This is a genomic window from Pseudomonas sp. Y39-6, assembly GCF_023651955.1.
In the GTDB taxonomy this organism is placed as follows: Bacteria; Pseudomonadota; Gammaproteobacteria; order Pseudomonadales; family Pseudomonadaceae; genus Aquipseudomonas; species Aquipseudomonas veronii.
The window spans coordinates 169,603-284,945 of the sequence record NZ_CP069594.1; the positions used below are offsets into that span (position 1 = coordinate 169,603).

The following is a 115,343-nucleotide window of genomic DNA, read 5'->3' on the forward strand; positions in this document are numbered from 1 at the left end:
ACGCCGACGGCCGACGTGACCGACACCAGCAACCTGATCAGCCTGGACAACAGCGGCGTACAGACCGCCGCCGGCAACGCGGGCAGCGGCAGCACCGATTCGAACAACTATGCGATCGACACCCAGCGCCCGACCGCGACCATTTCGGTGGCCAACGGCACCCTGGGCATCGGCCAGACCACCACCGTCACCATCGGCTTCAGCGAGGCCGTCAGCGGTTTCGATCTGTCTGACCTGAGCGTGGCCAACGGCGTGCTGTCCAACCTGGCCAGCAACGATGGCGGCAAAACCTGGACCGCCACCCTGACCCCGATGGCGGCGATTACCGATGCGACCAACGTGATCGTGCTGGACGCCGGCCAGGTCAACGATGCTGCCGGTAACGCCGGCAGCGGCATTGCGATCTCGAACAACTTCGTGATCGATGGCGAACGCCCGACGGCGACCATCACCATTGCCAACCCGAACCTGACCGTCGGCCAGACCACCACCGTCACGTTTACCTTCAGTGAGAAAGTCAGCGGCTTCGTGCTGGATGACCTCAGCGTGGCCAACGGCACCTTGTCCAACCTGGCCAGCAACGACGGCGGCAAAACCTGGACCGCGACCCTCACACCGACGGCCAACCTCAACGACCCGAGCAACTTCATCACCCTCGACACGGGCCTGGTGAATGACATGACGGGCAACGCTGGCAGCGGTTATGCCAATTCCAACAACTACGCGATCAACACCATTGCCCTGACCGGCGACCCGCTGTTCCGCGTCACCGAGCCGGCACCGCCACCCGGCGCGCCGGATGTGCCGCTGCAACCGATCGTGTTTGGCCGGCCCGTGGGCGACCTGGGTTCACCCATTGGCTTCCCGGCGTTGTTCGAACAGCGCGAGATGGGCGCGGGCTTGCCGCCTATCGGTAACATCTTCATTCGCAACGGTGCCTTGGCGCCCAGCTTCATTGCCCAGGTGTTCAACAGCGACAGTGGCGCGAACGGCGGCGCGCAGGGCTTCCTCGGTTTTGGCGGCGGCGATGGCGGGGTGTTTGGTTCAAGCACCTTGTCGGGGTTGTTCAATCGCGAGAGCGGCGGCGGGGACAGTGGCCTCAAGGCGTTCGACAGCCGAGCGATCCAGGGCGGCGGTGACGCGGCGCAAGGCCTGCGGGGCGTGTTCGGCGCCCCGACCCTGGGCCAGCAATTGCAGCAGATCAAAGACGTGGAACAGCGTCAGGTGATTGACCTGGCGAAGGCATTGCAACAGGTCGGCATCAGCGAAATGCAGGCCTGACACACTTAAATCAAGGCGCAGTAACAGGGGCAGTCCAAGGATGAATACAGTTCATAAGTTGTTCGGCGCCAGCGTGCTGGCGCTGGCGATCGGCGGTTGTGCGGTCACCAGCGAGCCGATTGAGCGCAGTGTCAGTGAGCAGCGAGCCCGCAGCGACCTGCACGGTATGTACAAGGATCAGGAGCCATTGAACGGCCCGTTGACACTGCACCAGGCCATGGCCCGGGCGGTTAAATACAACCTCGAAGGGCGCTTGAAGATCATGGAGGAGGCCCTGGCCAAGCGCCAACTCGACCTCGCCAGTTTCGACATGCTGCCGCGCATGGCGTTGTCCGCCGGTTACGCCGGGCGCAACAACACCAACGCCTCCAGCAGCCAGAGTGTTCGCACCGGCACCCAGTCCCTGGAGCCGTCGACATCCCAGGACCGCGACCGTCGCGTGGCCGACCTGACCATGGTGTGGAACGTCCTCGACTTTGGCGTCAGCTACATCAGTGCCAAACAGCAAGGCGACCAACGCCTGATCGTCCAGGAGCGGCGCCGCAAGGTGATCAACACCATCGTCCAGGACGTGCGCTCGGCCTATTGGCGGGCGGTCGCGGCCGAACGCCTGCTGACCCAGATCGACAGCCTGATGGCGCGGGTCGACCAGGCCCAGAGCAACAGCCAAAGCATGAGCGAGCAGCGTATCGGCGACCCGATCCAGGCCCTGGGCTACCAGCGCTCGCTGATCGAAGCCACGCGCCAATTGCAGGAACAGCGCCGCGCGCTCTCCCTGGCCAAGACTGAACTGTCGACCCTGATCAACCTGCCCATGGGCACCGACCTCAAGCTGGCCACGCCGGACGACTACGCCGTGCCGCAGCTCAAGGTCAACTTCGCCAGCCTGGAACAGGAAGCCCTGGCCAACCGCCCTGAACTGCGCGAGCAGGACTACCAGACCCGCATCAGCGCCGCCGAAACCCGCAAGGCCATGCTGCGCCTGCTGCCGGGCCTGGAATTCTCGGCCGGTGGGCATTACGACAGCAACTCGTTCCTGGTGGACAACCGCTGGGCCGACTACGGCGCCAAGGTCACCTGGAACCTGTTCAACGTGCTCTCCGCCCCGGCGGCCATCGACGTCGCCAAGGCCGGCGAAGAAGTCGCCACCGCACGGCGCCAGGCCATGTCCATCGCGGTGCTGGCGCAACTCTACGTCGCCAACGCGAACTTCCAGGACGCCGTGCGCCAGTTCAAGACCAACGAACAGCTGGCCGACATCGACGGGCAGATCCTCACCCAACTGCGCAACCGTCACCAAGCCGCAGGCCTGGGCGAACTGGACCTGATCCAGGGCGAACTCAATACCCTGCAAGCCGACCTGCGCCGCGACCTGGCCTACGCCGACCTGCGCAACGCCTACGGCCAGATCTTCGCCAGCGCCGGGCTCGACCCGTTGCCGGAGCAGGTCGATTCCGACCGCGTGCAGTCCATCGCCACCGCGCTGGCCGGCCGCGAATCGGCGTGGGCCGCCGGCAACATCGCCGCCCCGGTGCCCCGTGCCGCCGCCAAGTAACCTGGTGGCACCGACCGCGAGCATCACGCGTGCCCAGCGTGAGGCTCGCAACGGTCATCGCGGCGTGGCGATCCTGCTGACCGGCCTGCCGGCGTCGGGTAAATCGACCCTGGCCCAAGGGCTGCAGGCGGCGTTGTTCGAACAAGGCCGACACAGCATCGTGCTCGACGGCGATGCCTTGCGTGGCGGCTTGAACAAAGACCTGGGGTTTGCCGACGGCGACCGCCTGGAAAACATCCGCCGCGCCGCCGAACTGGCGGCGTTGCTGGTGGACAACGGGCAAATCGTGATCCTGGCGCTGATCGCGCCGTTGGTCGAATTACGCGCGGTGCTCGCCGAACGCCTGGGCGCGGACTATCGGGAAGTGTGGTGCAACGCCGCACTGGACATCTGCGAACGCCGCGACCCCAAAGGCCACTACGCCCGCGCCCGACGCGGCGAACTGCCGGGGTTCACCGGCATCGGCTCACCCTACGAACCACCGCCGCAAGCCGCCCTGGTCCTGGAGACCGGCCAGCTATCCGTGCAGCAATGCGTCGCACAACTGCAGGCCTGGTTGCAAACCCTGTAGCGCAAGCTCGCGCCTGCCGTGGGTGAGGGCTAGACTCGGATAAACCCATCTATCCGGAGCTCATCATGCAATCGCCTGAACACAGCTTGCCCTCCCTGTTCAAACAACTCGGCCTGGCCGACGACCCCGCTGGCATCGAGCAGTTCGTCACCGCGCACTCACCGCTCAAGGCGGACCTGAAACTGGCCGATGCGTTTTTCTGGACGGATAGCCAGAAAGCGTTTTTGCGTGAGGAAATTCTGGAGGATGCGGATTGGGCTGAAGTGGTGGATGAGTTGAACCTGATGTTGCGGCGTAATTGAGAGGTGTAAAAAAATCTTTGATGAAATGCCGTAATGTAAAAAAAATTAGTGTGCGGTAAAAAACTGGGCTGTAAGCGGCCCAGTTAATTTTTTCTGGAAAGCTTCGCACCATGGCAATCGACCTGCGCGCTGGGGTGGGTGATACACGAGGTTGGGAAATTTCCTATCGACTAATAGGAAGTGGATGATGGTGGGCAGAGTGAGGAACCCTTATCAACAGGGGCTGACTCCTTATTCTGAACACAACATGAAACGACTGATCCCCCGCGCTGAAATTGAACAATATGACCTCACAAAAATCGAGAGTCCCTATTTTGCCGGCAGCAAAGTAAGGGAGTTTTTCCGTGCGCCTTATGCGTTGCAGGGACTGAGTGAACTTCTTGGTGAATGCAATATTTCCCCTGTTTTTTGTTCTGGGGAAAAAGATCAAAGGCGAGTGTTGGATAAACTCGCGGCAGGTGATTGGTTATTCGTGACGGATCATCCCTTCGTTCCTTTAAGTAGAGCGTGTCGCGTTAAATACGGGCATCTGATGGGCCGTCGGCTTTATATCGGACCGGGTAAGTGGGAAAAGGTCAGCATCGATTACGATGGCATTAAAAACGCCGCACTATTGGTGGCTAATCGATTAGTTTCCATGGGTGATGAGGGGCGAATGTTCTTATCGGATGGCAAGGATCTCGCGAACACCACTAGGGTTATGACTCAACGGTGGGTGCGGCTTGACAGTCGCGATGATCAGCTCACTCACAGATCGGTTGAGCGGCGGTATGGTGATCTACGGCATATCAAACAACGCTATCTGGAAGGGGATGACAATTGGCTACAGGGTGGAAAATCCTGGCACTGGCAACCTGTAACACCTGATGTGGCCTATGAATACAAGGATGTTAAAAAATGACACGCAAACAGATCTTATGGTTTTGGGGAGCCATGGATGCCCTTTATCTGATTCGCTATGCAGTGGCCAGCGCAATAGAGGGAAGGATTCCATATTTAAGTGATCTTGAAAGTGCTTTATGGGTGCTGCGTGATCATAGCGTTGTGCAGTTATTCATGTTCGGCTTTGCCATGCTGCTGCAAGTTTCCATTGTGATCTCGTGCTTGCTGTTCTTTCTTGGACGTGAACAGGTGAGATGGGTTACTTACCTTCAAACACCCTTGCGATTGGCTTTTATTGTGCCTTCTGTTTCGCTGTTGCTAGTGGGTGCTCAGCTTGTTCCCAACTACAACGTGGTGTTAATGGCTGCGTTAGTTGTTGTATCCGAGGCAGTGAAAGTCTGGAGCGTCTGGCGGTGGAGCAAAAGGTGCTGATATTTTCCGGCAGAGCTACTTAGGAGACTGAGCGGTCAATAAGCCGGTTGCACAGCAATCCTGAAGCCGACACCGATCCAAATGTGGGAGGGGGCTTGCCCCCGATAGCGGCAGATCAGTCAACCGTGTATTGCCTTCACTCCGCTATCGGGGGCAAGCCCCCTCCCACATGGGTCATGCGGCGTTGCGGCTATCGCTGAAAATCCAACCCTCACGCTGAAACCCGCTTTACTTACCCACGCGCCGCCCGAATGGCAGGCCGCACAGCAATCCTGAAGCCGACATCGATCCAAATGTGGGAGGGGGTCATGCGGCGTTGTGGCTATCGTTGAAGATCCAACCCTCACACTGAAAGCCGCTTTACTTACCGACACCACCCATCCGCTAAATTTGTTTCAAAACTTGACGCATCTAGCGCCATCCACCATATTGATAGTTAGCAAACTAACTGTATGCGAACGATCCAGTGCCCAAAACCCTCGAACAACTCCAGATGAACCTCAGCAGCAGCATGGTGGTGGGCGCCCGTAATTGGCGCAAAATCTGCCAGAACACGCTGGTGAGCTACGGTATTTCCGAAGCCTGCGCCGTGCCGTTGCTGATGATCGGCCGCCTGGGCGACGGGGTGCATCAAGTCAAAGTGGCCCAGGCTTCGGGGATGGAAAGCCCGTCGCTGGTGCGCCTGCTCGACCAACTGTGCAGCGGCGGCTATGTGTGCCGCAGCGAAGACACCCACGACCGCCGCGCCAAGGCCTTGAGCCTCACCGCGCGGGGCCGTGAGCTGGTACAGGCGGTGGAGGCGCAACTGGTGCGCCTGCGCCGCGACGTGCTGGCCGATATCGCGCCTGCGGACATGGAGGTTGCGCTGCGCGTGTTGCGCGCCTTCGAAGTCGCGCATCAATACCCTGTGGTTGCAGCATCTTGAGAGGATTTTTTACCGGCATGCCGCCGGCCAGGGACTGGTTCTACGGGGTACGCACGTTCGCGGCGTCGATGATCGCGTTGTACATCGCCATGCTCATGCAAATGCCGCGTCCGTACTGGGCGATGGCCACGGTGTACATCGTCTCCAGCCCGTTTGTCGGGCCGACCAGTTCCAAGGCGCTGTACCGTGCGATCGGCACCTTCATGGGCGCGGCGGCGGCGGTGGTGTTCGTGCCGATGTTTGTGCAATCGCCCTACCTGCTGGTGGTGGTGATTGCATTGTGGACGGGCACCCTGCTGTTTCTCTCCATGCACCTGCGCACCGCGAACAACTACGCCTTGATGCTGGCCGGCTACACCTTGCCGCTGATCGCCTTGCCGGTGGTGGATAACCCGCTGACGGTGTGGGACGTGGCTGAAGCGCGCACCGAGGAAATCTTTCTTGGCATCGCGGTGGCGGCGGTGGTCGGCGCAATGTTCTGGCCGCGGCGCCTGATGCCGGTGTTCGATGGCTCGGTGGCCAAGTGGTTCAGCGACGCCCAGGTCTACAGCCAGCGCTTTATGAGCCGCAACGTGGCGCGCGACGAAGTCAGCGCCTTGCGCGGCGGTATGGTCGCCACCTTCAACACGTTGGAATTGATGATCGGCCAGTTGCCCCACGAAGGCGCCCGGCCGCAGACGGTGCGCAACACCAAGGAACTGCGCGGGCGGATGATCCACCTGCTGCCGGTGGTGGATGCGCTCGACGATGCGCTATACGCCATCGAACACCGTGCGCCGGAGTTTCTCGAAACGCTCGCGCCGCTGTTGGAGGCCACGGATCAGTGGCTGCAAAGCACCACCGAGTCGGCCCCGTTGGAGCGCTGGCGCACCCTGCGTGACCAACTCGACGCGCTGCAACCGGCAGGCGAAGCGCTGGACGACCGCCACACGCTGCTGTTCTCCAACGCCCTGTATCGCCTGGGTGAGTGGATCGACCTGTGGCAAGACTGCCGCAGCCTGCAGGCCGCGATCCAATGCGAGAGCCAGGACACCTGGCGCGCCGTTTACCGCCACTGGCGCCTGGGCCGCCTGACGCCTTTTCTCGACCGTGGCCTGATGTTCTACTCGGCGTTTTCCACCGTCACCGCGATCATCGTCGCCTCGGTGCTGTGGATTCTGCTGGGCTGGACTGACGGCGGCAGCGCCGTGATCCTGGCAGCCGTCGCCTGCAGCTTCTTTGCGTCGATGGACGACCCGGCGCCGCAGATCTACCGGTTCTTTTTCTGGACCGCCATGTCGGTGCTGTTCGCCAGCCTGTATCTGTTCCTGGTGCTGCCCAACCTGCACGATTTCCCCATGCTGGTGCTGGCGTTCGCGGTGCCGTTTATCTGCATCGGCACACTCACGGTCCAACCGCGTTTCTACCTGGGCATGCTGCTGACGTTAGTGAACACCTCGTCCTTCATCAGCATCCAGGGCGCCTATGACGCCGACTTCCTCAACTTCGCCAACGTCAACCTGGCCGGGCCCGTGGGCCTGCTGTTTGCCTTTGTGTGGACGCTGATCGCGCGGCCCTTCGGTGCCGAGTTGGCCGCCAAGCGCCTGACCCGGTTCACCTGGCACGACATCGTCGGCCTGACCGAACCGGCGAACCTGGCCGAACAACGGCACCTGGCCGCGCAAATGCTCGACCGCTTGATGCAGCACCTGCCGCGCCTGGCCATCATCGGCCATGACACCGGCGTCGCCCTGCGCGATTTGCGCGTGGCGCTGAACCTGCTCGACCTGCTGGCCTACTCGCCACGGATCTACGGCGTACCGCGGGTGTTGCTCGGCCAAGTGGTGGAAGGCGTCGGCGCTTACTACAAGGCCTGCCTCAAGGCGGGCCGACGCTTGCCTTCGCCCAGCGGCCTGCTGATGACCCTCGACCGCACGCGCCGCGCCCTCAACGGCCAAGGCCTGCAAGACGAAGACGACACCCGCCTGCATCTGTTGCATGCCCTGGCGGGTCTGCGCCTGGCGCTGTTGCCCGGCGTGGAATTGATTGGCGGCACCGAGACCGAAGCGCCGCTGCCTGATGGAGCGCCTTTATGATCGGTGATCTGGATATCAGCGGGGTGTTCCTGCCCACGCTGCTGGTGCTGATGGGCATTGCTTACGTGTTGTTTCTGCTGGTGCACGGGTTGTTGACCCGTCTGCACTTTTATCGCCTGGTCTGGCACCGGGCATTGTTCAACGTGGGGCTCTACGCGCTGTTGCTGGGCGCGGTGGACTCACTCAGTCGATACCTGATGACATGAAAAAACCTTTTTTGACCATCGGCCGTGTCGTCCTGACGTTGTTGATCGTGAGCTTCGCGGTCGTCGTCGTATGGCGCATGGTCATGTACTACATGTTTGCGCCCTGGACCCGTGACGGCCACATCCGTGCCGATATCGTGCAGATCGCCCCGGACGTGTCCGGGCTGATCCAGCGCGTCGACGTGCGCGACAACCAACTGGTGAGCAAAGGCCAGGTGCTGTTCGCCGTCGACCAGGACCGCTTCAAGCTGGCCCTGCGCCAGGCCCAGGCCGCCGTGGCCGACCGCCAGGAAACCCTGGCCCAGGCCCAGCGCGAGTACAAGCGTAACCGTGGCCTGGGCAACCTGGTGCCGAGCGAGCAACTGGAAGAAAGCCAGTCCCGCGTCGCCCGTGCCCAGTCGGCCCTGGCCGAAGCGCAAGTGACGGTGGACTCGGCGCAACTCAACCTCGACCGTTCGGTGATCCGCAGCCCGGTGGACGGCTACGTCAACGACCGTGCGCCGCGCACGCAGGAGTTCGTCACCGCCGGGCGCCCGGTGCTGTCGGTGGTGGACAGCAACTCCTTCCATATCGACGGCTACTTCGAAGAGACCAAGCTCGACGGCATCCACGTCGGCATGGGCGTCGATATCCGTGTGATTGGCGACGGCGCCCGCCTGCACGGCCATGTGCAGAGCATCGTCGCCGGTATCGAGGACCGTGACCGCAGCAGCGGCGCCAACCTGCTGCCCAACGTCAACCCGGCGTTCAGCTGGGTGCGCCTGGCCCAGCGGATTCCGGTGCGTATCGCGTTTGACGAGGTGCCGGCGGACTTTCGCATGATCGCCGGGCGCACCGCGACGGTGTCGATCATCGGCGACAAGCCCAAGGACGGAGCCCAGCCATGAAGCAGATTTTGGCAACCGCGGCGCTGGGTGTGCTGTTGTCAGCCTGCCAGGTGGTCGGCCCGGATTATCGACTGCCGGACAAGGCCGCCATGAACCGTGGCGACCTGCAAGGGCAACTGGCGGGCGAGGGCGCCAACGTGGTCTCGGCGCCGGTGCCGGCGGACTGGTGGAAGCTGTACAACGACCCGCGCCTGGATGAACTGGTGCGCCAGGCCATGGCTTCCAACACCGACCTGCGCGTCGCCGCCGCCAACTTGCAGCGGGCGCGCTATCAGGTGCAGGAGGCTGAATCCGTCGGCGGCTGGAGCGCCGGCGCCAAGGCCGAAGCCCAGCGCCTGCAAGAGTCCGGCGAAGCGTTTTTACTCTCGGAAAAAGTCCCGGTGGGCAACATCGGCAGCGTGGGGATCACCACCTCGTATCAATTCGATCTGTTCGGCACCTTGCAGCGCGGCATCGAAAGCGCCCAGGCCAGCGCCGACGCAACCCAGGCCGCGGCCGATATTGCGCGGATCACCCTGGTCGCCGATGTGGTGCGTTCGTACACGCAAGTCTGCGCGGCCAACGAAGAGCTGGCGATCGCCAACGAATCCCTCGACCTGCAAGCCCAGAGCACGACGTTGACCCAGCGCCTGCGCGACGCCGGGCGCGGCGATGAAACCCAGGTCACCCGCTCGCAGACCCAGTACAAATCCTTGCGCGCCGACATGCCGCGCTACGAAGCTGCGCGCCAGGCCGGGCTGTTTCGCCTGTCGATGCTGCTGGCCAAGCCGGTGGCGCAACTGCCGGCGGGCACCGGTACGTGCGCCGAACTCCCGCACATCGCCCAACTGCTGCCGGTGGGCGATGGCGCGACGCTGCTCAAGCGTCGCCCCGATGTGCGCCAGGCGGAACGCCAACTGGCCGCGGCCACTGCGCGCATCGGCGTGGCCACGGGCGCGCTGTACCCGGACATCAGCATCGGCGCCTCGGTCAGCACGGTCGGGTTGCTCGAAAATCTCGGCACACCGGCCACCAACCGCTGGGGCTTTGGCCCGATGATCAGTTGGACCGTGCCGACCAACGGCGCCCGCGCGCGCATCCACGAAGCCGAAGCGGCGACCCAGGGCGCCCTCGCGCACTTCGACGGGGTGGTGCTCAACGCCATCCGCGAAACCCAGACCGGCCTGGCGCAGTACACCGCGCAGTTACAGCGCCGCGATGCCCTGGCCGAAGCCGACGCATCGGCCAAGGAAGCCGCAGACCAGACCCACCGCTTCTTCCAGGCCGGCCGCGCATCGTTCCTCGCCGACCTGCAAGCCACGCGCACCTACACCGATGTGCGCGCGCAACTGGCGGCGGCCAACACCCAGGTTGCCATGAGCCAGATCGATCTGTTCCTGGCCCTGGGCGGCGGCTGGGAAAGCGGACGAACGCAAGCCTCACAGCCCGGCAAACCCTGAGCAGCTAGCTATGCTTTGACAAGCGGGCCGCCATGCTTTTTGACCGGCAGAGGGCCCGCCTGACACAGCTCGCGTTTGCTCATGGGGATTCCAATAATGAAAAACCCTTATGCTCCCGCTTTCTGGTGCGTGTGCTTCGCACTGGTGTTGTTATCGGCGGCCTACTTCTACGGCGTCATGCTCGCTCACCGAATCGACACGGCCATGGTGTTTCTCGACAGCGCCTGCCTGGTGATCGGCACCTTGTCCATCGGCGTCGTCGCCTGGGCGTCCTACCAAAACCAAAAGGTGAAGAAAAAACTCCTCGAACAAGGCAAGACCCGCGTCGCGATCTGGGACACCAAGGTCGCCCTGCGCCGGGTCGAAACCGTGTTCGACCGCTATTTCTGGGGCAGCTATTGGCAGCCCGGGCGCACCTTCCAGGAAGTCATGGGCGACCTGACCGGCACGCCCCTGGAAAAAAGCCTCGAGACCCTGAAAAAACAATGCGTGCTGCTGGATCGGCAGGTCGCCGACGGTAGACATTGGCTGAATAATGCGCGGGAATTGTCCGATGTGGCCACGCAGATGGCCCGCGAACGCTACCAACTGGACTTCTGCGACCCCAAGGTCGATACCCCCGGTAATGCCGTGATACACCGTGAATTCGAGGTGTTGGTGTACACCTGGACCGCCCGGTTGAAGAGTTTCGACCACCAGTTGGACGAGATCGAAACGGAATATTCCTGAACTTGCGTGGAACTGATCCCTCTGAAAGTCTGGGCCGTTCGCGGCCGCCAGTGCTAATCTTCCCCCCGTTTTTCGGCGGGCTTGAGCCAACCTCACTCGGGGTTCAAGGAAGACAGCCCACTTCTCACAGGATTTGATCAGGTCACCTCATGAATAAGCCAGCAGTCGTTCTTTTGGGTTTTGTTGTCGCCGTTGGCGTCGTCAGTGCAGGCGGCGCCTGGTACACCGGTAAGCAACTGGAACCGGTGCTGCAAACCGCGATCCAGAACGCCAACAAGGAACTGAAGACCTCCATGGCCGGCGTCGACGGCACGATGGCCCTTGAGCTGGTGTCCCTGGAGCGTGGCGTGTTCAGCAGCACCGCCCATTACCGCCTGAAAGCACAAGGTGCGGTCTTCGGCGAAGACAACCCGAACCCTGAATTGCTGTTCGTCGACCATATCGAACACGGCCCGCTGCCGTTGTCGCGCCTGGTCACGCTGAAATGGCTGCCGGTCATGGCCACCAGTCACTATGAGTTGGAAAAGAACGCCACCACCGAGAAGTGGTTTGCCGCCGCCAAAGACGTGTCGCCGCTCAAGGGCGTGGCCAACATCGGCTACAGCCTCTCGGTCAACGGCAACGTCGAATTGCTGCCCCTGGCGTTCAAGGACGACAAGTCGTCGGTGAGCTTCTCCGGTGCCAACCTGAACTTCGACAGCAGCGCCGAAGGCAAGAAGGTCAAGGCCGACGGTTACATGAACAGCCTCAAGGTCGCCGTCGTCGACGCCAATGGCTCGCCGTTCGAAGCCGAACTAGCCGGGCTGACAGTGGCCAGCAACCTGGAAAAATCCACGTTCGGTTTCTACACCGGGCAGAACACCGTGGAACTGACCGACACCAAGCTCACCATGGGCCCGCAGAAGGCCGTGCTGACCCTCAAGGGCTTCGAGCAGAAAGACACCAGCGACACCAAGGACAACAACCTGGCCGGGCGCGTCGATTACAAGATCGACGAGATCGGTTACCAGGGCAAACCCGTGGGTTCGGCCGCCATGGCCCTGAGCATGAAGAACGTCGACGTGCCGTCGATGCTGGTGCTGACCAAGCTCTATCAGGACAAGATGGCACCCGTGCAGGCCGCCGCTGCCGCCGGGGAACCGGTACCCGAGCTGCAACTGAGCGACGCCGAGCAGGCCCTGGCCGATACCAACGTCAACCAACTGCTGGCCGCCAAGCCGCAAGTGGCGGTGGAAAACCTGTCGCTGAAAACCACCCGTGGCGAAAGCAAATTCAGCCTGGTCGTGGACCTGGCCAAGCCAAGCAGCATGGAACTGCCGCCGATGGAGCTGGGCAAGCAGATCATCGCGTTGCTCGATGCCAACCTGAGCCTGTCCAAGCCAATGATCGCCGACGTTGCCGCCCTGCAAGCGCAGCTCGGTGGTGTGACCGACCCTGAAGCCATCGAGCAGCAATCCCAGATGGCCAGCGAGATGATCAGCGGCATGGCCGTCGGTACGCAACTGGCGACCCTGGTCGGCAGCGACGTGGTGTCCAAGCTGCACTACGCCAACAACGAAGTGACGTTCAACGGCCAGAAGATGACGGTTGAGCAGTTCCTCTCCTTCGTCATGTCCAAAGTCGGTGCGATGGGCGGCGCGCAGTAAAAAATTCTGCAGCGGTCAGAAATAAAAAAAGCGGGGGCGGGTTTGCGGGTGAAACGGGTCAAATAGTCGCCATGGCGATTGGCTGAAGCCCCGTTATCTTCGGTAAGTCCGCCGCCACATTGATTTTTTTCAGGATGTCGGGCAATTCTGAACAATTGTTCTGAATTGGACTTTTTCCTATTTTCTTGAGGGATAGTTCCCACAGGAAAGCTAGGCCGGGTCCCGAGACGCCGGCACCCTGCAGCAAATTGCTCAGGACCACCTATCGTTACAGCTTTCCGTGTGTAAGGAAGCTCGCGATATGTTGCCAAACCCACCACTCAGTGCATCAGGCCGGTTGCGGCTGCTCATCGGGGTCGCCTTGTGCAGTCAGTTGCTGATGCCCACCTTCGCCGTGGCCGACCCGGCCTATGACGCCCTGATCATCCAGGCGCGCAACGGCAACTTCACCCCCGCGCTGACCCAACTGCGCCAGTTGCCTGCCGAACGGCAGACAGCGGGCCAGGTCAGCGACCATCTGGTGATCGCCGGGTGGGCCGGCCAGGACGCCGAAGTACTGAAGGTGTACGAGGCCCAGGGCCAGAATCGCAACCTCACGCCCCAGGCGCTCGCCACGGTGGCGCGCACCTATCGCAACCAACAGCAGTGGGCCAAGGCCGAGGCGGTGTATCGCCAGGCGTTGCTGCGTGAACCGAACAATACCGACCTGCAACTCGGCCTGGCGTTGACCCAGGCCGACGGCGGCCAAGCCAGCGAGGCCGTGCAGCGCACCCGCGCAATGGTCGCGGCCAAGCCCGACGACCCCAACCGGCGCATGGCCCTGGGCTACGCGCTGACCCGCGCCGGCTTGAATTACGACGCCCTGTTCGAGTTCGACCAAGCGTTTATCCGCGCCGGCGACAAGCCTGAAGTTGCCCGTGAATACATCGTCGCCCTGCAAAAGGCCCGCCTGCCGGAGCCGGCCTTGCGTCTGGCGACCCAGCGCCCGGGCCTGCTCGACCCCGTCACCCAGCGCCGCCTCGAAGGCGACCTGGCCGCCGAACGGGTACGCATGGCCGAGTTCGCCACGCGCACCGAGAAAGAACGCTACGTGATCGCCGACCGCGCCCTGCAGGACTACGACAAATTGCTCACCCGCTGGACCCCCGATGCCAGCGCCCATGACGACGTGGTGCGCTGGCGCATCGACCGCCTGGGCGCACTCAAGGCCCGGGCGCGCACCGCCGAGGTGATTCGCGAGTACGAAACCCTCACGGCCGAAGGCGTGCAATTGCCGACCTACGCAGTGCGCTGGGTGGCGGCGTCCTACCTTGACCAGCGCCAGCCGGAAAAGGCCGAGCCGCTGTATCGCCAGGCACTGAGCGCCACCGACGCCGAGCCCGATGACCGGGTCGAAGACAGCACGGCCTTGTTCTACGCCCTGCAGGAAAGCGACAAAGGTGTCGAAGCCCGCAAGGTCGCCACTACCCTCGCCGACAACCAGAAACCGCGGGTCGAACTCAAAGGCCTGCCCATCGGCAACCCCAACGATGCATGGATGGATGCCCAGCAACTGTCGGCGCAGTCCGGCGTGTACGGGGGCGATCTGCCGGGCAGCGAAGCCGGCCTGGAAGCCCTGGTGGCACGGGCTCCGGGCAACGTCGGCCTGCGCCTGGCCCAGGCGGACATGTACCGCGCCCGCGACCTGCCACGGCGCGCCGAAGCGACCCTCAAGGAAACCGAAGCCCAGGTGCCGCGCGACATCAGCCTGGAAGTGTCCCAGGCCTACACCGCCATGGATCTGCAGGAGTGGCGCCAACTCGACGTGCTCGCCGACGACGTCATCGCCCGCAACCCCGACAGCCGCCAGGTGCAGCGTCTCCAGCGCCTGCGCAACGTCCACGACATGGCCGAAGTGCGCGTCGAGGCCTACACCGGCAAAAGCTATGGCGGCGGTAATAACGGCGACGTGGGCGCGGTCACCGGCAGCCGTGACTGGGGCATTGAAAGCGTGATCTACACGCCGCCCATTGATGAAGACTGGCGCCTGTTCGCCGGCGCCGGCTACGCCACCGCCGACTTTTCCGAAGGCACCGGCCAGCACCGTTGGCAGCGCGTGGGCGTGGAGCGGCGGACCCGCGACATGACCCTGGAAGCCGAGGTGTCCAACCATTCCTACGGCTTTGGCTCCAAACAAGGCGCGCGCGTGTCGATCGCCCGCGACATCAACGATAACTGGCAATACGGCGGCAGCCTCGATTACCTCTCGGCCACCACACCGTTGCGTGCGCTGAATGCCGACATCACGGCCAACGGCGGCAGCGGCTTCATCCGCTGGCGCGCCAATGAAAGCCGTGAGTGGAAGCTGTCCCTCAGCCCGTCCCACTTCAGCGACGGCAACGACCGCATCGAAACCTTGCTCACTGGCCGCGAGGGCATCTACAGCTCGCCGGGCGTGCAAGTGGACCTGGGCCTGGAAGTCAGCGCCAGCCACAACAGCAAGGCCGACACGGTGTACTTCAACCCGAAGTCGGACTTCAGCGTGTTGCCCACCGTCACCGTCAACCATGTGCTCTATCACCGCTACGAGACCCAGTGGAGTCAGCAGTTCCAAGTCGGAGCGGGTACGTATAGCCAGAGGGATTATTCCACCGGCGGTGTCGGCTTGATCGGTTACGGCCAACGCTTTCGCTGGAACGACGTTCTCGAAGCCGGCGCCAACCTGAGCCTGATCAGTCGACCCTATGACGGTGATCGCGAACGCGATCTGCGCCTGCTCGTCGACCTCACTTACCGTTTCTAGAAGAGCCTGACCATGACTGTCCTCAGCCGTTGCTTGCTGGTCCTGGGTGTATTGCTGGCCAGTGCCTGCGCCCAGCAGCCCGCCCCTTTCACTCCACCCGCCGAGCGGCCGACCCCGGCCAACGAAGTGCCGTGGCCGAAAAACCATTTCCTGGGCATTGCCTATCACGACGTCGAGGATCGCGACCCCGACCAGGCGGTGGTGGCGGTGCGTACCGAACGTTTGATCGAGCAGTTGGCCTGGCTGCGGGAGAACGGTTACCAGGCGGTCAGTGTCGACCAGATCCTCGCGGCCCGCCGTGGCGGTCCAGCGCTGCCGCCGAAAGCCGTGATGCTCAGCTTCGATGATGGCTATTCGAGCTTCTATACCCGCGTGATGCCGATACTGCGGGCCTATCACTGGCCGGCCCTGCTCGCGCCGGTTGGCACCTGGATCGACACGCCGATGAACCAACCGGTGGACTTCGCCGGCTCACCGCGCCCGCGGGGTGAGTTCCTGACCTGGGCGCAGATCCGCGAAGTGTCCCGCTCGGGTCTGGTGGAAATCGCCGCGCACACCGATGCCAGTCACAAAGGGATATTGGCCAACCCCCAGGGCAACCTGGAGCCGGCGGCGACCTCCCTGCGCTTCGATCCGGCCACCGGCCGCTATGAAACCCAGGCGCAGTTCGAGGCGCGGATGCGCGCGGATGTCGTGGCGATCTCCAACAAGATCCGCAGCGTCACCGGCAAGGCACCGCGGGTGTGGGTATGGCCCTACGGCGCAGCCAAGGGCACCTCGCTGGCGATCGTCGGCGAGCAGGGCTATGAGATGGCCCTGACCCTGGAAGACGGCCTCGACAGCTCGTCCAACCTGATGAACAGCCCGCGCTTCCTGGTGGCGTCCGACCCGGACGGCGAACATTTCGCCAACAGCATCGTCGCGGTGCAAACCCAGGCACCGCTGCGGGTGCTGCATGTGGACCTGGACAACGTCTACGACCCGGACCCGGCCCAACAAGCGCGCAACCTCGACCAACTGGTGCAGCGCGTGGTGGACATGGGCGCGGGCACCGTGTTCCTGCAAGCCTTCGCCGACCCCAAGGGTGATGGCCTAGTGCATCAACTGTACTTCCCCAACCGCCACTTGCCGGTGCGTGCCGACCTGTTCAACCGTGTCGCCTGGCAGTTGCACACCCGTGCCCATGCCAGCGTGTATGCCTGGATGCCGGTGCTCAGTTTCGCCCTCGACCCCAAGCTGCCGCGCGTGACCCGCTGGGACCCGGAGACCGGCAAGGTCGGCCTCGACCCGGATCAATACCAGCGCCTGTCGCCGTTCGACCCGCAGGTGCGCAAGATCATTGGCGAGATCTATGAGGACCTGGCCCGCAACAATGCCATCGACGGCGTGCTGTACCACGACGATGCGCTGCTGTCCGACTTCGAAGACGCCAGCCCCGCCGCGCTCAAGGTCTATGCCGCCAACGGCCTGCCCGCCAGCATCGCGGCCCTGCGCGCCGACCCGGCGGTGATGCAGCGTTGGACGCGCTTCAAGAGTCGTTACCTGATCGACTTCACCCAGGAGCTGACCGCCAAGGTCCGCGCCATCGGTGGTCCGCAGGTGCAGACCGCGCGCAATATCTTCGCCGAGCCGATGCTCAACCCGCAGAGCGAAGCGTGGTTCGCGCAGAACCTCGACGACTTCCTCCAGACCTATGACTGGACCGCGCCGATGGCCATGCCGCTGATGGAAGGCGAGACGCTCAAGAATTCCAATGCCTGGCTGGAAAAACTGGTCGCCACGGTCAAGGCGCGCCCCGGCGCACTGGAACGCACCGTATTCGAACTGCAAGCCAAAGACTGGCGCACCAAGGCCGCGCCGGACCTGAACGGTGCGCAATTGGCCGAATGGATGGGCGTGCTCAAACGCCAGGGGGTCACGAGTTTTGGCTACTACCCGGACAACTTCCTGGAAAATTCCCCGGACTTGAAAACCGTGCGTCCGGCCCTTTCCAACCAATGGAACCCTTGACCATGTTCGATAGAATCCTGGCTTTATTCGTACTGGCGTTGGTATTGGGCGTGCCCCTGGGCTTGATCTTCCTGATCACCGGGCAATTCCTGATGGACTTCGTGTTCTTCTACCCGCTGTTCATGTCGGCGCTGTGGATCGCCGGCGGCCTGTACTTCTGGCTGCACTGGGAGCGCCACTGGCCGTGGGAAGAAGACACGCCGGCGCCGACCCTGGCCGGCAACCCGCTGATCTCGATCATCATCCCTTGCTACAACGAAGGCGATAACGCCGCCGAGACCATTCATGCGGCGCTGGGCCAGGTGTACCCGAACATTGAAGTGATCGCCGTCAACGACGGCTCCAAGGACAACACGGCAGCGGTGCTCGATGCCTTGGCCTTGGAGCATCCGCGCCTGCGGGTGCTGCACCTGGCGCAGAACCAGGGCAAGGCCGTGGCCTTGCGCATGGGCGCCGTGGCGGCGCGCAGCGAGTACCTGGTGTGCATCGACGGCGATGCGCTGCTCGACAAAAACGCGGCGGCCTACCTGGTGGCGCCGATGCTCGACAACCCGCGCCTGGGCGCCGTCACCGGCAACCCACGCATCCGCACGCGCTCGACCTTGATCGGCCGCGTGCAGGTCGGCGAGTTCTCCTCGATCATCGGCTTGATCAAGCGCACCCAGCGTGTGTTCGGACGGATCTTCACGGTCTCCGGTGTGGTGGTGGCGTTCCGTAAAAAGGCGCTCGACCGCGTCGACTACTGGAGCACCGACATGATCACCGAAGACATCGATATCAGTTGGAAGCTGCAACTCGATCACTGGAGCATCTTCTACGAGCCGCGCGGCCTGTGCTGGATTCTCATGCCCGAAACCGTCGGTGGCCTGTGGAAACAGCGCCTGCGCTGGGCCCAGGGTGGCGCCGAAGTGCTGTTCAAGAACATCCGTGGCATCTGGCAATGGCGGCATCGTTACCTGTGGCCGCTGCTGTTCGAATACTGCCTGTCCACCGGCTGGGCCTTCACCTTCCTGTTGTCGGTGATCTTCTGGGCCGTGGGTAAGTTCATCGTGCTGCCCCCGGCGATCGCGGTGGACTCCCTGGTGCCTCCCGCCTTTACCGGGCTGGTGCTGGCGATGGTGTGCCTGGTGCAGTTTGCCGTGAGCATCCTGATCGACCGGCGCTACGAAAAAGACCTGTGGAAAACCCTGTTCTGGACCGTGTGGTACCCGATGGTGTTCTGGCTGGTCAGCTTGTTCACCACATTGGTCAGTTTTCCCAAGGTGTTGTTCAAGCAGCATCAGAAGCGTGCGCGCTGGGTCAGCCCGGATCGCGGTATCAAACCTGTCAATAAGGACGCGAGATCATGAAACTGGTGAGAACTCGTCAAAACCCGGTGATGTGGGTTATCGATGTGGTGTTGACCCTGCTGGCCTGGGCCGGGCTGATTTGGTTGTTGGTGCGCGGCATTACGTCGATGCTGGACAGCCATGGTGGCCCGCGCCTGGAAGCGCCGATTTTCGCGGCGCTCAACACCCTGCAGATCTACCTGTGGATCGCCCTGTTCAACGCTGTGATCCTGATCAGTTGGGCGCGTTACCAGCAACGCAAGGGACGCAAGTTCGCCCAGCGCCGCGCCGAGGCCAATGCGCTCAGTGATAAGAACCTCAGTGAGAGCTTCAAGCTGGACGAGGGGGCCCTGGAGCAACTGCGCAGGCCGGGTGTGCTGGTCATCCACAACGACGAGCATGGCGGCGTCGAGGACGTGAAGTCGCATGTCTCCCGCGACGTGGAACGCCCGCCGCTGACCCTGGTGCCCGGCCAGGAAAAAGGCAAGGACATCGGCTGAAGGCCAGACCACGCCGCTCTTTGTGGTCGCTGTGGAGCCCCGGCGAGGCTCTACAGCGCCTCCAGCGGTTCTGCAGCATCAGGTTTGCCGCTCGTCGCCAATCGGTTTGCCCTGCAATCTCGATAAATGAGCCCTGGTTCACAAAACTCCTGCGAACTTTTCCGTCTTTCCCGGTACTAACCTAACTCGGCAATAACTTGATGGCCAAGTAGTGGCAATTAATAAGTTATTCGCTGAATCAACATCAAAATAGTTGCCGTTTGTCGGAATAATACTTCCGGTGAGCGCTTGCTTATCTGTTTTGATTATTTTTATGGTTATAAATCAGTGTGTTGCAGAACTATCTAGAACTTTCGTGCAACTAATCCAGTTCCTTGGGTCAGCCGAAGTTCGATGTTAGTTTGCCGCGCCTTGATTTTCGACGGATCGAACATGTCTTTGTTATTGCCACGGACTCGGTATCTTCTGTGTACTTTGCTGCTCGCCTGGTTAAGCCTGAACAGCGCCACGGCCGCCCCCACGCCGGGCGATCAGGACCTGATCCGCGACCGCCAGAACCGCCTGCTCGACGAGCAGCGCCGGCGCCTCGACGAGCTCAAGGACCTGCCCGGCAAAGAAGCCAAGCCCCAGGCCCCGGCCACGCCCGCCGACAGCCGTTGCTTCCCGATCCGGGACATCACGCTCAAAGGCGCCGACAGCCTGCCCGCCACCGACCGCGAGCGCCTGCTCAAACCCTATGTCGGCCAGTGCCTGGGCGTGTCGCAGCTCAATGAACTGCTCAAGGTCATCACCGATTACTACATCGACAAAGGCCGGGTCACCAGCCGCGCCTACTTGCCGCAACAAGACCTTTCCAGCGGCCACCTCCAGGTGCTGGTGGTTGAAGGCAAACTCGAAGGACTCAAAGGCGCCCAAGGCAGCAGCGTGACTGATCGCGAGCTGGCCATGGCCTTTCCCGGCAAGGTCGGCGAGGCGCTCAACCTGCGCGAAGTCGAGCAATTGGTGGACCAGCTCAACCGCCTGCCCTCCAAGCAGGCGCAAATGGAACTGACCCCCGGCACCCAGGTAGGCGGCAGTGACGTCGTGGTCAAGAACACCCCGCAAAAGCCCTGGCGCGCCAGCCTGTCGCGCAACAACGATGGGCAGAAAAGCACCGGCGAACAGCAATGGGGCGCCGGCCTGGAGTGGGACAGCCCGCTCGGCCTGGCCGACCAACTGGTGCTGCGTGGCGGCCACGATGCTGTCAGCGACCACCAGAAAACCTCGAAAAACAGCATGCTCTACTACAACGTGCCGTGGGGCTGGTGGAACTTCAGTTACACCTACAACGAGAGCGACTACCGCACCTTTGGCGTGACCAACGACTACAAATTCAAGCAGAACGGCGACAACCAGAATCACCAGTTGCGCGCCGAGCGGGTGGTCCATCGTGACGATGTGAGCAAGACATCGCTGAACGTCGGCGTGGCGCACCTGCGCACCAACAACTACATCCTCGATACCCGTACCGCCTCGAGCAGCAACCGCCTCAGCGAATTGCAACTGGGCTTCAACCACGGGCGTCGCATCGGCAGCGGGTTCGTCAACGTTGACCTGGGCATGCAGAACGGCATCGGCTTGCTCGATGCCCAGGCCCAGGACGAGCGTGATGACGCTGGCAATCGGCAGCCCAACGCGCGCTATCGCAAATACACCGCCACCGCCAGCTTCCTGCAGCCGTTCACGCTGTGGGGCGAGTCGTTCAGCTTTTCCAGCCTGGCCACCGGCCAACGCAGTGAAGACATCCTGTTCAGTCCACAGCGCATCAGCCTCGGCGGCTCAGCCTCGGTGCGCGGCTTCAAGGACCAGCAACTGAGCGGCGACAGCGGCGGCTACTGGCGCAACGACGTGCGCTGGGCGCGCCCGGTGACGCTCGATTGGCTGCGCCCGGCCTTTGCCGAATACGGCGCCAGCGTCGGCTACGACCAAGGTGTGATCAGCCACGGTCGCTACAACGGCGACGTACACGGTCGGGTCTCGAGCAACTCCCTGGAGCTGTTCGCCCGGGGCAAACATGTCAGCACCAGCGTGACGTTTGCCCATTCTTTGGAACGCCCGGCAGTGATGAACGAGCGCGAAGCGCCGATCTACTTCCGCATGGATTTCTTCCTGTAATTCAACGCCCCGTTACATCGAGAATTTGAAAATGGATGTTCGCCAATTTGCCTTCCTGGCCCGCCAACCTTCTGCCGCCCTGAAGCCGCGCGACGCGTTCTTCGGCCTGCCCAAGCGCGGGCTGGCGTTGATCCTCGCCAACGCGCTGTTCTGGCAGCCGCTGCTGGCCCAGGCCGAGGGCATCGTGGTCAGCGCGCCCGGCACCACCGTCGGCGCCGCGGGCAATGGCGTGCCGGTGGTGAACATCGCCACACCGAACGGCAGTGGCCTGTCGCACAACCAGTTCAAGGACTACAACGTCGGCCCCAACGGCGTGATCCTCAACAACGCCAGCGGCGCGGTGACCAACACCCAGCTGGGCGGCTACATCGTCGGCAACCCCAACCTCAAGGGCGGCGCGGCCAGCGTCATCCTCAACGAAGTCAACGGCGGCAACCCCAGCCAGTTGCGCGGCTACACCGAAGTAGCGGGGCAGTCGGCCAAGGTCATCGTCGCCAACCCCTACGGCATCAGTTGCAACGGCTGCGGCTTCATCAACACCCCCAACGCCACCCTGACCACCGGCAAACCCGTCATCGATCCGACCGGTCAACTGAAAAGCTACCAGGTCGACGGCGGCGCGGTGACCATCGACGGCCAGGGCCTGAACGCGAGCAACGTCGACCGCTTCGAAATCATCACCCGCTCGGCCAAGATCAACGCGCAAATCAACGCGCGCCAACTCACCGTGATTGCCGGTCGCAATGACGTGGATGCACAAACGTTGAACGCCACCGCACGCGCCGATGACGGCAGTGCCAAGCCTGAGCTGGCAATCGACTCCAGCGCCTTGGGCGGCATGTACGCCGGCGCGATCAAACTGGTCGGCACCGAAGCCGGCGTGGGTGTGAAGCTCGACGGTACGTTGGCGGCCAGTGGTGGGGATATTCAGCTTGATGCCAATGGCCATTTGAGCATGGCGCAGGCAGCGGCCACCGGTAACGTCAAGGTTACGGCGCAGAACGTCGACCTCACCGACAAGGTCTACGCCGCCGGCAACGTGCAAGTGACCAGCGCCCAGGCCCTGGTCAACCAGAAGAGTGTGGCCGCCGGCCAACGCATCGACATCAATGCGGCCACGGTCAACAATCCCGGCATCATCGAAGCCGGCGTCGCCGCCGACAACACCCGCAATACCACCGGCGACCTGGTGATTAACGCGCAAACCGTCACCACCACCGGCAACCTTCTGGCCAGCCGCAACCTGGCGATTACCGCCGCGCAGGCGTTGACCAACCAGGGTGCGATCATCCAGGCCAAAACCGTCGACGTCAGCAGCGCCAAATTGACCAACCAGGGCGCTACGGCACGCCTGTTTGGCGAACAAAGCCTGGCGCTCAACTCGCCGGCCATCGTCAACCTCGGCGGCCTGATTCGTTTTGGTGACGGCCAGGCCGCAAGTCTCAACAGCGCCTCGCTGGATAACCGCCAGGGCCGCATCGAAATGGCCGGCGGCAGCTTGGTGCTCACCAGTGCCGACCTCAACAACAACGGCGGACAAATCATCGCCAACAATCTGACCGTGAATGCGGGCAGCCTCAACAACCAGAACGGCGTAGTGGTCGCCGGCGCCACCACCGTGAACGCCACTGACCTGGATAACAGCCTCAAGGGCCTGATCCAGGCCGACGCCGGCGCGCTCACCCTCAACGTCACCAATGCCTTCAACAACAGCCAGGGGTTTGCCCAGGCCAGCACGGATCTGAACCTCAACGCCGGCAGCCTCAGCAGTAACGCCAATGGCGTGCTGAGCGCCGACACCGGCAAGCTTACCCTCGTGACTGCGCAACAGCTCAATAACGCACAGGGCCGTTTGCAGGCAGGCAAGGGCGATATTGAACTGCATGCCGCGAGCCTGGATAACCAGAGCGGCGTGATCGTCGGCAAGCAACTGTTGCTCGCCGCCGGTGACATCGACAACCGCGCCGGCACCGTGCTGGGCAACGCCGTCGATGTGACCGCCGGGACCCTCAACAACAGCAGTAAAGGCTCGTTGATCAGCGATGCCGGTGACGTGACGCTCAACATCAGCGACCTGCTGACCAACACCGGTGGCGCGATTGACGCTGGCGAACGCAGCGTGCTGGTCAAACAGCTCACCACCCTCAACAACAGCGGCGGCCTGCTGCGTGGCAAGCGCCTGGACATCACCGCGCAGCATCTGAACAACGATAATGGCCAACTGCTGGCCGGCAACCTCGGCCTGAACTACAGCGGCCAAGAGCTGAGCAACCGCAAAGGCCTGATCCTCAGCGGCGGCGCCCTCACCGAATTGACCACCGGCAGCCTGGACAACCAGGGCGGCACCGTGCAGGGCGATACCCTGACCGTCACCGCCGACTCGGTCGACAACGGCAGCGACGGCCTGATGGCGAGCCTGATCGGCAATCTGCAACTGACCGTTGAAGCCTTGGCCAACCGCGGCGGCAAGCTGTTCGGCAAAGAGCAGGTGACCATCAGCGGCGCCACCCTCGACAACAGTGCGGGCGGCCAGCTCAGCGGCAATCAGCTCAACCTCACGTCACGCGACACCCTGACCAACCGGGGCGGCCTGATTGAGGCCAACCAGGGCCTGACCGTCGGTGGCGGCAACCTCGACAACAGCGCGGGTGGTCAACTGCGCGCCTTGAAAGGGATCACCAGCAGCATCAACGTCAGCGGCGCAGTCAATAACCAGAATGGCATTCTGGAGTTTGGCAGCCAGGGCTTCAGCCTCGACGCCGCCAGCCTGAACAACCAGTCCGGCCAATTGCAGCACGCCGGCAGCGGCCTGATGCGCGTCCACACCGCCAGCCTCACCGGCAGCCAGGGCAACATCAACGGCATGGGCACAGCCGACTGGGCATTCGGCAAGGTCGATGGTCTGGGCCGTGTGCAACTCAACGAAGTCATCACCTATAAAAGCAGCCAGGCGCTGGCGCTGAAAGCCGGTGACCGCATGGCCAGCGGCAAGGGCCTGGTCATCGACGTGGCCAGCCTGGATAACGGCGGCGAACTGCTGAGCGACGGTGACCTGAGCATCACCGCCGGCGACATGACCAACAGCGGCCGCGTATCGGCCCTGCAAACGCTCACCGTTACAGCCAATAACCTGAGCCAGAACGGCGGCCGTCTGGCCGGCACCGACACCCGTCTGAGCCTGACCGGCACCCTCGACAGCCTCGGTTTCCTCACCGCACGTCAGCAACTGGATATCGCGGCGGCGCAGATCAATAACCGTGGCACCTTGGGCGCCCAGGGCGCGGTGAACCTGACCGCCGTGAATGGCATCACCAACGCTGCCGATTCGCTGTTGTTCAGCGGCGGCGATATGACCTTGCGCAGCAATGGTTTCAGCAACCTCTATGGCGATGTCTACAGCAAAGGCAACTTGAGCTTCGCCGCACAGGATGGCGGGCGTGCCGTGCTGTTCAGCAACCGCTCCGGCACCGTGGAAAGCGAAGGCTCGATCGGTATCAATGCAGGCTTTATCGAAAACGCCAAAGATGCGTTCGAACTCGGGCAGACGCTTACCACAGGCAGCTTGAGTTGGATCTGTGGCCAGCACTGCGGCGAGAAAGACAACTGGGAAAAAGGCCTGATCACCATCTACGAGACGTACCTTGAGGCGGCGACCAAAGATTCGGTGGCGGCGCGCCTGGTGGCTGGCAAAAACATGCTGCTGCAAGGCGACAATGTGCAGAACCGCTACAGCCTGATGGCTGCCAATGGCGACCTGAGTATCACCGCCGGTGACTTGCTCAACCAGGGCGCCGCTACGCGCACGGGGCAGCGCAAGATTGTCGTCAGCACGCCAGGTCGCGTTTCCGACGATTTGTTTGAACGCATGCAATATGTCGATGTTCCCGCTTTCAATGCGGCCACGGCGGCTGGGCATTTCGATAAGGCGCGCTTCGAAGAGCTGAAAAACCGCTCACCCAATAGCTTTCCTTTCGCCTACATAAGCGACGTCACCACCTGGACCCCCAACGCCGGCCATGAGTACGACGCCACGCTTCAGGCCGGTGGTACGGTCGACCTTTCCAAAGTCACCCGAAAAACGCAAAACGGCACGCTGCACGAAAACACCCTGGCGCAACTGACCGGCACCCTCGGCGATGACCAGACCGGTGTCCCGGTCGGTGGCATCAACATCAACCTGAGCCAACACGCCAACAACCCCGGCGCCCAGGCGCCTGGCAGCGTACTGCCGGTGGTTACCCCTGCAGCGGGTGGCGGTTTCGTACCCGTTGACTACACCGGCGTGGCCTTCGCCCCGGTCGACCCCACCACCGCGCCCAACTTCCAGTTGCCCAAGGGCGAGTACGGCCTGTTCGTCAAAAACGCCGACCCCACCAGCCACTATCTGATCGAAACCAACCCGGAATTTGCCAGCCTCACCGGCTTCTTCAGCTCCGACTACATGCTCGGCAAACTCGGCTTCACCAGCGACAACGCCTGGCGCCGCCTCGGTGATGGCCAATACGAAAGCCGCCTGATCCGCGACGCGGTGCTCGCGCAAACCGGCCAACGCTTCCTCGCCGGCGGCCTGACCAGCGACGCCGACCAGTTCCGCTACCTGATGGACAACGCCCTGGCCAGCAAGGACGCCCTGCGCCTGAGCCTCGGCGTGACCCTCACCGGCCAGCAAGTCGGCGCCCTGACCCACGACATCGTGTGGATGGAAAACCGCGTGGTCGACGGCCAGACCGTCCTCGTGCCGGTGCTCTACCTGGCCCAGGCCGACTCGCGCAACGTACGCGGCAACAGCCTGATCCAGGGCCGCGACCTCAACCTGTTCACTGGCGGCGACCTGATCAACGTCGGCACCCTGCGCGCCAGCAACAACCTCTCCGCCGCCGCCGGCGGCAGTCTCTACAACGGCGGCCTGATCGACGCCGGCAACAACCTGAGCCTGCTGGCCCAGGACAGCATCCGCAATGCCATGGCCGGCGAAATTCGCGGCAAGCAAGTGAGCATGGCGGCGGTCAGAGGCGACATCACCAACGACAACACCGCCATCCAGGTGCGTGACGGCGCGGGCATGCGCACCCTCACCGACAATGGCACCAGCCTCATCGTCGCCCGCGAAAACCTGGCCATGAACGCCGGGCGCGACCTCATCACCCGAGGCGCCCTGGCAGGTGGCACCGACGTCACCTTAACCGCCGGCCGCGACATCAGCATCCTGCCCGTCAGCGACACCAGCGTGAAACACGCCTTCAGCGACGGCGGGCAAAAATCCAGCATCACCACCGACGTCAAAAACCTCGCCGCCAGCGTCACGGCGGGCGGCAACCTCAACATGAAAGCCGGGCAGGACGTCAACATCATCGGCAGTAATGCCACCGCCGGCAAAGACTTCAACATCGACGCCGGGCGTGACTTCAACGTGGCGTCGGTCAGCGATGTGCACAACGTCGAAGGCAAGGAGAAGCACGGCAAGAAGCGCATCAAAACCTCGGATGACCAGACCACCCAAGTGGCGAGCGTGCTGACGGCGGGCGGGGATTTTGTCAGCCAGGCGGGGCGTGACACCACGATCGTGGCGAGCAAGATCAGCGCGGGGAATGAGGCTTATCTGTATAGCGGGGATAAGCTGAACCTGCTGGCGGCGCAGAACAGCGCGCATACCTTGTATGACATGAAGAAAAACAGCGGCTGGGGCTCCAAAAAGGCCAAGCGCGATGAAGTCACTCAGACCACCAACATCGGCACCGAAATCAAAACCGCAGGCAACCTGACCCTGGTCAGCAATGGCGACCAACTCTATCAGGTTGCCAAGCTCAATAGCGGCAATGACCTGATTCTGAAAAGCGGCGGGGCTATAACCTTTGAAGGCGTGAAGGACTATCACGACGAGAGCCATACCAAGAGCAAGAGCAGCATGGCTTGGTTCTCGATGAAAGGCAAAGGCAGTACTGACGAAACCTTGCGTCAAAACGAACTGGTCTCTCAGGGTCAGACCGTCATCCAGGCCGTGAACGGTCTGAAGATCGATGTAAAACAAGTCGACCAGCAAACTGTCAGTCAGACCATCGATACGATGGTTAAGGCTGATCCGCAATTGGCTTGGCTCAAGGATGCCGAGAAGCGCGGTGATGTGGATTGGCGGCAAGTGAAGGAGCTTCACGAGTCTTTCAAGTACAGCAACTCGGGCATGGGCCAGGCGGCGATGTTGGCGATCATCATCATCGTCACTGTGTTGACGGCAGGGGGCGCGAGTGCTCTAGCGGGTGGTGCCGCAGGAGCGACAGCTGGCTCAGGAACCGCCATGGCCGCCGGCACCGCAGCAACTGCGGCGACGGCAACGACGGCGGCCACCGCAGCCACCGCAGCAGGTTTTGGAAACATGATGGCCACCGCCGCATTGACCTCGCTGGCCAGTACCGGTGCTGTCAGCGTCATCAACAATAAAGGCAACCTGGGTATGGCACTCAACGACACCTTTAGCAGCGACAGCTTGAAAAACGCTGCCATCGGTGCGATGACAACGGGCGTGTTGAATTACGCGGACAGCAACTGGTTCCAGGGCGCGAGTCCGGCTAACGGTAATGGTGCGCAAGTAACGACTTCCGGGCCGGCGCAAAACCCGGGTTATTCCAGTGAATGGCTCAACTGGTCGAAAGCGCAGGATACGGTTTTGCGCAGCGGTACACATGCCGTCATCAAAAGTGGCATTTCTACTGCGATCAATGGCGGTAGCTTGCAGGACAATCTGGGATCTGCCCTGGTGTCGGAAGGCTTTGACGTCGCCGCCGCTGTCGGCAACAAGAGTCTTGGGGACTTTGCTGACTACATGAAACTGAGCAATGGCTCGGCAGAGAAAGTTTTTCTACATGCTATTTTGGGTGGCGCGCTGTCTGCCGCCAGAGGCGGTGACTTCAAAACTGGAGCGCTAGCCGGTGCAGCAGCGGAGGGCCTGACTGCTGGGGCAACCGAAAATTTGAGCAAGTATTTGGACTCCCAATTTGCAACCAATGATCAGTTCAAGGTTGGTACGGCCCAGATCATAGGGATTTTGGCGGGTGCAGCAGTCGATGGTGATCCTGAAACTGCCAGTTGGGTTGCAGGTAATGCTCAGCGTTATAACGACATGATGCATTTTGGTGGGGATTGGGGCGCTGCTGCAGCTAGCCTTGATGCATACAACGTCGAAAATGGGGCAACACCCGCTGAGAGGTCTGAGGCGCTCAGCTCATTGACCAGAGGCGACGGGTTTGACGGACCAATGCCTGCAAACGCGCTTGTGCAAGCGTGGTCAGTAATGATTACTGCGCCGCTTGTATTCGTTGAAGCGCCAGTAGGTGTAGTTGGTCTTGGGGCTGGTGCACTTATTTCCGGCGGCGCGAATATAGGTTATCAGCTATCTACAGGGGAGCAGTTCAGTTATACCGACGCATCTATTGCCGCCGCCGTTGGTGCTGCGACACAGGGCAAGGGGTTTATGGTGACGCAAGGGCTAGGGCTAAGCGGGTCTTATTTGGGTAGTTCGTTGAAGGGAGAGGATCCAACGTATTCACTTTTGGGAACCGCTGCAGGGGGGGTGTTAGGTTTCAAAAGTGGGCAAGTAGTAACTGGTCACTTGAAACCATATGTAGGCCAATCTGCGGATGTTATTGGTAACATGGCCGGTTCTATTACTTCCGAAGTTGTTGGTGGGAAGGTCGGAACACTGGGGGGCAAGAAATGATTAAGCCGAAATCGAGTTTGCAAGCATTTGCACTGTTGTTTGTATATTGTTTTGTTTTGTTTATGTTCGTAAGTGTTATTGGAGTATTTTTAGGGGCAGTAATAAATTTTCTTAAAAGCAATCTGTGGGAGTTCGGATGGTCTGATATAACAGGTTTAATCGCTGGTGCTTTAATTTATACCGTTTTTGCTACAGTAGGGATTTGGTTTTTGTCGAGACTGAAGGCGCATAAAGCTGCAAAGGAGAAAGATATAGAAAGAAAATAATGATAAAGAGGAGAAATAGGGATCAGAGCCTGAGGGATCCCCACAAATTTACTCCAAGTTCTACGCCTGATGGTGCACCTCATCACGCAGAGCATGCTCCAATATTTCCAAGTGCTCTCGGTCACCGAAACCTGTGCAACTGCGCCAATACTCCAGGCCTAAACGCCATAATGAAAGTACTCGCCTCTCTCTGAGACTGTTACTTTGATAGGAGAAAATAGGGGTCAGACCACGATTAGTGCACCAATGTATATTGGTGGTCTGACCCCTATTTTTCTTAACGGTATCACCTTGATTGATCGAAAAACGGCGCTAACTACATTTGATAAACAGATACAGAGCGTTCAGCGAGTATCGGCAGCGCTAAAGCAGAATCCGGGAGTTAAGGCGGTTTTTGAATTTCCCAATCAAAAAGCAGCTGATAGGGCAACAGATATCCTTGTTGAGCAAAATATCAGAAATATTTCTGTAAGGGTGGCACCTTAATGACTAAATATAAGCTTGAATTTCGACATAGACCTAATTTTTCAGAGTCTATCGAAGATAGGCATAATAATTTTTTGAGAGCTGTAAGCGATTTGGGCGTTCCATGGGGTTTGAGCGATTCCCTTAAAGTTCCCCCTATTGGAAGCGAGTTGGTGACCTCGGCGTCATTAGATAAGCTACTTCCAGTCGGCGTTAAAGGTCGTATTTCATACGCCCTGCGAGATCAGAAGTATCTGGAAGATGATGCGCAGTTTGATGATACTCTATTTATTGAATTTACAGCTTCAAAAGTCGACTATTCAGATTTGTTGAAAGTTGTTTTTCCTAGATATATTAAGGCGTTTGGTTCCTATCGCTCGGCTTTGCATGATTGGAGTGTTACGAGAAGCGATTGGCCTTTAGTGGTAGAAGCTTGTGAAGCTACAAAGAAAGACGTCAATGGTAGGGATGGTGTTTTTCGTATAAATGCAGCGAATTATTTCGATAAGGAATTGTGTTTTCGTGCTTTTGGAAAGGGACCTCGTGAACTTGTTGATTTAATATGTGATTATGTAGAAGAAGTGCGTGAGTTTGAAGATGGAGCTTTGATTGTGATTAGTTATAATCCGCTATCTGCCGACGAGCTCCTCAGTGCGGGTGATCGACTAAAAAGCTTGGTGATTTGATTGTTTTTTTGGTCAAGATGGTCGGTGTAGGGCTGTTTTGACTGGGCCTGGTAGAGTTGTTGGGAAGATTCTGCTTTTATGGTTCTTTAATAAAATGGTTTTATATATCGGCCGGGCAGTTATGGTTTAACTGCCCGGATTCTGCTTTAGATCTTCGAGTTTGATTTCCGTCCAATAACATCCAGCAGATCGCACCCATCCCGCAGCGGTATAGCCAGCAGCAGCGCAAAATCATGCAACACAACCGCATCACTGCTGATCTTTTCCCGAAATGCCAGATTCTCCAAAAACTGAGTCACCGCACGAATACGATACGCGGCAGCCTCATGGAGGACATCGAGGGGCGCTTGCGTGTCGATCACCAACGCGGGAATGGTTGAGTCGTGGCCTGTTAATGGCATGGGAAATAGGGGAAATAGGGGTCAGACCACGTTTTGCATTTATGGAGTTTTTGTAACTATTGTTCAGTCCTTTAAAAAGAGAGTTATCCGAGGAGTGGTATGTCGTCCGAAGGCTGTTTTTTCTTAGTCTTATAATGGTGGTCTGACCCCTATTTCTCACCTATTTCTCTAATTGGTTCGCTGGTGCCGACAAAGCAGGTGCAAGTACTAGCACCGTCCAAGGTGTTAACCCGAGTGCGGGCTCAACCTTGGCGGTTACTAACTCCTCCAAAGATATTTTCACCTGGACGTCAGCGGGTGATATCGCCCTGCGCACTGGAGGTCGGGCGGTAATCTCTAGCGGGATTTCTACGGCCATCCAGGGCGGAAGTTTCGGCGACAATTTCAATGCTGCCTTGCTGGGAGAGGCTGGCAACGTTGCGATGGCTACCGGTTTTAATTGGGTGGGTGACTACGTCACGTTCCCGAATGGAAGCCCTCAAAAGATCATTGCTCATGCATTGATGGGCGGATTGCTGGCGGAAGCGACCGGCAGTGATTTCAAAACCGGGGCTGCGGCGGCTGGGTTGAATGAAGCGCTCATCAATCAATTAACTTGGGCCGCCCAAGGCAATAAAGACATCACTTTGATGCTTTCACAACTGACTGGGTTGTTAGCAGCGGCGGCGGTTGATGGTGATTTAGAGAAAGGCTCTCAGATTGCTCAGAAGGCGACGACGTTTAACTACCTTTACCACAAAGAAGTCGAGGAGATGCTTCGGGAGGTTGACAGCAAAAGTACGGAACAAGAGAAAAGGGCGGTTAGGGAGCGGTATGCGGCCCTTGATCAGCAGAGAAATGACGAATTGGATGCGCTCTGCGCGCGCGATCCGCAACGCTGCAGGGGTATTGCTATCTCGTTGGCGAACGATGATCAGAAACTCGTCGATCTGGTAGGTAAACTTAGGTCCCAGGGACAGGGTGGTGCTGCTTCTGCTGTAGGTTTTGTGATAGGGAGCAACCTAGACGCTTCCAGCAAAATTGCTGCAGATATCAGCTCTGCTGGCGGTGGGGTGTTGGTTAAGCTCGGGGCGGAGGCTATCAAGGCTGGAGTTGGAGTAACATTACCCTCGCGCTCTGGAGCAGGGAAAGGGAAGGGTAGTCAGGGTGAAGCTGCGGGTCCTGATGTACCGCAGGGTGCAAAAGCAAATGTGGGGTCCATTAGTCACATCTCTGGAGTGAATCTTCCTAAAAGTCAGTCTAAGATGATTGCTGATTTTGAAGCAGCAGGGTACCCAACAAAACCAGTAGTTTCTCCGACCAGCGGAAACGTGGTCGGAACTCAATACATCTTGCCTGATGGTTCGCGAGTTCGGGTGATGCAGGCGGATGGTCGAAGTCCCCAGCGCGCATCATTCGAGAACGCTAATGGCGGACCTGTTGATCCGACTACTGGAAAACCGCCGCAGCCCCCGCAAGGTTTATCGAAGGCTGAACGGAAGCAGTGGATTAGAGAGCGTACGCATATTGAACAGGTGGACTAAATGATGAATACACTCTTGCAGGCTGTGGCTCTTTTGTTGCCTATGAAAATTGAAAGAGTATTTTGGGATGGCGATACTTTGATGCTTTTTTCGGCGGGTTGGAGCTTTCGGACTGAGAGTGCGTGGCGTGTGTCTAAGGGGGGGGAGCTGCTGTTCGCTTGTTGGGATGACGATGCCCTTGACCATGTTTCTGAGCTTTTAGGCTTATCCATTGTTGAGGTAGGTTGGCTTATTGATGCTCAGCCAATTGATCCATTTTTTAAATTATCTGACGGCCGCGTCTTGAATGCATTTTGTTCGTCATCAACTGAGCCTTGGCTTATGGAGTTCTCGGACGGGGTCGTTTATTTAGGTAACACTTAATTTCATAAATTTTTCTTGGTGCAAAAGCAACTGGCGGTGCTGCAGAAAAGGTAGATGATGTTGTAGCTCCATCGTCTAAACCTGAATGGTTGCAACGGCTTGATGCGGGTAATGAGTTTAATAAGGTACAGTCTAAAAACTACCCGAATAACGAAGTTTATATTCAGCGACCTGACGGGAATGGCTATTATCGTGTTGATTCGTATAATCCCATAAAAGGCGAAATCGTCTCTCGTAAATTGACACAGCTTTCTGAGGTTTCAGAGGCGACAGCAAAGAGCTACATAAGTGAGGCCATTACGAAATACCCTTCTGGTGCGACCATTGCGAAAGTTCCATCTAGTGGGTCTTTGGGTGGTCAAAAATTGCAAGGTACTGTTATTCTGGAGGTTCCTCCACAGAATGGCGTGATTCCAAAAGCCATCTTGGACTCTGCCAATAAAGCAGGGGTTTTAATTAGAGATACTAATGGGAAGGTGTATTGATGGAGCTGCCTATTTATTATTGTAAGACTTGGTTTCGGATGAAGAAGTTTGCGATAGAGCCTATGGATGAATCTCTGGCACATTCTAGGCATCTCTCGGGTGAGTCATATACGGCTCTCATTGGCTCGGACTCTGCGCCATCTTGCTTTGTTGAGTTCTCCATAGATAAAGGAATGGTTGGTGTCGGTTTTTTAGATAAAAAATGTCGTGAGTACCTGACCTACCAATTTCAAGTAACAGATTCGGATAACTTATTTTTGACTATGGCGACTCATCGTGAGTTTGAAGGGGATGGAGACGAGGTCATAGGTGGGGAGTCCTATATTTTCAATGAGGAAGGCGGCCTTGTTATTAGGCGAGAAAAATTTAATCCTCATGAGGTTGAAGAGGCCAGATCAAGTTTCGAGCCGTCTCGAAATTATGAAAAACTTCCCAAGTTTGGTTGTTACTCTAATTTAACAAAAGCTGACAGATGAAAAAGACAGGTGAGTTCCATTATAAATTTTAAGGGGTCTGAGTTGATATGGCACCGGCCTTGCGCCGGTGTTTTTGCACCCTGATTGCACTCTTTTTGCATCCTACTTGCCTCCTTTCTGCAGTCAAGTTGCATCCCTTTTGCACCCACCCTGACGACCTACGGTCTAGCTGCTCAATACGCCCTTTTTGAGCATGATTTTTCGCCCCTTAACAGGAGCAAAATCTCAACAGAAATAGGGGTCAGACCACGTTTTGCATTTAAGGAGTTTTCGTGGCTATTGTTCAGTCCTTTAAAAAGAGAGTTATCCGAGGAGTGGTATGTCATCCGAAGGCTGTTTTTTCTTAGTCTTATAATGGTGGTCTGACCCCTATTTCTCCAATGGAGGGGTGAGCAAGCTCGCTCCTACTGCGTTCAGGGTGGCGGGAACTAGAACCGTGCAAAGCATAAGAATAGTGGCATAGTGCCTCATGTCCTGCCGTCCGTTGCCGACAACCTAGCGATGACTAAAGGCATCAAAGGGTGGGCATCGGCGATAGCCGTTGCTTTTGAACCCGTTCTACCGTTACTCCACAAGGAAGAAGTACATGATCAAGCTGTTCTTCAAGGCTGCTGTTGTTCTGTCCCTGGCCACGTTGTTTGGCTGTGCGTCGGTGCCGTCGGTAGAGAAGATGCAGGCTGATGTGGCGAACTATTCGCTGCCCAAGGCTGCAGTCGCCGATAAAGGCCTGGTGTACGTGGTGCGCCCAAGCAACGTCGGGGTGATGGTACGGTTCAACGTTTTCCTGGATGACAAAGAAGCGGATTCGGAGATGGGTTACAACCGGGGTAACCAGTACATCTACTTCTATGTGACGCCGGGTCAGCATGTGATCAGTTCCAAGGCCGAAAACTGGGCGGACTTGCCAATCAACGTCAAGGCCGGCGAGGTTGTGTACCTCAAGCAGGAAGTCGAAGTCGGTGTGGTGATGGCGCGTAACAGCCTCAAAGTGCTGAGTGATATCGAAGGCCGTTATCTGGTCAAAGATGCATCCTTGGGCACCGTGGCTAAAGAAAGCAAGTGAGTTAACGCGTTTGGCACCGGCCGGGCTCAAGGCTCTGCCGGCAGTCACCGTTCAACTGCAAACATTCAAGGACTGACGTGAAAAACCTCCTTCTCATTCTCTTCGCCAGCCTCATCCTTGGCGGCTGTGTCAGCCAACCCCTCACGCCCGAAAACCGTGCGCAGATCAAGACCGTCAAGGTGCTGCCCGTGAAGTGGGAAAAAAACATGGTGTACTTCGGCCGTGAACAAGCCTGGGGCGCTGCCCTGGGGGCCGGGCTCGGCGCAGGTGTTGGCATGGCCAGCGGGGCGTCTAAGGTAGGCACCGCTGCATTGAGCGGCGCCGGGTTTGCCGGCGGCATGAAGCTCGGGCAACTGGCCGAAATGCCGACGCCGGTGGCGATTCTGACGGTGATGGAGGCCGAAAAAATCGATGTGGGTGTATTGCTCAAGCAAGGCTTTGTTGATGCGCTGGGCAAGACCTCTTCGCTCAAGGTCGTGGGCGACGATGAGCCCGCCGATGCGCAGATCCAACTGACCGTGGCCGAGTGGGGCTTTCGCCTGACCCAAGGTTTCAGCAGCGTGATTTACCCCACCCTCAATGTAGTCGCGCAAATGAATCGCGGTGACGAGATGATCTGGCGCACCAGTGAAGCGGTCACACCGTTCAATGGACAGAATGTCTATGGCTACACGCCGCTGACTTACCGCACCGACCCTGAAGCCTTGCGCCGGGCGCTAACGGGTATCACACAGATCTCAGGGCAATATCTGGTGAAGGAACTCAAGTAAACCCGCCGAAGAAATCCCGGCGTTGGCGTAACGCTATTGGTAGGTGCGTATCGAGTGTTCCACTGTGCGAGGTTCAGATGGCAGGGTTATCGGTAATTGGCTGGCGTTTGGTGCAGGGGTTATGCCTGCTGTTGATGTTCATCAGTGCAAGCGTTTGCATGCTGGTGTGGGACTACTTCGATAGCTCGACTGCCTCCGCATTCGGAACGGCATTGGGTATTTTCCTGATGTGCAGCATTGGGCTGCTGTTCGCATTTGTATTCGAGCGTTCGCGTACGCCTAGCGCAACAGTGCGCTACTTGATGACACGGTGTGTCGTGGTGCTTGTGCTGGCGGCGGGTGCGGCCTATGTGGCCGATGCTATGTGGTTTGCTCCTGAGCGTGAAGCTCTCGACGCGGCATTGGAGGGCGCATCGAAAATGCGTGCCGCCCCCGAAACCATCATTGGTTCTTGAGGTTGTAATGGACAACTCCGAACAGACGCCCGAGGCGTTATTGGCCCGCAGATTTGATCACCCGGTCGGGTTTATGGCCGTCGGGCGCCTTGATTGCACCGGGTTGACCTTGAACTCCATGGGCTGGTCGATTGCAGCTTCCAGGCATGGGGTTGTCCAGCTACAGGCACAAGCTCTTGATGAGGTGTTTGATCGCGTCATCGCTTGCAGTGGTGAATATGGACGCCGATCGTTATTGATTGAATCCAGCCCATTCCAAGGGCGAGCTCAACCGACGAAACACCTTGAGAACCCCTCTCAACCCCGTAAAATGCTGCAGCCGTTGCGACCCGACATGTTCAGGGATGAAGTCAGTTACGCGCGAGTTCTTGCCTTTGCGCAGGCCAGCCTGCCTCCCTCCCTGAAACTGCCGCCCTTGGCCCGACGCCTTCGACCTCGAAGGGGTGGGTATCGCCTCGTGCCCGGTTTCTCGCTACACCGAGCGCTGCTGATTTCCTCACTTTAGGAGCAACATGTGAAAACACTGTCCCAAATCCTGCTGTCCGGCGTTGCCGTCGCAGCGCTGCTGACCGTGGCCGGTTGCGCCACGGAGAGCAACCGCGCGATGCCGGTGGAACAGGTCGCCAGCGCCCACGTCGCCTATTCCGGCGTGCGCGTGCCGATTGCCGTGGGCAAGTTCGATAACCGCTCCAGCTACATGCGCGGCATCTTCTCCGACGGCGTCGACCGTCTCGGCGGCCAGGCCAAGACCATCCTGATCACCCACCTGCAGCAGACCAACCGCTTCAGCGTGCTGGACCGCGACAACATGGGCGAAATTTCCCAGGAAGCCGCGATCAAAGGCACCGTGCAGAAGCTCAAAGGCGCTGATTACGTGGTGACCGGCGATGTGACCGAGTTCGGCCGCAAAGAAACCGGCGACCGTCAGTTGTTCGGCATCCTCGGCCGTGGCAAGACGCAAGTGGCCTACGCCAAAGTCGCGTTGAATATCGTCAACATCAGCACTTCCGAAGTGGTGTATTCCACCCAGGGTGCCGGTGAGTACGCGCTGTCCAACCGTGAAGTGATCGGCTTCGGCGGCACCGCCAGCTACGACTCCACCCTCAATGGCAAGGTGCTCGACCTGGCCATGCGTGAAGCGATCAACCGCCTGGTCGACGGTATCAACGCCGGCGCCTGGAACCCGCGCAACTGATTGGCAACCCCTCAAGGAGTAGTACACGGATGAGCAAGGCAGTGAAGTTGGCGCTGATGCTGACAGCAATCGCGACGGTCGCCGGGTGCCAGACGGCGCCTCAACCCCTGTATCAATGGGAAAGCTACCAGCCACAGGTTTACGAGTACTTCAAGGGCGAGCCCAAGGAAGCGCAGGTCGAGGCCCTGGAGCGCGATCTGCAGAAGATCAACGCCAGTGGCCGCAAAGCACCGCCGGGTTACCACGCCCACCTGGGCATGCTGTACCTGAGCATGGGCAAGGATGACCAGATGGTGCAGGAGTTCCGCACCGAGAAGGCGCTGTTCCCCGAATCCGCTGCGTACATGGACTTTCTGCTGAAAAACGCCAAGACTGGAGTCGCCACCAAATGAGCCTATTGAAACTCACCGGCGCCTTGCTGGCCCTGGCCTTGCTCGGCGGTTGCGCGGCACCGAAGACGATTGATTACACGGCATACAAACAGGCGCGGCCGAAGTCGATCCTGGTGCTGCCGCCGATCAATGAATCGCCGGAAGTGCAGGCGTCCTACAGCATGGTTTCGCAGGTGACCTACCCGCTGGCCGAAGCCGGCTACTACGTGTTGCCGATTGCCCTGGTGGACGAAACCTTCCGCCAGAACGGCCTGACCACCGCCAACGATATCCAGGGCGTGCCGCCGGCCAAGCTGCATGACATCTTCGGTGCGGATGCAGCGCTGTACATCACCATCAGCGAGTACGGCACCCAGTACATGCTGATCTCCAGCAACACCGCGGTGACCGCCTCGGCCAAACTGGTGGACCTGCGCACCGGCACCACCCTGTGGACCGGCTCGGCGCGTGCGTCCAGTGAGGAAGGCAACAATAACAACGGCGGCGGCCTGGTGGGCATGTTGATCACAGCGGCGGTCAAGCAGGTGATCAACAGCTCCACCGACGCAGCGCATCCGATCGCGGGCATCACCAGTGCGCGCCTGCTCTCGGCAGGGCAGCGTACCGGGCTGCTGTACGGTCCGCGCAACCCGAAATACGGTACGGACTGATCTCAGCGAAGGTCAAAGGTGGGAGGGAGCAAGCCCCCTCCCACACTGATTGAGGTGTTATCTAAACCAGGATTCAGGCGGGGCAGCGCGCCGGGCTGAGTTAACCGTCTCGATTCTGGCATCACCGAAGATTAAAGGTGGGAGGGAGCTTGCTCCCGATGGCGGTGGGTCAGTCGCCCGATGCAGTGGCTGACAGTTGGCAATCGGGGGCAAGCCCCCTCCCACACTGATCGAGGTGTTATCTACACCAGGATTCAGGCGGGGCAGCGCGCCGGGCTGAGTTAACCGTCTCGATTCTGGCATCACCGAAGATCAAATGTGGGAGGGAGCTTGCTCCCGATGGCGGTGGGTCAGTCACCCGATGCAGTGGCTGACAGTTGGCAATCGGGGGCAAGCCCCCTCCCACACTGATTGAGGTGTTATCTAAACCAGGATTCAGGCGGGGCAGCGCACCGGGCTGAGTTAACCGTCTCGATTCTGGCACCACCGAAGATCAAAGGTGGGAGGGAGCTTGCTCCCGATGGCGGTGGGTCAGTCGTCCGATGCAGTGGCTGGCGCTTGGTCATCGGGGGCAAGCCCCCTCCCACACTGATCGAGGTGTTATCTAAACCAGGATTCAGGCGGGGCAGTGCACCGGGCTGAGTTAACCGTCTCGATTCTGGCACCACCAAAGATCAAAGGTGGGAGGGAGCTTGCTCCCGATGGCGGTGGGTCAGTCGCCCGATGCAGTGGCTGACAGTTGGCAATCGGGGGCAAGCCCCCTCCCACACTGATCGAGGTGTTATCTAAACCAGGATTCAGGCGGGGCAGTGCACCGGGCTGAGTTAACCGTCTCGATTTTGGCACCACCGAAGATCAAAGGTGGGAGGGAGCTTGCTCCCGATGGCGGTGGGTCAGTCGCCGGATGCAGTGGCTGACGCTTGGTCATCGGGGGCAAGCCCCCTCCCACACTGATCGAGGTGTTATCTAAACCAGGATTCAGGCGGGGCAGTGCACCGGGCTGAGTTAACCGTCTCGATTCTGGCACCACCGAAGATCAAAGGTGGGAGGGAGCTTGCTCCCGATGGCGGTGGGTCAGTCGCCCGATGCAGTGGCTGACGCTTGGTCATCTGGGGCAAGCCCCCTCCCACACTGATTGAGGTGTTATCTAAACCAGGATTCAGGCGGGGCAGCGCGCCGGGCTGAGTTAACCGTCTCGATTCTGGCACCACCGAAGATCAAAGGTGGGAGGGAGCTTGCTCCCGATGGCGGTGGGTCAGTCGTCCGATGCAGTGGCTGGCGCTTGGTCATCGGGGGCAAGCCCCCTCCCACACTGATCGAGGTGTTATCTACACCAGGATTCAGGCGGGGCAGTGCACCGGGCTGAGTTAACCGTCTCGATTCTGGCACCACCAAAGATCAAAGGTGGGAGGGAGCTTGCTCCCGATGGCGGTGGGTCAGTCACCCGATGCAGTGGCTGACAGTTGGCAATCGGGGGCAAGCCCCCTCCCACACTGATCGAGGTGTTATCTAGTCCAGGGTTTAACCCGAACACCCCGCACCTTGCGTCTGACCTTGTGAACGGATCATTCATTCACGAGGTTCAGTCCATGTCCCATCCTCTGCTTTTCCTGCGTCCTGCTGCCCAGGGCTTTGCGGTTACCTTGCTGGTGGCGCTGGCCGGTTGTGGGCTGTCTTCGTCCCCAGATTTAGCCAAACCGGCTGAGCCCGTCGCCGAGCTGCACAGCGCGCCGGTCCAGGGCGCGTTGGTCAAGCGCCAGGCGATGCCTGCACCGATGCGGATGCAGGAGTCGGCAACCCTGGATTACCAAAGCGAACCCCGCGAGCAGTACGCCAACCTGCCGGACAACCCGGTGCATCGGGTCGCCGAAACGCCGGTCTCGACCTTCAGCATCGACGTCGACACCGGCAGCTACGCCAACGTGAGACGTTTCCTCAACCAAGGCCGTCTACCACCCGAGGGTGCTGTGCGACTGGAGGAAATGCTCAACTACTTCCCCTATCACTACGCCTTGCCCACCGACGGTTCGCCGTTTGGCGTGACCACCGAATTGGCGGCCACCCCGTGGAACCCACGCACCCAACTGCTGCGCATCGGCATCAAGGCCTCCGACCGCGCCGTAGCGCAGCTGGCGCCGGCCAACCTGGTGTTTCTGGTTGATGTGTCCGGCTCCATGGACCGCCGCGAAGGCTTGCCGCTGGTGAAAAGCACCCTGAAATTGCTGGTGGATCAATTGCGCGAGCAAGACCGTGTGTCGCTGGTGGTCTACGCCGGCGAGTCGCGCGTGGTACTCCCTCCCACCTCCGGGCGCGACAAAGTGAAGCTGCGCAACGCCATCGACCAACTCAGCGCGGGCGGCGCCACCGCCGGTGCTTCAGGCATCGAACTGGCCTACCAGATGGCCCGCGAAGGCTTTATCGAGCAGGGCATCAACCGCATCCTGCTGGCCACCGATGGCGACTTCAATGTCGGCGTCAGCGATTTCGACAGCCTCAAGCAAATGGCCGTGGAACAACGCAAAAGCGGTGTGTCGCTGACCACCCTCGGCTTCGGTGTGGATAACTACAACGAACACCTGATGGAGCAGCTGGCCGACGCGGGCGACGGCAACTACGCCTACATCGACACGCTGCGCGAAGCGCGCAAGGTGCTGGTAGACCAACTCAGCTCGACCCTGGCGGTGGTGGCGCGGGATGTGAAGGTGCAGGTGGAATTCAACCCGGCCCAGGTCAGCGAATACCGCTTGCTGGGTTATGAAAACCGCGCGTTGAAGCGTGAGGACTTCAACAACGACAAGGTCGACGCGGGAGAGATCGGCGCCGGGCACACGCTGACCGCGCTGTACGAAATTGTACCGAAGGGCCAGCAGGGCTGGCTGGAGCCGCTGCGCTATGCCTCCGCGCCTGCGGTGTCGGGCGCTTCCGATGAGTTGGCCATGTTGCGCGTGCGCTACAAGCCCGCGGCCGGTGGCGCGAGCCGCTTGATCGAGCGGCCGGTGAGCAACGCCGCGGCCAAGGCCAGCGACGACCTGCGCTTCTGCGCCGCCGTGGCCGCCTTCGCCCAGCAACTCAAGGGCGATGGCCGCTACACTGGCAGCATGAGTTTGCAGGACACCGCCGCACTCGCCCGCTCTGCCCGGGGCGATGACCCGTTCGGCTTGCGCAATGAATTCGTGCAACTGGTGGAAGTGGCGCAAAGCCTCAAACCTTGATCGTGAACACAGCGACCAGAAAGGAGTTCGCCACCAACATGCCCGCTCCAGATGATTCACCCAGCGACGAATCGCTGCTGGCCCGCTACCGAAGCGGTGACGGCGCCGCGTTCGAGGCCTTATACGCGCGGCACCGCCAAGGTCTCTACCGCTTCCTGGTGTCCCTGAGCAACAAGGCCGAACTGGCCGAGGAAATTTATCAGGAGACCTGGCTCAGCCTGATTCGCAGCGCCACTCAGCCACAAGGCCGGGCGAGTTTTCGTACCTGGCTGTTCCAGATCGCCCGCAACCGCCTGATCGACTATTGGCGCAAGCACGGCATCCACAACCCGTTGCACGACAGTTACGATGAACAACTGCACGCCCAGCCCGACACCAGCGCCGGCCCCGAGCAGCATCTGAGCCTGAGCCGCGACCAGGCGCGTCTCGACGCCGCGTTGCAAGACTTGCCCGAAGACCAGCGCGAAGTCTTCCTGCTGCGCCTGCATGGCGACCTCGACGTGCCGCAGATCGCCGCCCTCACCGGCGCCCCGCTGGAAACCGTGAAAAGCCGCCTGCGTTACGCCCAGCAGAAACTGCGCCGCCTGCTGGCCGAGGAGATACCCGCATGACCGACTCCCGATACACCCCCGACCCCGACGACCTGCTCATCCAGCACGTGCGTCAACACAGCCGCGGCGAGCCACCGGCGTCCCTCGACGCCTTCATCCTCGCCACCGCCCGCCGCGAAACCCCAGCGCCGCAACCCAGCCGCTGGCAACGCTGGCTGCACGCCTGCCAACGCCCACGCTGGCAGGTGGCATTCGCCACCGTCGCAGGGTTAGCGCTGATGATCGGCGTGGTCATGCGCTCGCCCGTGCCTCAACCCGACATCTCCCCGGCGACGTTCTCCGCGCCCCACCCAGAAAGCGCCCGCCCGGCCCCCGCGCCGATGGCCCGGATGGCCGTCGCGCCCAGAGCCGAAAGCGCGCCGGTCCAAGCCGAAATCGCCGGTGCGTTGTCGGACAAATCGCCGGCCAGGCTCAGCAAGCGCGCACCGGTTGCACTGCCTTCATTGGAAGAGGGCTTGCAGGAAATCGTCAACCTGCGGGCGGCCGGGGACAGCCAAGCGGCGGATGAGAAGCTGCTTGCGTTGCACGCGCGCTTTCCCCAGGAGGACTTGCCGGCGCGCCTGGAGGTGTTGCGCAAGCGCTGAACGCGGGGCGGGCGGTGAGACGCAACGTCTCGCCGTCTCATCGCCACCAGGTGTGGTCTGACATGGCGCGTCTCATTCGAACGCGATCGCGGCCGCCCCTGGGGTTCCAGCGGACCGCTCTAAGCAAGGCCTGTTCAGGTGCTTTTGCGGATCTGGCACCGGCCTTGCTCTGGCTCTGGTAACCAGCCCGACTGGTGACCCAATAATAAAAACAGGTGCCCGATGTCCTGCCCAACTCCCTTTCCCGGTTCTGCCCGTGGCGGCGTCATGAGTCGCATGCCGCAACAGCTCAATCGACTGGTTCTGGACCTTGTGCTACCGCGCTGACGCCCCTCCTGGCGGACTCTTGCGGGGCGCCAGGGCCAATCGTTCCAAGGAGATTTCGCTATGACCCTTTCGATCAATCCGCAACGCAGCATGCGCGCCGCTGTCTGGCACGGCCGTCACGATATCCGCGTCGAAGACGTCCCGCTGCCCATTTCGCCGCCGGCCGGTTGGGTGCAGATCCGCGTGCAGTGGTGCGGAATCTGCGGGTCCGATTTGCATGAGTACGTGGCCGGGCCGGTGTTCATACCGGTCGACGCCCCGCACCCGCTGACCGGGATAAAGGGGCAGTGCATCCTCGGGCATGAGTTTTGTGGCGAGATCGTCGAACTCGGCGCCGGCGTACAGGGCTTCAGCGTCGGCGAGCCGGTGGCGGCTGATGCGTGCCAGCATTGCGGCACGTGCTACTACTGCACCCACGGGATGTACAACATCTGCGAGAACCTGGCCTTCACCGGGCTGATGAACAATGGTGCCTTCGCCGAACTGGTCAACGTGCCCGCCAACCTGCTGTACAAATTGCCGGCGAATTTTCCCGCTGAAGCCGGGGCACTGATCGAGCCGCTGGCGGTGGGCATGCACGCAGTGAAAAAAGCCGGAAGCCTGCTCGGGCAAAACGTAGTGGTGGTCGGTGCCGGCACCATCGGCCTGTGTACCATCATGTGCGCCAAGGCGGCCGGTGCGGCGCAGGTGATCGCGCTGGAAATGTCCGGCGCCCGCAAGACCAAGGCCCGGGAAGTGGGCGCGACCCATGTGCTCGATCCGAATGAATGCGATGCCCTGGCCGAAGTCCGCCGCCTCACGGGCGGGCTCGGCGCGGATGTCAGCTTCGAATGCATCGGTAACAAACACACGGCCAAACTCGCAATCGACCTGATCCGCAAGGCTGGCAAGTGCGTCCTGGTGGGGATCTTCGAGGAACCCAGCGAGTTCAACTTTTTCGAGTTGGTGGCGACGGAAAAACAGGTAATGGGCGCGCTGGCCTATAACGGCGAGTTCGCTGACGTGATCGCGTTTATCGCCGATGGACGGCTGGACATTACGCCGCTGGTGACGGGGCGCATTCAGTTGGAACAGATCGTGGGGCAGGGCTTTGAGGAGTTGGTCAAGAATAAGGAGCACAACGTGAAAATCATCGTGTCGCCCGCTCGGGTCTGAAGAGAGCGATGAGCAGTACGCCACCCTTGCCACTTCGTTGTGAGTGGCAAGGGTGGCGTGCGGCTGATGGAGTCTATCGACGGCCTCTCATGCCGTATTGCCGGAATTTGCCGACGAGTAGCGAGTCGCCACCGATCACCCGTCCGGCCTGGGCTTGTGGGTAAGCGCCGCATCAGCACATCTGCCAGACAGGCGTGCCGACATCAGCACGCGTTTGGTCAAGTCATCTATCGAGGCGTGATATGCCCCAAGCATGAATTTCGCTCGGCGCCTTTTTCACACCGCGAATCGGTTAACCAACTGATTCAGGTTAACCGCCAGTTTTGACATCTCACCGCTTGCACTGGCCGTCTGGCTGGCACCCGCAGCACTCTGAGTTGCCAGCTCGCGAATACTGACCAGATTACGATCAACCTCACGCGCAACATGCGACTGCTCTTCAGACGCCGTGGCGATCATGAGGTTACGTTCATTGATCTGAACAATGGCGGTGGCTATTTGATCCAGCGAGGTACTGGCCTCTTGGGCGACACCAAGTGATTCGGTCGCCAGGTCTCTGCTCGTATTCATCGCCTTCACGGCGAGATCAGAATCGTTCTGGATGGCAGCGATCATCTGCTCGATTTCTTGTGTCGACACCTGAGTGCGATGGGCCAACGCCCTTACTTCGTCAGCAACTACCGCAAACCCACGGCCTTGCTCGCCTGCGCGTGCTGCCTCGATAGCCGCGTTCAAAGCCAGCAGGTTGGTTTGTTCTGCAATGGCCCGAATCACCTCGACAACTTTAGTGATGCTCTGGGCACGATCTGACAACCCCTGAATCTGTTCACTCGTGTTCTCAACGTTCCCGTTCAGCTTTTGAATGGACTTCAATGTCTGAGCCACTCGCTCCAAACCTATTTCGGTATAGCCCTGGGTACGCTTTGACTCTTCGGAAGCCGACTCCGCGTTACGAGCGACCTCATCAACAGCTGCGCTCATTTCTGTGACCGCTGTGGCAGCCTGATTGACCTCGTCATTTTGGGCGACAAGGCTCCGACTCGACTCCTCAGTGACCGCTGTCATCTCTTCTGACGCAGAGGCCAGTTGGGTGGACGAATCGGATATCTGCATAATTGTAGTTCGCAGATTTGTCTGCATCTGCGCGAGGGCTTTCAACAGTCGTCCAGCTTCATCAGTCCCGCTGACCAATACCTCTTTGGAGAGGTCGCTGGCCGCGATGCGCTCCGCGACAGACAGGGCATCTTTAATCGGAGAGGTAATACTTTTCGTCAACAGCAATGCCAAACCAACTGTCAGGACGACAACGGCAGCAATAAGGCCGACAACCAACCACAACCCATTGTTATAAAGATCGGTTGCGTTTTGCCCAGCCTGCGCAGCGCCGTCGTTGTTAAAGTTGGTCAAGTCTTTGATCTGCATTTCCATCGTGTTCGTCAGAGGGCGGATGCCGGTCTTCACCAGGCTGACCGCCGCCGCTACGTCACCCTGCCTCATCAACGGTTCAAGACTATCCATTAGTTTGGAGTAGGCATCGGCGCTGTTTTTTACCGGTGTATAAAACGAACGCTCCTTATCACTCGCTATCAGAGGCTCATAATTCGCCACCGCATCGTTGAACGCCTTACGGTAGCTGGCGAAGCTATCAATCGTCTTTTGTATCGACTGAGGGTCAGCAAGGCCACGCTGTGTTTCGAGCCTCAAGCGAAGGGCTGTACTGTTCATCAGCTCCGTTTGTCGGATGCTAGCCATCCAATTGAGTTCGACGTCTTTTTCGGAGTCCCTCAGCTTGCCCATTTGCACGACTGCGAATGCGCCGAGCACAAAAACCAACGCAATAATCAACGCGAAAAACAGGGCAGCGCGTGGCGCTACGTTGAGATTTCTAAGGTGCATACAAGATTCCTGTTTTCCAACGGTTGTTGATATGTTCAACAGGATATCGACTCAAAGCCGGAAACTTTAAGGATGTCGTCGAAAGGCGATGTGGTTGGCGAACGCCTGGCCGGTGGAGCTTGCCTTGCTTCAATCTGCGGCGGAGCCAGCTCCCGAAGCCGTCATGCACAAGGACTTTCATGCGAGTTGTGCGGTAACCGAATGGGCATTACAGGTTGCGTAACGGTAACCCGTTATGCGGCAACAACCCGGCGATCTTGCTGGCGCGCTGGTTAGTACATCCTTGAGATAACCAGATGGATCATGCCCATTGAGCTTAGTCGGCTGGATCAGGCTCGTCAGCGCAGCTGCGTGTTGGCTGCCGAGACCCAGCCAAGACCGTTGTCCGTTAGGTTTCACGCTGAAGTAGAGGCCGTTCCCGTCCTGCTCGCGATAGGTAGCGTGGTTCAGGTTCCAGGCCGGCGAGCGTGGTGTTTGCTAAGGGGCGGTTTTCTGTATGCCTCCAGTTATAGGAGTCTCAAGGCATGCATTGCGGGAAGTTATCGGGTTGGAGAGAGATGGATAGCCAGAAACAAGGAAGCCCGCACAAGGCGGGCTTCTTGGGGGGGGGTCGTAGACTGTCTGAGACAGCTCGAGACTGCTATATGGTGCACCCGGCGGGATTCGAACCCACGACCCCTGCCTTCGGAGTCCTAAAAGTCGACGTTTAGAATCAATACGTTAGCGGGGATTAGCTGGGAATCAAAGGATTGTGATAGCGGAGATTAGCGGGTTTTCGCCCCGGTTAGCGGGGCGAGTGTGGCAAATTTGTGGCAGGGCTCTTAGGTTGATCCGGTTGGCTATGACTTAGCATTGCTCAGATTTATAGAAGGGGCCTTCTCCCCTTTTAAGTGAAAAAATTTGATGCCTAGTGTATGCGCTACTTTCACTCCAGATAATTTGTGAATTTTCAAGAATTAATCTTCCTGATCGTGAATGTTAGGCTTCCTTGCGACCCTGCAGGATCGTGTAATTTCAATGTCGTTAACAATACCTACACGGTGGGTATCATCTTCATCAATGATGACTTCCCCCCATGCTTCTTTTAATGCCGATATTATCAACTCTTCATTGGTCCATGTATCGACAGAGTCGGAATAACCATCTAGCTGCTTGAACCAGTCGGGGATCCGCATTGACGACATCTCAATCAAGTTATCTTCGCGTTCAAAGTTATCCAGAAAATCTCGCTTCGAGATGTCTTCTTCATCTTCATGAGTTATCTCTCCGTCATGAATTAAAAAGGCGTCGAATTTGGAAGCTTCAGATGTAAGCTGTTCATGGCTTGTTTTTGTTCCTGCTATTTCACCAATTATTAAATTGGACGGTGAGGCTCCAAATCTAGACAGTAAAAGACTTGACGATGCTTGGATCTTTCCAGAGTCAACTAGTTTGATTTTTTGCTCTTTGGCCCAAGTGGCTAGCTCCGAAATAGCGATGTCCGGGATTGACGTTTTTCGTGCTAGATCTGTTTGAGGTTTCGACAGTACAATGCCATTCAGTCCAGAAATGCTTCCGGCTAATAGGCCCTTAACCGATCCGATACCGTGACTCCTATGATAGCCAGATAAGCTCGTTGAGTTTCCAATACTGCAGCGACCTTTAATATTTCCATGGCTATCCTTTATGCAGGAAAGGTATGACCATTCACTAATTAAACTTTCTTTAGAATAATAATAATTGCTTGGGTTTGCTCGATCTAAAAGGTCGAGAGGTGGAATTGTCATCCAGTCGTTTGCTTTGATAACAGTTTCTCGAGGAAGGATTCCGTCGCGGAAAAATAAATTTATATCTAATGCTGGTGCAAGCTCGGCACAAACTTTTTTGAGGGTGATTCGTTTCGAATTTCTCGGATGGCCGATCATCGGGCATAGCGAATTCATTATATCGGCGCTGATTAGTACTGAAACTTTAGTTCCATGTCGCTTCAGTCGTTCAATCTCTGACGGCTCTCTAAGGATTGGTCGTTTATTTGTGCCTGCTGTGAATTCTAAAAGCCATTGAGGGTTTTCGCTTAGCTTACTTTCGTAGCGCCGAGTCAATACTCGTACCCTTTCGCCTAACATAAAAATAGAAAAAAAGCCGATACCAAACTGACCTATAGCTTCAAAATTAGAAGCAGACAGGCTTTGCCATTCTCCCTGCAAATCACCGCTACGCCAAAGGGAACGCCCAAAGTCCAGAAGAATATCTGTCAAAACATAGCGACTCATTCCGATACCTGTATCTGTTATATGAATCCAATGCTCATTCCCCTCCTCTTCCAAGGCTACTTCGATCTCGCCCTCTTCATCACCTAATCCGCCAAGGCTTCGACAAGCATGGATAGCATCCACAGAGTTCTGTAGAAGTTCTTTCAGCGCGGCTGACGGTGAACTGCCATAGAGTTTGTCTCCCCCGAATCTTTCTACCATTGTTTTAATATCAGTAATTTTTATGCTGGTATCTACAGGGTGCCATCCCTCGGTTGGAACATTCCTAGCAAATGCCTCTGGGCTATATGAAAATGCTACAGATCGAGCAGACAATCGTTGTCTATTATTGTCTAACAAAAGCCGGTCTGCCGCTCGTAGCTCGTTATCGATTAAGCGGGCAGTATCATATGCCATCCACCAAGCATCTTGTTCGCTAGCCGGGAATGGCATGCCCGATACCCTTAGGTCATTCCTTTCTGGATCAGAATCAAGTTTTACTTCGTGCATTCTGGACTGAAAGTTCCAGTGAACGAGTGACGAGTTTCCAGGCTTTACTAGTGCAAGCAAAAATCTGGGTGCGCGCTGCTGATCTATATGAGCAGCATCTGCTGTCCGTAGGAGAATTGCTAACTTTAAGATGTCGACCGACCAGTCGGCGGGATGGAGAAAAGAAGGCGGATTAATCTTAAACTGATCCAGACTCTCTAGTTCGTGTGGGTAGGACCAATGGCTTTCAGCAATTTGACCGATAGCATCACCGTAAGAACGTCGAAGATTGTCATTCTCTAAGAGGTAAAGTGGGGTGGCATCGCCCGGTGCTTGCCAGTGAACCTTTGCAAGTCGGCGCGCTTGTTTTGGATGCATGATGCGAAGAACGTCAAACAAAACCATCTGAAACTCTTCGGTCCCGGAGGTTAGGGACTGTCCATCAAGTCCGTGCTTAGCGGAGAAAATTGTCCATTCAGGAAGCAATCGTATCTCATCTATCCCACCTGGATAAGCAGCTATACAGTGAGCTGCATCATGTAAAAGGATGGCCCCCCCTAATACAAACGCTTCAGCAGGGTTTAGCGGGTAGCCTTCTCCAGCAATTTCTGAGGCCGTCCACCATAAGGCATCTAAATGCGTAATATCATGTACTGTCAAGGACGGCATGTCTTTGTGGATTTGATTTACAAGGTAGGAAACTCGCTGATGGAATTCGGTGAATGCTGTGTTTAACAGTTGACGCTTTGTATCGAGGCCGTCGCTCTTGCTTTGAAAGGCTTGTTTCCAAAGTGGCGAATCTTGATAATTTTCCATGTGAGGGTCCCAAGAGATCTATCTGTGATTTTTATGCCTGAGTTAGTTCTGAGTCTCTAACATTTCAGCAATTCGATCGAACCAACCCAATATTTCATTATTCGTATCTGTTTCTCTTAGCATTTCTATTGTTAGTTTTTTTATGGCAGAGTTGCATAAGAATTCTTTTGCTCGACCCTGTCCCCACATGTCTGAGGCATTAACCACCTCATTAACTTTCCTAAAGAGTAAAGAAGGTACGTCGTCAAAGTTATTAATGGGACTGTCTAGATTGGTCGCGATTCCCGCTTCATTCAATGCTAAGTTGATTGCAGATAAATGGATGTAGTTTTCCATCTCTCTTTTGTTGGTCGCTAGAGCTAGGCATCCGTTGCGGCGATTAACTTCCTCGATATATCTTTGGTATTTTGGCGGTGAAGGGGGAGCATCATCGCGATCATAGATGTGGAATTCTGGCCGATTAAGATTTGCCAGCCTATTGCACCATAACGCTAATGCGGACCCTCCGAGCGGGGTGAAAATTAATTCCCCTTCTAGCTCAAGTTTGTTTAGGTCAGGAACTTTTGATCCTGAATCTATAAGCATTGTAGACATATTTTTTAAAAAGGAAATATCATGCTTTCCCTCAACGCCAATGAATATTTTTACATTATGATCAGGCAGGACTCCTAAGCTTTTAGCTATCAACACGTTCGTTCCGTCTTCACCGCCATTTAGAATGGCAATCTGATTATTTTCATCTTTTGTTATAAATCTAAGTGCGGAAGCCGGTAAGGCTCTGGCAAGCATAGGCGTATGGGTTGTTAAAATGACCTGGTCAGTTCCGGTTATTTCTTGCAAGGCGCTTATTAGAAGGCGCTGATTTCGGGGGTGTTGACTTGTTTCAGGTTCTTCGATTGCATAAATTGCATTTGGTCTATGCTGTTCGCGAATTAACTGTTCCGATTTTGCGCGGAAAAAATTTAATAGAATTAGCCGGCGAACACCGCTGCCTCGTTTATTTATAGGTATATCATCATCTCCAGTAATGCTGGCCTTGAACAGATTTGCCCACTTGGGTGGAGGGAAGTTTGGTGTGAGTGAGCTAGCAAGAGAGGGGTCCATTTCTTGAAGTTTTTTTAGAGTCAACTCGGCAATTTTTCTGACTTCGGCCTCAATATGTATCGCGATGGCATTTAACTCAGGTTCCTTCTGTCGTACTGCTTCTTTTATAGCTGCATTTAACGGATCTTGTGCTTCAGGATCTTGATCGGTGCTGGCTCGATCACTTTTAAATAGAGCAAATGAAGGCATTTGTGCCTGCATGCCTTTCCAGACGCTTACACCGTTCCCTTCAGCCAATGTTATTTCTCTAACGTCGAGCGCTAAATCGCCAACGTAAGACCGAATTGCTGCTCGTAATTGAGAGTTGACGCGTTGATCAACTGTGTCCAACGGAATATTTAGCTCCCGTGCTCGCGCTTTTAGTTCGGAACTATTTAACGTAACAAGGTCGTTTACACGTGCTGCGGTTGGATGCACAGCTATAATTTTCAAATTTGTCAGTTTTGGCTTTTCGAGCCCGCCATTGAATACCTTATGAATTTCTAGCTTTCCATCGGCGTTAAGTAAGTATTCATCAGCTAGTGATGTTGGCTGCGTCTGATCAAGTACGAGGGATTCCGGCAGATCCTCGAATACTGCGATGATACACAGGTCCGCCGCATTACCCGTCTTGGAGGCGTCGTGTTTATCCGGTAGGCCATCGTTAAAGAAAATATCGAGTGCTTCCATTATCGTAGATTTGCCAGCGTCATTTCGCCCTATTAGGGCAGTCATGTCTCCAAAATCTATAGATACTTCATCTTTGTAACACCGAAAATTCCTTAAACGAATCTGTGCTAATTTCATAGAAAATCCTTCTTCTTGATGCTTATATTGGCGACTGCCGGATCTGCATCGGTTTATTGGTTCTTGTCCATCAGCACCGCGTCGGGTTTTTCCTGGCGGGCCAGGGCCAGGGCCAGGGCCACGCCGTCAGCGCCGTTGTTTGTTTTCATGTTTGCGCTTTTGGGCAGATTTATTTGTATTTTATTAGATGTAAGAATTTCATGTTCTGTTAAGCTTCGCTGTATTTGACCCAAAGCTATTGCCGAGCTAAGAGTTTTATGCTCTACACTTTGCTGTTCCAATAAGCGACCAAGCAAGATCACTTCGCCCTCCGTCTTCAGCGTCAGTAGTTCAGTTGGTTGACAAAACGCGCAACGATCAAAAATTTTCCATCCTATGTGGTGATACGAGGGAGAACGACGAACTCCTTCAATGGTGCTCTTTTTGAGAATGCGAGCGGCTATGGAAAGCGGGAGAGGTTTTTCCATAAGCATGGCTGATTCCGCCGCGGTTGGGATGTCTTCAAGTCTTGTTGATAGCACGTCGCCATTCTTTTTGAAAAGCCCATTCTGCTAACGTTAAATTACCTTTTTTGGGTTGCCTCCTTTGCATGTGACATTCGCTGCGTTTGCTAAGGTAGAAAATAATGCGTTCTTAGTCGCTGAAAGATGCGCGGTCCTGCGATCTAGGTTCACATGCTTCCAGCGCAGCTCGAAAATTTCGCCACGGCGCATGGCTGTCTCAATCGCCAGTTGGACAATGGGCCGTATCCATGGATTGTGTGAGGCGTCGGCATAGGTGCCGTCAGCACGGCGCTCACGAAGCTCCAGGGCGTTGAGGATGTATTGCTCTTCAATTGGGTCGAGCCGCCGCGAGCGTTCGTCGTTGTAGCTGGGACGGCTGACCATCCTGACGGGGTTCTCGGCAAGATGAATTCCCCACTCCCGGCGAGCGACCTCGATCACGCACTGAAACAATGCGAGTTCACGCTTCACCGTGTTGCCCTTGCGGATCTTCAAGCGTTCATCACGGTAGCGGGCAAAATCGGAGGAGGTGAGGGTGGCAACGATGCGTGTCGCCAGCGGGTGACGCTTGAGCGCTTCCAGTCGTTTGATTTCCGAATAGGCGCCTTTGTGCTTCGGAGCGATCTCGGAGATGTAGCGATCAATGAGTTGATAAAAAGCAGTGCGTTCAGCCTCAACACGAGAAACAAAGATACCCCGGTCGATTTCGCTTTCGATCATGCGTGCCCAGGCTTGGGCATCGGATTTGCTTTCGAAGGTTTTGCGCTGGGCCGGATAGCCCTTACGGCGGATTTGCGCTTCCCACTGATACTCGCCGCGATTCCTAATTGTTGCCATTTCGACCATTCCCGCCACGTTCAAGTGTGGCAAATTTGTGGCAAAAACGACTTTCAGGACTAGGACAGGTTTCTGTCAGGAGCGCTATCCCCTTGTAATACAAGGGAAAGAAGATGGTGCACCCGGCGGGATTCGAACCCACGACCCCTGCCTTCGGAGGGCAGTACTCTATCCAGCTGAGCTACGGATGCTTGTGCGGGCGACATCATACCCATGTCGACCTTGGGCGTCCATGCTGGTTTTTGGCTGCTGGCGGGTGGGAATTGTCTGTGTTGGGGCCTTGCGTCGGGCGCTGTGGCTCGGTGGTGGGGTGCGGGGCTTGAGGTCGTTGATCTGATAAATCCGGCAAATAAGCGGTTTTCGTTCTTTTTTTCGAACATCCTATTGCCCTGTACCCCCTTTGATCCTAGGATTCGTTTGAGATTTCAAACGCTCTGTCTCCCGTGCGCTCTCCACTTGCTTGCACGCAGGGGCTGATTTCCCTGACGGCAGCCCCCAAAGGCGCCTTTCAACAACTCTAATTCGCTCCGCGCGCGCGCGGTGCTGTTAAGGAAAGCCGACATGCAGCTTAAAGATGCCCAGTTGTTCCGCCAGCAAGCCTTTATCGATGGGGCTTGGGTCGATGCGGACAACGGTCAGACCATCAAGGTCAACAACCCCGCCACGGGCGAGATTCTCGGCACTGTGCCGAAGATGGGCGCCGCTGAAACCCGCCGCGCCATCGAAGCGGCGGACAAAGCGCTGCCGGCCTGGCGTGCGCTGACCGCCAAGGAGCGCGCCAACAAGCTGCGCCGCTGGTTCGAGCTGATCATCGAGAACCAGGAAGACCTGGCACGCCTGATGACCCTGGAACAGGGCAAGCCGCTGGCCGAAGCCAAGGGCGAAATTGTCTACGCCGCCTCCTTTATCGAGTGGTTCGCCGAAGAAGCCAAGCGCATCTACGGTGACGTGATTCCCGGCCACCAGCCGGACAAGCGTCTGATCGTGATCAAGCAACCGATCGGCGTGACAGCCGCCATCACACCGTGGAACTTCCCCGCTGCGATGATTACGCGTAAAGCCGGCCCGGCCCTGGCCGCCGGTTGCACCATGGTGCTCAAGCCTGCCTCGCAAACGCCGTTCTCGGCGTTCGCCCTGGCTGAACTGGCGCAGCGTGCCGGCATTCCGAAAGGCGTGTTCAGCGTGGTCTCCGGCAGCGCCGGCGATATCGGCAGCGAGCTGACCAGCAACCCGATCGTGCGTAAATTGTCCTTCACCGGCTCGACCGAAATCGGTCGCCAGTTGATGGCCGAATGCGCCAAGGACATCAAGAAAGTGTCCCTGGAGCTGGGCGGCAACGCGCCGTTCATCGTGTTTGACGACGCTGACCTGGATAAGGCCGTCGAAGGCGCGATCATCTCCAAGTACCGCAACAACGGCCAGACCTGCGTCTGCGCCAACCGTCTGTACGTTCAAGACGCGGTGTACGACGCGTTCGCGGAAAAACTCAAAGTGGCGGTGGCCAAGCTCAAGATCGGCAACGGTCTGGAAGACGGCACCACCACCGGCCCGCTGATCGACGGCAAAGCCGTGGCCAAGGTCCAGGAACACATTGCGGACGCGCTGGCCAAAGGCGCCACGCTGCTGGCGGGCGGCAAGGTCATGGAGGGTAACTTCTTCGAGCCGACCATCCTGACCAACGTGCCGAAAAATGCCGCTGTGGCGAAGGAAGAAACCTTCGGCCCACTGGCGCCGCTGTTCCGTTTCAAGGACGAAGCCGAAGTGATCGCGATGTCCAACGACACCGAGTTCGGCCTGGCGTCCTACTTCTATGCGCGTGACCTGAGCCGTGTGTTCCGTGTGGCCGAAGCCCTGGAATACGGCATGGTCGGCGTCAACACCGGGTTGATCTCCAACGAAGTGGCGCCGTTCGGCGGTATCAAGGCTTCGGGCCTGGGCCGTGAAGGTTCCAAGTACGGGATCGAGGATTACCTGGAAATCAAATACCTCTGCCTGGGCATCTAAGCCCGGCAAGGCATTGCTGCAAACGCAAAGGGCACGAGAGCGCTGACCCTTTGCGTGTTTTACACCGTTATTCGTAGTGGCCGGGAACGCTGTGTCAGTCGATCATCGCATGCTGCCGTAGTTGCCCCCCGCCACGTATTCCTTGAACAACGCCACCCGATGAGTGGCGAATGAGGACTTTATGAGCAAGACCAACGCTTCCTTGATGAAACGCCGCGAAGCCGCTGTACCACGCGGTGTTGGCCAGATTCACCCGATCTTCGCCGAGTCCGCGAAGAACGCCACCGTGACCGACGTTGAAGGTCGCGAGTTCATCGACTTCGCCGGCGGTATCGCCGTGCTGAACACCGGCCACGTACACCCGAAAATCATCGCGGCCGTGACCGAGCAACTGAACAAGCTGACCCACACCTGCTTCCAGGTACTGGCCTACGAGCCTTACGTGGAACTGTGCGAAAAAATCAACGCCAAGGTCCCAGGTGATTTCGCCAAGAAAACCCTGCTGGTCACCACCGGTTCCGAAGCGGTTGAGAACGCCGTGAAAATCGCCCGCGCTGCCACTGGCCGTGCCGGCATCATCGCGTTCACCGGCGCGTACCACGGTCGCACCATGATGACCCTGGGCCTCACCGGTAAAGTCGTGCCTTACTCGGCCGGCATGGGCCTGATGCCAGGCGGCATCTTCCGCGCGCTGTACCCGAACGAACTGCATGGCGTGAGCGTCGACGACTCCATCGCCAGCATCGAACGCATCTTCAAGAACGATGCCGAGCCGCGTGATATCGCTGCCATCATCATCGAGCCGGTGCAGGGCGAAGGCGGTTTCTACGTCGCGCCTAAACCTTTCATGAAGCGCCTGCGCGAACTGTGCGACAAGCACGGCATCCTGCTGATCGCCGACGAAGTGCAAACCGGTGCCGGCCGTACCGGTACGTTCTTCGCCATGGAACAGATGGGCGTGACTGCCGACCTGACCACCTTCGCCAAATCCATCGCCGGCGGTTTCCCGTTGGCCGGTGTGTGCGGCAAGGCCGAATACATGGACGCCATCGCGCCAGGCGGCCTCGGCGGCACCTACGCCGGTAGCCCGATCGCTTGCGCCGCGGCCCTGGCCGTGCTGGAAGTGTTCGAAGAAGAGCACCTGCTGGATCGCTGCAAAGCCGTCGGCGAGCGTCTGGTCTCCGGCCTCAAGGCCATCCAGGCCAAGTACCCGGTGATCGGCGATGTGCGTGCCCTGGGCGCGATGATCGCGATCGAGCTGTTCGAAGGTGGCGACACCCACAAGCCAAACGCTGCTGCCGTTGCCGCCGTAGTGGCCAAGGCGCGTGAGAAAGGCTTGATCCTGCTGTCCTGCGGCCCTTACGGCAACGTGTTGCGCATCCTGGTGCCGCTGACCGCGCCGGACGAGCAACTGGACAAAGGCTTGGCAATCATCGAAGAGTGCTTCTCCGAGCTGTAAGCCCGGGCTGAACCGATCGATAGAAAAAACCCGCTTCGGCGGGTTTTTTTTTACCTGATGCAGCACATTCAGTGGTTGTTCATTGTACGTAGGCCGCCGCATTGTCTAAGGTGCAGGCATTGCAGATGGAGCGTGCAGGATGAGTGCTGTGGATTTACCCGCTGTACCCCGGGTGTTGATTGCTGAGGCAGACCCTTGGTCGCGGGACCTGCTCAAGCAGGTGTTGTTGAATGTGCGTTGCGACGCACGGCTGGATATGTGTGGCGATGGCCGGCAAGCGGCTACGCTGCTGCGCGACAAAGCCTACGACCTGATCGTGGCGGATTGGGAACTGCCGGGCGTCGATGGCCTGAGCCTGTTGCGCAATGTGCGTCAGCAGCGTCGCTCGCCCGCGTTGCCGTTCATCCTCTTGAGCAGTCGCAATGACAGCGCCAGCGTGCGTGAGGCCTTGCCCTTGGCGCCCACGGCGTATCTGACCAAGCCGCTGAACATGGACGGCCTGACCCAGCGCCTGCAAGACCTGCTGCTCAACGAAGGCGAAAGCGTGTACTGCGAAGTGCCGCGACTGGCGCCGGGCATGACCTTGCCGGTGTTCCTCGAGCGCCGCCGCGACGCCTGCGATGGCGCGCCGCTGTGGGTCGATGTGAAGGCCGCCGTGCAAGACAGCCTCGGGCCGGAGGGCCTGGACCTCAAGTGCCTGGAAGACCGCGTGTGTATGGACCCGCAGATCACCGCCGTGCTGATCGCCGCCGCCAACAGCGCCGGCCATCACGGCACGCCGGTGCAGACCCTGTCGGCGGCGTTGCACAAGCTGCAGGCCGGGCAAAGCATGAACCTGATACTCGGCCTGGCGCTCAAGCACAACGTGGTATTGGGTGATCCAGGCCTGGTGGCGTATGCCGAGCGTCACTGGCAGTTGTCCCAGGACACCGCCGACTACGCCCGCCGCCTGGCGCGCATGCTGGAGCTGGACCACGAGCGCTGTTACAGCGCGGGCATCCTGCATCGGCTCGGCGACCTGGCGTTGTTGCGCTGCCTGGAAGACTGGCGCCAGGGTGGCGGGGCGCTGGATGACGAAGCGATTGGCGAGTCGCTGCACGCTTTGGGTGCCGCCTACGGTTCGGCGTTGCGCACGCGTTGGCGCTTGCCGCTGGAACTGCGTCAGTTGATCGCGGCGATCTACTCCCTGGAAGGCGGGGTGTATTCGCGGGAGGCGCTGGTGATGAACCTGGCGGCGCAGATGGCGCGGTTGACCGAGCATGAAGGGCTGGAAGCGCTGGCCAGGAGCAAGACCGCGCGCTTGCTGAAAATGGGGCTGTCGGAGCTGATGAGGTTGCGCAAGGCCTAAAGGCTATGAAATTCAGATGTGGGAGGGGGCAGGTTCCCTCCCACATTTGCTCTGTGTTGATCCTCTAGCCAGCAACCACGCGGTTTTTGCCCAGGCGCTTGGCTTCGTACATGGCGCCATCCGCGCGGGCGAACAGGTTGTTCAGGGTCGAGTCTTGCTCGTTGAGGCTGGCCAGGCCTTGGCTGACCGTCACGGTGAACGCGTGGCCTTCATAGCTGAAGCTCAACGCCTGGATTTCCTTGCCAAGCCGCTCAGCGACCTGCAGCGCCATCTCCGGCGCGCAACCGGGCAACACGGCGGCGAACTCTTCGCCGCCAATGCGCCCGAACAGGTCGCCACGGCGCAGTACGCCACGACCGCTCTCGGCAATGCGCCGCAACACCTGATCGCCCTCCAAGTGGCCGTAGGTGTCGTTGACGTCCTTGAAGTCATCGATGTCCAGCAGCAGGAATGCCAGCGGCGCAGCCTGGGCGCGGGCGCTGTCGAAGGCCTGGTTGGCGCATTCGAAAAAGTGTCGACGGTTGCTGCTCTGGGTCAGCACGTCGGTGGTGGCCAGGCGGTGCAGTTCCAGCTCCAACTGTTTCTTGTCGGTGATGTCCTCGGCCATGCCGACCACGATCAACGGCTCGCCCGGTTCGGCCTGCTGGTTGATGTAGCACTTGTCGCTGAGCCAGCGAATCTGCCCGCCGGCCGTGATGATGCGGTACTCGCGGTCTTCCACGGCGCCTTGTTCGAGTACGCGGGCCAGGCTGTGCTCGGCGTAGTCGAGGTCTTCGGGGTGAATGCTGTTGCGCCATTCCCGGTGGTCGGCCAGCAGCATGCCGGCGGAACGGCCAAACACCCGCTCATACGCCGGGCTCACATACAGCACGCGTCGCGACGCCCAGTCGATGGCCCATAGCACCGCATTCACGCTGACCAGCAGGGAACTGAGTAATTGCTCACGCTCACTCAGCCGCTCGACCTCGCCCTGGGCGTGCATCAACGCCAGCAAGGTTGCTGCGGCTGCGGGGCGTGGGGGTTCAGTGGTGGGGGGATCGGGCAGGTGCGTTTTTTCTTGGACCATCGGCACAACTCTCTCTGGGCGCGCCGCAGGGTTCAGCAGCGGTCACAACAAGGGGCCACCATGATGGCGAAGTGTTGTTTGAGAGGGGCGAATTGCGTCTAAGTTCCGTCATTGGGGGCGATTGTGACGGATTTATGGGTGTCTGGAGAATGGCGTCAAAAAAGCGATCAAAGGGGAAGGCAAGCCTTCCCCCTCCGCGTGTTCACACCGTTGCAGGGCGCAACGAGTAGGTCTTCAATTGGTGGGCAAAATCGCGCAGGGACTGGATGCCGCTGGCCTCGGCCTCATGCACCCATTCCTTGATCGCGGCCAGCATATCGTGGCCGTTGGAGCTGGTCTTGAGCCAGATCTGCTGCAGGGCCAGACGCTTTTCGTAGATCACTTTCAGGGCCTGGCTGTGTTCCAGCATGCTCTGGATACGCAGGTGGTGGCGGTCATCCAGCAGGCTGGTTTCCCGCGACAGCAGGCGCTTGGCACGGTGGAACTGATGGCGCACCGAGTGATCGACCTTCTCCAGTTCCTGCTTGACCAGCGGGCCGATCACCAGCTTGCGGTACTGGGCCATGATCTGGAAACGGTTGTTGAGGATCGCCATGGCGGTGTCCATGTCCAGGTGGCCCTTGCCTTCGACACGGTGGGCGATCGGCGCGACGCGCTGCACCTTGGCCAGGCGCAGCAAGCTGAACAGCTTGATCCACGCCCAGCCGAGGTCGAACTCCCATTTCTTCACCGACAGCTTGGCGGAGTTGGGGTAGGTGTGGTGATTGTTGTGCAGCTCTTCGCCGCCCACGATGATGCCCCACGGCACCAGGTTGGTCGCCGCGTCCCGGCATTCGAAGTTGCGATAGCCCACGGCGTGGCCGAGGCCGTTGATCACACCGGCGGCCCAGAATGGAATCCACATCATCTGGATCGCCCAGATGGTGATGCCGATGGTGCCGAACAGCAGAAGGTCGATCACACCCATGATTGCCACACCCAAGAGCGGGTAGGGCGTGTAGAGTTTGCGTTCGATCCAGTCGTCCGGGCAGTTCTTGCCGTAGATGCGCAGGGTCTCGGGGTTCTCCGCTTCGGCACGATAGAGTTCGGCACCTTTGCGCAATACGGTAGACAGGCCTTTAATGACGGGGCTGTGCGGGTCGTCGACGGTTTCGCATTTGGCGTGATGCTTACGGTGGATGGCGGTCCACTCGCGGGTGTTCTGCGCCGTGGTCAGCCACAGCCAGAAGCGGAAGAAGTGTTTCAGGCCGGCATTGAGCTCCAGGGAGCGATGGGCTGAATAGCGGTGCAGATAGACGGTGACCCCAATAATGGTCACGTGGGTCATCAACAGGGTGACTGCCACCAGTTGCCAGGCTGACAGGTCAAGAAAACCGTTGTACCACATAGGCTGTATGGCCCTCAGAAAAAGAAAAAAACAGCTCACGCATTATCACTAAGCTCACAGAGAAAACCAGCCGACCTTTCAGATAGGAGTGACGGGATGTTTCTTATTCTATAATCCGTAACCTTTGTAGGGCGAATCTAGCTTTTTAGTAAGGATTACTGGCCATATGTTGTTCTCATACCGAGGTGCCCGGCGTGCGGGGTTGGTATATCTGCTGGTTTCGCTGCTGTGGGTTGTGCTTACTCACCGGGTATTGATCAAGTTCCTCGATGACCCGGTTGAGTTAAATCAGTGGCTGCAGCTGCGCGGCTATGTGTGGGTGGCCCTCAGCGCCCTGGTGATTTACCTGATGTGCGCGCGCTTTGCGCGCGTCAACGAATTGCAGCAACCGCTCAAAGAGAGTCGTGAGCGCCTGCGCCAGGCCGCTGCCGTGTTCGATTGCACCCGTGAAGGGGTGCTGGTCACCGATGCCAAGGGGCAGATCGTCCATGTGAACCGGGCCTTTATGGCGATCACCGGCTATCGGCGCGAAGATGTCATGGGCGAGCAACCCAGCTTGTTCAAGTCAGGCCGCCATTCGTCGAGTTTTTACCAGCAGATGTTCCTGGCCCTGGAACAAACCGGCGAGTGGAGCGGGGAAATCTGGAACCGGCGCAAAAGCGGCGAGATTTATCCACAGTGGCAAACCATCCGGGTGATTCACGACGACCTCGGCCATGTCAGCCATTACGTCGCGGTGTTTTCCGATATCAGCGCCATCAAGGATTCCGAGCACGAACTGGCGCACCTCGCGCACCACGACCCGCTGACCGACCTGCCCAACCGCCTGCTGTTCACCGACCGCGCCGAGCAGGCCCTGGCTTCGGCGCAAGTGCATAAACGCGGCTGTGCGTTGCTGCTGCTCGACCTGGACCACTTCAAGATCATCAACGACAGCCTGGGCCATAACGTCGGCGACCAGTTGCTCAAATTGGTCGGTGAACGCCTGAGAAGCCAGTTCGGCACCGGCGTGACGCTGGCGCGGCTGGGCGGGGACGAATTCGCGGTGTTGGCGGAAAACTGTCCACAGGTGGTGCAGGCCGCCGCGCTCGCGCAACGCATGCTCGATGCGATGAAACTCCCGTTCAATTTCGACGGCCACCAGTTGTTTATCAGTGCGAGCGTTGGCATCAGCCTGTTTCCCAGCGACGCGCTGAGTGCCCAGCAGTTGTTGCGTAACGCCGATTCCGCGTTGTTCAAGGCCAAGAGCGTCGGCCGTGAAGGCTACGCGTTGTACACCGAAGAGTTGACTGCCCACGCGCAGAACCGCGTGGAAATTGCCGGCGAACTGCGCCGCGCCCTCGACCAGCAGGAGCTGCGTGTCTACTACCAGCCGGTTCACGACCTGCACACCAGCCGCCTGATCGGCGTCGAAGCCCTGGTGCGCTGGCAACACCCGGAGCGGGGCCTGGTGCCGCCGGTCGAGTTCATCCCCATCGCCGAACGCACCGGGTTGATTGCCGATATCGACGCCTGGGTCATGCACGAGGCTTGCGCCCAGATGTGCCAGTGGCTGGAGGACGGCGCGCCGTTGAGGTTTATCGCGATCAACGTGTCCAGTCGCTTGTTTGCGCGACGCGAGTTGTATGAGCAAGTCGCCAAGGTGCTGCACGACACTGGCCTGGACCCGGCTTACCTGGAGCTGGAAGTCACCGAAAGCGCGGTGATGGAAGACCCCGAAGTGGCCCTGGAACAACTGCACCGCCTGCGCGAGCTGGGCCTGCGCCTGGCCATTGACGACTTTGGCACCGGCTATTCGTCGCTGCTGCGCCTCAAGCGCCTGCCGGTGCAGAAGCTCAAGATCGACCAGGGCTTTGTCGCCGGGGTGCCGTGGGATGAAGACGACGCCGCCATCGTGCGCGTGGTGATCGCCCTGGCGAAAAGCATGGGCATGCAGGTACACGCCGAAGGGATCGAACAGGTGGAGCAGGCGCGGTTCCTGCTGGAGCAAAACTGCGACATGGGCCAGGGCTATTGGTTTGGCCGCCCGATGCCAGCGTGTGAAATCGACTGGGACCGGGCACCCGCCATCCAGAGTTGAAATGCAGTCAACTGTGGGAGGGAGCAAGCCCCCTCCCACAATTGGATATTCGCCAGGCTCGATTTTGGCACTTGGCCACAAAACGCCGTCGTAACCCCACGTCCGGCCAGAAAATTCTTTCTGGTTATATAAACATTCTTAAATAGTATTTTTAAGAATATCCGCGCTTATCTACTATCGCCCTCACGCCGCAAGCAGTGCCGCCACTGCGCGGCACTTTTCATTTCAGGAGCGAGACCATGAGCGCATCTCTACGTAGCGTCGACGGCCAGGACGAAGCAGCCATTTTGCGTGAGATCCAGAGCGCGTTGCGCGATCTGCGCTTTGGCGCGGTGGAAATCACTGTACACAACGCTCAAGTAGTACAGATCGAACGCAAAGAAAAATTCCGCCTGCAGAACCCGGGTAACAAACCGGCCTGAGCAAGAGCGGCGATAGACCCATCACTATAAAAAATGCCCCTGTAGGCGCGAGCTTGCTCGCGAAAAGCTTGAAGGCAACGCGTTGCACCTGATGCACAGCGTTATCGTTGACGTTTTTCGCGAGCCAGCTCGCTCCTGCAGTCGTCAGCCAACACCCCGGAATTTCAGGAGCTTTCTATGTCGTCGATTCGCCGTTACGCCCTGGCTGCCTTGGCCAGCGCCGTGTTTGCCGGGTCTGCCGTTGCCAAGGACTACGAGTTGCTCAACGTCTCGTATGACCCGACCCGTGAGCTGTACCAGGACTACAACGCTGAGTTCACCAGCTACTGGAAACAGTCCCATCCCGGCGACAGCGTCAAGATCCAGCAATCCCACGGCGGCTCGGGCAAACAGGGCCGTGCGGTGATCGACGGCCTGCGTGCCGACGTCGTGACCCTGGCCCTGGCCGGTGATATCGACGAAATCGCCAAGTTGGGCAAGACCCTGCCGGAAAACTGGCAGACCCGCCTGCCGGATGCGAGCACCCCGTACACCTCGACCATCGTGTTCCTGGTGCGCAAGGGCAACCCCAAAGGCATCAAGGACTGGGGCGACCTGATCAAGAAAGACGTGGCGGTCATCACCCCGAACCCGAAAACCTCCGGCGGTGCGCGCTGGAACTTCCTCGCCGCCTGGGCCTATGGCCTGAAAGCCGGTGGCAGCGAAGCCAAGGCGCAGGAATACGTCAAAGAGCTGTTCAAGCACGTACCGGTCCTCGACACCGGGGCGCGCGGTTCGACCATCACCTTCGTCAACAACGGTCAGGGTGACGTGTTGCTGGCCTGGGAAAACGAGGCGTTCCTGGCATTGAAAGAAAACGGCGGCGCCGACAAGTTCGACATCGTCGTACCGTCCCTGTCGATCCTCGCCGAGCCGCCTGTGGCCGTGGTCGACAAGAACGCCGAGAAAAAGGGCAACACCGAGATCGCTACCGAGTACCTCAAGCACCTGTACAGCCCGGCTGGCCAGGAGATTGCGGCGAAGAACTTCTACCGCCCACGCGATGAGAAAATCGCCGCCAAATACGCCCAGCAGTTCCCGAAGCTGGATTTGGTGACTATCGACAAAGACTTCGGCGGCTGGAAAACTGCGCAGCCGAAATTCTTTAACGACGGTGGCGTGTTCGACCAGATCTACTCGGCGCAATAAAAACACCGCCCTCTGTAGGCGCGAGCTTGCTCGCGAAGAAGGTCCAGGCACCGCGTGCACCCAGATTGTGCGCGTTATCGTTGACGTTTTTCGCGGGTAAGCCCGCTCCTACAGAGCACGCATTCACCTGCGGGTTTTGTGTGTCAGACCTGCTAACCAAGGACTTTTATGTCGCGTCGTATTTCCCCCGTCATACCCGGCTTCGGGCTGACGCTGGGCTACACCGTGGTGTACCTCAGCCTGATCGTACTCATCCCCCTCGCGGCGATGTTTGTACACGCCGCTCAACTTACCTGGGATCAGTTCTGGAACATCATCACCGCACCGCGTGTGCTGGCGGCATTGAAGTTGAGCTTCAGCACCGCGCTGTACGCCGCGCTGATCAATGGCCTGATCGGCACGCTGCTGGCCTGGGTGCTGGTGCGCTACACCTTCCCCGGGCGCAAGATCATCGATGCGATGATCGACCTGCCGTTCGCCCTGCCCACGGCCGTCGCCGGTATCGCGCTGACCGCGCTGTACACCCCGACCGGCCTGGTCGGCCAGTTCGCTGCCGACCTGGGCTTCAAGATCGCCTACAGCCCCTTGGGCATCACCCTGGCGCTGACCTTCGTCACGTTGCCGTTCGTGGTCCGCACGGTGCAGCCGGTCCTCGCCGATATCCCCCGGGAAATCGAAGAAGCCGCCGCCTGCCTGGGCGCCAAGCCGTTGCAGGTGTTCCGCTACATCCTCGTGCCCGCGTTGCTGCCTGCCTGGCTGACCGGCTTCGCCCTGGCGTTTGCCCGTGGCGTCGGTGAGTACGGTTCGGTGATCTTCATCGCCGGCAACATGCCGATGAAGACCGAGATCCTGCCGCTGCTGATCATGGTCAAGCTCGACCAGTACGACTACCACGGCGCCACCTCCATCGGTGTGCTGATGCTGGTGGTTTCCTTCGTGTTGCTGCTGCTGATCAATTTGCTGCAGCGGCGCATCGAACACCCATAAGGAGGCGCGGAACATGTCCCAATCGTCTATCTCCGCCGCGTCCTCGGCCAACGCTGCCCGGCGTGGCAGTGCGCTGTCGCGGCGCATCCTGATCAGCCTGGGCTGGCTGGTGTTCTTCCTGTTCCTGGTGCTGCCGCTGTTTATCGTGGTGTCCCAGGGCTTGAAGAATGGCCTCGGCGCGTTCTTCACCGCGATCCTCGAGCCCGATGCGCTGTCGGCGCTCAAGCTCACGGTGGTCGCCGTGCTGATCTCGGTGCCGCTCAACGTGGTGTTCGGCGTCAGCGCCGCATGGTGCGTGAGCAAGTACTCGTTCCGTGGCAAGAGCATCCTGGTGACGCTGATCGACCTGCCGTTCTCGGTGTCGCCGGTGATCGCGGGCCTGGTCTATGTGCTGATGTTCGGCGCCCAGGGCTTCTTTGGCCCGTGGCTGCAGGCGCATGACATCCAGATCGTGTTCGCCTTGCCGGGCATCGTGCTGGCGACCATCTTCGTCACCGTGCCGTTCGTGGCCCGGGAGCTGATCCCGCTGATGCAGGAACAAGGCACCCAGGAAGAAGAAGCCGCGCGGCTGCTTGGCGCCAATGGCTGGCAGATGTTCTGGCATGTCACCGTGCCGAATATCAAATGGGGCCTGATCTATGGCGTGGTGCTGTGTACCGCGCGGGCGATGGGGGAGTTCGGCGCGGTGTCGGTGGTGTCCGGCCACATTCGCGGCGTGACCAACACGTTGCCGCTGCACGTCGAGATTCTCTACAACGAATACAACCACGTCGCCGCGTTTGCGGTGGCGAGTCTGTTGCTGATCCTGGCGCTCTTCATCCTGCTGCTCAAGCAGTGGAGCGAGAACCGTATCAACCGCCTGCGCGCAGCTGCGGCTGAGGAATAATCCATGTCCATCGAAGTCCGTAATGTCAGCAAGAACTTCAACGCCTTCAAGGCCCTGAACAGCATCAACCTGGACATCCAGAGTGGCGAGCTGGTGGCGTTGCTGGGGCCCTCCGGCTGCGGCAAGACCACCTTGCTGCGTATCATCGCCGGTCTCGAAACCCCGGATACCGGCAGCATCGTGTTCCACGGTGAAGACGTCTCCGGCCACGACGTGCGTGATCGCAACGTCGGGTTTGTGTTCCAGCACTACGCGCTGTTCCGCCACATGACCGTGTTCGATAACGTCGCCTTCGGCCTGCGCATGAAGCCGAAAAACCAGCGCCCGAACGAAAGCCAGATCGCGGTCAAAGTCCACGAACTGTTGAACATGGTGCAACTGGACTGGCTGTCCGACCGCTACCCGGAACAACTCTCCGGCGGCCAACGCCAGCGCATCGCCCTGGCCCGCGCCCTGGCGGTGGAGCCCAAAGTGCTGCTGCTCGACGAACCCTTCGGCGCCCTCGACGCCAAGGTGCGCAAAGAGCTGCGCCGCTGGCTGGCGCGCCTGCACGAAGATATCAACCTGACCTCGGTGTTCGTGACCCACGACCAGGAAGAGGCGATGGAAGTCGCCGACCGTATCGTGGTGATGAACAAGGGCGTGATCGAGCAGATCGGCTCACCGGGCGACGTCTACGAGAACCCGGCCAGCGATTTCGTCTACCACTTCCTCGGCGACTCCAACCGCCTGCACCTGGGGGGCGACCAACACGTGCTGTTCCGCCCCCACGAAGTGTCGCTGTCGCGCCATGAACTGGAAGACCACCATGCCGCCGAAGTGCGCGATATCCGGCCGCTGGGGGCGACCACGCGGGTGACCTTGAAAGTCGAAGGCCAGAGCGAACTGATCGAAGCCGAAGTGGTGAAAGACCACGACAGCCTGATCGGCCTGGCGCGGGGCGAGACCTTGTTCTTCAAACCCAAGGTCTGGCAAAAAGCCTAAGTACACTACAACACCCAATGTGGGAGGGGGCTTGCCCCCGATAGCGGTGTATCAGTCAATATCTTCAGTGACTGACCCACTGCAATCGGGGGCAAGCCCCCTCCCACATTCAAACTTCTCTCGGCTTCAGATCGCGGCGAGCGACTGGCCCGGAGCGGCGTTCAATCTGCTCTTTGAGCTCGTGCCGCAACCCCAGCAAAAACGCCAACTCCGCCACCACAAACAACGGCCCGACGATCAGCCCCGACACATCATCCACAAATGCCGGCTTCTTGCCTTCGTAGTAATGCCCGACAAACTGAATCACCCAACCCACCACGAACATACCGATACCGCCGCTGAGCCAGACCGGCGTGCTTTGCGCCGCCAGTACATGCCCGGCCCACACCGACAAGCCCATCAGCACGCTCATCAGCACGCCCAGCGCGAGTTCCAGGCGCAGGTAGAACCACGCCGCAAGCAGCGCAACGATCAGCGCCGGCGACAGCCAGAGCCCGGCCAGCGGCCACTCCGGGCGTGAAAGCAACACGGCGACGGCGACCACGATCAGCGGGATGCCGATAAAGTGGCTGGCGATATTGCGCGGGTCGCGGTGGTAGGCGGCGTATTGACTGAGGTGGTCGACGAGGCTTTTCATTGTTATTCCTCCTGTAGGATGTTTGATCATGCCCTGTCAGCCTTCGCCTAACTGTCAGTTGGGCGACAATCTTCGGAGTTCTCATGAACGCAGAGCAATGGCGACCCCGGCTGGCTGCCGGGCACTGGTTCAGCCACTTGCCCGGCGCTTTTCAGCATAGTCTGCTGGCCCACGCGCGGCTGCGGCTGCTGACGGCGGGGCAATACCTGTTCAAGCGCGGTGACCAGCCCTGCGGCTTGTATGCGGTGCTCGACGGCAGTTTGCGGATCAGCGCGGTGAACGAGCAGGGCAAGGAAGCGCTGCTCAGCCTGGTGGAGTCGCCCTACTGGTTCGGTGAAATCTGCCTGTTCGACGGCCTGCCGCGCACCCATGACGCCTGTGCGGTCGGGCCGTGCAAGCTGTTGCAGGTGCCCCAGCAGGCATTGCTCGACATTCTCGATGAAACCCCGCAGTACTGGCGCGACTTGGCCTTGCTGATGAGCCAAAAGTTGCGCCTGAGTTTCATCGGCCTCGAACAGCTCAGCCTGATGCCCGCCTCGGTGCGGCTGGCCCATCGTTTGTTGATGATCATTGAAGGGTACGGCGACATCGAACCCTCAAAACGCCGGCTGCAGTTACCCCAGGAAGACCTGGCGGCGATGTTGAGCCTGTCGCGTCAGACCACCAACGCCTTGCTCAAGGACCTGCAAGCCCAGGGCATCGTGCGCCTGGGCTATGGCGAGATCGAAATCCTCGATGCACAGCGCCTGCGTGAGGCGGCGCACACCTGAGGGTGTTAGCCTGCAGGTCTGATCAATCGAGGTGTGTTATGCGCGTGCTGTTAGTGGAACATGAATCCGAAGAAGCACAGCGGATGGCCCAGGGTTTGAACGAGGCCGGTTATTCCGTGGAAGTTGCGGCCAACGGCATGGCCGCCCAACGGCTTGTCGAGGGCAACGAGTACGACCTGGTGATTCTGGACGTGATGCTGCCGGGGCTGAATGCCTGGACACTGCAGCAGGCGATTCGGCACAAGGGCGAGACGCCGGTGTTGTTTCTGACCAGCCCGGGTGGGATCGAAGACCGTCTGCGCGACTTGGAATTGCATGAGGATGATTATTTACTCAAGCCGTTTGAAGACAAGGCGCTGGTCATGCGCGTGAAAAAACTACTGCGTCGCGATCGCGGGCGCTGATAGATGTGTGGCCTGGGCTCTCGCGATCGCGGGCAAGCCCGGCTGTTAAATGTGGGAGGGAGCTTGCCCCCGATGACGGTGGATCAATTGATGAATGCGCTAGCTGATACACCGCCCCTCCCATGGCTTGATCTTTTGGTTATTAATAAATAGCTTCTTATTCCTTAACGAATATAAACCCCGTCCCTATACTGTCCAGCAACGTTAAACGCTGCAGGAGGGCACACCCATGCACAGCGAATCGATTCGTTACCTGATCGTGCCGGGCTGGCAAGGATCGCCAGAAGATCATTGGCAAACGCATTGGCAGAACAGCCTGCCCAACAGCGCCCGGGTGGAGCAGGCCGATTGGCTGACGCCGCGTCGCGAAGACTGGGTGGCCGCGCTGGCCGAGGCGATCGCCGCCGACAGCACGCCAGTGATTCTGATCGCCCATAGCCTGGGCTGCATCACCGTGGCCCACTGGGCTGCCACTGCCCCGCTGCAGTTTTTGCGGCAGGTGCGCGGGGCGTTGCTGGTGGCGCCGGCGGATGTCGAACGCCCGGCCTGTGCCCCCGCGCTGCGTAACTTCGCGCCGATTCCACGCGACCTGCTGCCGTTTCCCAGCCAGGTGGTCAGCTCCGACAACGACAGTGCCGTCAGCGCCCCCAGGGCCATGGAGCTGGCGCGCGACTGGGGCGCTGAAGCCGGCATTTTGTCCGGTGCCGGGCATATCAATGTGAAGTCCGGCCACCAGCGCTGGGAGCAGGGTTTCGCGTATCTCTATCGCCTGCAAAGCCGCCTGGAGCATCACGCCCGGCGCACGGCCTGAACCTTTTTCAACGCCCCGTCCCTGAGCGGATTGGGGGCGGGAGCCTGCCATGAGTCTGCATGAAACCTTCGGTCAGCCGCTGCTGACCTTCCCCGACGCCGAAAAAAGCCCGCTGAGCATCCGCGCCAAGGCACTGGTGTTCGTCGACCCGCGTTCGCGGCAACTGCGCGAAGCGCTGGAACACCTCGCGCCCCGCGCCTTGCCGGTGTTGATCCGTGGCGAGACCGGCAGCGGCAAAGAGTTGCTGGCGCGGCATATCCATCGGGGCAGCGACCGCGCCGGGCTGTTTGTCTCGGTCAATTGCGGCGCGATCAGCCCGACCTATGCCGATGCCGAGCTGTTCGGCTACGCCGCCGGCGCCCACAGTGGCGCGGCGAGCAGCCGGGCCGGCTGGTTCGGCTCGGCCAACGGCGGCACCTTGTACCTGGATGAGATCGGCGACTTGCCGTTGCCGATCCAGGTCAAATTGCTCGCCGCCCTGGAAAACCACGAAGTCACCCGCGTCGGCGCGCAGCAACCAAGCCCGGTGGACGTGCGCCTGGTGGCGGCGACCAGCATCGACCTGGCCCAGGCCGTGGCCGCAGGCAAGTTCAATGAGCGCCTGTTCCATTACCTCAGCGAAGGCCAACTGGACCTGCCGGCCTTGCGCGAGCGGGTCGGCGACATCCTGTCCCTGGCCGAATACTTCCTCGGCATCTACAGCCAGCGCCTGGACCTGCCGGTGCCGCTGATCAGCGACGCGGCCCAGCGCGTGCTGGAACACCACAGCTGGCCGGGCAATACCCGCGAGCTGGAGAACGTCATCCACTTTGCCTTGCTGGTCAGCAGCGGCGACGAAATCTTGCCGGAGCATTTGAACCTGCCGACCGCCGGTTCGCCGCTGGAGCAGGTGCAGCGGATATTCGAAAGCGCCAGTGCGGCCGAGCGGGAAACCTTGCGCAAATTCCTACATGAACAAAATGGAATATTAACCTGAATAAAAGGTATTGTTCGGGAATAAAAAATCTAGGTATTGTCACTCTCACGCCGCGATAGCACTTCGCTGGCACTCCACCCCAATACGGTCGTCAGAGACGCCCCGGAATGTCGATAAGGACACTCATGAAAAAGGTTCTGTTGTTTACCGCACTGGCGGCTGCCCTGACTGCGGGCTTCGCCCAGGCCAACGAAAAACTGATAGTGGCCGCTACCCCGATCCCGCACGCCGAGATCCTCGAGCTGGTCAAGCCGACCCTCGCCAAAGAAGGCGTGGATCTGGAAATCAAAGTCTTCACCGACTACGTACAGCCCAACGTGCAGGTGGCCGAGAAGCGTCTGGACGCCAACTACTTCCAAACCCTGCCGTACCTGGAAAACTTCAACAAAGGTAAAGGCACCAACCTGGTCACCGTGGTGGGCGTACACGTTGAACCCTTCGGCGGTTACTCGAAGAAAATCAAAAACATCTCGGAGCTCAAAGATGGCGCCACCGTGGCCATTCCGAACGAAGGCTCCAACAGCGGCCGTGCCCTGTTGCTGCTGCAGAAGGCCGGTGTGATCACCCTGAAAGACCCGACCAATGCGCTGGCGACGCCAAAAGACATTGCCAGCAACCCGAAGAACCTGAAGTTCAAAGAGCTGGAATCAGCCCTGCTGCCACGTGTGCTGGACCAGGTTGACCTGGACCTGATCAACACCAACTACGCCCTGGAAGCCGGCCTCAACCCGGCCAGGGACGCGTTGATCATCGAAGACGCCAAATCGCCGTATGTGAACTTCCTGGTGGCGCGCCCGGACAACAAGGACAGCGCTGCTATCCAGAAACTGGCCAAGGCCCTGACCAGCCCGGAAGTCAAAGCGTTCATCGAGAAGAAATACAACGGCGCGGTTGTGCCGGCGTTCTGATCGAGCGGTAAAACCTTTCAAGGTTTAAACGCCGACGGCTTGCATAGCGTCGGCGTTTTTTTATGGGTGGAATTTGGAATGCGCTCAGAATTGTGGGAGGGGGCTTGCCCCCGATAGCAGTGGTTCAGTCAATGCATCGGTGACTGTCATACCGCTATCGGGGGCAAGCCCCCTCCCACATTTGATTTTTATCTCACCGTGGATTTTCAGCGTTTCACCGCACTCGGGCGTTGATCGCCCTGCGCAATGCCACCAACCATTTCACCAGCTCCTGCGGATCAATCGGTTTCGCTTCGTTCATTGTTCATTCCCTCGAATCACAGACCCCACAACCATAGCCGTCACTCGCCAACCCCGCGAATCTGGCGGCTATCGTGTTGGGCGATATCAATGTGATATTTCGGTATCAAAAATGGACGGTTTATGCCAATAAAGGCCGGGCTACCCGGCGTCTTGAGCGTGGGCATTCGTTTGGCTTCGGAACCATTGGCGTTGGGCGCCATCCATGCACATGGAACCCTGCTAAAAGGTCGTAGTCGCCTACACTCCGGCAAGTTGGCATCACGTAAAGGAGCCTGCATGGGCGGTCACCCTTCGACAGTTATTTTCGCACTTGGCCTGTTGGCGCTGCTGAGCGGCTGCGGCCAGGAAAAAGCCGAGCCCAAGCAGCATGCGCGGGTGTTCGTGCAGGCCGTGCAGCCGACGGACTACGCGGTGGCCGTTACGCTGACCGGCGATATCCAGGCGCGGGTGCAAACCGATCTGTCTTTTCGCGTGGGGGGCAAGATCATTCAGCGCATGGTCGATGTGGGCGACCATGTCAGCGCCAAGCAAGTGCTGGCCAAGCTCGACCCCAAGGACTTGCAGAGCAATGTCGACTCCGCCCAGGCCCAGGTCGTGGCCGAGCAGGCGCGGGTCAAGCAGACCGCCGCCGCGTTCGTGCGCCAGGAAAAACTCCTGCCCAAGGGCTACACCAGCCGCAGCGAATACGACACTGCCCAGGCCGCGTTGCGCAGCAGCCAAAGCGCCCTGGCCGCCGCCCAGGCGCAACTGGCCAATGCCCGCGAGCAACTGGGCTACACCGCGCTGTTCGCCGAGGCCCCCGGGGTGATTACTGCGCGCCAGGCTGAAGTGGGCCAGGTGGTGCAGGCCACCGTGCCGATCTTCAGCCTGGCCCGCGAGGGCGAGCGCGACGCGGTATTCGACGTGTACGAGTCGTTGCTGGTGGAACCGCCGGCCGATGCGCCGATCACGGTGAGCCTGTTGGATAACCCCAGTATCAAGGTCCAGGGCCACGTCCGCGAAGTTACCCCGGCCGTCGCTGCCAATACCGGCACGGTGCAAGTCAAAATCGCTCTGGAGGCCCTGCCCGCGGGCATGCATCTGGGCTCGGTGGTCAGCGCTACCGCCAACGGCCCGGCCAAGCCCAGCATCGAGCTGCCATGGTCGGCGCTGACCAAAGACCTCAGCGACCCCGCCGTGTGGCTGGTGGATGGCGACGGCCTGGCGCAGCTGCGCAAGGTCAGTGTGGCGCGTTACCTCACCGGCAAGGTGATCATCAGCGACGGTCTGCAGGGCGGTGAAAAAGTCGTGGTGGCCGGCGGGCAATTGCTGCACCCCGGCATGCGCGTCGAAGTCGCCCAGCCGCCCGACTCGGCCCAGGCCCAAGGAGTGCAACCATGATGCGCCTGACCGGCCTGCTCGCCGCCAGCCTGTTGCTGCTGGCCTGCTCCAAGAACGACCCGCCACCCGAGCCCGTGCGCCCGGTGTTGTCCATGGAAGTGAAAGCCGAAGACCAGGAAACCCTCGGCCGTTTCGCCGGCACCATCCAGGCGCGCTACGAAAGCAACCTGGGGTTCCGCGTGCCCGGGCGCATCGCCCACCGCACTGTGGATGTCGGCGCCGAGGTGGAGAAGGGCGCGGTACTTGCCGTACTCGACCCCACCGACCAGCAGAACCAACTGCGCGCGGTCCAAGGTGACCTCGCCCGCGTGCAGGCGCAGTTCATCAACGCCCAGGCCAGCGCCCGTCGCCAGCAGGCGTTGTTCAACCGTGGCGTCGGCGCCCAGGCCCAGTTGGACGTGGCCCAGACCGACCTGAAAACCACCCAGGCCAGCCTCGACCAGGCGCAGGCCTCGGTCAACCAGGCCAAGGACCAGCTCAACTACGCCCGATTGCGTACCGACCATGGCGGCATCGTTACCGCCTGGAACGCCGAGGCCGGCCAGGTGGTCAGCGCGGGCCAGCAAGTGGTGACCCTGGCGCGCCCGGACATCAAGGAGGCGGTGATCGACCTGCCCGCCGGCCTCGCCGAGCGTCTGCCGTCTGATGTGGTGTTCCTCGTCGCCGGGCAACTCGACCCCAGCGTGAACACCACCGCCACCGTGCGCGAAATCGAGCCCCAGGCCCAGAGCGCCACGCGCACCCGTCGCGCGCGCCTGACCCTGGCCGACACGCCGGCGGCCTTTCTGCTGGGTACGGCGATCAGCGTGACCTTGAGCTCGGCCATCCCACCGCGCATCGAACTGCCGTTGAGCGCCTTGCAGCAAATCGACGGCAAAACGCGGATCTGGCTGCTGGACACCCAAAGCCGGACCGTGCAGCCGCGTGAAGTCACGGTACTCAGTCGTGACGCCGACAGCGTTTTGCTCAACGGCGGGGTCAAGCCCGGTGAGCGCATCATCGTCGCCGGTGTGAACAGCCTGCAACCGGGGCAAACAGTCAAGATCGACGAGGACAGCCCGCGATGAAAGGGAGTTTCAACTTATCCGAATGGGCCCTCAAGCATCAGTCCTTCGTCTGGTACCTGATGTTCGTCGCGCTGCTGATGGGCGTGTTTTCCTACAAGAACCTGGGCCGCGAGGAAGACCCTTCGTTCACCATCAAAACCATGGTGATCCAGACCCGCTGGCCGGGCGCGACCCAGGAAGAAACGCTCAAACAGGTGACCGACCGCATCGAGAAAAAACTCGAGGAACTCGACGCCCTCGACTACGTGAACAGCTACACCCGGCCCGGTGAGTCCACGGTGTTCGTGTACCTCAAGGACACCACCAGCGCCAAGGCGATCCCCGAGATCTGGTACCAGGTGCGCAAGAAGATCGACGATATTCGCGGCAGCTTCCCCCAGGGCTTGCAGGGGCCGTCGTTCAACGATGAGTTCGGTGACGTGTTCGGCTCGGTGTACGCCTTTACCGGCGACGGCCTGTCGATGCGCCAGCTGCGCGACTACGTGGAGCAGGCGCGCGCCGAGATCCGTGCGGTGCCGGGCCTGGGCAAGGTCGAGCTGATCGGCCAGCAGGACGAAGTGATTTACCTGAATTTCTCCACGCGCAAACTCGCGGCCCTGGGGATCGACCAACGCCAGGTGGTGCAGAGCCTGCAGGCGCAGAACGCAGTGACCCCGGCCGGGGTGATCGAAGCCGGGCCGGAGCGCATTTCCGTGCGGACGTCCGGGCAGTTCGCCTCGGAAAAAGACCTGGCCAACGTCAACCTGCGCCTCAACGACCGCTTCTATCGCCTGGCGGACGTCGCCGACATCAGCCGTGGCTACGTTGACCCGGCGACGCCAATGTTCCGTTTCAACGGCAAGCCGGCGATCGGTTTGGCGATCGCGATGCAGAAGGGCGGCAATATCCAGTCGTTCGGCGAGGCCCTGCACACGCGAATGGACGAACTGACCGCCGACCTGCCGGTGGGGGTCGGCGTCTACAAGGTCTCCGACCAGGCGGAAGTGGTGCAAGAGGCCGTCGGCGGCTTCACCAGCGCGCTGTTCGAAGCGGTGATCATCGTGCTGGTGGTGAGCTTTATCAGCCTCGGCCTGCGTGCCGGGCTGGTGGTGGCGTGCTCGATCCCGCTGGTACTGGCGCTGGTGTTCGTGTTCATGGAATACACCGGCATCACCATGCAGCGCGTGTCCTTGGGGGCGCTGATCATCGCGCTCGGCTTGCTGGTGGACGACGCGATGATCACCGTGGAGATGATGATCACGCGCCTGGAAAAAGGCGAAACCAAGGCGCAGGCGGCGACCTACGCCTACACCTCCACCGCGTTCCCGATGCTCACCGGCACCCTGGTGACCGTGGCCGGGTTTGTGCCGATCGGCCTCAACGCCAGTTCGGCGGGCGAGTACACCTTCACCCTGTTCGCGGTGATTGCCGTGGCGATGCTGGTGTCGTGGGTGGTGGCGGTGCTGTTTGCGCCGGTGATCGGCGTGCATATCCTCAGCGCCAACGTGAAACCCCACAGTGCCGAACCGGGGCGCATCGGTCGCGCTTTCAATGGCGGCATGCTGTGGGCGATGCGCAACCGCTGGTGGGCCATCGGCATCACCGTGGCGCTGTTCGCGGCGTCGGTGTTTTCCATGCAGTTTGTGCAGAACCAGTTCTTCCCGTCGTCGGACCGCCCGGAGATCCTCGTCGACCTCAACCTGCCGCAAAACGCCTCGATCAACGAAACCCGTAAAGCCGTCGACCGCCTCGAAGCGATCATCAAGGACGACCCGGATATCGAGCGCTGGAGCACTTACATCGGCCAGGGCGCGATCCGTTTCTACCTGCCCCTCGACCAACAACTGGAAAACCCCTACTACGCGCAGTTGGTAATCGTCAGCAAGGGCCTGAAGGCGCGCGGCGAATTGATCGCGCGCCTGCAAAAACGCCTGCGTGAGGATTTCGTCGGCGTCGGCAGCTTTGTGCAGCCGCTGGAGATGGGCCCGCCGGTGGGGCGGCCGATCCAGTACCGCGTCTCCGGCAAAGACACTGACCAGGTGCGCAAGCACGCGATCGAACTGGCGACCTTGCTGGACAAGAACCGCCACCTGGGCGAGATCATTTACGACTGGAACGAACCGGGCAAAGTCCTGCGCATCGAGATTGCCCAGGACAAGGCGCGGCAGTTGGGCTTGTCTTCCGAAGACGTGGCGCAGTTGATGAACAGCGTGGTCAGCGGCGCGTCGGTGACTCAGGTGCATGACGATATCTACCTGATCGACGTGGTCGGCCGCGCCGAAGATGCCGAGCGCGGCACGCCGGAAACCTTGCAGAACCTGCAGATCGTCACGCCCAACGGCGTCTCGATTCCGCTGCTGGCTTTCGCCACTGTGCGTTATGAGCTGGAGCAACCGCTGGTGTGGCGCCGCGACCGCAAGCCGACCATCACCCTCAAGGTGGCGGTGCGCGACGCGATGCAGCCGACCGATCTGGTCAAGCAGCTCAAGCCCGAGATCGATGCGTTCAACGCCGGCCTGCCGGTGGGCTACAAGGTCGCCACCGGCGGCACCGTGGAAGAAAGCAGCAAGGCCCAGGGCCCGATTGCCAGCGTGGTGCCGTTGATGCTGTTTTTGATGGCGACCTTCCTGATGATCCAACTGCACAGCGTGCAGAAGATGTTCCTGGTGGCCAGCGTCGCGCCGCTGGGGCTGATCGGCGTGGTGCTGGCGCTGGTCCCCACCGGCACGCCCATGGGCTTCGTGGCGATCCTTGGCATTCTGGCGCTGATCGGCATCATCATCCGCAACTCGGTGATCCTGGTGACGCAAATCGAGGAATATGAACTGGCCGGCTACACGCCGTGGGATGCGGTGGTGCAAGCCACCGAACACCGGCGCCGGCCGATCCTGCTGACGGCGGCTGCGGCGAGCCTGGGCATGATCCCGATTGCGCGGGAAGTGTTCTGGGGGCCGATGGCCTACGCGATGATCGGCGGGATCATCATTGCCACGCTGCTGACGCTGTTGTTCCTGCCGGCGCTGTATGTGGCCTGGTACAAGATTCGCGAGCCGAAGCCGGAACATCAGGAAGAGCGCGGTTAAAAATGTGGGAGGGAGCAAGCCCCCTCCCACATTTGGAATGTATCGTCAGGCGGTTATTCAGGTTTTGCGCCAGACGCTGGCCAACCAGGGCTGCTGCTCGCGGGGTAGTCCGGCTGGGCGATAGTAGTGCTCCAGTTCCACAAAACCGGCGGCGGTCAGCAACGATTGCCACGCTTCCAAGTCGTGATAAGACCCATATCGCGGCCCATTCCAGCCTTCGCGGTTGTCACCGCGTGGATTGGAACTGAACAACACCCCGCCCGGTTTCAGCGCGCCATGCAGCTGCTTGAGCACACGCGGCAGTTCCTGCTTGGGAATGTGAAACAGCACCGCATTGGCAAAGATCCCGTCGAAGCGTGCGTTGGGTAGGTCCAGCTTCAAGAAGTCCTGCTGCAGCACCTCGCAGCCGCTGTCTTCGCGCGCCATCTGCGCAAAGCGCTCGGAGCCGTCGAGGCCCACGGCGATGTGGCCCATGCGCGTAAAGGTCTGCAAATCCCGCCCCGGCCCGCAGCCGAAGTCCAGCACGGTAAACGGCGCCGCGCCCTGGATATGCCGCAGCAGCGCGTCGATGTTCTGGCTCACATCGTGATCGCGGGTGCCTTCACGGAAGTCCTCGGCCACGCTGTTGTAGTGGTCGAGGGTGGTGGCGGTGATCTGGTTGAGGTCGTCGGGGGCGAGTTTCATGGGGAGGCGCTTTGGAGGTGAAGTGCTGACTATATCCCATGTCCAGTTGACTGCCCCCTGAGACGGCTCTTCATTTGATGACTGCGCTTGAATTAATCAGTGAAATTTACGGAGTAGTACGACTCATTGGATAGGATTTGTAGACTCCGTAAAGAGGTCATCAAGATGTAACTGTATTTGGGTTGGGGGATGTTGTTAACGGTAGTTGTTGAATTTTGCCGGTGAAGCGGAGTTGCCGCTGCATCGCCAAGCGTGACGGCAGCCAGCGCCAACACCAGCGTCGCGCACCTGGCGCAGGTGGTTATAGTAGACATGGTATTCGCTCCTTGATTCGTCGCAAACGGTGTCGAGCCGATTAAACCTGCATAACCCCCCTCCAACAACTGTCAACCTTGACAGGTCCAAACGAGTGCTCAGCGCGCCAACCGATCCCGACCCAACGATGGCCTACGCGATGATTGACGGGGTCATCATCGCCATGCCGCTGACGCTGTATGTGGCTTGGTACAAGATTCGCGAACCGAAGCAGGGCAGTTGAAAATGTGGGAGGGGGCTTGTATTACCAGGCCGTGACCGTCGAGGCCCGTGGCGATATGGTTCATGCGCGTAAAGGCGTGCCCTGAAGTAACGTCAGTATTGGACAAGCGATCTATAGAAAGTGCTAGCTTTCCAGTTAAAGATCGTTCCTTTGTTGAATGCGAAGGAGTTGTTAACGGTAGTTGTTGAATATTGCCCGTGAAGCGGAGTTGCCGCTGCATCGCCAAGCGTGACGGCAGCCAGCGCCAACACCAGCGTCGCGCACCTGGCGCAGGTGGTTATAGTAGACATGGTATTCGCTCCCTGATTCGTCGCAGACGGTGTCGAGCCGATTAAAGCTGCATAAACCCCCTCCAACAACTGTCGACCTTGACAGGTCCAAACGAGTGCTCAGCGCGTGTTCAGCCCCCGCGCTTTGTGAATTAATCACAGTGATGAGTAAGGGTGAGGGTGGAAGTCCACTCACACTACATGTCAGTCAGTGTCTATTTGTATTGGAGCTTCTGTGTAAACACATTATTACTCCAGTTAAAGATCCCTCCTTTGTTGAACGTGAAGGAGTTGTTAACGGTAGTTGTTGAATATTGCCCGTGAAGCGGAATTGCCGCTGCATCGCCAAGCGTGACGGCGGCCAGTGCCAACACCAGCGTGGCGCACCTGGCGCAGGTGGTTATAGTGGACATGGTATTCGCTCCCTGATCCGTCGCAGACAGTGTCGAGCCGATTAAACCCGCGTAAACCCCCTCCAACAACTGTCAACCTTGACAGGTACAAACGAGTGCTCAGCGCTTGTTCAGCCCCCGCGCCAAGCGGTCTCCGCCCAGCTGAATCACCGCCACCAGCAGCACCAGCAGCACAATCACCGTGAGCATGATCTGCGTATCAAAGCGCTGATAACCATAGCGGTAGGCAATATCCCCCAACCCACCTGCACCAATCGCCCCAGCCATGGCTGACGAGTTGATCATGGTCACCAGGGTGATGGTGAACCCGCCGACGATCCCCGGTAGCGCTTCGGGCAACAGTACGTGCCAGATGATGTGCCAGCGCCGGCAGCCCATGGCTTGTGCGGCTTCGATCAAGCCGTGGTCGACTTCGCGCAGGCTCACTTCGGCGATGCGCGCAAAGAACGGCGTCGCGGCGATGGTCAGCGGCACTACCGCCGCCCACACGCCGTAGGTGGTGCCGACGATCAGCCGGGTGAACGGGATCAGCGCCACCATCAGGATCAGAAACGGAATCGAGCGGAACAGATTGACGAACGCCCCCAGCACCCGGTTCAGCGCCGGAGCCTGGTAGATGCCGCCCTTGTCGCTGGTGACCAGGAACACCGCCAGCGGAATCCCCACCAGCAACGCGATCAGCGACGACACGCCGACCATCAACAGCGTGTCGATGGCGCCCTGCACTAAACGATCAAACCACATAACCCAACACCTCCACCTGTTGTGCCCAATGCCCGGCGCGGTTGCGCAGTGTGTCGGGGTCATGGGGCGAGCCATTCACCGCCAGCAGCAATTGCCCCAGGGCATGCCCCTGAATCCGTTCCACGCCGCCTTGCAGCAAGCGCACGCGCCCGCCGAGGGCGCCGAACAGCGCGGCCAGGTCGGGTTCATCGGTGGCGCTGCCGGTGAACTGCAAGCGCAGTACCAGCGCGGCGTCAGCCGAGGCCGGCGTGGGTTGCAGGCGGCTTTGCAGTTCTTCCGCCAGGCCGTGTTGCAGCGGCGCCAGCAGGGTTCGGCTGACCTCGTGCCGCGGGTTGCCGAATACTTCCCACACCGGGCCTTGCTCGACGATGCGCCCGTGTTCGAGCACCACCACGCGGTCGCAGATCTCGCGAATCACCGCCATCTCATGGGTGATCAACACGATGGTCAGGCCCAGCCGTTGGTTGATCTCGCGCAGCAGGCCGAGGATCGATTGGGTGGTCTCCGGGTCGAGGGCCGAGGTGGCCTCGTCGCACAGCAGAATCTCTGGGTCGTGGACCAGCGAACGGGCGATGCCCACGCGCTGTTTCTGCCCGCCGGAGAGTTGCGCCGGGTAGGCCTTGTGCTTGTCCTTCAGGCCCACCAGCTCCAGCAGTTCACGCACTTTCTGCTCGCGCTGCAACTTGGGGACGCCGGCGACTTTGAGCGGCAACTCGACGTTCTGCCACACGGTCTTGGCCGACATCAGGTTGAAGTGCTGGAAGATCATGCCGATGCGCCGCCGCAGTGCCACCAGGCGGTCTTCGTCGAACGCGCCGATGTCGACCTGATCGATCAGCACGCGCCCGCTGCTGGGTTGTTCCAGGCGGTTGATGGTGCGGATCAGCGACGACTTGCCGGCGCCGCTGCGGCCGATGATGCCGAACACTTCGCCGCGCTGGATGGCCAGGTCGATGCCTTGCAGCGCGTGTACCGTGCCGTCATAGGTCTTGCCCAGGTTGATAAAGCGCACATGGGCGCGGTTGAGGTGCGGATGCAGTTCAGTCTGCTCGGCGTTCCTGGGTGGTGTGCCCAGGTCGCGCAGTTGGATGTTGGCGGCCGTCATGTTCAACCTTCCCAGCCGACTTGGTAGAGCTTGCCGAGGGATTTATCCAGGGCGGCGCGCACCACCGGCGAGTGCTGGTAGAGGTCGACGAACTTGATCACCCGCGGGTCGGTTTTGGCTTTCGGCTGGATCACGAACTGGATCACGTATTCCGGGTGGTCGAGGCCGTCGAACAGCAGCGCCGACTCGGCATCGAAGGTCTTGGACAGGCGGATATACGCCGGATAACCCTGCACCAGATCCGCATCGTCATAGGCGCGCACCAACTGCACGGCCTCGACTTGCAGGATCTTGAGCTGCTTCGGGTTGGCGATGATGTCTTCTTCGGTGGCCTTGTAACCCACGCCCGGCTTGAGCGTGATCAGCCCCGCCTTGGCCAACAGTTGCAGGCCGCGCCCGCTGTTGATCGGGTCGTTGGCAATCGCCACGCTGGCGCCTTGGGGCAGCTCGTTGAAGCTTTTGTATTTTTTCGAATACAGCCCGACGTTGTTGATGATGCCCGGCGCATACGGCACCAGATCAAACCCGGCGGCGGCCTTGGCGTTTTCCAGGAAGGGGATGTGCTGGAAGTAGTTCACGTCGATATCGCCGGCGGCCAGGCTGACGTTGGGCGCGATCCAGTCGGTGAATTCCACCAGTTCGACGTTCAAGCCTTGCTTGCCGGCCTCGGCCACGGCGGCTTCCAGGGGAATCGCGAAGGCCGCGGTGGTGCCGACTTTCAGCGGCGCGTCGGCGGCGAACAGCGTCGAACTGAACAGCCCGAAGGCCAGGGCCAGGGCTTTGACTGGGTGAGAGAGCAGGGTCTTTTTCATAGGTAGTTTCCAATGTGTAGGAGCGAGCTTGCTCGCGAAAAACTTGAGGGCGCTGCGGGGTATCAGAGGCCCCGCGTCATCGTTGACGATCTTCGCGAGCGAGCTCGCTCCTACAGGGGGCCGTGGCGGTAGGTGGAGCCGGTGTGTTGTTCGGGTAAGCGGGCGCCGCCGTGGAAGACTTTTTCCCGCAGCGTTCCAGTGTCGTAAGCGGTCTTGTACGACCCACGCCGCTGCAACTCCGGCACCACCAGGTCGATGAAGTCCACATAGCTTTCCGGGGTGACGATGCGCGTGAGGTTGAAGCCATCCAGCCCGGTTTCAGCGACCCAGGATTCCAGCTCGTCCGCCACTTGCTCGGGCGAGCCGACCACGGTGATGTAGCGCCCGCCGAGGGCGTGCTGCTCGAGTAATTTGCGGCGGGTCCAATCGTTGTTCTGCAGGTGCTGGGTGGCGGACTGGATCGCGTTGCTCTTCACGTACTGGATCGGTTCGTCGAGGGCGTACTGGGAAAAATCGATCGCCGTGGACGCCGAGAAATGCGCCACGCCGGCTTCCGCGCTGGCATAGCTCAGGTACTCGGCATGCTTGGCCCAGGCCAGTTCCTCAGTGGCGCCAATGATCACGTTGAGGCCCATGAACACCTTGATGTCGTGCGGGTTGCGCCCGGCCGCCACGGCGCTGGCGCGCACCTTGTCCACCTGGAGCCGGGTGCTGGCCTTGTCCCGCCCGCTGATGAACACGCACTCGGCATGCCGCCCGGCGAACACCAGGCCACGCGCCGAAGTGCCAGCCTGGAACAGCAGCGGTGTGCGTTGCGGCGACGGTTCGCACAGGTGATAACCCTCCACCTGGTAGAACTCACCGTGGTGCTCGACTTTGTGCACCTTGCCCGGCTGCGCATACACCCGCGCCTGCGGATCGTTGAGCACGGCGTCGTCTTCCCAACTGCCTTCCCAGAGCTTGTAGAGCACCTGCAGATACTCATCGGCCTGGTCGTAGCGTCGGTCATGTTCGACCTGTTCGGTCAGGCCCATGGCCTTGGCGGCGCTGTCGAGGTAGCCGGTGACGATGTTCCAGCCGACCCGACCACGGCTCAGGTGGTCGAGGGTGGACATGCGCCGGGCGAACAGATACGGCGGCTCGTAGGTCAGGTTGGCGGTCAGGCCGAAACCGAGGTGTTGGGTCACGGCGGCCATGGCCGAGAGCAGCAGCAACGGGTCGTTGACCGGCAGTTGGATCGACTCTTTGAGCGGCACGTCGATGGCGTCCTGGTACACGTCGTAGACGCCGACGATATCGGCAATGAACAACCCGTCGAACAGCCCGCGCTCCAGGGTTCGCGCCAGGTCGGTCCAATACTCGAGGGTTTTGTACTGGGTGGACGTGTCCCGCGGGTGCGTCCACAAGCCGTGATTGATATGCCCGATGCAGTTCATGTTGAAGGCATTGAGCAGGATTTTTTTCTTCGCCATTCAGATGGTCCCCCGCAGTGGCGGTTTTTCATCGTTGAGGTAGTAATTACCCACGGCGTGGTACTTCCAGCGCACCGGGTCGTGCAGGGTATGCACGCGGGCGTTGCGCCAGTGGCGATCGAGGCCGTGCTCGGCCAGGGTCGCCTGGCTGCCGGCCAGTTCGAACAGGGTGCTGCCGGCCGCCAGGGAAATTTCGGTACTCAGGGCGCGTGCTTCGGCGACCGCGATCGAGGCGGCGGCCACGGTCTCGGCGTGGCTGTCGGCCTGGGCGCGGTCGAGAAACTCGCCCGCGCGCTCCAGCAAGGCTTCGGCGGCGTGCAGGCGAATGCTCAAGTGGCCGAAGCTCTTCAGCGTCAGCGGGTCTTCGCTGGCCTTGTCGCTGCCGGAGTCGATCCACGGGCGGGTCTTGGTGCGTACAAAGTGCAGCGCGTCCTCGAAGGCGGCGCGGGCGATGCCGGTGTCGATGGCGGCGTGGAGGATCTGCGCCAGCGGGCCGACGGTGGTCGGGCGTTCGAAGGCGCTCTGGAACGGGAGCACGTCGTGCGCTGCGCCCCGCACGTTGTCGAACACCACCGAACCGCTGCCGGTGGTGCGCTGGCCGAAGCCGCTCCAGTCGTCGATCACCGTCAGGCCCGCGCTGTCGCGGGGCACGAAGGCCAGGTGCTGGATGCCGTTTTCGTCCACCACGGAGGTCGGGATACGTTGCGCGTAGATCGCGCCGGTGGCGTAGAACTTGCGGCCGTTGATCCGAAAACCGTCGCCGTCGCGGGTGAGGCGGGTCACGCGGTCGTGGGCGGTCTTGGTGCCCAGTTCCGCCAGGGCGTTGCCGAAGCGCTGGCCGGCCAGCACCTCGGCGTACAGGCGTTGTTGCTGCGCGGGGCTGCCGTTCACGCGCAGCACTTCGAGGGCGTAGAAATGGTTTTGCGGGATCTGGCCCAGCGAGGCGTCGGCCTGGGCGATCAGCGCGATGACCTTGGCCAGGGTGACGTTGGACACGCCAGCGCCGCCATAGGCTTTCGGCACGCTGATGCCCCACAGGCCGGAGCGCGAAAATACGTCCAGTTCGGGCAGCGGCAGGCGGCGCTCGCGGTCGCGCTGGGCGCTGTCGCGGCGCAGGTCTTCAGCCAGGTCGCTGGCGACAATCAGGGCTTGTTCGTCGCTGGTGATGAGCGCGACGTGGGTAGATAAAGTCATCGGTGTTCTCCAGAAGCGCGTGGAAAAAGTGTTCTGGGCGGTTAGATCCAGGAGTGACGAGCCGGCAATGCGCCGTTCAGGCGATAAGCGCCCACCGCGTGATACTTCCAGCGCACCGGGTCGTGCAGGGTGTGGACCCGGGCATTGCGCCAGTGGCGGTCGAGGTTGAATTCGGCGAGGGTGGCGCGGCTGCCGGCCAGTTCGAAGAGTTTTTCGCTGGCCAGCAGCGACACTTCGGTGGTCAACACCTTGGCCTCGGCCACGGCAATCGAGGCGCGTGCGGCGGACTGCGCGGTGATCGGCGCGGCGCTGACCTGGTCCAGCACCTGGCCGGCCTTGCGCAGCAGGGCTTCGGCGGCGTGCAGTTCGATCTTCAATTTGCCGATGTCGGCGATCACATACAGGTCATCGCTGGCGCGTTCGACCTTGGCGTCGATCCACGGGCGTGAGCGCTCGCGGACGAACGCAATGGTGTCATCCAGCGCGCCACGGGCAATGCCGGCATCGATGGCTGCCTGGATCAATTGCGAGACCGCGCCCTGGATATTCGGGCTTTGGCCGAGGCGCCAGTTTTCGACCACCAGCTCTGCGTCCACCGGCACCCGGTCGAGCAGCACGGTGCCGCTGGCGGTGGTGCGTTGGCCGAAGCCGGACCAGTCGTCGACGATGCGCAGTCCTTGCGTGCCACGGCGCACAAATGCCATGACCTGCTTGCCGTCGTCGTTCAGCGCCTTCACCGCGACCCAATGGGCGAACAGGGCGCCGGTGGAGTAGAACTTCTGGCCGCTGATCACGTAACCGTCGCCTTCGGCGCTGATCCGCGCCTTGAGCTCCAGGGTGTTTTTGGTGCCGCGCTCCGGGCCGCCGTTACCGATGCGCCAGCCGTCGAGCACGCTCTGGAACAGCTGTTTTTTCTGGCGCTCGGTGGCGGCGCCCTGCAGCAGGTGCAGGATGCCGAAATGGTTCTGCGGGATCTGCCCGAGGGCCGGGTCGGCCGCGCTGATGATCGCGAAGACTTCGGCCAGGGTGGTGAACGACACCTGCGGGCCGCCGTACTCGCGGGGAATGGAAATACTGCCCAGACCACTGCGGGTGAATTGCTCGATCTGCGCCCAGGGCAGCTTGCGCTGCTGGTCGCGCTTGGCGGCCTGTACGCGCGCGGCCTGGGCCAACTCATGGGCCGCGCTCAGCGCTTGGGCATCGTTGCGCAGCACAACGGCCGGCAACAGCAGGGGGGCGACGTCCAGATCACTCTGGGGGGGGGTTAGAGCCAAGTTAGACATCAGCGCCGCTCCTTGGCTGCACGTAATGCCCTGGCGTTCTGCACCGGGGTAATTCTGACCATACCGACCTCGCATTCAATGAAATGGAAACAAAACAATCAGGAATGTCCGGTGGTCCGGTTTATATACCCTAAACGTGTTAAATATTTAAATAAACTAACTTTTAGGAATATGCATAGAAGGGCCGTTACCCACGCTTCAGGGGCGACGCGGTTGATAGATCTGCGCGGCGCTGGAAGGGCGCTTCGGCGTCGCCGGCACATAGGCGGCGATGCGCAGAGTGCGGGCCGGCGCCCAGCGTGAGTTATTGCCCACCCGATCGAGAATGCAGTACGTGACGTCCAGTCGGCTGTCGTCGCCGGCTTCGATGATGATCGCCGACGGCACCCACACCTGCACCGCGATGCCGACGGCTCGGGCCTGGATTTTCGGCAGGTCCAGGCGCGCATCGCCCCAGCGCAGGGTGATGGCGTCGCCGCGGGTCATGTTCAGGTAGGGTTCGATGGTCAGCGGAATACCGCGCCGCACCTGGCTGCTGTTGACGCCGTAGCGACGAATCATGTCGGGCAGGCCCACAGGGGCGAGGTTCTGGTTTTCGTCGCTGTACAGCGCGCTCGGTTGGCCGCCCGGGTAGTTGGTCTTGACCTGCACCGTGGTCACCGCTGAGCGTGCGGGGCCGTGGCCGATCTGCATGACCTGGTAGTGAACCCGCGCATGGCCGTCCTGCACAAAGCTTTCCGGCACCCGCAGTTGGGTGGCGGTGCCGACCTTGCACGCGGTGATACGCCGCGAGTCGGCAAAGCAGTTGTTCCAGAACAGCTCGATCAGGTCACCCTCATCCATGCCGGGGTAGGGCGCGATGTCGACTTGCAGCTGTGTGGCGGCCAGGGCGTTGATGCCGTTGCCAAGTGCCTGGGGCAGGGTCGGGGCAGTGAGCAGGGCCGGGGTTGCGGTGCGCGTCATAGTAATCTCCTTGATGCAGCCAGCAGCAATCGTTCCGGACCCTTGGCGCGGGAACGCGACGGGGGCCGAAAGGAACGATTCAGTGAAAAGCCGGGATAGGATCCAATCCTCTGGGCGCTAGATAAGAGCGTTGGCCGGAGGGCGTCAATGGCGGCAAAAGGCTAAACGGCGGGTTTGGGACGATTCAGAACGGTCTGACTGGGCGCGGGAATTTCGGGGGTGGCGCGGGGGCTGTTTTACCCAGGCAGGCCGGGCGTGTGCGGGAGCGGGCTCCCCCACACGCGTTGTGCTGCCGGTGGGCGCGCGTCAATGCGCGAGAAACTTGCTCAGGAACTGTTTCGTGCGTTCTTCCCTGGGGTTGGCGAACAACGCCTTGGCCTCGCCTTGCTCCACGATCACCCCTTTGTCGAAGAAGATCACCCGGTTGGCGACATCCCGGGCAAAGCTCATTTCGTGGGTGACGATCACCATGGTGCGGTTTTCTTCGGCCAGGCTGCGAATGGTCGCCAGCACTTCGCCCACCAGTTCCGGGTCGAGGGCCGAGGTGGGTTCGTCGAACAGGATCACCTCCGGCTCCATGGCCAACGCCCGGGCAATCGCCACGCGCTGTTGCTGGCCGCCGGAGAGGCGCCGGGGGTAGGCGTCTTCCTTGCCGGCCAGGCCGACCCGCGCCAACAGCGTGCGGCCCAGGGCGGTCGCGGCCTCGCGGGGCATCTTCTTGACCACGGTCGGGCCTTCGATGACGTTTTCCAGCGCGGTGCGGTGCGGGAACAGGTTGAAGTTCTGGAACACAAAACCTACGTGCTGGCGCAGGCGCCGCACCAGGCCCTGTTGCTGGTTGAGCGGCTTGCTGCTGTCGATCTCGATGTCACCGACCTTGATGCGACCGCTGGTGGGGGTTTCGAGGAAGTTCAGGCAGCGCAGGAAAGTGGTCTTGCCGGAGCCGCTGGGGCCGATGATGGCGACGACTTCGCCTTCCTTGACCTCCAGGTCGATGCCGTTGAGCACCACCTGGCCGTTGAATTGTTTGGTCAGTTTTTCAACCACGATCATGCTTCAAGACTCCAGGTCATGCCGGTTGACCCGGTCTTCCAGACGATTTTGAAAATGCGCCAGGATGCTTGCCAGGACCCAGTAGATCAGGGCGGCGGACAGATACATGGTGAAGATTTCGAAGGTGCGCGCCGACACCAGTTGCGCCTGGCGGAACAGCTCGGGCACCTGGATGGTGGCCGCCAGCGCGGTGTCCTTGACCAGCGAAATAAAGCTGTTGCCCAGCGGCGGCAACGCGGTACGCATCGCTTGCGGCAGGATGGCCCGACGCAGGGTCTGCGCGCGGGTCATGCCGATACTGGCCGCGGCTTCCCACTGGCCGCGCTCGATGGACGCGATGGCGGCACGCAGGATTTCACAGGCGTAGGCGGCCATGTTCAGCGAGAAGCCGATCATGGCGGCCGGGATCGGGTCCAGCTCGATGCCCACTTGCGGCAAGCCGTAGTAGATCAGGAACAGTTGCACCAGCAGGGGCGTGCCGCGAAAGAACGACACGTAGACGCGAGCGACGCCGCGCAGCAGCATGAAGCGCGACAGGCGCATCAAGGCCAGGCCGAAGCCCAGCAGCAAGCCGAAAAACATCCCGCCGAGGCTGAGGATTACCGTGAAATACGCGCCCTTGAGCAGAAAGGGCGCGGAGTCCAGCGCGAGTTGGAAACCTGCTTCCATTATTGAGTGACGTCAGCGTTGAAGTACTTCTCGGACAGCTTCTTCAAGGTGCCGTCGGCGCGCAGTTTGTCGAGCGCCTTGTTCACGGCCTCGAGCAATTCCGGCTCGCCTTTGCGCAGGGCAATACCGGCTTCCTGGCGGGAGAAGGCGTCGCCGGCGGCGGCAGTGTCCTTGGCTTTCTTGGCGTATTCGAGTGCGGCGAGGCGGTCGATCAGAATCGCGTCGATGCGGCCGATGCGCAGGTCCTGGAACTTGGTGGGGTCATCGTTGTAGGTCTTGATGATGGCTTTGGGCTGATTGTCCTTGAGCCATTGTTCGTAGTTGGTGCCCAGGCCCACGCCGACTTTCTTGCCGGCCAGGTCGTCGGCGGTCTTGATGGTGTCGACGTTTTTGGCCAGGGTCAGGGCCTGGATACCGGAGACGGTATAAGGCTTGGAGAAGTCGTACTTCTTCTTGCGCTCTTCGGAGATGGTCACTTGGTTGACGACCGCATCCAGGCGCTTGGATTCCAGGGCGGCGAGGATGCCGTCCCATGGCGTGGCCTGCAGTTTGACCTTGACGCCCAGCTCCTTGGCCAGCGCCTCCGACAGCTCGACCTCGAAACCGCTGAGCTTGCCGCTTTCGTCGACAAAGCTGAACGGTGGGTAAGTGCCTTCGAGACCGATCTTGATCTCACCGGCTTTCTTGATGTTGCCCAACTGTTCGCCAGCCACGGCCTGGCCCAACCAACCAGCGCCGAGGGCCAGGCCCAGTGTGCCGACCAGCAATGTGCGACGGAATACAGAAATAGTCATGAAGAGCCCCTGTGTTGTTATGTTGAGCGAAGCAGGTGACGCGGTAGACGTATCCTGCCTTAAAGCGCGTAGCGCGTCTTCGCCTACGGCGCGATGATAAAGCCGGTTTTTAAGACTTGAAAATAATATAAATCTAAATTGATATTCTATTTTTGAATATGTACTTAATCCAATGTGGGAGGGGGCTTGCCCCCGATAGGGCCGTGTCAGTTTATGCATGTATCACTGACCCACCGCTATCGGGGGCAAGCCCCCTCCCACATGTTGATCCCTGTTTATTCAGTTAAATACGGCGTTGTAAGCAAACAACGCCGGCGCCCCACCGGTATGCAGGAAAATGATCGGGCCATCCTCAAAGCGCTGACGCCCGATACCGTCCAGCAAGCCGGCCATGGCCTTGCCAGTGTAGACCGGGTCGAGCAGCAAGCCTTCCTGGCTCGCCAATAGCTTGACCGCTGAAAGGGTGCCGGCGTTCGGTTCACCATAACGCGGGCCGAAGTATTCGTCCCACAGGATCACCTTGAAGGCCTCGGGGATGTCCACACCGAGCAACGCGGCGGTGCGCTCGGCCAGGCCCTGCACTTTCGGGCGTTGGGCTTCGTCGGTGCGCGACACGGTAACGCCGACGACCGGCAAGTTCGGCAGCACTTCGCTCAACGCCAGGGCCAGGCCGCTGTGGGTGCCCGCACTGCCCGAGGCCAAGACCACGGCGGCGAATTCCAGACCGCTGTCTTCGATCTGCGCAGCCAGTTCCAGCCCGGCCCGCACATAACCCAGGGCGCCGAGCGCGTTGGAGCCGCCGATGGGCACCAGGTACGGCTTCTTGCCGTTGCTGCGCAGGCGATCGGCGAGGGCGTTGAGCTGGTCGTCGGCGTTGTCGAGGTTCTCTACCAACTCGACCTTGGCGTCGAACAGGTCCAGCAGCAGACGGTTGCCGTTGCCGAGGTAGTTGGGGTCTTCGGTGCCGGTGGGATTTTCCAGCAGAGCGACGCAGCCCAGGCCCAGCTTGGCGGCCAGCGCGGCGGTCTGGCGCACGTGGTTGGACTGGATGGCCCCGGCGGTCACCAGGGTATCGGCGCCCTGGGCGATGGCATCGGCCGCCAGGTATTCGAGTTTGCGCAGCTTGTTGCCGCCCATGGCCAGCGGTGTGGTGTCGTCGCGCTTGACGTAGATGTCCCTGCCCAGCCAGGTCGACAGCCGCTCGAGTTTTTCCAGGGCAGTGGCGCCGCCCAGCAGTTCCAGGCGGTTAAAACGGTCGAGCTGTTGTTTGATCATGGCTACGCACGGTTGCTAAGTGATGGGGCGACTATAGGCAGGCACTTTTCATCGGGCAACCGCCAATCGTTTATGCTTGATGGTTCTTAGCATTGCACCATTGGTTCTTAAGAGCAGCCGGGGTGCCTATCGTAAAGTGATGGCCATTTTGTCAGGAGTGAATACCGTGAGTGAGCGTTCCAGTCATTGGCAATTACCCACCATTGTCAGCCAACTGCGCAGCGCGCGGGACCAGTGGCGAGCGCGCAATGGCCGCATGAGTGGCGAGCACGGCGGTCGTGAGCTGCCTTCGCGCGATGCCGTGGCGCAGATCCTCGAAGCGCTGTGCGGCGCGCTGTTTCCGATGCGCCTGGGGCCGGTGGACCTGCGTGAGGAAAGTGAAGATTTCTACGTCGGCCACACCCTCGACGTCGCCTTGAATGCCTTGCTCGGCCAAGCGCGCCTGGAACTGCGCTACGCCGCGCGCCAGAGCGGCCAGGATGACAGCGAGGTCGACGCCCGCGCCATCCGCCTGATCCAGGATTTCGCCCTGGCCTTGCCGTCCCTGCGCAGCCTGTTGGACACCGATGTGCTGGCCGCCTACCACGGCGACCCGGCTGCGCGCAGTGTGGATGAAGTGCTGCTGTGCTATCCGGGGATACTGGCGGTGATTCACCATCGCCTGGCCCATCATCTGTACCGCGCCGGCCTGCCGTTGTTGGCGCGTATCAGCGCGGAGATCGCCCACTCGGCCACCGGCATCGACATACACCCCGGCGCGCAGATCGGCCCGAGTTTCTTTATCGACCACGGCACGGGTGTGGTGATTGGCGAAACCGCGATCATCGGCGAGCGCGTGCGTATCTACCAGGCGGTGACGTTGGGCGCCAAGCGCTTCCCGGCGGATGAGGACGGGCAGTTGCAGAAAGGCCATCCACGCCATCCGATCGTCGAGGACGACGTGGTGATCTATGCCGGGGCGACGATCCTCGGGCGGATCACCATCGGCAAGGGCTCGACCATTGGCGGCAACGTGTGGCTGACCCGCAGCGTACCGGTGGGGGCGAACATCACGCAGGCGAATCTGCAGCATGACGACGGCACCCAAAAGTAACGCACGCCCTTAAACATCACACACAAACCTGTGGGAGGGAGCTTGCTCCCGATAGCGGTGGGCCGCTCAATGCATGTGCTGGCTGACCCACCGCAATCGGGGGCAAGCCCCCTCCCACAGGTTGACTGCGTTTCAAATGTGAGCGGTATTTCAGTCGGCAACCGCTGAACGATTTGCCTCGCCCAGGCGTCATACCAGTCCTTGAGCTAGTGTAGGAATCACCTACCACTCAGCCCTGCGATTAGTCCAAAACCGCCTATCCATGTTTAACTTGAACGTTCGTTCAAGTTAAATCGGTGGTTCGCTGCCCGCTCACAACAGGAGGCTTACCTTTGCTGAGTCCGTTATTCACAGCCACATCTCACACCTCAGGGGTGCATCGTTCATGAGTGCATCGACCACCCCACCCAGCGGTCTGGTGCGTATGAATGCGCCCGTGTTCTATTTCGCCGCAAGCTTCATCCTGCTGTTCGGCATCACCGTCATCGCCATCCCGCAACAGGCCGGTGCCTGGCTGCTGGCGGCGCAAAACTGGGCGGCCAATACGGTCGGCTGGTACTACATGCTCGCGATGACTCTGTATCTGGTCTTCGTGGTGGTCACCGCGCTATCGGGCTACGGCAAGATAAAACTCGGTGCCGACCACGACGAGCCCGAGTTCAGTTACCTGTCCTGGGCCGGCATGCTGTTCGCCGCCGGGATCAGCATCACGCTGTTTTTCTTTTGCGTCTCCGAGCCGCTGACGCACCTGGTGCAACCGCCCCAGGGCGCGGCGATGAACGCCGATGCCGCGCGCCAGGCCATGCAGATCCTGTTTCTGCACTGGGGTCTGCATGGCTGGGGCGTGTTCGCCTTTGTCGGCATGGCCCTCGCGTACTTCGCCTACCGGCATAACCTGCCGTTGGCGTTGCGTTCGGCGCTGTACCCGCTGATCGGCAAGCGCATCAACGGCCCGATCGGCTACGCGGTGGACGGCTTCGGCATCATCGCCACGGTGTTCGGCCTCGGTGCCGACATGGGCTTCGGTGTGCTGCACCTCAACGCCGGGTTGGATTACCTGTTTGGCATTGCCCACACCCAGTGGATCCAGGTCGGCCTGATCACCCTGATGATGGGGGCGGCGATCCTGGTGGCGGTGGCCGGCGTGGACAAGGGCGTGCGCGTGATGTCCGACATCAACATGCTGCTGGCCTGTGCGCTGCTGCTGTTCGTGTTGTTCGCCGGGCCCACCCAGCACTTGCTCAACACCCTGATCCAGAACATCGGCGACTACCTCGGCGCACTGCCGACCAAGAGTTTCGACGTCTACGCCTACGACAAGCCGAGCGACTGGCTGGGTGGCTGGACCGTGTTCTACTGGGCCTGGTGGATTGCCTGGTCGCCGTTCGTGGGCCTGTTTATCGCGCGTATTTCCCGTGGCCGCACCATCCGCGAATTCGTGTTTGGCGTGCTGCTGATCCCGCTGGGTTTCACCCTGGCGTGGATGTCGATCTTCGGCAACAGCGCCATCGACCAGGTGCTCAATCACGGGATGACGGCGCTCGGCCAGTCGGCCATCGATGACCCGTCGATGAGCCTCTACCTGCTGCTGGAAACCTACCCGTGGAGCAAGACGGTGATCGCGGTCACGGTGTTTATCAGCTTCGTGTTCTTCGTCACCTCCGCCGACTCCGGCACCGTGGTGCTGTCCACGCTGTCATCCAAAGGCGGCAACGCCGATGAAGACGGGCCGAAGTGGCTGCGGGTGTTCTGGGGCGCGATGACTGCGCTGGTGACCAGTGCCTTGCTGTTTGCCGGCAGTATCGATTCGCTGAAATCGGCGGTGGTGCTGACCTCGTTGCCGTTCTCGTTGATCCTGCTGCTGATGATGTGGGGGCTGCACAAAGCCTTCTACCTCGAATCGCAGAAGCAGATCGCCCAACTGCATTCGTTGGCCCCTGTGTCCGCGGCGCGCAAGGGCCGTGGCGGTTGGCGCCAGCGTTTGAGCCAGGCGGTGCATTTCCCGTCGCGCGACGAGGTGTACCGCTTCCTTGAGTCGACGGTACGCCCGGCGATTGAAGAAGTGACCGCTGTGTTCGTCGAGAAGGGCCTGAATGTGGTCACCCAGCCTGACCCGTCCAACGACAGCGTCAGCCTGGAAATCGGCCATGGCGAAGAGCACCCGTTCGTTTATCAGGTACAAATGCGCGGGTACTTCACACCGTCGTTTGCCCGTGGCGGCATGGGTTCCAAGGAGCTCAACAACCGTCGCTACTACCGGGCCGAAGTCCACTTGAGCGAGGGCAGCCAGGACTACGATCTGGTGGGCTATACCAAGGAGCAGGTCATCAACGATATTCTCGACCAGTACGAGCGCCACCTGCAGTTCCTGCACTTGGTGCGTTGATGTTCCAGGCCCTGCTCCCGCGTGGGCAGGGCGCGCTTTACCCCCACGCAAAGCCTCTATTACGGGGCTTTCTTAAACTTAATTTCATGTGCCCCCGCCGCGTTTTGACGCGCAACTGTCATCTAGCCACTGCGTAATTGTGTGAAGCGTTTGACGCTTTCATTTCAGAACAGTGACGGAGACCGGTAACAATGAAGACGTTATTAAGCCCCATGGTCGGTGTCGCCATGGCGAGCTTTATGCTGTCCGCCCATGCCGATTTTATCGATGACAGCCACGCCGATGTGACCCTGCTCAACCGCTATCTCAACCAGCAGGGGCGTGACGTGGTCGGCAGCAATGCCAAGGCCCACAGCATTCGCGATTGGGGCCAGGGTTTCGAGTTCAACTTCAAGTCCGGCTACACCGAAGGCCCCGTGGGTTTCGGCCTCGACTTGCAGGCGTTTTACGGTTTGAAACTGGACTCCGGCGGCGACCTCAATGACAAGAATCACCAGGGCCGCTACCCCGGCAGCATGTTCCCGCTGGGCGACGGTAAATCCGCTGACCAGTTCGGCGTGCTGAGCCCGACGTTCAAAATGCGCTTCGCCAAGGATGAACTGCGGGTCGGTACGCTGTATGGCAACAACCCGGTGCTGGCCAACACCGACGGCCGCCTGTACCAGCAGACCAACACCGGTGTGCAACTGGTCTCCAAGGACCTCAGCGACTTCACCTTCACCGGTGGCGATATCTTCAAGACCAAGATCCGCAATGAAACCGGCGACCAGGGCATGATCACCGCGGGCGGCACCAAGGAAAGCGACCGCTTCCTCTTCGGCGGTGCCGACTACACCGGCTTGCCGGGCACCACCGTCAGCCTGTGGTATTCCAACCTTGAGGATTACTACCAACAGTTCTTCCTCGGTGCCAAGCGCCATGACGCGTTGTCGGTCGGTGCGATCGATACCGATGTGCGTATGTTCCGCAGCCTGGGGGTGGGCGGTAACGCCGATGGCGACAAGGATTATGCCGCGGCGGGGGTCTATGGCGATGGCGTGAACAAGGGCCGCATCAACCAGTCCACCGTCAGCCTGTTGGAAAGCTACAGCCTGGAAGGTCATACCGTCGGCCTCGGCATCCAGAAAAACAGCGGCAGCAGCGACTTCCCCTACCTGGATTCCGGCCTGAACAGCGGCGACAGCCGCCAGGGCCCCGGCTCGGGTGCCGACACCCCGGCGCTGACCAACATGCAGTTGAACAAATTCCAGCACGCCGGCGAACGCACCTGGCTGGCGCAATACAAATATGACTTCGGCAAACTGGGCCTCAACGGCCTGACGTTCTCCGCCGCCTATGCCCACGGCGATGACATCCGCACCGCACAGGGCACTACCAGCGAATGGGAACGCAACGTTGCCGTGGCCTACCAAGTGCCGACCGGCACCCTCAAGGGCCTGGGCGTGACCTGGAAAAACGCCCACGCCAGCCCAGACATTACCGGTGCCACTGTGCAGGATGAAAACCGCTTTTATGTCAGCTATGTCGTTCCACTCTGGTAGGAGTTTGCTGTAAAACGGAAAGGCAACGTTAAGCGATTCAGCTGCTTAAAAGGCCTGGGAATAGGCTTATTCCCAGGCCTTATTTGCCCCCGTCCAAGAGAGGATTCGATGACTTATATCGCTGCCGAAAACCGCTACGAATCTATTCCGTATCGCCGCGTCGGCCGCAGTGGCTTGGTGCTGCCGGCACTGTCCCTGGGGCTGTGGCACAACTTTGGCGACAGCACCCCGATCGACACCCAGCGCGCCCTGCTGCGCACAGCGTTCGACCTGGGGATCAACCACTTCGACCTGGCCAACAACTACGGCCCACCCTATGGCAGCGCCGAGATCAACTTCGGGCGTTTGCTGCGCGAAGACTTCAAGCATTACCGCGACGAATTGATCATCTCCAGCAAGGCCGGTTGGGACATGTGGCCCGGCCCTTATGGCCAGGGCGGCGGTTCGCGCAAATACATCCTGGCGAGCCTGGACCAGAGCCTGCAGCGCCTGGGCGTCGACTATGTGGATATTTTCTACTCGCACCGCTTCGACGCCGACACTCCCCTGGAAGAAACCGCCAGCGCCCTCGCCACCGCCGTGCAGCAAGGCAAGGCGTTGTACATCGGTATTTCTTCCTACTCCGGGGTGAAAACCCGCGAAATCGCCGCCTTGCTCAACGAGTGGAAAGTCCCGCTGCTGATCCATCAGCCGGCCTACAACCTGCTCAACCGCTGGGTGGAAAAAGACCTGCTCGACACCACCGAAGCCCTCGGCGCCGGGGTGATCGCGTTCACGCCGTTGGCCCAGGGGCTGCTGACCGACAAGTACCTCAATGGCGTGCCGGCCGATGCACGGGTCAATCGCCCCGGTGGAGGTTCGTTGCAGGCCAAGCACTTGTCCGAAGCCAACCTCGCTCACGTGCGCGCGCTGAATGAAATCGCCAAGCGCCGTGGCCAAAGCCTGGCCCAACTGGCGCTGGCCTGGACCCTGCGTGACCCACGGGTAACCAGTGCGCTGATCGGCGCGAGCCGGCCGGAGCAGATCATTGAAAACGTCGGGGCGCTGAAGAACTTGAGCTTTACCGCCGAAGAACTGGCGGAGATCGATCGGTTCGCGTTGGAAGGCGGGATCAACTTGTGGGAAAAGCCATCGACGGCTGAATAACCCGGCACGACCCGGTCAATGTGGGAGGGGGCTTGCCCCCGATTGCGGTGGGTCAGTCAGTACATGCATTGACTGATACAGCGCAATCGGGGGCAAGCCCCCTCCCACATTTTGTCTTCAGTGTGGCGACTGTCGTGTTCGGCTCAGAACGGCACATCGCCAAGAATCGTCGCCCGATGCATCACCCGCCGCTGTGGCCGGTAGTCATCCACCGCGTAATGCTGGGTGACGCGGTTATCCCAGAACGCCACGTCATTCTCCTGCCAGCGCCAGCGAATCGTGAACTCCGGGCGTGTCGCGTGGGCGAACAGCAGCTTCAAGATCGCCTCGCTTTCCGCCGCTTCCAGCTCGTTGATTCTGGTGGTGAAGCCCTCGCTGACAAACAGCGACTTGCGCCCACTCACCGGGTGGGTGCGTACCACCGGGTGCGACAGCGGCGGGTTCTTCTTGCGGGTTTCTTCCCAGCGCGCCAGGTCTTCGGCAGTGCTGCCAAAGCGCTCCAGCGGGAAGGACTTGGTGAAGTCGTGCGTGGCGGTGAGCCCGTCGAGCAGCCTCTTCAGCGGCTCGGACAGGGCCGCATACGCAGCAATCCCGCTGGCCCACAGCGTGTCGCCGCCAAACGCCGGCAGTTGCTTGGCACTCAGCACCGCGCCGAGGGCCGGGGTGGGCAGGAAGGTCACGTCGGTGTGCCACACGGCGTTGTCGCGCACGTCGGTGACGGCGGTGTCGAGGATCAGCACTTCAGGCTGTTCCGGCACGTTGGGGTAGATCGGATGAATGTGCAGATCGCCGAAGTTCGCCGCGAAGCGTGCTTGTTGCTGCGGGGTGAGCGGCTGGTCGCGGAAAAACACCACCGAATGAGTGAGCAACGCCTGTTCGATGGCGTCGCGCTGTTCGGGGTTCAGCGGTTGAGTGATATCGACGCCACTGATCTGCGCGCCGAGGGCGGTGCTTAATGGGGTAACGGTCAGGCTGCTCATTGGGTTCTCATCACTCAGTGTGCCTGGCCATGCCACGGCACCCATTTACGCTGCAGGGCCCGCAGGCCCATTTCCATGGCGAAGGCGATCAGTGCGATCACCAGAATCCCCAGCACCACGACATCGGTGACCAGGAACTGCGCCGCCGACTGCACCATGAAGCCCAGGCCGCTGGTGGCGGCGATCAGCTCGGCGGCGACCAAGGTCGACCAGCCAACTCCCAGCCCGATACGCACACCGGTGAGGATGTCGGGCAGCGCGCTCGGCAGGATCACGTGGCGAATCAGCTGGGCGCGCGTGGCCCCCAGCGACTGCGCGGCACGCAGCTTGGCCGGGTCGACGGTACGCACGCCGGTCGCGGTCGCGATGGCAATCGGGGCAAAGATCGCCAGGTAGATCAGCAGCACTTTGGACAGCTCACCGATGCCGCACCAGATCACGATCAGCGGCAGGTAGGCCAGGGGTGGAATCGGCCGGTAGAACTCGATCAACGGGTCGAGAATGCCCCGTGCGATACGGTTCGAGCCGATGGCAATCCCCACCGGGACCGCGGTCAGCACCGCAAAGCCCAGGCCCAGGCCGATGCGTTCGAGGCTCGCGCCGAGGTGCTGCCACAAGGTGGAATCCATATAGCCCGTGGTCGCCAGCAACCAGCCTTTTTGCAGCACGGCGGACGGTGGCGGCAGGAACAATGGTTCGATCAGTCCGCTGGCGGTCACCGCCCACCAGATCACCAGCAAGGCAACCAGCGTCAACAGGCTGATCCAACGCGTACTCAGGCTGCGCCGCAGCGGGATAACGGTGCGCGCCACCGGCTTGGCGACCGTGGCGGGAAGTTCGTAGCTGCTCATGCGGACACCTGCCGTTGGGAGAACACTTTGCCCAGCACGTGTTCGCGGGTTTCGATAAAGCGCGGGTCGGATTTGATCGCTCGCGCCGACTCGCCGGCCGCATAACGTTGACCGAAATCCAGGTGCAGGCGCTCGACGATCTGACCGGGGTTGGGCGCCAGCAGGATCAGATCGGTGGCAAGGAACACCGCTTCTTCGATGTCATGGGTGATCAGGAACACTGGCTTGGCCGTGCGCCGCCAGACTTGCAGCAGCAGCTCCTGCATCTGTTCGCGGGTGAATGCATCGAGGGCGCCGAAGGGTTCGTCCATCAGCAGTACACGCGGGTCCGCCGCCAGGGCGCGGGCCAGGCCGACGCGTTGCTTCTGGCCGCCGGACAGTTGCCAGATGCGCCGGCTGTCGAAACCGGCCAGGTCCACCAGCGCGAGCATTTCCCGGGCGCGCACTTCGCGTTGCGCCTTGCTCACGCCGGCCAGCTCCAGGCCGAAGCCGACATTGGCCAGCACGTCCTGCCAGGGCAGCAGGGCATCGTCCTGGAACACCACGCCGCGTTCGGCGCTCGGGCCTTTGACTGGCACGCCATCGAGGCTGATGCGCCCGGCAGAGGGCTCGACAAAACCGGCAATCAGGTTCAACAGCGAAGTCTTGCCACTGCCGGACGGGCCGAGGGCCACCAGCAATTGCCGGGGCCCAAGTTCGAGTGAAATATCAGACAGTACCGGTTCTGTGGCGCCTGGGTACCGTGCGCTGATGCGCTCCAGTTGTAGCAAGGCCATCGCGATGAACTCCTGATCAGTGGGTGATGAACTTGGCGCTGATGTAAGGGGCGTAATCCGGCAGCACCGCCTCGACCTTGCCTTGTTCCTTGAGGAATGCCGCGGTATCGGTCACCGCCTTGATGGTCGGCGCGCCCAGCAGGGTCACCTGCTCAGCGGCCAGCGGGTAGACGTTGCCTTGCAGCAGCGCGGGGATGTCGCTGGCCTTGGCCCCGGAGAGTTTCACCAGCTTGTCGACGTTGCTTTTGTCGGCGAGCCAGGCTTGTGGGTCTTTGCGGTACGCGGCGTAGGCATCCAGGGTGACTTTGGCGAAAGCGCTGACGATTTCCGGATGCTTCTCGGCGAAGTCCTTACGCACGATCCACGCGTCGAAGGTCGGCGCGCCGAACGTGGCCAGCTCGCCGGAAGTGATCAGCACCTTGCCGTTTTCCTTGGCCACGCCCAGGGCCGGGTCCCATACGTAGGTGGCGTCGATATCGCCGCGCTTCCAGGCGGCGATGATGGCCGGCGGCGCGAGGTTGAGGATGGTCACTTTCGCCGGGTCGATGTTCCAGTGCTTCAGCGCGGCCAGCAGGCTGTAGTGGCCGGTGGATACGAAGGGCACGGCGACTTTTTTACTGATCAGGTCCTGCGGGCCGTTGATCCCCGAACCGTTGCGCGCCACCAGGGCTTCGGCACCGCCGATCTGGGTGGCGACGAGGAAGGTCTGCACCGGCACTTTACGGGTGATGGCGGCGGTCAGCGGGCTGGAACCGAGGTAGCCGATCTGCACATCGCCGGACGCGATGGCGGCGATGATGTCGGAACCGTTGTCGAATTTGCGCCAGTCGATCTTGGCGTTCGTGGCTTTTTCATACGCGCCGTCGGCCTGGGCGACTTTCGCCGGGTCCACGGTGGTCTGGTAGGCGATGGTCACATCCGCCGCCTGGGCGAACAGGCTGGCACCGGCCAGGGACAATGCCGCCAAGAGGCGGAGAGGGGAATGCAGTTTCAAGGGGAAGCTCCTCAATCAGGCGGCCGAGTGTCGGCGTGTGAGGAGACTAAATGATCTAAGAATGCGAAAATAAATAACTTTTTCGAATTAGCTTATGAGGAGAAGGGTGGGCGGGATTCTTCATCCCAGTGAGGGCAAATGTGGGAGGGAGCTTGCTCCCGATAGCGGTGGTTCAGTCACTGATCAGTTAACTGAGGACTGCTATCGGGGGCAAGCCCCCTCCCACATAGAGCTCATTTCCCTGGGGGAGTGAGTTCGTTTTTTAGTTGCTGATGGCCAGGATGCTGGCCTGGTACGAGCCGACGAACACATCGAAATCGCCCACTTCGTTCTGCTCCAGCTCCGCCTGTTGCGCCAGCGACTTGCGTGCCAGTTCTTCAAAGTGCGCCTGCTCTTCGGCGGGCAACGGTTCGCTGCGGAAATACTCGGCATGCACCTCGCTCTGGTGCAGGGAGAACTGGGCGAAACTTTCCTTGCGCTCGGCCATTGCGGCCAACACCTGGGCCGATGGCGTCAGGGCCGGGTCGTTGACCTTGGCCAACTGGGCGTCCAGTGCCTGGCGGTGTTCCTCGATGCCGTGGCTCTGATCGAGCAGTGCCGCCAGCGGCGCGATCTGCTCCAGCAGCTCGGTGGCCCATTCCTTCATGTCCACCGCCTGGCCCTTGCGCTGCAGTTGCAGGCCCGGACGCCGGCCTTCCTTGACCACGCTGAGGAAGTTCGAGGTGGCGTTGCCGCACTCGTTGTCGGCGAACAGCGGGCTGTCGTTCATCGCGCAATACAGCAGGAACGCATCGAGGAAGCGCGACTCTTGCAGGTCGATGCCCATCGGCAGGAACGGGTTGATGTCCAGGCAGCGCACTTCGATGTACTGGATGCCACGGGCCATCAGCGCCTGGATCGGCCGCTCGCCGGTGTAGGTCACGCGCTTGGGGCGGATGTTGGAGTAGTACTCGTTTTCGATCTGCAGGATGTTGGTGTTGAGCTGCACCCACTCTCCATCCTTGTGGGTGCCGACTTCGACATAAGGCGCGTAGGGCGTTGCCACCGCTTCGCGCAGGCTGTCGGTGTAGCTGGCCAAATCGTTGTAGCACGGCGTCAGGCCGGCCTGGGCGTTGCTCTGGTAACCCAGGTCGCTCATGCGCAGGCTGGTGGCATACGGCAGGTACAAGGTGTCGGCATCCAGCACGTCCAACTGGTGCGAACGGCCGCGCAGGAAGCCTGCGTCCAGCGCCGGCGAGGCACCGAACAGGTACATCAGCAGCCAGCTGTTGCGGCGGAAGTTACGGATCAGGGCGATATAGGCGTCGGACTGATAGTCGCGGTCGGTGCCGACGAAGCCTTCGCTTTCCTTGAGCAGCGGCCACAATTTTTCCGGCAGGGAAAAGTTGTAGTGGATGCCGGCAATGCACTGCATGGTCTTGCCGTAACGCAGGGCCAGGCCCTTGCGATACACGTATTTGAGCTGTCCGATATTGGAGGTGCCGTAGTAGGCAATCGGAATGTCTTCCTCGGCCGGCAACGGGCACGGCATCGAGGGGCTCCACAGGTATTCGCTGCCGAGCTTGCTGTAGGCAAAGCGATGGATCTTGTCCAGGCTGCTCAGGGTATCGGCCGGGTTGGGCAGGGCTGGGGTGATGAACTCCAGCAACGATTCCGAGTAGTCGGTGGTGATCTGTTCGTGGGTCAGCGCGGCGCCCAGGGCTTCGGGATGCGGCGTCTGCGCCAGGCGACCTTCATGGGTGACACGCAGGCATTCGCGCTCGATGCCGTGCAAGCAATGCTCCAGCAGGGAGAGGTGTTCGCGCTTGCCGAGCAGGGCCAGGCGGCGGTTGAGAAGTTCGCTCAAGTTGGATTCCTTCACGCGTCAGTCGCCCCAATATGGGGGTGGGCAGGACGGTCTACAAGGGTGAAGTTAAAACTGGCGTGATCGCCTGGTTTTGAGTCGATTTGACCCGCTTTGAAAAAGCCTACATCACTCCATGAATTGGGCTGTAGCGCAGCAAGAAAATTCCGACGCTGTTATCGCAGCGCCGAAATTAACTCAAATCGAGGGCGGGGAGCTATAGGACAGCGAAGGTGCCCTGCGCTTTTGCGACAAGTCTTTCACCTTGGTACACGTCGGCTTCGACCACCAACGTGCGCCGCCCGGGGTGAATCACTCGCGCGGTACACAGCACCTCGCCGTTTTCCACCGCGCGGATGTAGTTGATTTTGCATTCGATGGTCGCGCTCTGCTGGTCGAACCCGTGGGCGCTGGAACAGGCCAGCCCCATGGTGATGTCGACCAGGCTGAAAATCGCCCCGCCATGCAGCTTGCCTGCGCGGTTGCGCAGTTGCGGCTCCAGGCTCAGGGCCACCTCGGCAACGCCCTGCTCCAGGCGTTGCAGGCGGCAGCCGATCAGTTCGCTGAACGCGCTTTGGGTCAAACCGGCTGGAATCTCCATCAGCGTTTCTTCAACTGTTTGGCGTTGGCGAACAGCGAGGCCATGGCGTTGTTGCTCGGCGCTGCGGTCGCGGTTTCCTTGCGTGGCGCGTTGTTTTGCGACTGGCGCGGCGCCGAGCCTGGGCGGGCGCCACGGGCACCGTCGATTTTCTCGCCGGGGGTGTCGCTCATACGCATCGACAGGCCGACGCGCTTGCGCGGGATGTCGACTTCCATGACCTTGACCTTGACCACGTCACCGGCCTTCACCGCTTCGCGCGGGTCTTTGATGAACTTCTCCGAAAGCGCGGAGATATGCACCAAACCGTCCTGATGCACGCCGATGTCCACAAAGGCGCCGAAGTTGGTCACGTTGGTCACCACGCCTTCGAGGATCATGCCCAGTTGCAGGTCCTTGAGGTCTTCGACGCCGTCCTGGAACTCGGCGGTCTTGAACTCGGGACGCGGGTCGCGCCCGGGTTTTTCCAGCTCTTGCAGGATGTCGGTGATGGTCGGCACGCCGAAGGTCTCGTCGGTGTACTTCTTCGGGTCCAGGCGCTTGAGGAACGCGGCGTCGCCGATTAGCGAGCGGATGTCGCGGTCGGTCTCGGCGGCGATGCGTTGCACCAGCGGGTAGGCTTCCGGGTGGACCGCCGAGGCGTCCAGCGGGTTGTCGCCGTTCATCACGCGCAGGAAGCCGGCGGCCTGTTCGAAGGTTTTTTCACCCAGGCGTGCGACTTTTTTCAGCGCGGCGCGGGTCTTGAACGCACCGTTTTCGTCGCGATGGGTCACGATGTTCTGCGCCAGGGTCGCGTTGAGGCCGGAGATCCGCGCCAGCAGCGCGACGGAGGCGGTGTTCACGTCCACGCCCACGGCGTTCACGCAGTCTTCCACCACCGCATCCAGGCCGCGTGCCAGTTTCAGCTGCGACACATCGTGCTGGTATTGGCCGACGCCGATGGATTTCGGGTCGATTTTCACCAGTTCGGCCAACGGGTCTTGCAGGCGACGGGCGATGGACACTGCGCCACGGATCGACACGTCGAGGTCCGGGAATTCCTTGGAAGCCAGTTCCGACGCCGAGTACACCGAAGCGCCCGCCTCGGAGACCATGACCTTGGTCATCTTCATGGCTGGGTATTTTTTGATCAGTTCGGCGGCCAGTTTGTCGGTTTCACGGCTGGCGGTGCCGTTGCCGATGGCGATCAGGTCCACCGCGTGCTTGGCGCACAGGGCGGCGAGGATCGCGAGGGTCTGGTCCCACTTGTTGTGGGGCACATGCGGATACACGGTGGCGTGGTCCAGCAGCTTGCCGGTCGAGTCGACCACGGCGACCTTGCAGCCGGTGCGCAGGCCCGGGTCGAGGCCCAGGGTGGCACGCGGGCCGGCCGGTGCGGCCAGCAGCAGGTCGTGCAGGTTGTGGGCGAAGACGTTGATTGCTTCGGTTTCGGCGCCGTCGCGCAACTCGCCGAGCAGGTCGGTTTCCAGGTGGGTGTAGAGCTTGACCTTCCAGGTCCAGCGCACGACTTCACTGAGCCACTTGTCCGCAGGACGGTTCTGATTCTGGATGCCGAATTGTTGACCGATCATGCCTTCGCACGGGTGCATGGTGCCCGGCAGTTCGTCGCCGACTTTCAGCGCGGAGCTGAGAATACCTTCGTTGCGGCCGCGGAAAATCGCCAGGGCGCGGTGGGACGGCATGCTCTTGAGCGGTTCGTCGTGTTCGAAGTAGTCGCGGAACTTGGCGCCTTCTTCCTCTTTGCCGGCGATCACGCGGGCGCTGAGGATGGCTTCCTGCTTCAGGTAGGTGCGCAGCTTTTCCAGCAGGCTGGCGTCTTCGGCGAAGCGTTCCATCAGGATGTATTTGGCGCCTTCGAGGGCAGCCTTGACGTCGGCGATGCCTTTTTCAGCGTTGATGAAGCGCGCGGCTTCGGTATCCGGGTTCAGCGATGGGTCGTTGAACAGGCCGTCGGCCAGGTCGCCGAGGCCGGCTTCCAGGGCGATCTGGCCCTTGGTGCGGCGCTTCTGTTTGTACGGCAGGTAGAGGTCTTCGAGACGGGTCTTGGTATCGGCGAGTTTGATGTCGCGTTCCAATTGTGGGGTCAGCTTGCCCTGTTCCGCGATGCTGGCGAGGATGCTGATGCGCCGTTCGTCGAGTTCTCGCAGGTAGCGCAGGCGCTCTTCCAGGTGCCGCAGTTGAATGTCGTCGAGGCTGCCGGTCACTTCTTTTCGGTAACGGGCGATGAAGGGCACCGTGGAGCCCTCATCCAGTAGAGCGACGGCCGCTTCGACCTGTTGGGGGCGTACGCCGAGTTCCTCGGCGATGCGGCTGTTGATGCTGTCCATAAAACCACCTGAAATTCTTAAAAGCAGCTCGCAAGCCCGGAAAACAAGGCCCGACGAGGCTGGTTGAGCGGCCCGACTGGCGCCGCTGCCTGGGTCAAGAGGCTGCCTATTGACCCTCGAAATCGTAAAAAACACGACAAGCGGGTGAAAAAAAGCCCGGCAGTAAACGGTAACGATCTGACGTTGCCCTGCACGAAGGCGCCGCATTATAACCAGCGTTCTGTCCTTGGGGGGGACTGCGCCGCAGGTTGTAGGGCGTGGGTTCGCTGGCAGTAGAGGAAAAATCTGCTAACAATGCACACGGTGCGTATAACGGCAGCTAGGCCATAATGCGCGCCGAGATAAGAGGAGCATCCAATGAGCAGCACTGCACAAACTGCTGAAGGCGAAAAAATTCTCATCGTTGATGACGATCCGGGGCTGAGCAGCCTGCTGGAGCGTTTTTTCAACTCCAAGGGTTATCGTGCCCGCGCGGTGCCGAACACCGAGCAGATGGACCGCCTGTTGGGCCGGGAAGTGTTCAACCTGGTCGTGCTCGACCTGATGCTACCCGGCGAAGACGGCCTCACCGCCTGCAAACGCCTGCGCGGCGCGAACAACCAGATTCCGATCATCATGCTCACCGCCAAGGGCGATGAGCTGAGCCGCATCAAGGGCCTCGAACTGGGCGCTGATGATTACCTGGCCAAGCCGTTCAACCCGGACGAGCTGATGGCGCGGGTCAAGGCCGTATTGCGTCGCCAGGCGGCGCCGGTGCCGGGCGCACCGGGCAGTGAAGACGAAAGCGTCACCTTCGGCGATTACGAACTGTCATTGGCCACCCGTGAGCTCAAGCGTGGCGATGAAGTCCACATGCTCACCACCGGCGAGTTCGCCGTGCTCAAGGCGCTGGTGATGAACGCGCGCCAGCCGCTGACCCGCGACAAACTGATGAACCTGGCCCGTGGTCGGGAATGGGACGCTCTGGAGCGCTCCATCGACGTGCAGATTTCCCGTCTGCGCCGAATGATCGAGCCGGACCCGTCCAAGCCGCGTTATATCCAGACGGTGTGGGGCGTGGGGTATGTGTTTGTGCCGGATGGCACTGCAACCAAGTGACCGATGATTTGCAGGGGCGGGCATCCTGGCGTTTGGCTCCATGAGGGGCGACGGGATGTCCGGCGTCTGCAATTCTGCGAGCGCCGCTCGTTCCTGCAAGGTGTCTAGCTGTCTCCTATGAAAACCCCGCTGTGGTTCCCGCAAAGTTTCTTCTCCCGCACCCTTTGGCTGGTGCTCATCGTCGTTCTGTTTTCCAAGGCACTCACGCTGGTTTATCTGTTGATGAACGAAGACGTGCTGGTGGATCGACAGTACAGCCACGGTGTCGCCCTGACCTTGCGCGCCTATTGGGCGGCCGACCCCGAGAACCGCGAGAAAATCGCCAAGGCGGCGACACTGGTGCGCGTGGCGGGTGCAGGTGTGCCGGAAGGCGAGCAGCATTGGCCCTACAGTGAGATTTACCAGCGCCAGATGCAGGCGGAACTGGGCGACGACACCGAAGTTCGGCTGCGTATGCATGTGTCACCTGCGCTGTGGGTGCGCGCGCCGAGCCTGGGGGAAGATTGGCTGAAGGTGCCGCTGTATCCGCACCCTTTGCGAGGGCAGAAGATCTGGAATGTACTGGGCTGGTTCCTGGCTATCGGCTTGCTTTCGACGGCGTCCGCGTGGATTTTCGTGCGCCAGCTCAATCAACCGCTTAAACGCCTGGTGTTCGCCGCCCGCCAGCTGGGACAGGGGCGCAGTGTGCGCCTGCCGGTCAGCGACACGCCCAGCGAGATGACCGAGGTCTACAGCGCGTTCAACCAGATGGCCGAGGACGTCGAACAGGCCGGGCGCGAGCGCGAGCTGATGCTTGCGGGCGTGTCCCATGACTTGCGCACGCCATTGACGCGTTTGCGGCTGTCCCTGGAGCTGATGGGCAACCATACCGATCTCACGGACGACATGGTGCGTGATATCGAGGACATGGACGCGATTCTCGACCAGTTCCTGGCCTTTATCCGCGATGGTCGCGATGAGGTGGTGGAAGTCGTCGACCTGACGGACCTGGTGCGCGAGGTGGTAGCGCCCTACAACCAGAATGGCGAGCAGGTGCGGATGCGCCTGGAGCCGATCCAGCCGTTTGCGTTGCGTCGGGTCTCGATGAAGCGCCTGCTGAACAACCTGATCGGCAACGCCTTGCACCACGCCGGTTCGGATGTGGAAGTGGCGGCGTATGTCTCCGGTGACAGTGCTGCGCCCTATGTGGTGCTGAGCGTGATGGATCGCGGGGCCGGTATCGACCCGGCCGAGCTGGAAGGCATCTTCAACCCCTTCACCCGTGGCGACCGTGCTCGGGGTGGCAAGGGCACCGGTTTGGGGCTGGCGATTGTGCGGCGGATTGCCTCGATGCATGGCGGCAATGTTGAGCTGCGCAACCGCGAGGGCGGCGGGCTGGAAGCGCGGGTGCGCTTGCCGTTGGGTTTGATGTTGCCCCGAGACGCGGTGTAGCTGCAGCGGCAAGCTGCACGTTTAGAGCTGCAAGAGAAAAGCAAACGGCTTCTGCCCGTCTCTTGCAGCCTGAAGCTTCAAGCTGAAGACTGCTCCTCTAGCCCTTGCCCTTGGTCCGGGTCATGTTCGGCCCGCCACTCTTTTCCAGATGTTGAATGATGATCCCCGCCACATCCTTGCCGGTGGTGGTCTCGATGCCTTCCAGGCCAGGTGATGAATTGACTTCCATCACCAGCGGGCCATGGTTGGAACGCAGGATGTCCACACCCGCCACGCTCAACCCCATGACCTTGGCCGCCCGTAGCGCGGTCATGCGCTCTTCGGGGGTGATCTTGATCAGGCTGGCGCTACCGCCACGGTGCAGGTTGGAGCGGAATTCCCCAGGCTTGGCCTGGCGTTTCATCGCGGCAATCACCTTGTCGCCGACCACGAAGCAGCGGATATCCGCACCGCCGGCTTCCTTGATGTATTCCTGCACCATGATGTTCTGCTTGAGGCCCATGAATGCCTCGATCACCGACTCCGCCGCCGTGGCGGTTTCGCACAGCACCACGCCGATGCCCTGGGTGCCTTCCAGCACCTTGATCACCAGCGGCGCGCCGTTGACCATTTCGATCAGGTCGGGAATGTCGTCGGGGGAGTGGGCGAAGCCGGTGACCGGCAGGCCGATACCCCGGCGCGACAGCAATTGCAGCGAGCGCAGCTTGTCCCGTGAGCGCGCGATCGCGACGGACTCATTCAGCGGGGAGACGCCCATCATTTCAAACTGGCGCAACACCGCGCAGCCATAAAAGGTCACCGAGGCGCCGATACGCGGGATCACCGCATCAAAGCCTTCCAGTGGTTTGCCGCGGTAATGGATCTGCGGCTTATGGCTGGCAATGTTCATATAGGCACGCAACGTGTCGATCACCACCATTTCGTGGCCACGTTCGGTGCCGGCCTCGACCAGGCGGCGGGTGGAATACAGACGCGGGTTTCGCGACAGCACAGCAATCTTCATGCAGCACCTGGGGCAGAAATAGTGGAGACCGGGAACACCGGCTTGTCTTGAACGTACTTGACGCCGGGATTGACCACCAACTGGCCGTCAATCAGCGCCTTGGAACCGAGGAGCAGGCGGTAGCGCATGGCCTTGCGGCAGGCGAGGGTGAATTCCACCCGCCATACCCGGTCGCCCAGCGCCAGGGTGGTGCTGATCACATAGCGCACCTGCGCATGACCATTGGAGCTCTTGATGGTTTTCATCGCCACCAGCGGCGCTTCGCAGCGGCGGTGACGCAACTGCACAACGCTGCCCAGGTGTGCGGTAAAGCGCACCCATTTCTCACCGTCGCGCTCAAAGGGTTCGATATCGGTGGCGTGCAGGCTCGAAGTGCTGGCACCGGTGTCGATCTTCGCGCGCAGGCCTGCCACTCCCAAGTCGGGAAGTGCCACCCACTCACGCAGACCGACAACGGTCAAATGGTCAAATGTCTTCAATATGGGTAACCGGTCAATTCGCCCAGGCTTGAGGGGAAACCTCGGCCAGCGCGTTGAATGCGGGCTTGGCGAACCAGTAGCCCTGCATCAGAAATATTCCACAGTCGGACAGGAAGTCGCGCTCACCGGCACTTTCAATGCCTTCAGCGATGACAGTAACGCCCAACTGCTCACAGATTGTGACAATCCCCTGGACGATGACCTGGCGGACACGATCCTGGTCGACATCGCGAATCAGCGCCATGTCGAGTTTGATCAAGTCAGGTTGGAAATCGGCCAGCAGGTTCAGCCCCGAATAGCCCGCGCCGAAATCGTCGATGGCAGTTTTGAAGCCGAATTCGCGGTATTCACGCAGAATATTCGTCAAATGGCGATGGTTATCTATGTGTTCGCTTTCCAGCGTCTCGAAAATCAGCTGGTCAAGCGGAAAATTGTGCGTGCGGGCGGCCTCCAGGGTGCTGCGAATGCACAGTTCGGGTCGATACACCGCGTTGGGCATGAAATTGATGGAAAGACAGGTTTGCATCCCCAGGGCCGCGGCGCCGGCGATTGCCTGGGTACGGCAACGCTGGTCGAAACGGTAGCGGTTGCTATCGTTGACCTGGGCCAGCACCGACAACGCCCCTTCGCCCTGTGAACCCCGCACCAAGGCTTCGTGGGCAAAAACCGAATGGTCGCGAAGGTCTACGATCGGTTGGTAGGCGAATGCAAAATCAAAACCCAAGGGCTCGCTTTGCTGGCAGCCCACGCAATGCTGGTTGGGCGAGGTGAGTGAAGTCGGGAAGTCGGTCACAGGGTATCCTCGCGAAAACAGGGGGCTACCTGGCGTATCTTAGGTGAGCCTTGGGGTTTATGCGTCGAAGGGTTTCAACAGTAAAGTTGCGACATTTTTCAGAACGAGGAATTCAAGTGGCTCAGAAGCAGGCAGAGGAAGAAAAAATCCGTTTGGACAAATGGCTGTGGGCGGCGCGTTTCTATAAAACCCGTGCCTTGGCCAAGGCTGCTATCGAGAGTGGCAAGGTGCATCATCGCGGCGAACGCTGCAAGCCGGGCAAAGAGCCGCGCGTGGGTGATGAGTTGCAGATTCGTATCGGATTTGACGAAAAAACTGTCGTGGTCCAGGCGCTTTCCAGCGTGCGCCGTGGCGCACCCGAAGCGCAGGCGCTGTATGCCGAGACCGAAGCCAGCGTTGCCAAGCGCGAAAACGCAGCGGCGATGCGTAAGGCCGGCGCCACAGGCATGACCACCGATGGCAAGCCGAGCAAAAAGCAGCGCCGCGACCTGTTCAAGTTTCGCGGCAGCGGTAATGACGATTGACCGCGCACATCGTCAGCGCAAAGCAGATCGATAGATGTGGGAGCGTCAGCAGGATGCGCGCATGACGCTCAATCGCCCGATCACCGGCAGCTTGGCGAGTAACCCGAACACCGGCGCGGTCAGCCGTAGCAACACCTGCGACACCTTTGCCGCAAACGGTGTGTAATAGCCCCATCCCAATGCCAGCAGTGCCAGCAACACTCCGCCGATATAATCGTCCTGCGCCCAATGTGCGCCCGCCACCAGCCGCGGCATCATGAACACCAACGCCAGGCCCCAGATCACCAGCACCTGGCCCCGCCGCTGGACGAATACCGTCATGAACATTCCCCAGATCAGCAGCACCGAAGCATGATCCCCAGGGAAACTCTGGCTCGAACGGTCTTTCAACTCCCAGGTTTTCTCCAGCCCCGGGAAATAGTCGCTCATCCGAATCGCGCCGCTGAGCACTATCGAAGGGCTGCTGTGTTGCCAACCCATCTGCGCCGCGAGTTTGGAAAACAGCATGCGGATAAACAGCAACAGCAGCAGAATCCCGAAGAAGCCAAGAAACGCCTGGCGCACCTGCGCCGCCTTGAACACCCAATCGCCGCGAATCAACAGCGTCAGCAGAATCACGCCGACCACCGCATCAAACGGCCGCAGGCTGGCCACGGCCCACACATGCAGCCAGGTCGGATTGCTCGCCAGGGGGGCATTGAACAGGTGAAACAGCCACTCGTCGAAAAACACGCATAGCATCTGGCCTGTGGGCCACAGCCAAAAACACAGCAGCCCGAATGCGAGTAGATTGCAAAAAGCCCATCGCCGGAGGTTCCACTTGGCTTGGAACAAACCCGGATTGTTCATAAACTGTCCCTCTTTGCTCTATATAAGCTCTCTGTTTCCAGGAGAGAGCCGCACCAAAATGGTGCTAAAGCGTTCAATTTTATAAACGTTGTAACAATTTTGTCATCAATTCAGATACCTAGACCTATGACTGATTTACCGGATACCGACTTCACCCAACGCTTCATCTTCGACGAGAACGACGCCCGCGGCGAACTGGTCTCGTTGGAGCGCAGCTATGCCGAAGTCCTCGCCAAGCACCCCTATCCGGAGCCGGTCGCGCAACTGCTCGGTGAATTGATGGCGGCGGCGGCGCTGTTGGTAGGCACCATGAAATTCGACGGGTTGCTGATCCTGCAGGCGCGGTCCGAAGGTCCGGTCCCGTTGCTGATGATCGAGTGTTCCAGCGAGCGTGAGATCCGTGGCCTGGCCCGGTATGAGGCTGATCTGATCGCCCCGGACGCGACCCTGGCCGACCTGATGCCCAACGGCGTGCTGGCGCTCACCGTCGACCCGACCGACGGCCAGCGTTACCAGGGCATCGTCGACCTCGACGGCGAAAACCTGTCGGACTGCTTCACCAACTATTTCGTTATGTCCCAGCAGATCGGCACGCGCTTCTGGCTCAACGCCGACGGCAAGCGCGCCCGTGGCCTGTTGCTGCAACAGCTGCCCGCCGACCGCATCAAGGACGACGACGAACGCGCCGAAAGCTGGCGCAACCTCACCGCCCTGGCTGGCACCCTGACCGCCGAAGAATTGCTGGCCCTGGACAACGAAACCATCCTGCATCGCCTGTACCACGAAGAGACTGTGCGCTTGTTCGACGCGCAGGGTTTGCGCTTCCATTGCAGTTGCTCTCGCGAGCGTTCGGCGAACGCGCTGGTCAGTCTCGGCCTGGAAGATGCGCAAAATCTGGTGGTGGAACACGGTGGTCAGATCGAAATCGACTGCCAGTTCTGCAACCAGCGCTACCTGTTCGACGCCGCCGATATCGTCCAATTGTTCGCCGGCGCCGGTATCGGTACCCCCTCCGATACCCGCCACTAAAACGTTTAAGCACAGGTAAATCACCTGACAAATGCCGGATTAGCGCTGTTCTGACGGGAGGGCCCTACTTTTTTTGGGCTTTTCTGGCATAATCCGGCCCACTTTTTTCGCGGTAGTAGTGCGCAACTTTCTACTACAAAACGTTTGGAGCACTCGGCCACAGGCCGACGGGGAACCTCATGACGCAAGCCAATAACGCCGTATACACCGATCTGAGTGTTGACGATCTGGTCAAAGAAGCCCTGCAGCGCGGTGAAGGCGTGCTTGCCGATACTGGCGCACTGGTCGTAGAAACCGGTCACCGTACCGGCCGTTCGCCAGTCGACCGTTTCATCGTTGAAGAGCCTTCGACCCAGGACGCCATTGCCTGGGGCCCGATCAACCGCAAGTTCCCGGCCGACAAGTTCGATGCCCTGTGGGCTCGCGTCGAGGCGTTCAACAACGCGCAAGAACATTTTGTTTCCCACGTGCATGTAGGGGCCTCCGAAGACCACTACCTGGCCGTGAAGATGACCACCCAGACTGCCTGGCATAACCTGTTCGGTCGTTGCCTGTTCATCAACCCGGCTCAGTACAACCCGGCCGGCCGTGACGAGTGGCAAGTGCTCAACGTGGCCAACTTCGAGTGCGTGCCTGAGCGTGACGGCACCAACTCCGACGGTTGCGTGATTCTCAACTTCGCCCAGAAAAAAGTGCTGATCGCCGGCATGCTTTACGCTGGTGAAATGAAGAAAGCCATGTTCTCGGTGCAGAACTTCCTGCTACCGGCCGCCGACGTACTGCCGATGCACTGCGCCGCCAACATTGGCGAAGCAGGCGACGTGACCCTGTTCTTCGGCCTGTCCGGCACCGGCAAGACCACCCTGTCCGCCGACGAAAGCCGTTACCTGATCGGTGACGACGAACACGGCTGGGGCAAGGGCGTGGTGTTCAACATCGAAGGCGGTTGCTATGCCAAGTGCATCGACCTGTCGGAGAAGAACGAGCCGGTTATCTGGAAAGCCATCAAGCACGGCGCGGTGCTGGAAAACGTCGTCATCGACGAGGCCAAGCATGCCGACTACAGCGATGTCAGCCTGACCCAGAACAGCCGTGCCGCCTACCCGCTCGAGCACGTGGCCAAGCGTTCCGAGAAGAACCTCGGCGGCGAGCCAAACGCTGTGATCTTCCTGACCTGCGACCTGACCGGCGTACTGCCGCCTGTGTCGATCCTCAGCGAAGAACAAGCGGCCTACCACTTCCTGTCCGGCTACACCGCACTGGTGGGCTCGACTGAAATGGGTTCGGGCAGCGGCATCAAGTCGACTTTCTCGACTTGCTTCGGTGCGCCATTCTTCCCACGCCCGGCCGGCGAATACGCCGAGCTGCTGATCAAGCGCATCCGCGGCTTCGGCTCCAAGGTCTACCTGGTCAACACCGGCTGGACCGGCGGCGGCTACGGCGTCGGCCAACGCTTCAACATCCCGACCACCCGCGGCGTGATCGCAGCGATCCAGAGCGGCGCGTTGATCGGCGTTGAAACGCAACACCTCGACACCATCAACCTGGACGTGCCATTGGCTGTACCGGGTGTTGAGACCGGCCTGTTGAACCCACGTAACACCTGGGCTGACAAGGCTGCCTACGACGAAGCGGCGAAGGCGCTGGCGGGTCTGTTCATCGAGAACTTCAAGAAGTTTGACGTGAGCGATGCGATCAAGGCAGCGGGTCCGAAGTTGTAAGATTCGGTCGTTGTGAAAAAGCCGCCCCTTGTGGGCGGCTTTTTTGTGCGCGAACGGTCAGTTGGCGCCTGCCGCTGTTTTGCCGGTTAGCTCAAGTTTTCCAGCGTCTGCGTGTCCCAGCTGTGGGTTTTGATCGCCAGATAAAGCATGCCGATAGTCAGCGGCACCTTTTCGCCACGCCCCTTGGCCCGCCGCTTGAGGAACACATCAAACACCGGTGGGTTGAAGTAACGATAAGTGTCGTAGTCGCCCAGATCGAGGGCGAATTCCTGTTCCAGCGCTTCCATGAGTTGCTTGGCTTCGCTGCCGTCGCAGCCCAGGTCGAAGTTGAGTGAGGTCTGCAGGCGAATGGTCTTGTGTTTCGGCAGGCCGATTTCTTCGTGCAGCAGTTGCAGGAGTTGCTGCATGACCGGGTCTTCGGGGAAGTTGGGGGCGAGGTTCATGGTGGGAGCACGCAGGAGTGGGTGAGGGGGACGGTCGCGTTTGAGGCGAAATTTGTTTCGGGTGATGAAGAGTGCCAAGCCTATCAAGAATAGAAAAACAGGCAGGAAGGGCATTCTAAGGATTACTGCTACGTAGGGTAGTAGGAAGGTGAAAATCAGGCCGGTTGCGAGAAATGTGATTGCCAAGCGCTTTCTGAGCGTGCAGTCGGTTATTTGGTAGTGCAGCACAAGGTAGAACCCGAGGAAACACATTAATTGCAGGTAGAAATTCATCGCTTCTGAGGTCCCGTCGCTTCGAGTGTTCGGGTATCCCAGCGTTTGGCTTTGACGGCTTGATAGAGCATGTGGATGGTTAGCGGGATCTTTCCCTCGCAGCCTCTTTCCACGAGTCGTAAGTACGCATCAAAACCTCGGTGCTTGAAGTAGCGGTTGTTTTTATAGTCGCCGAGGTTTATGCCGAAATATTGTTTCAGCGCTGCCATCAGTTGTTTTGCCTCGACGCCGTTACAGCCGAGATCATGGTTGATTGAGGTATTGATGGTTATGATTTGGTGTTTGGGCAGACCTACATCTTCATGAATTAGCTGCAGAAGATGGAGCATGACAGGATCGTCAGGAAAACCGGGGGCCAGGTTCAACGTTGGGGCGACGAGTAGCGGGTGAGTTGACCTGATTCGACTGTAACGGTCGCGGTCCAAGAACAATCCTGAGCCTATTAGGATAGCGCCTATCGGGATGCTGGGAAGTTGGATTTCAGTTATCCAGTAAGGGAGCCATATTGAACAGATCAGCCCCGCAGCCAGTAGGGACAGGCCTGCGTATTTCCTGAGGTTATGGGATCTGATTTTTTTGACAAGGACAATGTCCAAAACGATAAAAACGATC

Annotated in this window: 99 protein-coding genes, 1 tRNA gene and 2 pseudogenes (2 of these 102 only partly in view); 62 read left to right on the top strand and 40 right to left on the bottom strand. The window is 60.1% G+C overall.

Annotated elements, in window-relative coordinates; genetic code table 11:
* The 20 genes from JN756_RS00770 to JN756_RS00865 all read left to right on the top strand — a co-directional run.
* Positions 1–1,281, top strand: the 3' end of a protein-coding gene (locus JN756_RS00770; RefSeq protein ID WP_236255067.1) for an Ig-like domain-containing protein. Its footprint begins 5,631 nt before the window's first position; only the last 1,281 of its 6,912 coding nucleotides appear in the window; its start codon lies off the left edge, out of view; it ends in the stop codon at positions 1,279–1,281.
* Positions 1,282–1,321: 40 nt separating this feature from the next.
* Positions 1,322–2,836, top strand: coding sequence for a TolC family protein (locus tag JN756_RS00775; protein WP_201021697.1), 1,515 nt, complete (start codon positions 1,322–1,324; stop codon positions 2,834–2,836).
* The gene (gene cysC / locus JN756_RS00780; protein WP_201021698.1) at positions 2,820–3,407 is read left to right on the top strand and encodes an adenylyl-sulfate kinase; all 588 of its coding nucleotides are present in this window, start codon (positions 2,820–2,822) and stop codon (positions 3,405–3,407) included. Before JN756_RS00775 ends, cysC begins: the two co-directional genes overlap by 17 nt.
* 65 nt (positions 3,408–3,472) lie before the next feature.
* Positions 3,473–3,709 carry a DUF2789 domain-containing protein gene (locus tag JN756_RS00785; protein ID WP_201021699.1) on the top strand — a complete coding sequence of 79 codons (237 nt, stop codon included), beginning with the start codon at positions 3,473–3,475 and terminating at the stop codon, positions 3,707–3,709.
* Positions 3,710–3,956: 247 nt separating this feature from the next.
* A complete protein-coding gene (locus tag JN756_RS00790; protein ID WP_132849955.1) occupies positions 3,957–4,610 on the top strand; it encodes a hypothetical protein in 654 nt (217 codons plus the stop codon).
* A complete protein-coding gene (locus JN756_RS00795) occupies positions 4,607–5,023 on the top strand; it encodes a hypothetical protein (protein ID WP_177030627.1) in 417 nt (138 codons plus the stop codon). The genes JN756_RS00790 and JN756_RS00795 overlap by 4 nt, the downstream gene beginning before the upstream one ends.
* Positions 5,024–5,516: 493 nt before the next feature.
* Positions 5,517–5,948: a MarR family winged helix-turn-helix transcriptional regulator gene (locus tag JN756_RS00800; RefSeq protein WP_017845527.1), complete on the top strand. Its 432-nt coding sequence runs from the start codon at positions 5,517–5,519 to the stop codon at positions 5,946–5,948.
* Positions 5,945–8,023, top strand: a complete 2,079-nt coding sequence (locus JN756_RS00805; RefSeq protein ID WP_126587695.1) for an FUSC family protein — start codon at positions 5,945–5,947, stop codon at positions 8,021–8,023. The genes JN756_RS00800 and JN756_RS00805 overlap by 4 nt, the downstream gene beginning before the upstream one ends.
* Entirely contained in the window at positions 8,020–8,229 is a 210-nt protein-coding gene (locus tag JN756_RS00810) for a DUF1656 domain-containing protein (protein WP_046385111.1), read from the top strand. Before JN756_RS00805 ends, JN756_RS00810 begins: the two co-directional genes overlap by 4 nt.
* A complete protein-coding gene (locus tag JN756_RS00815) occupies positions 8,226–9,116 on the top strand; it encodes an efflux RND transporter periplasmic adaptor subunit (RefSeq protein ID WP_017845524.1) in 891 nt (296 codons plus the stop codon). The genes JN756_RS00810 and JN756_RS00815 overlap by 4 nt, the downstream gene beginning before the upstream one ends.
* Complete coding sequence (locus JN756_RS00820) at positions 9,113–10,555, top strand: efflux transporter outer membrane subunit (RefSeq protein ID WP_046385110.1); 1,443 nt, start codon at positions 9,113–9,115, stop codon at positions 10,553–10,555. The genes JN756_RS00815 and JN756_RS00820 overlap by 4 nt, the downstream gene beginning before the upstream one ends.
* Before the next feature lie 96 nt (positions 10,556–10,651).
* Complete coding sequence (locus JN756_RS00825; protein WP_026139839.1) at positions 10,652–11,284, top strand: hypothetical protein; 633 nt, start codon at positions 10,652–10,654, stop codon at positions 11,282–11,284.
* 149 nt (positions 11,285–11,433) lie between these two features.
* A complete protein-coding gene (locus JN756_RS00830) occupies positions 11,434–12,930 on the top strand; it encodes a YdgA family protein (RefSeq protein WP_126587699.1) in 1,497 nt (498 codons plus the stop codon).
* 301 nt (positions 12,931–13,231) lie between these two features.
* A complete protein-coding gene (gene pgaA, locus JN756_RS00835) occupies positions 13,232–15,712 on the top strand; it encodes a poly-beta-1,6 N-acetyl-D-glucosamine export porin PgaA (protein ID WP_057006045.1) in 2,481 nt (826 codons plus the stop codon).
* 12 nt (positions 15,713–15,724) lie between these two features.
* Positions 15,725–17,722: a poly-beta-1,6-N-acetyl-D-glucosamine N-deacetylase PgaB gene (gene pgaB, locus JN756_RS00840; RefSeq protein WP_046385107.1), complete on the top strand. Its 1,998-nt coding sequence runs from the start codon at positions 15,725–15,727 to the stop codon at positions 17,720–17,722.
* A 2-nt stretch (positions 17,723–17,724) separates the two neighbouring features.
* A complete protein-coding gene (gene pgaC, locus JN756_RS00845) occupies positions 17,725–19,071 on the top strand; it encodes a poly-beta-1,6-N-acetyl-D-glucosamine synthase (protein ID WP_046385106.1) in 1,347 nt (448 codons plus the stop codon).
* Positions 19,068–19,550 carry a poly-beta-1,6-N-acetyl-D-glucosamine biosynthesis protein PgaD gene (gene pgaD / locus JN756_RS00850; RefSeq protein WP_046385105.1) on the top strand — a complete coding sequence of 161 codons (483 nt, stop codon included), beginning with the start codon at positions 19,068–19,070 and terminating at the stop codon, positions 19,548–19,550. The genes pgaC and pgaD overlap by 4 nt, the downstream gene beginning before the upstream one ends.
* 432 nt (positions 19,551–19,982) lie before the next feature.
* Positions 19,983–21,704: a ShlB/FhaC/HecB family hemolysin secretion/activation protein gene (locus JN756_RS00855; protein ID WP_201021700.1), complete on the top strand. Its 1,722-nt coding sequence runs from the start codon at positions 19,983–19,985 to the stop codon at positions 21,702–21,704.
* A gap of 31 nt (positions 21,705–21,735) precedes the next feature.
* Complete coding sequence (locus JN756_RS00860; protein ID WP_236255068.1) at positions 21,736–29,415, top strand: two-partner secretion domain-containing protein; 7,680 nt, start codon at positions 21,736–21,738, stop codon at positions 29,413–29,415.
* Complete coding sequence (locus tag JN756_RS00865; protein WP_193059096.1) at positions 29,412–29,681, top strand: hypothetical protein; 270 nt, start codon at positions 29,412–29,414, stop codon at positions 29,679–29,681. The genes JN756_RS00860 and JN756_RS00865 overlap by 4 nt, the downstream gene beginning before the upstream one ends.
* Positions 29,682–29,741: 60 nt before the next feature.
* On the opposite strand, the pseudogene JN756_RS00870 reads toward JN756_RS00865, so the two are convergent.
* Positions 29,742–29,891: pseudogene (locus tag JN756_RS00870) on the bottom strand (IS4 family transposase); the annotation flags it as partial.
* Between the two features lie 36 nt (positions 29,892–29,927).
* Here JN756_RS00870 and JN756_RS00875 point away from each other — a divergent pair.
* Together JN756_RS00875 and JN756_RS00880 are read left to right on the top strand one after the other, a co-directional pair.
* Positions 29,928–30,167, top strand: coding sequence for a hypothetical protein (locus tag JN756_RS00875; RefSeq protein ID WP_159075515.1), 240 nt, complete (start codon positions 29,928–29,930; stop codon positions 30,165–30,167).
* Complete coding sequence (locus JN756_RS00880) at positions 30,167–30,832, top strand: hypothetical protein (protein ID WP_201021701.1); 666 nt, start codon at positions 30,167–30,169, stop codon at positions 30,830–30,832. The genes JN756_RS00875 and JN756_RS00880 overlap by 1 nt, the downstream gene beginning before the upstream one ends.
* A 146-nt stretch (positions 30,833–30,978) precedes the next feature.
* Here the strand turns inward: JN756_RS00880 and JN756_RS00885 are convergent, their stop codons facing one another.
* Entirely contained in the window at positions 30,979–31,233 is a 255-nt protein-coding gene (locus JN756_RS00885) for a hypothetical protein (RefSeq protein WP_057006050.1), read from the bottom strand.
* 248 nt (positions 31,234–31,481) lie between these two features.
* Here JN756_RS00885 and JN756_RS00890 point away from each other — a divergent pair, with 248 nt between their 5' ends.
* The 14 genes from JN756_RS00890 (at position 31,482) to JN756_RS00955 (ending at position 44,494) form a co-directional block, all read left to right on the top strand.
* Positions 31,482–32,756, top strand: a complete 1,275-nt coding sequence (locus tag JN756_RS00890; RefSeq protein WP_236255069.1) for a DUF637 domain-containing protein — start codon at positions 31,482–31,484, stop codon at positions 32,754–32,756.
* Positions 32,757–33,119: a hypothetical protein gene (locus tag JN756_RS00895; RefSeq protein ID WP_096131191.1), complete on the top strand. Its 363-nt coding sequence runs from the start codon at positions 32,757–32,759 to the stop codon at positions 33,117–33,119. It abuts the gene before it with no gap.
* A gap of 89 nt (positions 33,120–33,208) precedes the next feature.
* The gene (locus JN756_RS00900; RefSeq protein ID WP_126587703.1) at positions 33,209–33,604 is read left to right on the top strand and encodes a hypothetical protein; all 396 of its coding nucleotides are present in this window, start codon (positions 33,209–33,211) and stop codon (positions 33,602–33,604) included.
* Complete coding sequence (locus tag JN756_RS00905) at positions 33,604–34,080, top strand: lytic transglycosylase (protein WP_082107815.1); 477 nt, start codon at positions 33,604–33,606, stop codon at positions 34,078–34,080. The genes JN756_RS00900 and JN756_RS00905 overlap by 1 nt, the downstream gene beginning before the upstream one ends.
* Positions 34,081–34,750: 670 nt before the next feature.
* Positions 34,751–35,143, top strand: coding sequence for a DUF2846 domain-containing protein (locus tag JN756_RS00910; RefSeq protein WP_236255122.1), 393 nt, complete (start codon positions 34,751–34,753; stop codon positions 35,141–35,143).
* Between the two features lie 77 nt (positions 35,144–35,220).
* Complete coding sequence (locus tag JN756_RS00915) at positions 35,221–35,913, top strand: hypothetical protein (protein WP_169881855.1); 693 nt, start codon at positions 35,221–35,223, stop codon at positions 35,911–35,913.
* A gap of 77 nt (positions 35,914–35,990) precedes the next feature.
* A complete protein-coding gene (locus JN756_RS00920) occupies positions 35,991–36,368 on the top strand; it encodes a hypothetical protein (RefSeq protein ID WP_169881854.1) in 378 nt (125 codons plus the stop codon).
* 514 nt (positions 36,369–36,882) lie between these two features.
* Positions 36,883–37,563: a CsgG/HfaB family protein gene (locus tag JN756_RS00925; RefSeq protein ID WP_017848624.1), complete on the top strand. Its 681-nt coding sequence runs from the start codon at positions 36,883–36,885 to the stop codon at positions 37,561–37,563.
* Positions 37,564–37,592: 29 nt separating this feature from the next.
* Entirely contained in the window at positions 37,593–37,955 is a 363-nt protein-coding gene (locus JN756_RS00930) for a DUF4810 domain-containing protein (protein WP_017848623.1), read from the top strand.
* A complete protein-coding gene (locus JN756_RS00935; RefSeq protein WP_017848622.1) occupies positions 37,952–38,605 on the top strand; it encodes a DUF799 domain-containing protein in 654 nt (217 codons plus the stop codon). The genes JN756_RS00930 and JN756_RS00935 overlap by 4 nt, the downstream gene beginning before the upstream one ends.
* A 1,589-nt stretch (positions 38,606–40,194) precedes the next feature.
* Entirely contained in the window at positions 40,195–41,817 is a 1,623-nt protein-coding gene (locus tag JN756_RS00940; RefSeq protein WP_108526172.1) for a vWA domain-containing protein, read from the top strand.
* 38 nt (positions 41,818–41,855) lie between these two features.
* Complete coding sequence (locus JN756_RS00945) at positions 41,856–42,428, top strand: RNA polymerase sigma factor (RefSeq protein WP_017848620.1); 573 nt, start codon at positions 41,856–41,858, stop codon at positions 42,426–42,428.
* A complete protein-coding gene (locus tag JN756_RS00950) occupies positions 42,425–43,012 on the top strand; it encodes a protein kinase family protein (protein ID WP_201021703.1) in 588 nt (195 codons plus the stop codon). The genes JN756_RS00945 and JN756_RS00950 overlap by 4 nt, the downstream gene beginning before the upstream one ends.
* Positions 43,013–43,429: 417 nt before the next feature.
* The gene (locus tag JN756_RS00955) at positions 43,430–44,494 is read left to right on the top strand and encodes a 2,3-butanediol dehydrogenase (RefSeq protein ID WP_226926362.1); all 1,065 of its coding nucleotides are present in this window, start codon (positions 43,430–43,432) and stop codon (positions 44,492–44,494) included.
* Between the two features lie 276 nt (positions 44,495–44,770).
* Here the strand turns inward: JN756_RS00955 and JN756_RS00960 are convergent, their stop codons facing one another.
* The 7 genes and pseudogenes from JN756_RS00960 to JN756_RS00990 all read right to left on the bottom strand — a co-directional run bounded on the left by JN756_RS00960 (position 44,771) and on the right by JN756_RS00990 (position 53,347).
* Positions 44,771–46,390, bottom strand: a complete 1,620-nt coding sequence (locus JN756_RS00960; protein WP_201021704.1) for a methyl-accepting chemotaxis protein — start codon at positions 46,388–46,390, stop codon at positions 44,771–44,773.
* 208 nt (positions 46,391–46,598) lie between these two features.
* Positions 46,599–46,777: pseudogene (locus JN756_RS00965) on the bottom strand (transposase domain-containing protein); the annotation flags it as partial.
* A 569-nt stretch (positions 46,778–47,346) separates the two neighbouring features.
* Positions 47,347–49,926 (bottom strand): HD domain-containing protein, encoded by a 2,580-nt coding sequence (locus JN756_RS00970; RefSeq protein ID WP_201021705.1) that lies wholly within the window; start codon positions 49,924–49,926, stop codon positions 47,347–47,349.
* A 42-nt stretch (positions 49,927–49,968) separates the two neighbouring features.
* Positions 49,969–51,816, bottom strand: coding sequence for an ATP-binding protein (locus JN756_RS00975; RefSeq protein ID WP_201021706.1), 1,848 nt, complete (start codon positions 51,814–51,816; stop codon positions 49,969–49,971).
* Positions 51,817–51,869: 53 nt separating this feature from the next.
* Positions 51,870–52,289, bottom strand: coding sequence for a hypothetical protein (locus tag JN756_RS00980; RefSeq protein ID WP_201022335.1), 420 nt, complete (start codon positions 52,287–52,289; stop codon positions 51,870–51,872).
* Between the two features lie 84 nt (positions 52,290–52,373).
* Positions 52,374–53,165: a tyrosine-type recombinase/integrase gene (locus JN756_RS00985; protein ID WP_236255070.1), complete on the bottom strand. Its 792-nt coding sequence runs from the start codon at positions 53,163–53,165 to the stop codon at positions 52,374–52,376.
* Between the two features lie 105 nt (positions 53,166–53,270).
* Positions 53,271–53,347 (bottom strand) — tRNA-Arg (locus tag JN756_RS00990).
* Positions 53,348–53,717: 370 nt separating this feature from the next.
* Here JN756_RS00990 and gabD point away from each other — a divergent pair.
* The 3 genes from gabD to JN756_RS01005 all read left to right on the top strand — a co-directional run bounded on the left by gabD (position 53,718) and on the right by JN756_RS01005 (position 57,967).
* Positions 53,718–55,160 (top strand): NADP-dependent succinate-semialdehyde dehydrogenase, encoded by a 1,443-nt coding sequence (gene gabD, locus JN756_RS00995; RefSeq protein WP_046385078.1) that lies wholly within the window; start codon positions 53,718–53,720, stop codon positions 55,158–55,160.
* A 181-nt stretch (positions 55,161–55,341) separates the two neighbouring features.
* Positions 55,342–56,619, top strand: a complete 1,278-nt coding sequence (gene gabT / locus JN756_RS01000; protein WP_017848615.1) for a 4-aminobutyrate--2-oxoglutarate transaminase — start codon at positions 55,342–55,344, stop codon at positions 56,617–56,619.
* 139 nt (positions 56,620–56,758) lie between these two features.
* A complete protein-coding gene (locus tag JN756_RS01005; protein WP_108526190.1) occupies positions 56,759–57,967 on the top strand; it encodes an HDOD domain-containing protein in 1,209 nt (402 codons plus the stop codon).
* Positions 57,968–58,031: 64 nt separating this feature from the next.
* Here JN756_RS01005 and JN756_RS01010 read toward each other — a convergent pair whose 3' ends face one another.
* Together JN756_RS01010 and desA are read right to left on the bottom strand one after the other, a co-directional pair.
* A complete protein-coding gene (locus JN756_RS01010) occupies positions 58,032–59,033 on the bottom strand; it encodes a sensor domain-containing diguanylate cyclase (RefSeq protein WP_201021707.1) in 1,002 nt (333 codons plus the stop codon).
* 202 nt (positions 59,034–59,235) lie between these two features.
* Positions 59,236–60,420: a delta-9 fatty acid desaturase DesA gene (gene desA, locus JN756_RS01015; protein ID WP_046385075.1), complete on the bottom strand. Its 1,185-nt coding sequence runs from the start codon at positions 60,418–60,420 to the stop codon at positions 59,236–59,238.
* Between the two features lie 166 nt (positions 60,421–60,586).
* On the opposite strand from desA, the gene dibA reads away from it, so the two are divergent.
* The 6 genes from dibA (at position 60,587) to JN756_RS01045 (ending at position 66,967) form a co-directional block, all read left to right on the top strand.
* A complete protein-coding gene (gene dibA / locus JN756_RS01020; RefSeq protein ID WP_046385074.1) occupies positions 60,587–62,500 on the top strand; it encodes a phosphodiesterase DibA in 1,914 nt (637 codons plus the stop codon).
* A gap of 239 nt (positions 62,501–62,739) precedes the next feature.
* Positions 62,740–62,922 carry a sulfur starvation response protein OscA gene (gene oscA / locus JN756_RS01025; protein WP_010565387.1) on the top strand — a complete coding sequence of 61 codons (183 nt, stop codon included), beginning with the start codon at positions 62,740–62,742 and terminating at the stop codon, positions 62,920–62,922.
* A gap of 177 nt (positions 62,923–63,099) precedes the next feature.
* Positions 63,100–64,110 carry a sulfate ABC transporter substrate-binding protein gene (locus JN756_RS01030; RefSeq protein WP_017848610.1) on the top strand — a complete coding sequence of 337 codons (1,011 nt, stop codon included), beginning with the start codon at positions 63,100–63,102 and terminating at the stop codon, positions 64,108–64,110.
* Positions 64,111–64,278: 168 nt separating this feature from the next.
* Positions 64,279–65,097, top strand: a complete 819-nt coding sequence (gene cysT, locus JN756_RS01035; protein ID WP_017848609.1) for a sulfate ABC transporter permease subunit CysT — start codon at positions 64,279–64,281, stop codon at positions 65,095–65,097.
* A gap of 13 nt (positions 65,098–65,110) precedes the next feature.
* A complete protein-coding gene (cysW, locus tag JN756_RS01040; RefSeq protein ID WP_017848608.1) occupies positions 65,111–65,983 on the top strand; it encodes a sulfate ABC transporter permease subunit CysW in 873 nt (290 codons plus the stop codon).
* Between the two features lie 3 nt (positions 65,984–65,986).
* On the top strand, positions 65,987–66,967 hold the full coding sequence (locus tag JN756_RS01045; protein ID WP_017848607.1) for a sulfate/molybdate ABC transporter ATP-binding protein: 981 nt from the start codon (positions 65,987–65,989) through the stop codon (positions 66,965–66,967).
* A 109-nt stretch (positions 66,968–67,076) separates the two neighbouring features.
* Here the strand turns inward: JN756_RS01045 and JN756_RS01050 are convergent, their stop codons facing one another.
* On the bottom strand, positions 67,077–67,604 hold the full coding sequence (locus JN756_RS01050; protein WP_057005865.1) for an Mpo1 family 2-hydroxy fatty acid dioxygenase: 528 nt from the start codon (positions 67,602–67,604) through the stop codon (positions 67,077–67,079).
* 83 nt (positions 67,605–67,687) lie between these two features.
* Here JN756_RS01050 and JN756_RS01055 point away from each other — a divergent pair, with 83 nt between their 5' ends.
* The 5 genes from JN756_RS01055 to JN756_RS01075 all read left to right on the top strand — a co-directional run bounded on the left by JN756_RS01055 (position 67,688) and on the right by JN756_RS01075 (position 71,473).
* Complete coding sequence (locus JN756_RS01055) at positions 67,688–68,374, top strand: Crp/Fnr family transcriptional regulator (protein ID WP_108526194.1); 687 nt, start codon at positions 67,688–67,690, stop codon at positions 68,372–68,374.
* 38 nt (positions 68,375–68,412) lie between these two features.
* Positions 68,413–68,778, top strand: coding sequence for a response regulator (locus tag JN756_RS01060; protein ID WP_046385071.1), 366 nt, complete (start codon positions 68,413–68,415; stop codon positions 68,776–68,778).
* A gap of 229 nt (positions 68,779–69,007) precedes the next feature.
* A complete protein-coding gene (locus tag JN756_RS01065; protein WP_017848603.1) occupies positions 69,008–69,589 on the top strand; it encodes an alpha/beta hydrolase in 582 nt (193 codons plus the stop codon).
* A gap of 49 nt (positions 69,590–69,638) precedes the next feature.
* Entirely contained in the window at positions 69,639–70,565 is a 927-nt protein-coding gene (locus JN756_RS01070; RefSeq protein ID WP_201021708.1) for a sigma 54-interacting transcriptional regulator, read from the top strand.
* Between the two features lie 125 nt (positions 70,566–70,690).
* Entirely contained in the window at positions 70,691–71,473 is a 783-nt protein-coding gene (locus JN756_RS01075; protein ID WP_046385069.1) for a MetQ/NlpA family ABC transporter substrate-binding protein, read from the top strand.
* A 341-nt stretch (positions 71,474–71,814) separates the two neighbouring features.
* On the opposite strand, the gene JN756_RS01080 is transcribed toward JN756_RS01075, so the two are convergent.
* Positions 71,815–71,976 carry a hypothetical protein gene (locus tag JN756_RS01080; protein WP_169863841.1) on the bottom strand — a complete coding sequence of 54 codons (162 nt, stop codon included), beginning with the start codon at positions 71,974–71,976 and terminating at the stop codon, positions 71,815–71,817.
* A 76-nt stretch (positions 71,977–72,052) separates the two neighbouring features.
* Here JN756_RS01080 and JN756_RS01085 point away from each other — a divergent pair, with 76 nt between their 5' ends.
* Genes JN756_RS01085 through JN756_RS01095 form a run of 3 tightly spaced genes read left to right on the top strand, consistent with a single transcriptional unit; the run spans position 72,053 to position 77,285 of the window.
* The gene (locus JN756_RS01085; RefSeq protein WP_126587724.1) at positions 72,053–73,156 is read left to right on the top strand and encodes an efflux RND transporter periplasmic adaptor subunit; all 1,104 of its coding nucleotides are present in this window, start codon (positions 72,053–72,055) and stop codon (positions 73,154–73,156) included.
* Positions 73,153–74,223: an efflux RND transporter periplasmic adaptor subunit gene (locus JN756_RS01090; RefSeq protein ID WP_201021709.1), complete on the top strand. Its 1,071-nt coding sequence runs from the start codon at positions 73,153–73,155 to the stop codon at positions 74,221–74,223. The genes JN756_RS01085 and JN756_RS01090 overlap by 4 nt, the downstream gene beginning before the upstream one ends.
* Positions 74,220–77,285, top strand: coding sequence for an efflux RND transporter permease subunit (locus tag JN756_RS01095; protein ID WP_201021710.1), 3,066 nt, complete (start codon positions 74,220–74,222; stop codon positions 77,283–77,285). The genes JN756_RS01090 and JN756_RS01095 overlap by 4 nt, the downstream gene beginning before the upstream one ends.
* A gap of 57 nt (positions 77,286–77,342) precedes the next feature.
* On the opposite strand, the gene JN756_RS01100 is transcribed toward JN756_RS01095, so the two are convergent.
* The 14 genes from JN756_RS01100 to JN756_RS01165 form a co-directional block, all read right to left on the bottom strand.
* The gene (locus JN756_RS01100) at positions 77,343–77,969 is read right to left on the bottom strand and encodes a class I SAM-dependent methyltransferase (RefSeq protein ID WP_046385066.1); all 627 of its coding nucleotides are present in this window, start codon (positions 77,967–77,969) and stop codon (positions 77,343–77,345) included.
* Between the two features lie 630 nt (positions 77,970–78,599).
* Positions 78,600–78,797, bottom strand: a complete 198-nt coding sequence (locus JN756_RS01105) for a hypothetical protein (protein WP_156180012.1) — start codon at positions 78,795–78,797, stop codon at positions 78,600–78,602.
* A 194-nt stretch (positions 78,798–78,991) separates the two neighbouring features.
* Positions 78,992–79,189, bottom strand: a complete 198-nt coding sequence (locus JN756_RS01110) for a hypothetical protein (RefSeq protein ID WP_201021711.1) — start codon at positions 79,187–79,189, stop codon at positions 78,992–78,994.
* Positions 79,190–79,288: 99 nt separating this feature from the next.
* Positions 79,289–79,933: a methionine ABC transporter permease gene (locus JN756_RS01115; protein ID WP_010214125.1), complete on the bottom strand. Its 645-nt coding sequence runs from the start codon at positions 79,931–79,933 to the stop codon at positions 79,289–79,291.
* Positions 79,923–81,038 carry a methionine ABC transporter ATP-binding protein gene (locus JN756_RS01120; RefSeq protein WP_201021712.1) on the bottom strand — a complete coding sequence of 372 codons (1,116 nt, stop codon included), beginning with the start codon at positions 81,036–81,038 and terminating at the stop codon, positions 79,923–79,925. Before JN756_RS01120 ends, JN756_RS01115 begins: the two co-directional genes overlap by 11 nt.
* Positions 81,039–81,040: 2 nt before the next feature.
* A complete protein-coding gene (locus JN756_RS01125; RefSeq protein ID WP_102617773.1) occupies positions 81,041–81,850 on the bottom strand; it encodes a MetQ/NlpA family ABC transporter substrate-binding protein in 810 nt (269 codons plus the stop codon).
* Between the two features lie 110 nt (positions 81,851–81,960).
* Positions 81,961–83,322 (bottom strand): LLM class flavin-dependent oxidoreductase, encoded by a 1,362-nt coding sequence (locus tag JN756_RS01130; protein WP_201021713.1) that lies wholly within the window; start codon positions 83,320–83,322, stop codon positions 81,961–81,963.
* Entirely contained in the window at positions 83,323–84,516 is a 1,194-nt protein-coding gene (locus JN756_RS01135; protein ID WP_201021714.1) for an SfnB family sulfur acquisition oxidoreductase, read from the bottom strand.
* A gap of 41 nt (positions 84,517–84,557) precedes the next feature.
* Positions 84,558–85,799 carry an SfnB family sulfur acquisition oxidoreductase gene (locus JN756_RS01140; protein WP_201021715.1) on the bottom strand — a complete coding sequence of 414 codons (1,242 nt, stop codon included), beginning with the start codon at positions 85,797–85,799 and terminating at the stop codon, positions 84,558–84,560.
* Positions 85,800–85,997: 198 nt separating this feature from the next.
* Entirely contained in the window at positions 85,998–86,762 is a 765-nt protein-coding gene (locus JN756_RS01145; protein WP_017848590.1) for a hypothetical protein, read from the bottom strand.
* A gap of 306 nt (positions 86,763–87,068) precedes the next feature.
* Positions 87,069–87,815: an L-cystine ABC transporter ATP-binding protein TcyN gene (tcyN, locus tag JN756_RS01150; protein ID WP_046385059.1), complete on the bottom strand. Its 747-nt coding sequence runs from the start codon at positions 87,813–87,815 to the stop codon at positions 87,069–87,071.
* Between the two features lie 3 nt (positions 87,816–87,818).
* Positions 87,819–88,484: a cystine ABC transporter permease gene (gene tcyL, locus JN756_RS01155; RefSeq protein WP_017848588.1), complete on the bottom strand. Its 666-nt coding sequence runs from the start codon at positions 88,482–88,484 to the stop codon at positions 87,819–87,821.
* Positions 88,484–89,278 (bottom strand): cystine ABC transporter substrate-binding protein, encoded by a 795-nt coding sequence (gene tcyJ, locus JN756_RS01160; protein WP_017848587.1) that lies wholly within the window; start codon positions 89,276–89,278, stop codon positions 88,484–88,486. Before tcyJ ends, tcyL begins: the two co-directional genes overlap by 1 nt.
* Before the next feature lie 279 nt (positions 89,279–89,557).
* The gene (locus JN756_RS01165) at positions 89,558–90,553 is read right to left on the bottom strand and encodes a D-cysteine desulfhydrase (RefSeq protein ID WP_046385058.1); all 996 of its coding nucleotides are present in this window, start codon (positions 90,551–90,553) and stop codon (positions 89,558–89,560) included.
* A gap of 166 nt (positions 90,554–90,719) precedes the next feature.
* On the opposite strand from JN756_RS01165, the gene epsC reads away from it, so the two are divergent.
* The 4 genes from epsC (at position 90,720) to mgrA (ending at position 96,719) form a co-directional block, all read left to right on the top strand.
* Entirely contained in the window at positions 90,720–91,646 is a 927-nt protein-coding gene (gene epsC / locus JN756_RS01170) for a serine O-acetyltransferase EpsC (protein ID WP_108526209.1), read from the top strand.
* A 424-nt stretch (positions 91,647–92,070) separates the two neighbouring features.
* Complete coding sequence (gene betT, locus JN756_RS01175) at positions 92,071–94,032, top strand: choline transporter BetT (RefSeq protein ID WP_017848584.1); 1,962 nt, start codon at positions 92,071–92,073, stop codon at positions 94,030–94,032.
* Positions 94,033–94,244: 212 nt separating this feature from the next.
* Entirely contained in the window at positions 94,245–95,573 is a 1,329-nt protein-coding gene (locus JN756_RS01180; protein WP_201022273.1) for an OprD family outer membrane porin, read from the top strand.
* 108 nt (positions 95,574–95,681) lie between these two features.
* Positions 95,682–96,719, top strand: a complete 1,038-nt coding sequence (mgrA, locus tag JN756_RS01185; RefSeq protein WP_017848582.1) for an L-glyceraldehyde 3-phosphate reductase — start codon at positions 95,682–95,684, stop codon at positions 96,717–96,719.
* 143 nt (positions 96,720–96,862) lie between these two features.
* Here mgrA and tauD read toward each other — a convergent pair whose 3' ends face one another.
* The 7 genes from tauD to JN756_RS01220 form a co-directional block, all read right to left on the bottom strand.
* Positions 96,863–97,699, bottom strand: a complete 837-nt coding sequence (gene tauD / locus JN756_RS01190; protein ID WP_057005856.1) for a taurine dioxygenase — start codon at positions 97,697–97,699, stop codon at positions 96,863–96,865.
* Positions 97,700–97,713: 14 nt separating this feature from the next.
* Positions 97,714–98,550, bottom strand: coding sequence for a taurine ABC transporter permease TauC (gene tauC, locus JN756_RS01195; RefSeq protein WP_017848580.1), 837 nt, complete (start codon positions 98,548–98,550; stop codon positions 97,714–97,716).
* Positions 98,547–99,326: a taurine ABC transporter ATP-binding subunit gene (gene tauB, locus JN756_RS01200; protein WP_017848579.1), complete on the bottom strand. Its 780-nt coding sequence runs from the start codon at positions 99,324–99,326 to the stop codon at positions 98,547–98,549. The genes tauC and tauB overlap by 4 nt, the downstream gene beginning before the upstream one ends.
* Positions 99,327–99,342: 16 nt before the next feature.
* Positions 99,343–100,320 carry a taurine ABC transporter substrate-binding protein gene (tauA, locus tag JN756_RS01205; RefSeq protein WP_201021716.1) on the bottom strand — a complete coding sequence of 326 codons (978 nt, stop codon included), beginning with the start codon at positions 100,318–100,320 and terminating at the stop codon, positions 99,343–99,345.
* Between the two features lie 262 nt (positions 100,321–100,582).
* Positions 100,583–102,166, bottom strand: a complete 1,584-nt coding sequence (gshA, locus tag JN756_RS01210; protein WP_126587746.1) for a glutamate--cysteine ligase — start codon at positions 102,164–102,166, stop codon at positions 100,583–100,585.
* A 214-nt stretch (positions 102,167–102,380) separates the two neighbouring features.
* Positions 102,381–102,764: a PaaI family thioesterase gene (locus tag JN756_RS01215; protein WP_017848576.1), complete on the bottom strand. Its 384-nt coding sequence runs from the start codon at positions 102,762–102,764 to the stop codon at positions 102,381–102,383.
* Positions 102,764–105,088: a Tex family protein gene (locus tag JN756_RS01220; protein ID WP_201021717.1), complete on the bottom strand. Its 2,325-nt coding sequence runs from the start codon at positions 105,086–105,088 to the stop codon at positions 102,764–102,766. Before JN756_RS01220 ends, JN756_RS01215 begins: the two co-directional genes overlap by 1 nt.
* 357 nt (positions 105,089–105,445) lie before the next feature.
* On the opposite strand from JN756_RS01220, the gene ompR reads away from it, so the two are divergent.
* A complete protein-coding gene (ompR, locus tag JN756_RS01225; protein ID WP_003213175.1) occupies positions 105,446–106,186 on the top strand; it encodes an osmolarity response regulator transcription factor OmpR in 741 nt (246 codons plus the stop codon).
* Positions 106,187–106,303: 117 nt separating this feature from the next.
* The gene (locus tag JN756_RS01230) at positions 106,304–107,617 is read left to right on the top strand and encodes an ATP-binding protein (protein ID WP_017848574.1); all 1,314 of its coding nucleotides are present in this window, start codon (positions 106,304–106,306) and stop codon (positions 107,615–107,617) included.
* Between the two features lie 97 nt (positions 107,618–107,714).
* Here the strand turns inward: JN756_RS01230 and rimK are convergent, their stop codons facing one another.
* Genes rimK through rimA form a run of 3 tightly spaced genes read right to left on the bottom strand, consistent with a single transcriptional unit; the run spans position 107,715 to position 109,892 of the window.
* Positions 107,715–108,620: a 30S ribosomal protein S6--L-glutamate ligase gene (gene rimK / locus JN756_RS01235; RefSeq protein ID WP_003213178.1), complete on the bottom strand. Its 906-nt coding sequence runs from the start codon at positions 108,618–108,620 to the stop codon at positions 107,715–107,717.
* Complete coding sequence (rimB, locus tag JN756_RS01240; protein WP_026140222.1) at positions 108,617–109,099, bottom strand: retropepsin-like aspartic endopeptidase RimB; 483 nt, start codon at positions 109,097–109,099, stop codon at positions 108,617–108,619. The genes rimK and rimB overlap by 4 nt, the downstream gene beginning before the upstream one ends.
* A gap of 13 nt (positions 109,100–109,112) precedes the next feature.
* A complete protein-coding gene (gene rimA / locus JN756_RS01245; RefSeq protein ID WP_017848572.1) occupies positions 109,113–109,892 on the bottom strand; it encodes a S6 modification regulatory phosphodiesterase RimA in 780 nt (259 codons plus the stop codon).
* A gap of 116 nt (positions 109,893–110,008) precedes the next feature.
* Here rimA and JN756_RS01250 point away from each other — a divergent pair, with 116 nt between their 5' ends.
* The gene (locus tag JN756_RS01250; RefSeq protein ID WP_017848571.1) at positions 110,009–110,416 is read left to right on the top strand and encodes an RNA-binding S4 domain-containing protein; all 408 of its coding nucleotides are present in this window, start codon (positions 110,009–110,011) and stop codon (positions 110,414–110,416) included.
* 45 nt (positions 110,417–110,461) lie between these two features.
* Here JN756_RS01250 and JN756_RS01255 read toward each other — a convergent pair whose 3' ends face one another.
* On the bottom strand, positions 110,462–111,265 hold the full coding sequence (locus JN756_RS01255; RefSeq protein WP_201021718.1) for a phosphatase PAP2 family protein: 804 nt from the start codon (positions 111,263–111,265) through the stop codon (positions 110,462–110,464).
* Between the two features lie 126 nt (positions 111,266–111,391).
* On the opposite strand from JN756_RS01255, the gene hslO reads away from it, so the two are divergent.
* Both hslO and JN756_RS01265 read left to right on the top strand, forming a co-directional pair.
* Complete coding sequence (hslO, locus tag JN756_RS01260; RefSeq protein ID WP_057005852.1) at positions 111,392–112,294, top strand: Hsp33 family molecular chaperone HslO; 903 nt, start codon at positions 111,392–111,394, stop codon at positions 112,292–112,294.
* 179 nt (positions 112,295–112,473) lie between these two features.
* Positions 112,474–114,015, top strand: a complete 1,542-nt coding sequence (locus JN756_RS01265; RefSeq protein WP_017848568.1) for a phosphoenolpyruvate carboxykinase — start codon at positions 112,474–112,476, stop codon at positions 114,013–114,015.
* 86 nt (positions 114,016–114,101) lie between these two features.
* On the opposite strand, the gene JN756_RS01270 is transcribed toward JN756_RS01265, so the two are convergent.
* Together JN756_RS01270 and JN756_RS01275 are read right to left on the bottom strand one after the other, a co-directional pair.
* Positions 114,102–114,458 carry a DUF1493 family protein gene (locus JN756_RS01270; RefSeq protein ID WP_017848567.1) on the bottom strand — a complete coding sequence of 119 codons (357 nt, stop codon included), beginning with the start codon at positions 114,456–114,458 and terminating at the stop codon, positions 114,102–114,104.
* 269 nt (positions 114,459–114,727) lie between these two features.
* On the bottom strand, positions 114,728–115,343 hold the 3' portion of the coding sequence (locus tag JN756_RS01275) for a DUF1493 family protein (RefSeq protein ID WP_082107806.1). It continues 20 nt past the right edge of the window; only the last 616 of its 636 coding nucleotides appear in the window; its start codon lies beyond the right edge, outside the window; the stop codon is at positions 114,728–114,730.

Excerpts from the sequence above, each read along its gene's own strand:
- JN756_RS00980 (WP_201022335.1), bottom strand. The coding sequence starts at position 52,289 with ATGCTTATGGAAAAACCTCTCCCGCTTTCCATAGCCGCTCGCATTCTC.
- JN756_RS00795 (WP_177030627.1), top strand. The coding sequence starts at position 4,607 with ATGACACGCAAACAGATCTTATGGTTTTGGGGAGCCATGGATGCCCTT.
- gabT (WP_017848615.1), top strand. The coding sequence starts at position 55,342 with ATGAGCAAGACCAACGCTTCCTTGATGAAACGCCGCGAAGCCGCTGTA.
- tcyL (WP_017848588.1), bottom strand. The coding sequence starts at position 88,484 with ATGGAAGCAGGTTTCCAACTCGCGCTGGACTCCGCGCCCTTTCTGCTC.
- JN756_RS01060 (WP_046385071.1), top strand. The coding sequence starts at position 68,413 with ATGCGCGTGCTGTTAGTGGAACATGAATCCGAAGAAGCACAGCGGATG.
- JN756_RS00865 (WP_193059096.1), top strand. The coding sequence starts at position 29,412 with ATGATTAAGCCGAAATCGAGTTTGCAAGCATTTGCACTGTTGTTTGTA.
- JN756_RS00825 (WP_026139839.1), top strand. The coding sequence starts at position 10,652 with ATGAAAAACCCTTATGCTCCCGCTTTCTGGTGCGTGTGCTTCGCACTG.
- JN756_RS01090 (WP_201021709.1), top strand. The coding sequence starts at position 73,153 with ATGATGCGCCTGACCGGCCTGCTCGCCGCCAGCCTGTTGCTGCTGGCC.
- JN756_RS00985 (WP_236255070.1), bottom strand. The coding sequence starts at position 53,165 with ATGGTCGAAATGGCAACAATTAGGAATCGCGGCGAGTATCAGTGGGAA.
- pgaA (WP_057006045.1), top strand. The coding sequence starts at position 13,232 with ATGTTGCCAAACCCACCACTCAGTGCATCAGGCCGGTTGCGGCTGCTC.
- pgaD (WP_046385105.1), top strand. The coding sequence starts at position 19,068 with ATGAAACTGGTGAGAACTCGTCAAAACCCGGTGATGTGGGTTATCGAT.
- JN756_RS00960 (WP_201021704.1), bottom strand. The coding sequence starts at position 46,390 with ATGCACCTTAGAAATCTCAACGTAGCGCCACGCGCTGCCCTGTTTTTC.
- JN756_RS00955 (WP_226926362.1), top strand. The coding sequence starts at position 43,430 with ATGCGCGCCGCTGTCTGGCACGGCCGTCACGATATCCGCGTCGAAGAC.
- JN756_RS01045 (WP_017848607.1), top strand. The coding sequence starts at position 65,987 with ATGTCCATCGAAGTCCGTAATGTCAGCAAGAACTTCAACGCCTTCAAG.
- JN756_RS01125 (WP_102617773.1), bottom strand. The coding sequence starts at position 81,850 with ATGAAAAAGACCCTGCTCTCTCACCCAGTCAAAGCCCTGGCCCTGGCC.
- JN756_RS01270 (WP_017848567.1), bottom strand. The coding sequence starts at position 114,458 with ATGAACCTCGCCCCCAACTTCCCCGAAGACCCGGTCATGCAGCAACTC.
- JN756_RS00830 (WP_126587699.1), top strand. The coding sequence starts at position 11,434 with ATGAATAAGCCAGCAGTCGTTCTTTTGGGTTTTGTTGTCGCCGTTGGC.
- dibA (WP_046385074.1), top strand. The coding sequence starts at position 60,587 with ATGTTGTTCTCATACCGAGGTGCCCGGCGTGCGGGGTTGGTATATCTG.
- tcyJ (WP_017848587.1), bottom strand. The coding sequence starts at position 89,278 with ATGACTATTTCTGTATTCCGTCGCACATTGCTGGTCGGCACACTGGGC.
- JN756_RS00905 (WP_082107815.1), top strand. The coding sequence starts at position 33,604 with ATGGAGCTGCCTATTTATTATTGTAAGACTTGGTTTCGGATGAAGAAG.
- JN756_RS01140 (WP_201021715.1), bottom strand. The coding sequence starts at position 85,799 with ATGTCTAACTTGGCTCTAACCCCCCCCCAGAGTGATCTGGACGTCGCC.
- JN756_RS00930 (WP_017848623.1), top strand. The coding sequence starts at position 37,593 with ATGAGCAAGGCAGTGAAGTTGGCGCTGATGCTGACAGCAATCGCGACG.
- JN756_RS01005 (WP_108526190.1), top strand. The coding sequence starts at position 56,759 with ATGAGTGCTGTGGATTTACCCGCTGTACCCCGGGTGTTGATTGCTGAG.
- JN756_RS01255 (WP_201021718.1), bottom strand. The coding sequence starts at position 111,265 with ATGAACAATCCGGGTTTGTTCCAAGCCAAGTGGAACCTCCGGCGATGG.
- JN756_RS00860 (WP_236255068.1), top strand. The coding sequence starts at position 21,736 with ATGGATGTTCGCCAATTTGCCTTCCTGGCCCGCCAACCTTCTGCCGCC.
- JN756_RS01130 (WP_201021713.1), bottom strand. The coding sequence starts at position 83,322 with ATGGCGAAGAAAAAAATCCTGCTCAATGCCTTCAACATGAACTGCATC.
- JN756_RS01030 (WP_017848610.1), top strand. The coding sequence starts at position 63,100 with ATGTCGTCGATTCGCCGTTACGCCCTGGCTGCCTTGGCCAGCGCCGTG.
- JN756_RS01105 (WP_156180012.1), bottom strand. The coding sequence starts at position 78,797 with ATGTCTACTATAACCACCTGCGCCAGGTGCGCGACGCTGGTGTTGGCG.
- JN756_RS00785 (WP_201021699.1), top strand. The coding sequence starts at position 3,473 with ATGCAATCGCCTGAACACAGCTTGCCCTCCCTGTTCAAACAACTCGGC.
- JN756_RS00950 (WP_201021703.1), top strand. The coding sequence starts at position 42,425 with ATGACCGACTCCCGATACACCCCCGACCCCGACGACCTGCTCATCCAG.
- JN756_RS00940 (WP_108526172.1), top strand. The coding sequence starts at position 40,195 with ATGTCCCATCCTCTGCTTTTCCTGCGTCCTGCTGCCCAGGGCTTTGCG.
- JN756_RS01055 (WP_108526194.1), top strand. The coding sequence starts at position 67,688 with ATGAACGCAGAGCAATGGCGACCCCGGCTGGCTGCCGGGCACTGGTTC.
- JN756_RS00800 (WP_017845527.1), top strand. The coding sequence starts at position 5,517 with ATGAACCTCAGCAGCAGCATGGTGGTGGGCGCCCGTAATTGGCGCAAA.
- JN756_RS01165 (WP_046385058.1), bottom strand. The coding sequence starts at position 90,553 with ATGATCAAACAACAGCTCGACCGTTTTAACCGCCTGGAACTGCTGGGC.
- JN756_RS00945 (WP_017848620.1), top strand. The coding sequence starts at position 41,856 with ATGCCCGCTCCAGATGATTCACCCAGCGACGAATCGCTGCTGGCCCGC.
- JN756_RS00810 (WP_046385111.1), top strand. The coding sequence starts at position 8,020 with ATGATCGGTGATCTGGATATCAGCGGGGTGTTCCTGCCCACGCTGCTG.
- JN756_RS01095 (WP_201021710.1), top strand. The coding sequence starts at position 74,220 with ATGAAAGGGAGTTTCAACTTATCCGAATGGGCCCTCAAGCATCAGTCC.
- JN756_RS00855 (WP_201021700.1), top strand. The coding sequence starts at position 19,983 with ATGTCTTTGTTATTGCCACGGACTCGGTATCTTCTGTGTACTTTGCTG.
- betT (WP_017848584.1), top strand. The coding sequence starts at position 92,071 with ATGAATGCGCCCGTGTTCTATTTCGCCGCAAGCTTCATCCTGCTGTTC.
- JN756_RS01135 (WP_201021714.1), bottom strand. The coding sequence starts at position 84,516 with ATGACTTTATCTACCCACGTCGCGCTCATCACCAGCGACGAACAAGCC.
- JN756_RS00820 (WP_046385110.1), top strand. The coding sequence starts at position 9,113 with ATGAAGCAGATTTTGGCAACCGCGGCGCTGGGTGTGCTGTTGTCAGCC.
- pgaC (WP_046385106.1), top strand. The coding sequence starts at position 17,725 with ATGTTCGATAGAATCCTGGCTTTATTCGTACTGGCGTTGGTATTGGGC.
- JN756_RS01010 (WP_201021707.1), bottom strand. The coding sequence starts at position 59,033 with ATGGTCCAAGAAAAAACGCACCTGCCCGATCCCCCCACCACTGAACCC.
- JN756_RS01220 (WP_201021717.1), bottom strand. The coding sequence starts at position 105,088 with ATGGACAGCATCAACAGCCGCATCGCCGAGGAACTCGGCGTACGCCCC.
- JN756_RS00885 (WP_057006050.1), bottom strand. The coding sequence starts at position 31,233 with ATGCCATTAACAGGCCACGACTCAACCATTCCCGCGTTGGTGATCGAC.
- hslO (WP_057005852.1), top strand. The coding sequence starts at position 111,392 with ATGACTGATTTACCGGATACCGACTTCACCCAACGCTTCATCTTCGAC.
- JN756_RS00880 (WP_201021701.1), top strand. The coding sequence starts at position 30,167 with ATGACTAAATATAAGCTTGAATTTCGACATAGACCTAATTTTTCAGAG.
- JN756_RS00875 (WP_159075515.1), top strand. The coding sequence starts at position 29,928 with ATGTATATTGGTGGTCTGACCCCTATTTTTCTTAACGGTATCACCTTG.
- JN756_RS01075 (WP_046385069.1), top strand. The coding sequence starts at position 70,691 with ATGAAAAAGGTTCTGTTGTTTACCGCACTGGCGGCTGCCCTGACTGCG.
- JN756_RS00975 (WP_201021706.1), bottom strand. The coding sequence starts at position 51,816 with ATGAAATTAGCACAGATTCGTTTAAGGAATTTTCGGTGTTACAAAGAT.
- JN756_RS01065 (WP_017848603.1), top strand. The coding sequence starts at position 69,008 with ATGCACAGCGAATCGATTCGTTACCTGATCGTGCCGGGCTGGCAAGGA.
- JN756_RS01180 (WP_201022273.1), top strand. The coding sequence starts at position 94,245 with ATGGTCGGTGTCGCCATGGCGAGCTTTATGCTGTCCGCCCATGCCGAT.
- desA (WP_046385075.1), bottom strand. The coding sequence starts at position 60,420 with ATGTGGTACAACGGTTTTCTTGACCTGTCAGCCTGGCAACTGGTGGCA.
- JN756_RS00920 (WP_169881854.1), top strand. The coding sequence starts at position 35,991 with ATGGCAGGGTTATCGGTAATTGGCTGGCGTTTGGTGCAGGGGTTATGC.
- JN756_RS00970 (WP_201021705.1), bottom strand. The coding sequence starts at position 49,926 with ATGGAAAATTATCAAGATTCGCCACTTTGGAAACAAGCCTTTCAAAGC.
- JN756_RS01080 (WP_169863841.1), bottom strand. The coding sequence starts at position 71,976 with ATGGCGCCCAACGCCAATGGTTCCGAAGCCAAACGAATGCCCACGCTC.
- rimK (WP_003213178.1), bottom strand. The coding sequence starts at position 108,620 with ATGAAGATTGCTGTGCTGTCGCGAAACCCGCGTCTGTATTCCACCCGC.
- gabD (WP_046385078.1), top strand. The coding sequence starts at position 53,718 with ATGCAGCTTAAAGATGCCCAGTTGTTCCGCCAGCAAGCCTTTATCGAT.
- JN756_RS00790 (WP_132849955.1), top strand. The coding sequence starts at position 3,957 with ATGAAACGACTGATCCCCCGCGCTGAAATTGAACAATATGACCTCACA.
- JN756_RS01215 (WP_017848576.1), bottom strand. The coding sequence starts at position 102,764 with ATGGAGATTCCAGCCGGTTTGACCCAAAGCGCGTTCAGCGAACTGATC.
- mgrA (WP_017848582.1), top strand. The coding sequence starts at position 95,682 with ATGACTTATATCGCTGCCGAAAACCGCTACGAATCTATTCCGTATCGC.
- ompR (WP_003213175.1), top strand. The coding sequence starts at position 105,446 with ATGAGCAGCACTGCACAAACTGCTGAAGGCGAAAAAATTCTCATCGTT.
- oscA (WP_010565387.1), top strand. The coding sequence starts at position 62,740 with ATGAGCGCATCTCTACGTAGCGTCGACGGCCAGGACGAAGCAGCCATT.
- tauD (WP_057005856.1), bottom strand. The coding sequence starts at position 97,699 with ATGAGCAGCCTGACCGTTACCCCATTAAGCACCGCCCTCGGCGCGCAG.
- JN756_RS01265 (WP_017848568.1), top strand. The coding sequence starts at position 112,474 with ATGACGCAAGCCAATAACGCCGTATACACCGATCTGAGTGTTGACGAT.
- JN756_RS01050 (WP_057005865.1), bottom strand. The coding sequence starts at position 67,604 with ATGAAAAGCCTCGTCGACCACCTCAGTCAATACGCCGCCTACCACCGC.
- JN756_RS00895 (WP_096131191.1), top strand. The coding sequence starts at position 32,757 with ATGATGAATACACTCTTGCAGGCTGTGGCTCTTTTGTTGCCTATGAAA.
- JN756_RS01230 (WP_017848574.1), top strand. The coding sequence starts at position 106,304 with ATGAAAACCCCGCTGTGGTTCCCGCAAAGTTTCTTCTCCCGCACCCTT.
- cysT (WP_017848609.1), top strand. The coding sequence starts at position 64,279 with ATGTCGCGTCGTATTTCCCCCGTCATACCCGGCTTCGGGCTGACGCTG.
- JN756_RS01115 (WP_010214125.1), bottom strand. The coding sequence starts at position 79,933 with ATGTGGTTTGATCGTTTAGTGCAGGGCGCCATCGACACGCTGTTGATG.
- tauB (WP_017848579.1), bottom strand. The coding sequence starts at position 99,326 with ATGGCCTTGCTACAACTGGAGCGCATCAGCGCACGGTACCCAGGCGCC.
- JN756_RS00935 (WP_017848622.1), top strand. The coding sequence starts at position 37,952 with ATGAGCCTATTGAAACTCACCGGCGCCTTGCTGGCCCTGGCCTTGCTC.
- pgaB (WP_046385107.1), top strand. The coding sequence starts at position 15,725 with ATGACTGTCCTCAGCCGTTGCTTGCTGGTCCTGGGTGTATTGCTGGCC.
- JN756_RS00775 (WP_201021697.1), top strand. The coding sequence starts at position 1,322 with ATGAATACAGTTCATAAGTTGTTCGGCGCCAGCGTGCTGGCGCTGGCG.
- JN756_RS00910 (WP_236255122.1), top strand. The coding sequence starts at position 34,751 with ATGCAGGCTGATGTGGCGAACTATTCGCTGCCCAAGGCTGCAGTCGCC.
- JN756_RS01110 (WP_201021711.1), bottom strand. The coding sequence starts at position 79,189 with ATGTCCACTATAACCACCTGCGCCAGGTGCGCCACGCTGGTGTTGGCA.
- JN756_RS00815 (WP_017845524.1), top strand. The coding sequence starts at position 8,226 with ATGAAAAAACCTTTTTTGACCATCGGCCGTGTCGTCCTGACGTTGTTG.
- JN756_RS01120 (WP_201021712.1), bottom strand. The coding sequence starts at position 81,038 with ATGACGGCCGCCAACATCCAACTGCGCGACCTGGGCACACCACCCAGG.
- JN756_RS01100 (WP_046385066.1), bottom strand. The coding sequence starts at position 77,969 with ATGAAACTCGCCCCCGACGACCTCAACCAGATCACCGCCACCACCCTC.
- tauC (WP_017848580.1), bottom strand. The coding sequence starts at position 98,550 with ATGAGCAGCTACGAACTTCCCGCCACGGTCGCCAAGCCGGTGGCGCGC.
- JN756_RS01070 (WP_201021708.1), top strand. The coding sequence starts at position 69,639 with ATGAGTCTGCATGAAACCTTCGGTCAGCCGCTGCTGACCTTCCCCGAC.
- JN756_RS01145 (WP_017848590.1), bottom strand. The coding sequence starts at position 86,762 with ATGACGCGCACCGCAACCCCGGCCCTGCTCACTGCCCCGACCCTGCCC.
- tcyN (WP_046385059.1), bottom strand. The coding sequence starts at position 87,815 with ATGATCGTGGTTGAAAAACTGACCAAACAATTCAACGGCCAGGTGGTG.
- JN756_RS01085 (WP_126587724.1), top strand. The coding sequence starts at position 72,053 with ATGGGCGGTCACCCTTCGACAGTTATTTTCGCACTTGGCCTGTTGGCG.
- cysW (WP_017848608.1), top strand. The coding sequence starts at position 65,111 with ATGTCCCAATCGTCTATCTCCGCCGCGTCCTCGGCCAACGCTGCCCGG.